The organism is Mesorhizobium sp. Root552 (genome assembly GCF_001427285.1).
In the GTDB taxonomy this organism is placed as follows: Bacteria; Pseudomonadota; Alphaproteobacteria; order Rhizobiales; family Rhizobiaceae; genus Mesorhizobium.
Map to the genome: position 1 here is coordinate 1 of NZ_LMFV01000003.1, position 95,263 is coordinate 95,263.

The following is a 95,263-nucleotide window of genomic DNA, read 5'->3' on the forward strand; positions in this document are numbered from 1 at the left end:
CTGGGCGATGACCTGCTCGGTGGCAGGGTTCACAGTGTTGAAATAGCGGCCCGACAGGGGCTTCACGCGGCGACCGTCGATCAGCAGATCCTGCATCGCCAATGCAGTCATGTCATTCATGTTCGGCCTCCCGAAATACGTCCAGCCCTGTTGGACAGGTTCCTCACGTATAGGGTCGGCCAGCGGGAACGGCCTGTAAATATGATATTTTATGCAAGTGTAATAGGCACCCGACGTGACAATGCTTTTGCATTTCGCGTGTTTGACCCAACGTGAACCGTCGGTTTGAGGCCAGCCAATGTCGTGTACATGACCAGCGATTGCCACGGAATGCGACGAAAAAGCCCACCGCCAGCGACGCTGGGCAGTGGGCCGATTTCCTGGTTTCCGGACCGCACGATACCGGGGTATTGGCAGCCTGATTGAGTCAGTCGTTGAAGAAGCGGCCTTCCTTCACTTCCGCGACGTAGCCGGCGCGAATGGCGAAGTCGCCGAAATGCTCGCCCGGCAGGCGCTCGCGGGCAAAATGCGCGATCACCTTCGAAAGCAGGTCGAGGATGGCTTTCTCGCCGACATTTTCGAGCGCCATCTTGTTGAGGCGTTCACCATGGAAACCGCCGCCGAGATAAAGATTGTATTTGCCCGGCGCGCGGCCGGTCAGCGCGATCTCGGCAATATAAGGACGCGAACAGCCATTGGGGCAGCCGGTCATGCGGATGGTGATCGGTTCGTCGATCAGGCCATGCTCGGCCAGGATCGCCTCGATCTTGGTGACGAGATCGGGCAGATAGCGCTCGCTCTCCGCCATCGCCAGCCCGCAGGTCGGCAAGGCAACGCAGGCCATCGAATTGAGCCGCAGGCCACTGCCGGCCTGAAGCCCGTCGAGCTTGAACTCCTTCAACACCTTCTCAATCGCCGGCCGATCCTTCGGCGCAATGTCGGCAATGATCAGGTTCTGGTTCGGCGTGACGCGGAACATGCCCTTGTGGATGCGGGCCACTGCACGCAGGCCATCAAGCAAGGCCCGTTCGGGGAAGTTGCTGACCCGGCCGTTCTGGATGAACAGCGTGCAATGCTCGCGGCCATCCTCGCCGGTGGTCCAGCCGATCGGGTCGCCATTGGAGGTGAAGCTGTAGGGGCGGGCGGGTTCAAGTGCAAAGCCGAGCCGGTTTTCGATTTCCGTCGCGATCCAGTCCAGCCCCTTGTCATCGACGGTATATTTGAAGCGCGCGCGGCCGCGATCCAGGCGGTCGCCATAGTCGCGCTGCACCGCCATCACCGCGTCGCAGGTTTCCAGAACCTTGTCGGCGGGCACGAAGCCGATGACGCTGGCCAGCCGCGGGTAAGTCTGCGGCGCCTGGTCGGTGCGGCCCATGCCGCCGCCGATGGCAATGTTGAAACCGACGAGCTTGCCGTTGTCGACAATGGCGATGAAGCCGAGATCCTGCGCATAGACATCGATATCGTTGATCGGCGGAACGACGAAGCCGATCTTGAATTTCCGCGGCATATAGGTCTTGCCGTAAAGCGGCTCTTCCGGCCCGCTCACCGGCGTGCGCTCCTCGCCGTACCAGATTTCCTTGTAGGCGCCGGTCTTGGGAATGGCGTGGTCGCTGGCCTTCTTGGCCAAGGCATGAACCTCAGCGTGCAGGGCCGAGAGCTGCGGATTGATCGAGGCCATGACGCCGCGCGAATCGTCGCCGCACGCCGCCTTGGTATCGAGTAGCACGTCGCGCAACCCTTGGATCAGCGAGCGCAGGTTCTGCTTGTGGATGTAGTGGAACTGGAAGGTCTGGCGCGTCGTCAGCCTGAGCGATTCGCCGCCATAGGCGCGGCCAAGCTCATCCAGCTTCAGCCATTGCGCTGGCGACAGCACGCCGCCCGGCAGCCGCACCCGCGCCATGAAACGGTAGGCCGGTTCCAGCTTCTGGCGGCGGCGCTCGTCGCGGATATCGCGGTCGTCCTGCTGGTAGATGCCGTGGAACTTCATCAGCTTGATGTCGTTGCCCGGCACCGCCGCCGTCAGCTCCGCGTCGAGGCCGGCGGCGATGGTGCCGCGCAACTGGTCGCTGTTTGCCTTCAGCGTCTCGTCCGGGCCCAAGCGGTCGAGCGGTTGAGAGACATCGCGGCTGCGGTCTTTTTCAAGCAGGGTCATTACCGGCCTCAATAAACGTCGATCTGGTAGCGGTGGCTGCTCTTGAGCCCGGCGAGGTATTCGGCGGCGGCGGCCTTGCCGAGACCGCCCTGTTCACTCACGATCGACGCCAGCGTGGAATGCACGTCGGGTGCGAGCTTTGCCCCGTCGCCGCAGACATAGATGTGTGCGCCTTCCTCCAGCCATGCGTAGACATCGCGCGCCTGTTCAAGCAGCCGATGCTGGACATAGGTCTTTGCCGCGCCGTCGCGCGAGAAGGCGACGTTCATGCGGCTCAACACGCCGTCCTTGAGAAGCCCCTGCCATTCGGTCTGGTAGAGGAAGTCGCTATCGAAATTGCGCTCGCCGAAGAACAACCAGGATTTGCCCGACGCGCCCCGCGCCTCGCGCTCCTGCAAGAAGGCACGGTAGGGCGCAACGCCGGTACCGGCCCCAATCAGGATGATCGGGGCGTCGTCCGCCGGCAGCCGGAAATGCGGATTGGCCTGGACGTAGACGGGCAGTTCCGTGTCCGGTTCCGCATGGTGCGAGAAATGACCGGAAGCGACCCCGAAGCGCGGCTCGCCGTTAAGTTCATAGCGCACGGTGCTCACCGTCAGATGCACTTCGTCCGGGGCCGCCGAAAGGCTCGACGCAATCGAATAGAGGCGCGGCTGCAGAGGGCGCAGTCCTGCGGCGAATGTCTGGGCATCAACGCCCGCGACGGGGTACCGCCGCACAATGTCAACGACATGATTCGAACGAAGGAAGGCGGCGCGGGCTTCGACTGCGGCTTCACCGCGCAGGGCCTTCAGTTCTTCCGCACCGCTCACCTCGGCCCAATGGTCGATGAAACGCGGCGTCGCGGCAGTGATTTCCAGCGTTGAAGACAACGCTTCACCCAGCGTTGTGGCTCGGTCCTTGATGGCGAGGGTGGCGTCGGCGGAAAGCGACAATGCGGCGAGAAGTGCATCGACCGCAGCAGGGTCATTACGCGGCATCACGCCCAGGGCATCGCCCGGTTCGAAGGTGAGGCCCGAGCCGGCCAGCGACAGTTCGATGTGGCGCGTCTCCTTGCTCGAGCCTTTGCCGGTCAGCGCAAGGTTGTCGATGATCGTTGCAGTGAACGGTGTGCGCTTGTCATAGGCGGGCGCTGTCGCGGAAGCCGGAGTGGCGAAAGCGGCTGCTCGATTCGACTGACTGGCCGGCGTGGCGTCCGGCTTGATTTTCTCTACCGCCGCCTTGACCCAGCCGTCCGCCGGATCGTCGTAGTCGACATCGCAATCGACGCGCTCGTGCAGGCGCGATGCGCCAAGTTCGGCCAGGCGGGCATCGAGCCGCTTGCCGGCACCGCAGAAATATTCGTAGGTCGAATCGCCCAGCGCCAGCACGGCGTAACGGACGCCTTCGAGGCGCGGTGCCTTGCGGCTTTCCACGAATTCGAAAAAGCCGACCGCCGATAGCGGCGGCTCGCCTTCGCCATGCGTGCTGGTGATGACCAGGATGTCCTGCTCGTCCTTCAGTTTGCGCGGCTTGTATTCGGCCATGTCGGCAAGCACCGGCTCGACGCCTGCTTTGCGCGCGGCGTCGGCCAACAGCTTGGCAACGCCGGTGCTGTTTCCGGTTTCACTGCCGTAGAGGATGGTCAGCGTGCGGGTCGGGGCCGCGGCAGGCACCGCTGTCGTCGGCGCGTGGAGCGGGAAGGCCAGGTCGGAAGCGCCCGCGAAACCGCGCGCGCTATGTTCAATGCCGGCAAAATAGCCGCTGATCCAAAGCGCCTGGCCCGGATGCAGCGAAACCGCCAGCGTGCTCAGGCGTTCCCATTGCTCTGCCGTAAATCCCGGGCCGGGAAATTGAAGTGCCGTCATCTCGGTTCCTCCCTCGCCCGCGTGACAAAGCGATGCCCTGCCGCCGCACGGCGCGGCAGCTCGAACACATTGAAATCATGCGGTTTTGAAGTCTTTCGGCGGCAGAAATGACTCGGACCACGACGCCTGACAAACGAATGATATTGCTTCTACGGTGCAAGAAAATTGCAGTCAATTATTCTTGAAACGGGCGTTCTGCCGGGTGTCGGCCAGACGCATCAATCCTTCTAACAACAAGGGGCTGCTTGGATGAAATATGCGATCGGGCGGCTGAAATTTTTTTGCGCCGAAGCGCGGTTCCAGCCTCAAAATCAGGGTTGAAGGCTATCGACTGGGCGATTTTTGGCAAATTTGCCTTGTGCCGCAGGCTTCGTATGGCTTCCCGGAAGCGATCGCTACCGCGCTGCCATACCCGTCAGGTGACCGGCAAAGCAGGCAAGTCGGCGTGATTTCGCGATTTCCGACGTTCACTTATCTCCCCGCAGCAAGACAACGAAAAGCCTCCGCCCGGCAGCAAAAAGGAGCATTGCAGGGACGACCACCCACGTCCTGCACGCTCACTTCCGCTACCGGGCGGAGGACCTGCGCGGCAAAAGCCACGCTGACCTCACCCAGGACGATTCCGGGAAACCAGTTTCGCGTTTCCCGGAACCGCCCGAAGGCTATGGATCAGATACCTTTCAGGTATTCGACCAGGTCGGACTTGTTGCGCTGGCTGAGGTTCAGGCTGAACTGCTTGTCGTAGTGATTGACCACGTCGAGCAGGGAGGCGAAGCGGCCGTCATGGTAGAAGCCGCCCTTCTGGTGCGACCACAACCCTGCCAGCGGGGCCGTGCGGTACATATGCGTCGGAGAACGATCAGCCTGGAAGCTGTCGACGCCCATCTCTTCAGGCGTGTGCATATTGTAGCCCGGTTCGGTGAACAGCGGCGGCACGTGGCAGGTCGAGCACTTGCCGGCGCCCGAGAACACGGCCTCGCCGCGCTTGAAGGCGGCCTTGTCAAACGTTCCGGCCGGAGCCTTCGGTGCGGGCAGCGACAACTGGTAGAAATGAAGCGCCGCCAGCTTGCCCGTGGCATCGTCCGGCGAGTGGCGCGTATTGCCGGAACCCGACTTGGAGGCCACCGGATACTGCTTCTTGTCGTCAAAGCGATGGTCGACGAACGTTGCCATGCCGTGCATTTCGGTGCCGGCGACATAGGCGTTCCAATAGGTCACCGAGCCGGCGCCGGTCGATGTCGCAAGGTTGAAGCCGGCAAGGCCGAAGGCCGGCGGAATCATCGTCGCGGCAGCCTTGCCGTCGGGACGTAGCGCCTTGCCGTCCTTGTCGAGATAGGCGTCGTAGCGACCGGGGCCCCAGCTTGCCAACACCTTCTTGACCGTGTCGGCATCGACGCCGAGCAGGTCGGTGAAGGGCTTCAGGTTGGGCGCCAGCGAGACGATCGCGCCGACATTGAGGTCACGGTTGGCCCAGCCGTCGAGACGCTTGCCGATACCGGGCGCGAATGAATCGTCAACCGTCGAATGGCACAGCGAGCACTGGATGCCCATCGACTTGACGCTGCCATCCTTGTTCAGGAAAGCCTTGACACCAACGACCGCGTTCAGCTTCAGCAAAGCGAGCGTCGTTGCCGGATCGTCGAGATTGACCTTGCCAGCCGCGATCTTCCTCTTGAGAGCCTTTGGCAGCGCATCGGCATCGACCTTCAGGCCGACTGCCAGTGCCGTTTTTGGCGACACGCCGGGACCGACGCCACCGTTCTTTTCGCCGGCCACCGCCTTGTGCAGTTGTAGCGCATCGCCCCAGAAGGCCTCGCTGCCGAACGTGTCGTAGCGAAAGGTTTTCTTGCCTTGGTCAAGCATGGTACGTGCGTACTTGCCAGCCGCTGCGTCGTATCCGTCGACCTTGGCCGCAGTCGTCGCCCCGATGGCCACAACCATCCCAAGCGAAGCCGCCGTTCCTATCAGCAGAGCTTTCCGTTTCATGACACCCTCAGACATTCGAGTTCGTTGCCGTTACAGCGCCGCGCGTCTGGCTGGACGCGCAAAGGTCGCTGCAGATCTTTCAGTCGGCGCTCGATCCTTTCCGAAAGTCGATTTCGGTTCGGGTCATGCGCTGGAATCCAGCCGCATCCAGAATTTCAAAGGACACGCCAAATTCTAACGGGGATGGTTGCTTAGAGCGGAAGCATTGTCAGTTACCTTCGTAACAACCTGAATTTATTATTCGAATGAGATATCCGACATGGCTTCCAGTTTGTTCTTGTCGACCATGAGGACACCGCGCGTCGTGTACTGGACTACGCCGTTTCTTCTGAGACTATTCAAGGCAGTGGATATTCTTTCACGTCGCGCAACGACCATCTGCGCGATCTCTTCCTGCGTAAGGTAGATCGGTATCTCGACCATCTCGCCGGACTGCCGGCCGACCTTGCGGGCGAGAACCGACAGCACGTTGGCCAGCCGCCGCACCGTGCCGTCGGCGGCAAGGGTGTTGATCTGGCTGTAGGCGTCCTTGAGGGTGCGGCTGAAGATATCGATCATAGCCGTCATCATCGCCGGCTTTGCCGCCAGCAACTGCCTGATCTCGTGCAACGGCACCGCGACCACCTCGACCTTTTCCAGCGCGACAGCCCAATCCGGGCGCTCGGTCTCGGTCAGGCAAAGCTCACCGACGACGTCGCCCTGGCAGCGCAGGTCGTAGATGACGTCGCTGCCGCTCGATGTGGTGGCGCCCACCTTCACGAAGCCGCTCTTGATGAAGAAGAACAAGCGATCACGGTCGCCGACATTGTAGATCACGTCGTTCTTGCGGAAGGAGGTCAGCCGCCGGCTGGACAGAAATTCGGCGCAGTTGCCATGGCCGAACGCCGAACACAGGGCGTTCGAAATGGTTGCCTGGCGTCCCATCGCCATCTCAGCGGCCAGGCGGTCGCCGCGCTTGTTGATGAGTTCGGAAGATACGGCTTCGCACACGGCAAGTGTCATGAGGCACCCCGGATAGAGTTGCTGGACTTTTTTTGTGTACCGCCACACGATCGCTCAAGGCCGAAGCCGGACAGGCTGGTGCGCCGTGAAGGGAACGGCGCACCGATGGAAAGCCAGCCTGCGGCGGCTGTCGGAGGCTTTCCTTGCCTGCCGCGCGTCACAAGCCGACGCGTGGCTCCTGCATGCCTTCCCCGCAGTCCGTCGTGGCTACAGGGAAGGCGGGTCTGTCATCCGACGGCAGGCCTGCAACAGCGCAGGCAACCCGGAGCCGCCACTACTTGGCGGATACGATGATGCGGCCCTTCATGTTGGGGTGGAAGCGGCAGTAGTAGTCGATGGTGCCCGCCTCCGTCACAACGTAAGTTCCCGATTTCTTCGGCGGCAGCATGACTTCCCAGCCACCCTTTACCGTCGCGGTGTGCGCAAACGGATCGTTATTGACCCATTCGATGGTGTCACCGACCTTCGCCTGGACGTCGATCGGGTTGTAAACGAGCTTGTTGATCTGCACCTGGATGGTTTCGGCCTGCGCCGCAGCGCCGAAGAGGCCAAACGCCAACGTTGCCGCGATGAAAATGGACTGTCTCAATTTGCTGATTCCTAGCTTGTACCGGCGCAGTTCCGAGCGCTACGCCCGACCTGTCATCCGTTACTCATTGGATACGCGGTACTCAGAAACGTTCCCGGAAATCGCACGGCACGACCCGTCGGGTCATTCCGACAGGCCGAGGCGGCCAAGCACGGCGACGGTCAGGCGTTCGCAGCGCCGGCCCGCAAACGGGAAGGCATCGAGCAGGACGGGGCCGATCTGCGCATCGAGTTCCTTGCGCACAAGCTGCCGGGCGCGATGGAGCCGGGTCTTCACAGTCTCCGGCTTGACACCCAACAGTTCGGACGTCTCGTCGATGTTGAGCCCTTCGATGACGCGAGCGACGAACACAGTGCGGTAGACATCCGGCAAATTATCGGTTGCACGTTCGACGAGATTGAGGATTTGCCGTTGCGCCATGGTCCGTTCCGGATCGTCATTGCTGATATTGACTGGAAACTGAATGATGGTGGCTTCGGGCTGCCGGCTCGATTCCGGCACTTCGACCGAACGCCGTTTCTTGCGCATACGCCCAAGCGCCTCGTTGATGACGATGCGCGACAGCCATGTGGCAAGCGAGGAGTCGCCCCTGAAGCCATCGAGGTGCGAGAACGCGCGAACATAGCCCTCCTGGACAATATCCTCGGCTTCGCTGTCGTTGCGCACGATGCCTCGCGCCAGCCGGTAGAGCCGCTGGTTGTGCGTCTTCATGATTATGCGGAAGGCTGCCGCGTCCCGGGCGCGGGCCCGTTCCACGAGTTCAACGTCGCTCAGGCCGTCCGTGCTTCGCGCAAGGGGCTTGCCAACAGGTGCCATGGTTTCCTCCACGTTTTGGCAATTAGATGGCGCGGCCGAAAAAAGGTTCCCGTCATTGCGCGCCAGCAAATTCGGTGCCGGAAAAGGCTTCGCCGGGGAACCTTTTTGGCGTTAAATCATCCAAGCTCCCAGAACGTGCTCGCCTGATGAGCGCCCGTTTTTAAGAGGAAGCGCAACGATGTCATCACATGAGCCGCAGGAAACCGGACCCGACCTGACGCAAGGCGTCGCCATAGACGCCTTCGGCGAGAACGGACTTCTCCAGGGGCACGTCGATGGCGAGCCGGTGGTGCTTGCCCGCGTCGGCGAAGAAATCATGGCCGTCGGCGCCAACTGCACCCACTACGGCGCGCCGCTGGCGCACGGAATCGTGGTCGGCGATACGGTGCGCTGCCCCTGGCACCATGCCTGTTTCAGCCTGCGCACGGGCGAGGCGGTCAATGCACCCGCCTTCGATCCGCTGGCGCGCTGGAAAGTGGTGCGCACGGGCGACACTGTTTCGGTGAGCGACAAGCTGCCGGCGGTGGATGGCGTTGCCGCCGCGCCGGAGACTGGTGCGGCCGCCCACCCCGGGAAGATCGTCATCGTCGGTGGGGGCGCGGCAGGTTTTGCCGCCGCCGAGATGCTGCGCCGGCGCAGCTATGACGGCGAGCTTGCCATGATCAGCGCCGACGCCGACGCCCCCTACGACCGTCCCAACCTGTCCAAGGACTACCTCGCCGGCACGGCGGAGGAGGCATGGATACCGCTGCGTTCGGACGAGTTCTACAAGGACAACCGGATCGACCTCCATCTGTCGACCGCCATCGAACGCATCGACACGGACAAGCGTACCGTGATTGCCGAGGATGGCCGCGCCTTTGGCTATGACCGTCTGCTGCTGGCAACAGGAGCGGAGCCGATCCGCCTCAAGATTCCCGGCGTCGACCGCCCGCATGTCTTCATGCTTCGCTCGCTGGTCGACAGCCGCGCCATCATCGACAACATCCAGCATGCGAAGTCAGCGGTGGTTCTGGGCGCCGGCTTCATCGGCCTGGAGGTTGCGGCAGCCTTGCGCAACCGTGGCCTTGGCGTCCATGTCGTGACGCAGGACAGCCGGCCGTTCGAGCACATCCTCGGTCCCGATCTCGGCGACTTCATCCGCGGCGTCCACGAAGAGCACGGCGTCAAGTTCCATCTCGACACGACGATCGGCACCATCAACGACAAGACGGTGATCCTGACGAACGGCCGCGAGATAGCGGCCGACATCGTCATCATTGGGGTTGGCGTCAGGCCGCGCGTCGAACTGGCCAGCACGTCCGGCCTCACCGTCGACCAAGGCATCGTCGTCAATGAATATCTCGAGACGAATGTGCCCGGCGTCTTCGCCGCAGGCGACGCGGCGCGGTGGCACGATGTCGCCAGCGAACAGTCGCGGCGCGTCGAGCACTGGGTCGTCGCCCAGCGGCAGGGGCAGATCGCTGCCGAGAACATGCTGGGCTTCGAGCGGCCGTTCCTGAGCGTGCCGTTCTTCTGGAGCGCGCACTACGACGTCACCATCCGCTACACCGGCTACACCCGCTCGTGGGACGACATCGAGATCGAAGGCAGCCTTGCCGACCGCGACTGCATCATCAGCTACAAGATCGCAGGCAAGGTCGTCGCCGTCGCCGCAATCGGGCGGGATGCGCAATCCCTAGCCTGCGAAGCTTCGATGGGCGGTGAAGCCGCAGCCTGATACCCGGGCGTTTTACGGTTGGCTGGAAACGCTCCAAAGCGTGTCGCGATCTTTCAGATTCGCTTGGCACGCTTTGGCTCCTTGATTTTATGCCTGTCTTTATCCCGAAACCGGTTCCCGCTTTCGGGAGACATGCATCAAGAGGCGACGCGCGGCCTTCCGGTCGCCGTCGCCACGACGAAGGCTTCCACGAAACTGCGCTCGCCCTCGATCGTCGCAACCTTGATGTCGCGGGCTATCTCGATGCGGGCCTGGTCGGTTCCGGCCCGCTCGGCAAGCACGGCAGCCATCTCGCGGATATGCGCCTCGGCTGCCGCCATCGCTTCTTCCTCGGTCTCGAAATCATCGAGCCTTTCGCCGGCATTGACCCTGAACAGTCCGATCTCCGGCTGGCTGACGCGCGCCTCGGCCGACATGCGCACCTGCCCGACAACCGCACCCAGCGCATTGGCGACATCGGCGTCGCGGGCGATCTCGCAGTCGTTGCCGATCAGGGCGGGCAGCTTGGCATAGTGGAGATGGGCGGAGGCGCCGAGGCCGATCACCGGGCGGTCCAGCGCAATCGACAGGCGCGCCATGCCACCCTCCTTGTTGATGGCCCGCTGGACGAGAACGTTGGCAACGGAGACATCAGCCTCAAGGCCATCTTCGGCAAACACCGTCTCGATCATGGTTTCGGCGGAGCGGCGGGTGACGGCGGCAAGCACCATTTCCGAGAAATCGTCCCCGCTCTCGGCAATCGTCTGGCCCTGGCCGTTGCGGCGGCGGGCAAGAAGCTCAGCACCGAGCCTGGCTGCTTCGGCGTTCCAGTTCGCCTGCCGGCCAAGCGCGTGCGCCGCGTCAGACGGCGTGAAGCCGACGATATGGGCCAACCCGCGCGCGACGAGACGGTTGAGCGTCGCGATCTGCGACGTGGAAGCCAGCAGCCGGTCGAGCGGGGCAGGTTCTGACGTCAGCTCCGCATAAAGCCTGGCTTCGGTGTTCGAAAGGCCGGAAGCCAGCCGCTCGGGCACGCCGGTGCGCATGGCAAAGCGGCCGTCGAGCCTGCTCGTGGTCGGGCTCAGCAACTGCCGGTTCAGGCCTTTGGCGATGATCTCGCCATGCTTGACGGCGGCGAGCGACAGAGGCACGAGCCGGCGCGGGCCGAGCACGATGGTCGTTACCAGCGAATGATCCTTGAGCGCGACCTCGGAATCACCGCCGAGGCCGAAGGTGCGCATGGCTACCGCTTCGACCATGGTGCGCATGCCGCCGACGGTCGCGCCGTCGGGATCGAGCCTGAGCCTGCCGCCGTCGAGCACGGCAATATCGGTCGTCGTACCGCCGATATCCGAAACGACCGCGTTGTCGAAGCCGGTCATGTGGCGCGCGCCGACAAGGCTTGCCGCCGGGCCGGACAGTATGGTTTCGATCGGACGCGAGCGGGCGAACTCGGCCGTAACCAGCGCACCATCGCCGCGCACCACCATCAACGGCGCCGCGATACCGCGCTTGTGCAGGAAGCCCTCTGTGGCATCGACCAGCCGGTCGATCATCGAAATGAGCCGTGCATTGAGCAGCGTCGTCAGCGCGCGCCGAGGACCGCCGAGTTTCGACGTCAGTTCGTGCGAGCAGGTGGCGGGAAGACGCGTGCGCTCGCGGATCAGCTTGCGGGCGGCGATTTCATGTTCCGGGTTGCGTACGGCGAAATAGGCGGCGACCGCCACGCCCGATACCGTCTCGTCCAGTGTGGACAGCGCCGCCTCGAGCGGTTCCAGCGAAAGCTCGCTGGCGTTGCCGTGGACGTCATGGCCGCCGGTGCAGAAAATCACGGGATCGGAGCCCAGCGCGCCGGAGAGGCCGTTGCGGGAAAGATCGTCTTCGCCAAAACCGATCATGACCAGCGCGACCCGACCGCCCTGGCCCTCGACCAGCGCGTTGGTGGCAAGCGTCGTCGACATCGAGACAAGCTTGATTGTGCCGGGCTCGATGGCAGCCTCTGCCAGCACCGCATCGACAGCGCCGGCAATGCCCTCGGCGAGATCATGGCGCGTGGTCAGGGACTTCGCCTTGGCCACGATGCCCGTCGTCTCGGACCACAAGACGGCGTCGGTGTAGGTGCCGCCCGTGTCGATGCCAAGGTAAAGCGAAGATGCCTGCAATGCCTGAACTGTCATTTCCGGTCGGCCATCCCTATCCGCAAGCAAGTGACCGTCGTCCTGCCATCCTGCCCGGCAATGAACGCACAGGTCCGCTCACTGGATTTGACGGCACTCGATGACACGGCAAAACTCTGCTTTGCAGCAACCAGCGGTCCAACCTGTTGCAGGATGGAGCGCGACGGCCAGACCCATCGCCCGCACATTGGAATAATGCAAGCGAAATTTATTGCGGTTTCAAGGCAATAATCTTGCGTTGAACCGCCGCCATCCGGCGTCGCAACACAGGCTTTCCACGCGCATTTTTTCATGCAGACTTGAGGGGCGGAACGCCCGCGAACGGCGAGCCGGCACACCGGATCGCCATGCGCCAAGCGCGGCTGCCACGACAATGCAGTGCGAAAGCAACTAGATAATGCGGCCCGGCGGTTCCGTTTTCACCGGGCTCACAATGCAGGAAAGACATGCAAGTGACGACGGGCTGGAACGATCTTAGCAAGGAAGAACAAACTGCACTCAAGCGCCTGAACCGCGGCCCCTACCCTGAACTGGACAAGACGCTGGGCCAAAGGCTGATTGAACTTGGTCTGGTGGAAGACAGGCCGCGCGGCATCGGCATCAACCGGGCCGGACGCGAACTGGTCATCGGCACCTTGCTTGCGGCACGCGACGCGCAACCTTCGGAAGACTGACTTTCCGAGGTCCGGTCGGCATCCCGGACACGCCCTACCGCACGACTTCCTCAAGTCCGCGCAACGCGTCCTGTATGTCGGTGCGTGCTTCGGCAGGTTCCGGGTAGACGGCATAGGCGGGATAGGTGAATTCGGGCGCACCCTCGACGAGTTCGAGTTCGCCCGATTCCAGATGAGGGGCGATGACGCCCTTGCGGAAATACCCCATGCCGCCGGCGCGCAGAATATAGCTCAGGCCGAGCGGGCCGAGGCCGACAAGAAGGCCCGGTTCGCCAAACGTCGCCGATCCGGAATCGTGCTGGGCCGCGAAAAGCGGGCCCCAGTCGACATAGACATAATCCTTGGAACTGGTGGCCTCGGTGTCTTTGCTGCGCACCAGCACCAGTTGTTCCTCCTCGAGAAGCTCGACCCTGAAGCCCGGCAGCAGCTTCGGGGCGTAGAGCACGGCGATGTCCAGAACACCGGTCCTCAGTTGTTCCAGCAACTGGTCGGGCACGCCGACATGAGCGTGAATGGCGATCTCCGGCTTGGACTTCTTCATCCACACCAGCCAGTCGAGCAGGAGCGGGTTCCACAGGCTGAGTTCGCCGCCGAGCGCCACCACGCTCGTGCGCCCGCTAGGTATCGCAAGCTGGTGGCGGGCGCGCTCCCAGATCTGCACGAACGACTGGGCGAAGCGCTCGAACTCCCGCCCCGCCGGCGTCAGGTGGGCGCCGTTGCGGTTGCGCACGAACAACTGCCGGCCAAGCTCCTCCTCGAGCGTGCGAATGCGAGCGCTGACCGTGGTCTGCGTTACGAAAAGCCGTTCCGCCGCACGCAGGAAGCTGCCGGAATGCACGATTTCAAGGAACGTGCGCGCTCGATCAATATCCACACCAACCCCCATTTAGTGCAATAATATTGCGTCAATGAAGCATTTAATTCCGTTTGCGTTCTGCTTTCAAGCGGCGCACCGTCGCATGTGAGGTGGGGCGGGCCGAGGCCTGTACGAAGGGCCGCGACGGCGGCATGAACGGAGCGCATATGGCAGACAAGCGAACGGGAACACCCGAGCCTGGCGCCTATGCGTCGCCGCCGTGCTTCATGCACGAAGTATCGGAAGATGGTGTGAACGGCACCGCCCCCAGGCAGGAGGGCTGGACGGATGTGGCGCGCTGGCGCACCGCCGAACGCAAACGCCTGATCGCAGCACGGCTGGCGCTCAGCGCCGAAGAACGGCAGGCGCGTTCAGATCGCATCGCGGCGACGCTCGACCGTATCGTCGGCAAGGTCAGCGGGCGCATCATCAGCAGCTATTGGCCGTTCAGGGGCGAGCCGGACCTGCGCAACTGGTCGATCCGCATCATCGAGCGCGGCGGGCGGATCGCCTTGCCGGTCGTCATCCGAAAGGGGTGGCCGCTGGAGTTCCGCATCTGGTCGCCCGGCGATCCGCTGGAACGCGGCCTCATGAACATACTGGTTCCATCGCGCGGCCCATCCGTGCAGCCGGACGTGGCCATAGCGCCGGTGGTCGGCTTCGACGCAGCCAACTTCCGGCTTGGCTATGGCGGCGGCTTCTTCGACCGCACGCTGGCCGCCATGCCGCGGCGCGCATTCGTCATCGGCGTGGGCGCCGCCGAAAGCAGGCTCGCCACGATCTACCCACAACCCCACGACATCGCATTGGACGCCATCGTTACGGATGAATGACAACAAAGCAGGCTCGGTCTCCCCCGACCCGTGACGACAGGTTCAACCACCCGCCACCCGCAGAGACCGCAAGCCTGCCAACTTGAAAGGCAGATGAGAAACTATGTCCCACACCACGACCGCCGAGGCTGACCATAGCCCCGGCTTCATTGGCCGCTGGCTATTTTCGACCAACCACAAGGATATCGGGACGCTCTATCTGGCGTTCTCGCTCCTTGCCGGAATCCTCGGAACCGGTCTGTCGGTCCTGCTCAGAATGGAACTGCAGGAACCGGGCATGCAGATTTTTGCCGATCCCGCCTACTACAACGTCGTGGTCAGTGCGCATGGGCTGGTCATGATCTTCTTCGTCATCATGCCAGCACTGATCGGCGGCTTCGGCAACTGGATGGTGCCCATCATGATCGGTGCACCGGACATGGCCTTCCCGCGCATGAACAACATCTCGTTCTGGCTGCTGGTCGTCTCGCTGATCCTGTTCGTCACCTCCATGTTCGTGCCGGGAGCTCCCGGCTCGCTCGGCCACGGTGGCGGCTGGACGCTCTACCCGCCCTTCTCCACCGACGGCCAGCCAGGTCCCGCCGTGGATCTCGTGATCCTGTCGATCCACCTGTCCGGCGCGTCCTCGATCCTCGGCGCGATCAACTTCATCACCACGATCCTCAACATGCGCGCGCCCGGCATGACCATGCACAAGATGCCGCTGTTCGCCTGGGGCATGCTGATTACCGCCTTCATGCTGCTTTTGTCGCTGCCAGTGCTCGCTGGTGCGGTCACCATGCTTCTGACCGACCGCAATTTCGGCACGACCTTCTTCCAACCGGCCGGCGGCGGCGATCCGATCCTCTACCAGCATCTGTTCTGGTTCTTCGGCCATCCTGAAGTCTACATCATGATCCTGCCCGGCTTCGGTATCATCAGTCACGTCATCTCGACCTTCTCCAGGAAGCCGATCTTCGGCTATCTCGGCATGGCCTACGCCATGGTGGCGATCGGCGGGATCGGCTTCGTCGTGTGGGCGCACCACATGTTCACGGTCGGCCTGTCGGTCGATTCGCAGCGCTACTTCGCCTTCGCCTCCATGGTGATTGCGGTTCCAACCGGCGTGAAGGTGTTTTCCTGGCTGGCCACGATGTGGGGCGGCTCGATCGAGTTCAAGACGCCGATGCTGTTTGCAACCGGCTTCGTGCTGCTGTTCACCATCGGCGGCGTGACTGGCGTGCAGCTCGCCAATCCGAGCCTCGACCGTCCTTTCCAGGACACGTACTATGTCATCGCCCACTTCCACTACGTGCTGTCGCTGGGCGCGGCCTTCGCCATCTTCGCCGGCTTCTACTACTGGTTCCCGAAGATGAGCGGCTACATGTACAATGAGGCGCTCGGCAAGCTGCATTTCTGGACGATGTTCATTGGCGTCAACCTGGTGTTCTTCCCGCAGCACTTCCTCGGCCTTGCCGGCATGCCGCGCCGCTATGCCGACTATCCCGATGCCTATGCCGGCTGGAACTACATCTCCTCGGTCGGCTCCTACATCGCGGCTGCCGGCCTGCTGATCTTCTTCCTGATGATCCTGGAGGCCTTCAACCGCAAGCGCGTTGCCGCCGCCAATCCGTGGGGCGCCGGCGCCACGACGCTCGAGTGGACACTGTCGTCGCCACCGCCCTACCACCAGTTCCAGCAACTGCCGCTGATCCGCTGACGAAAGCGATATCGACGAGCCGCTTCGACGGAGGGCAAGGTTTTGCCCTCCGTTTCTGCTTCGGGGAAGGACAAAGGCCGGGCGAACGCGACGTCAGCCCCGAGCCCCTTCCATTCCGTCTGGCGAAGCGGCATACTTCGGCCACTTCAACTTGTTCTGGTGATTGATGCCGCCTGCAAAAAAGGAAATTCGCCCGAAACGCGCCCGCACTCCCGCATTCGTCAAGAACCTGCGCGGAGTCAAAAACTGGAGAGAAGCCACAGACTGGCTTGAGTGGCGCGGCATCGAAGACATCGAGTGCATCACCCCGGACCAGGCCGGTGTCGCCCGCGGCAAGATGATGCCGTCGAAGAAATTCACGTCCAACACTTCGCTTGCCCTGCCTTCGGCCGTGTTCATGGCAACCATTTCCGGCGGTTACCCGGAGGATGGCAACGGCTTCGTCTATCCGGAAGATGACGGCGACCTCAAGCTCCTGCCCGACCTGTCGACGCTGACCGTCGTGCCGTGGGAGGAAGACCCGACGGCTGCCGTGATCTGCGATCTGGTGCACCAGGACGGGCGTTCGGTCGAGTTCACGCCGCGCAACGTGTTGAAGCGCGTTCTTGCCGCCTACGACAAGCGCGGCTTGCGGCCGGTCGTCGCGCCGGAAATCGAGTTCTATCTCGTTCATAAGAACCCCGACCCCGACTATCCGCTGACACCTCCTGTCGGACGTTCGGGCCGCGCCATCGGCGGCGGCGCCGGCTATTCCATCGCCGGCGTCAACGAGTTCGATGAACTGATCGACGACATCTACCACTTTTCCGAAAGTCAGGGCCTCGAGATCGACACGCTGATCCACGAGGAGGGTGCCGGCCAGCTCGAAATCAACCTGCGCCACGGCGACCCGGTCGAACTTGCGGACCAGGTGTTCATGTTCAAGCGCACCATTCGCGAGGCGGCGCTCAAGCACAACATCTATGCCACCTTCATGGCAAAGCCTATCCAGGGGCAACCCGGCTCGGCCATGCACATCCACCAGTCGATCATCGACAAGAAGACCGGCAAGAACATCTTCACCGCCGAGGATGGCTCGGAAACCGACGCCTTCTTCCATTTCATCGGCGGCATGCAGAAACATGTGCCGAATGCGCTGGTCATGTTCGCGCCCTACGTCAACTCCTACCGGCGGCTGACGCAGGCGGCGTCCGCGCCGGTCAACAACAAGTGGGGCTACGACAACCGCACCACGGCTTTCCGGGTGCCGCGCTCGGACCCCGCGGCGCGACGCGTCGAAAACCGCATTCCTTCCTCGGATGCCAATCCTTATCTGGCGCTGGCGGCGTCGCTGGCCTGCGGCCTCATCGGCATGACCACCAAGGTCAAGCCTGAGCCGCCGATCCTGACCACCGCAAACGAGGACGAGATCGACCTGCCGCGCGGGCTGCTCGAAGCCGTCGACCTGTTCGAGGGCGACGAGGCACTGTGCGAGATGCTGGGCATGACCTTCGCCACCACCTATGCGGCGATCAAGCGGGCGGAGTTCGAAACCTTCATGGAAGTCATCAGCCCGTGGGAACGGGAGTATCTGCTGCTGAATGTGTGATTTAGGGCAGTAGGGAGAAATGCCGTCAAAGATTGATTCGTACAAAGATCTTCTTGTTTGGCAGCAAGCTATGGACTTGGCAGTTTCAACTTATGAACTCACCCGATCCTGGCCCAGGGAAGAACTCTACGGATTGACTGGTCAGGCCCGCCGTGCCGCTTCGTCCATCCCCGCCAATATCGCTGAAGGTTTCGGTCGGGAGAGCAGAGCATCCTACCAGCACTTCTTAAAGATCGCGCAAGGATCGCTTAAAGAACTGGAAACGCATTTGCAAATTGCCCAACGTATCGATCTCGCCCCCGCGAATTCGATCGCACCACTGATGAGTTCAAGCGAAAGCGTCGGCAAACTGTTGCGACTCCTCATCCGCAAGCTATCCGACAGCTAGTTCTACTGCCTTACTGCCTTACTGCCTTATTCCCCTATTGCCCTAATCTGTGTACCGCCCCATGCCCTACCAGTCCCCCATTTCACCCGGCCGCTCATGGTATGAGGATACTGCCGGCCCGCGACCGGAATATCCTGCGCTTGAAGGTAGCCGAAAGGCTGATGTCGTCATCATAGGCGGCGGTTTCACCGGCCTGTCCGCAGCAGCCCATCTCGCCAAAGCCGGCAGCGATGTCGTGCTGATCGAGGCACACCGCTTTGGCGATGGCGCATCCGGCCGCAATGGCGGCCAGCTCGGCACCGGGCAACGCGCCTGGGCCGAGGAGATGGAGGCGGAATATGGCCTGACCCGGGCCAAGGCGCTGTTCGACATGGCCGAGGAAGCCAAGACGCATCTCCTGGAATTTGCCGAGGCCAACAGGATCGACATCGACTATATGCCGGGCCAGATGTCGGTTGCTCACAAGAAGCGCTTCGTCGATGACTACAAGGCGCATGCCGAGATCATGGCAAACCGCTTCGACTATCCGCACCTCTCCTTCATGGATGCCAAGCAAACGGCCGAGCGGCTTGGCTCGACACATTATTTCGGCGGCGTTCGCGACGCCGGTACTGGCCATATCCATCCGCTCAAGCTGGTCGTCGGCACGGCGCGCATCGCTGCCGAGGCCGGTGCGCATCTCTACGAGAACACGCCCGCGACCGGCGTCGCCACCAATGGCGGCAAGGTCCAGGTCACGACGCCGAAGGGAACGGTCACTGCGGACAAATGCCTGATCGCGGTCAACGCCTATGGCGGCACGCTGGAGCCGGTCAGCGCCGCCCATATCATGCCGATCGGCTCGTTCATCGGCGCAACCGTGCCGCTCGGCGCCGGCTCGCCCGTGCTGCCGGGGGGCGAGTCGGTCGACGATTCCCGCTTCGTCGTGCGCTATTTCCGCAAGTCGAAGGACGGGCGCCTGCTGTTCGGCGGCCGCGAGATCTATGCCGTCAACGACCCCAAGGACATCCACATCCATATCCGCAAGCAGATCACCGAAATCTACCCATCGCTGAAGGATGTCGAGATCACGCATGGCTGGGGCGGTTATGTCGGCATCACCGTTCCGCGCAAACCGTTCGTGCGCGAAGTCATGCCCAACGTCATTTCGGCCGGCGGCTATTCCGGCCATGGCGTGATGCTGTCGAATTTCGTCGGCAAACTTTATGCCGAAACGGTCGGCGGCAACCGCGACCGGCTGAAGCTCATCGAGGACCTGAAAATCCCCTCCTTCCCCGGTGGACGTACATTCCGCACCCCGCTCCTGTTCCTGGCATTGAACTGGTTCGCGCTGCGCGACCGCTTCTGAAATCAATCGACGTGGCGTTCAGTCGTCCGCCACGTCGCGCGCGATGTCCCAGAAGGCCTTGACCAGCTTGCCGCTGGAGCGTTCCCGCAGGCAAATCAGGGCTTCATCCATCAGCGTCTCCGGCCCGTCGATGAGGATCGGCTTCAAACGTGCATCAAGACCGAATTCCGCCTTGGTGACGAAGCCCACGCCGACACCTGACGCCACGATTTCCCGTATCGCCTCGCGACCCTCGGCTTCGATCGTCGGCACCAGTTCGACGCCCATGCTCTCGGCCAGAGATTCCAGCTTGTACCTGGTCTTGGAACCGCGTTCGCGCAACACAAGCGGCTGTTTGGCGAGATCGGCGAGGTTGAGTTTGCGCGCGCCAGCCAAAGGGTGATTGTGGGCGACGAAGGCGACAATCGGCGAGGAGTTGAGCTTCAGTATATCGAACTCACGCCCCTGCGGGATTTCGCCCAGCACGCCGATATCGGCCTCGTAGGCAAACAGGCTGGTGATGACGCTCTCGGTGTTGCCGGCGCGAACCGTCACCTGAATGCCGGGATATCTGGCGCGGAACCGGCCGAGTATCTGGACAAGATGGTGCGCGGCGTCGGCGACGATGCGCAAGGTGCCGGCCCGGAGCGCGCGCGATTCCGATAAAAGGTCGAGCGCCTGCTGCTCGGTATCGAACATGCGGTGCGTGATTTCCAAAAGACGCTGACCCTGCTGGGTGAGCGTGACTTGCTTCTTGTGCCGATTGAACAGGAGGACGTCATATTCCTCCTCCAGCTTGCGCACCTGGTCGGAGATGGCCGGCTGGGTCAGGAACAGCGCTTCCGCGGCCCTCGAGAACCCACCGCAGACGGCGACGTGATGAAAGGCACGCAATTGCACATATCGCATCGGTGACACCACCATCTATAAGGTAGAATAATGCAACTATAGAAACTAACGAATTGACTTATGTAAAGCGGAAAGTGAACCTGTTTCATTGTCCGATCGAGGCCGGCCATGCATTTCTCGCTCATCCTGCTGCACCTCGCGGGTGCTACTTTGCTGTTGCTCTATGCGGTGCACATGGTTCGCACCGGCATGGAACGCGCCCATGCCTCGACGCTGAGGCGGCTGCTCGGCAATGCGAAGGGCAGCGAGGTCAAGGCGCTTTTCGGCGGCACGGTGGTGGCGGTGGCGCTGCAGAGCTCCACCGCGGTCGCAATGCTGGCCTGCGGCTTCGCCGCCAGCGGCATGCTTGCCCTGCCGGTCGGGCTTGCGCTGCTTCTCGGCGCCGATTTCGGCTCGGCGCTGGTCGTGCGTGTGCTGTCCTTCGACCTCGGCTGGCTGATCCCCGTCTGCCTGCTCGTCGGCGGCATCATGCACCTCAAGATTCCCGGCCAGACCGTGCGGGAGACGGGCCGAATGATCCTCGGCGCGGGCTTCATGCTTCTGTCGCTGAGGCTGATCGGCGAGGCGACCGGGCCGTTGCGGGACGCCGCCCTGCTGCCTGCGCTGTCAGGCTATCTCGCCAGTGACTACGTCACCGCCTTTCTGCTGGGCCTTGCCTTCACCTGGCTCATCCACTCCTCGGTCGCCGCGGTGCTGATGATCGCGGCCTTCGCGGCGCAAGGGCTTGTTCCGCTCGAAGCCGGCGTGCCGCTGGTCCTGGGCGCCAATGTCGGCAGCGGCCTGATTGCCTTCTGGCTGTCGCGCGGCATGCCGGTGCAGGCGCGGCGCATTCCGGTCGGCAACCTTCTGTTTCGCCTTGCCGGTGCCATCATCGCCCTCGCGCTGATCGAGGCGCTGGCCCTGCCGGTCGAAAAACTGGGAGGCGCAGGCGCGGCGCTGGTCAATCTCCATGTCGCCTTCAACGCCTGCCTCGCCGTCGTCAGCTTGCCTTTTGCCGGAGCGATGGCCCGGCTGACGTTGCGCCTGATCCCCGACCCTGTCGCGAAAGACGGCGAAAAAGGCTTGCTTGGCCGCCGCACCTCCGCGCTCGATCGTACCGTCATCGGCAATCCGAAGCTCGCTCTCACCAGCGCCACGCGTGAACTGCTCAGGATGGGAGAGCTCATCGAATCGATGTTTGCCCCGGTCATGCATCTTCTGGTCGATGGATCGAAAGAGGAGATCGCCCGGGTCCAGAAGATCGATGAAGACGTCAACAGCACCCATACCGAGATCAAGCTCTACATAGCCGAGCTCAATCGGGGCGGCTTGTCCGCACAGGATATACGCCGCGGCATCGAGCTTACCGATGTCGCCATCAACCTCGAACATGCCGGCGACATTGTCGCCAAGAACCTGCTCGCGCTGGCGGCGGAACGCGCCCAGAAACGGCTCGCATTTTCGACTGCCGGCCTCGAAGAAATGAAGGAACTTCACGCACGCGTGGCTGAAAACCTGCAGCTGGCACTGAACGTGCTGGTTTCCAACGACCTGTCCACGGCCCGCCAGCTTGCCGCGGAAAAGGAACGGGTGCGCGACATGGAGCGGCACAGCCACGAACAGCACCTGATGCGGCTGCAATCCGGCATCGCAGAAAGCATCGAAACCAGCGACATCCACCTGGAAGCGGTGCGGGCCCTGAAGGAATTCAACTCGCTTCTGGTCACGGTTGCCTATCCGCTGTTGATGGAAAACGGCGACCTGTTGACCAGCCGCCTGGCTCGCATCGGCTGATGCATAAGTATAATCTATATACGGATACAAAATAACGATTTTTCAAATGCATCACGACACCGCATCATGGCCACGATCAATGATAGTCGATTGGAGAAACGGCCATGTCGGACGAGGCGACATTAGCAACAAACGGCTTTGAACGGCCAGCACTGGGCGAACCCTATCTGCTGACGCCGGGTCCACTCACCACCGCCTATTCGGTCAAGCAGGCCATGCTCCGGGACTGGGGGTCATGGGATGCCGATTTCCGCGCCATGACGGCCGATCTGCGCCGCCGCCTGCTTGCGCTCACCGGCGACAGCAAGGGCGAGTTCGACTGCGTGCCGATCCAGGGCAGCGGATCGTTCTGCGTCGAGGCCATGCTGGGCTCCTTCGTGCCGAAGGACGGCAAGGTGCTGGTGCTTGCCAACGGCGCATACGGCCTGCGCGCAGCACAGACGATGCAGTATCTCGGCCGGGCCCACACACTCATCGACAAGGGCGACTACATGCCGCCGCGCGGTGACGAGGTGGCGGCCGCTCTGGATGCCGACCCGGCGATCACCCATGTCATCGCCATTCATTGCGAAACCAGCTCCGGCATCCTCAACCCCGTCGCCGAGATTTCGGAGGCTGTCTATGCCAAAGGCCGCAAGCTTCTGGTCGATTCGATGAGCGCTTTCGGCGCCATCCCGCTCGACGTCAACGAGATCCGCTACGAGGCCATGGTTTCCTCGGCCAACAAATGCATCGAGGGCGTGCCCGGTTTCGGCTTCGTCATCGCCAAAAAGAGCGAACTGGAAGCCGCCAAGGGCCGCAGCCACTCGCTGTCGCTCGATATCCATGCGCAATGGGCGACGATGGAAAAGACCGGTCAATGGCGCTTCACCCCGCCGACACATGTCGTCGCGGCATTTCTCGAGGCTCTCAAGATCCACGAAGCCGAAGGCGGCGTCCCAGCCCGTGGCGCCCGTTACATGAAGAACCGCGATGTCATGGTAGCTGGAATGCGCGAGCTCGGTTTCGAGACGCTGCTCTCCGACCGCTGGCTCTCGCCGATCATCGTCACATTCTTCTGTCCGGCGCATGAGAACTTCGCCTTCGACCGCTTCTACGAGTTCATGAAGGACAAGGGCTTCATCATCTATCCGGGCAAGCTCACCGTGGTGGATTCCTTCCGCGTCGGCTGCATCGGCCGCATGGACGAGCACGTCATGCGCCGCGTGGTCGAAGCCGCCGCCGCCTCGCTCGCCGAAATGGGTGTGACCGATGCCGCTCCGCCCCGCGAGGCGCTCGACGAACGCGCCAAGCTCGCTGCCTGAACCCCGCCCCAACCAGGAAGAACTCCGATGAACCAGATGTCCCCCGTCAGCGTCACCGCGAATGGCCGCACCTATGCATGGCCGCGCATTCCGGCGATCGCAATCTGCCTCGATGGCTGCGAGCCGGCCTATCTCGACGAGGCGATCAAGGCCGGCCTGATGCCGGCTCTGGTAAAGATCAAGGAAAAGGGCACGGTGCGTACGGCGCACAGCGTCATCCCGAGCTTCACCAATCCCAACAACATGTCGATCGCCACGGGTCGCCCGCCGGCAGTCCACGGCATCTGCGGCAACTACCTCTACAATCCGGAAACGGGCGAAGAGGTGATGATGAACGATCCGAAGTTCCTGCGCGCGCCCACCGTGTTCAAGGCATTCTACGACGCCGGCGCCAAGGTGGCGGTCGTTACCGCCAAGGACAAGCTGCGCGCCTTGCTCGGCAAGGATCTCGGTTTCGATGACAATCGCGCCATCTGCTTCTCGTCTGAGAAGTCGGCTTCCACGACGAAGGCCGAGCATGGCATCGACAATGCCTCGAAGTGGCTCGGCCGTCCGGTGCCGGAAGTCTATTCGGCCGAACTGTCGGAATTCGTCTTCGCCGCCGGCGTCAAGCTTTTGAAGGAATTCCGGCCGGACGTGATGTACCTCACCACGACCGACTACGTGCAGCACAAATATGCGCCGGGCGTGCCGCAGGCCAACGCCTTCTACGAGATGTTCGACAAGTACCTGGCCGAACTCGATGCGCTTGGCGCCGCAATCGTCGTCACCGCCGACCACGGCATGAAGCCCAAGCACCATGCCGACGGCTCGCCCAACGTCGTCTATGTGCAGGACCTGCTCGACGAATGGCTCGGCAAGGATGCCGCCCGCGTCATCTTGCCGATCACCGATCCCTATGTCGTCCACCACGGCGCACTGGGCTCCTTCGCCACCGCCTATCTGCCGAAAGGAGCCGACCGCGAGGCGATCATGGCAAAGCTGCGCAAGGTCGAGGACATCACGTTGGTGCTCGGCCGCGAGGAAGGTTGCGCCCGCTTTGAACTTCCCGAAGACCGCATCGGCGACATCATCATGGTTTCGGGCGAGAACAAGACTATCGGCACCTCCGAGCACCGTCATGATCTGGCCGCGCTCAACGAGCCGTTGCGCTCGCATGGCGGCCTGACCGAACAGGCGGTGCCCTTCATCACCAACCGCAGACTGTCGGACCAGCCGGATGCACCGGCGTTGCGCAATTTCGACGCCTTCTACTACGCCGTCATGGCGGCGGCCCAGCCGGTTAATTGAGGACAGGGTCATGACCAAGGCCGAGACAGCCATCAAGGTTAGGCATGAACCGATGCGCATAGCCGGCCGCAAGGTCGATGCCGGCGATGTCGTCGAGGTGCGCTATCCGTGGAACGACACCGTCGTCGGCACAGTGCCGGCGGGCCGGGCCGAACACGCCCGCGAAGCCTTCGAGATCGCGGCGAACTACACGCCGAAGCTGACCCGCTACGAGCGCCAGAAGATTCTGCTGCGCACAGCGGAACTCCTCAATGCCCGCAAGGAAGAGATTTCCGACCTGGTGACGCTGGAACTCGGCATCTCCAAGCAGGACTCGCTCTACGAGGTCGGGCGCGCCTTCGACGTGTTCACCCTGTCCGGCCAGATGGCGATCCAGGATGACGGCCAGATCTTTTCCTGCGACCTCACCCCGCACGGCAAGCAGCGCAAGATCTTCACCACGCGCGAACCGCTGAAGGCGATCTCGGCGATCACCCCGTTCAACCACCCGCTCAACATGGTCTCGCACAAGGTCGCCCCGGCCGTCGCCACCAACAATTGCGTGGTGGTCAAGCCGACGGAGCTGACGCCGATGACGGCGCTGGTGCTGGCCGACATCCTCTACGAGGCGGGGCTGCCGCCGGAAATGCTGTCGGTGGTCACCGGCTGGCCGAAGGATATCGGCGACGAGATGATCACCAACCCCAACATCGACCTGATCACCTTCACCGGCGGCGTTCCCGTCGGCAAGCTGATCGCGTCGAAAGCCGGCTACAAGCGCCAGGTGCTGGAACTCGGCGGCAACGACCCGCTGATCATCCTCAACGACCTCTCCGACGACGACCTCGCCAAGGCTGCCGATCTTGCCGTTGCCGGCGCTACCAAGAATTCAGGCCAGCGCTGCACCGCCGTCAAGCGTATCCTCGTCCAGGAAAAGGTCGCCGACCGCTTCGTGCCGCTGGTGCTGGAGCGGGCCAAGGCGATCAGGTTCGGCGACCCCCGCGATCCGGCCACCCAACTCGGCACCGTCGTGCACGAGAAGGCAGCGGCGCTGTTTGAAAAGCGTGTCTACATGGCCGCCGAGCAAGGCGCCGAGGTGCTCTACGATCCCGGCCGCAAGGGCGCGCTGTTGCCGCCCATCGTCGTCGACCGGGTGCCGCATGGCTCCGAACTGGTCATGGAGGAGACCTTCGGCCCGGTCGTGCCGATCATCCGCGCGCCCGACGATGACGATGCCCTCATCGCGCTTTCCAACTCCACCGCCTTCGGCCTGTCTTCCGGCGTCTGCACCAACGACTTCCGCCGCATGCACAAATACATAGCCGGCTTGCAGGTCGGCACCGTCAACATCTGGGAAGTCCCCGGCTACCGGATCGAGATGAGCCCCTTCGGCGGCATCAAGGATTCGGGCAACGGCTACAAGGAAGGCGTCATCGAGGCCATGAAGTCCTACACCAACGTCAAGACCTTCTCGCTTCCCTGGTAAGAAAGAGACAGAAAATCGTGACATTCGATCTGGCGGTTGTCGGAGCAGGCATCATTGGCCTTGCGCATGCCTTGGCCGCGGCAAAGCAGGGTTTGCGTGTCGTCGTCATCGACAGGGATATGCAGGCCAACGGCGCCTCGATCCGCAACTTCGGTCTCGTCGTGGTGTCCGGGCAGGATCCGGGCATCTCGTTGCAGCGGGCGCAGCGCACGCGCGAAGTCTGGCTCGACGTTGCCCCGCAAGCGGGCATCGGGGTCGTCCAGCAAGGCATGCTGGTCGCAGCCCAGCGCCCAGAGGCTGTTTCACTGTTGGAATCCTTCCACCGAACCGAGCAGGGGCAACAATGCCGGCTCCTGAGCAGCAAGGAAGTCAGCTGCCACCAGCCGCAACTCGATGCCTCCAAGATCGCCGGCGGCCTGCACAGCCCGTTCGAGCTTCGCGTCGAATCGCGCGAGGCGATCCCGAAACTCGCCGCCTTCCTGGCCGAGAAGCACTCGGTCGAATTCCGGCGCGGCGTCTCCGTGCTGTCGCTTGCACCGCCTTGCGTGGAAACCAGCCATGGAACAATCAAGGCGGACAAGGTGGTCGTTTGCCCCGGCGACGACTTTGCTACACTCTATCCGGACAGAATCGACAGGTACGGCGTGCGCCGTTGCAAGCTGCAAATGCTGAGATTGGCGAATCCCGGCTTTGACTTGCGCTCGACGCTCATCTCGGACCTCAGTCTGATCCGTTACGAAGGGTACGCCCAATTGCCGGAGGCCTCGCGCTTGCAAGCCAGACTCAATCACGAATGCCCACGGGCGCTGGAAAACGGCGTCCACCTGATTGTAGCTCAGAGCGCGGATGGTTCGCTGGTCGTCGGCGATTCCCACCATTACGGGCAAACGCTCGACCCCTTCGGCTCCGCGGAAGTGGATGACCTCATCCTGGACGAACTCGCCATCCTGTTCGGCAAGGCTCCAGCCGTGGAGGCGCGATGGACGGGCACCTATGCGACCGCTTCCGACACGCCTGCCTTCATCGACGCGCCGGAGCATAATGTCCGTCTCGTCATGATCACCAGCGGAACCGGCGCCAGCACCGGCTTTGCCATCGGCGAGGAAACCATCGCTGGCCTGTTCGGCTGACGGGCGCACCGGATTGTCCGCAACCGCGCTATCGATCGTCCTCTTCGCCGCGTTCCTGCATGCAAGCTGGAATGCGGTGGTCAAGGCTGCGCCCGATCGCGCGCTTACGCTGGCGGCGGTCTCGGGTGTGCATGCCTTGGCAGGTTTCGTGCTGATCTCGATTTCCGAGCCGCCAGCACTATCGAGCTGGCCGTCCATCGCCACCTCGACCATCATCCACTACGGCTACTACGCGCTGCTTTTCCACGCCTACCGGCTGGGCGACCTCGGCCAAGTCTATCCGATTTCGCGCGGCATGGCGCCGGCGCTGGTGGCGCTCGGCACGTTTCTCCTTATTGGCGAGAAGTTGACCGGCCTCGGCTGGACCGGTCTCGGCCTCGTCACCTTCGGCATCGGCCTGCTCGCGCTGCAACGGGGCGCGGCCGACGCCGACAGGAAAGCCATCGGCGTCGCCGCCCTGCTCGGCATGAGCATCGCGGCCTATTCGGTCGCGGACGGTATCGGCGTTCGCCTTTCGGAAAGCCCGACCGGATATATGGGTTGGCTCTTCCTTCTGGAATCGCCGGTTACTGTGGGCATCCTGTGGACCCGCAAGAGGGCCGGAGTGCCGTTCAGCTGGAACATCTTCGGCCTCGGTCTGATCGGCGGTCTGTTCGCCGTCACAGCCTACGGGCTGGTGCTCTATGCCAAGACCATCGCGCCCATCGGCGCCGTTTCGGCGGTCAGGGAATCGAGCGTCATCATCGCGGCCCTGATCGGCACGCTGCTTTTTCACGAACGACCCTGGCAAGGCCGGATCCTGGCCGCGACCGTGGTTGCCGCCGGCGTCCTCACGCTGGCGGTATCCGGCTGATTTAATTCACTAAAACAATGGTTTGCAGGCATGCCGGCAATACCGCCAAAGCCGGTGCCGCTTCAATATGACGGCGGTATTACAAATATCACCTCACCCTATGACCATATCGATTAAATAGATTTTACTTATCGACGCCTCTTCGCCACGATCCAGGCAAGGACGACATCGGCCGGCACCACGACCGGAAAAACGCCTGAGAGCACGAGCGTCCCGATGCACCGCAGCTTGTATCAAACCCCGGGGAACTCGATCATGAAGAAATCCGCATCACTCGTCCTCGCCGCCTTTGTGGCAAGCCTTTCCGCTTCCGCCGCTTTCGCCGAGACGAACCTGACCGTCTACACTGCCGTCGAAGCCGTCGACCTCGACCGCTACAAGGCCGAATTCGAAAAGGCCTACCCGGACATCAAGATCAACTGGGTCCGCGATTCCACCGGCGTCATGACCGCCAAGCTGCTTGCCGAGAAGGACAATCCGCAGGCCGACGTCGTCTGGGGCCTCGCCGCCACCTCGCTTTTGCTGCTCAAGGGCGAGGGCATGCTGGAGGCTTATGCACCAGCGGGCGTGGAGAAACTCGATCCACGCTTCGTCGATACGACGACACCGCCGACATGGACCGGCATGGACGCCTACGTCGCGGCGATCTGCTTCAACACCGTCGAAGCCGGCAAGCTCGGCATTCCGGCTCCCAAGAGCTGGAAGGACCTGACCGAGCCGGAATACAAGGGCCATGTCGTGATGCCGAACCCGAACTCGTCCGGCACCGGCTTCCTCGACGTTTCCGCCTGGCTGCAAATGTTCGGCGAGAAGGACGCTTGGGCCTTCATGGACGGCCTGCACGAAAACATCTCGGCCTACACCCATTCCGGCTCGAAGCCCTGCAAGATGGCGGGCGCCGGTGAAACCGTCATCGGCGTATCGTTCGAGTTCCCTGGCGCCAAGGCAAAGAGCGCCGGCGCGCCGATCGAGATCATCTTCCCCGAGGAGGGATCTGGCTGGGAGGCCGAGGCCACCGCGATCATCGCCGGCACGGCCAATCTCGAAGCCGCCAAGAAGCTGGTGGACTTCTCGGTCTCCAAGGAAGCCAACGAGATGTACAATGTCGGCTACGCCGTGCTTGCCTATCCGGGCATTGCCAAGCCGGTGGACAACCTGCCGCCGAACGTTGCCGACCACATGATCAAGAACGACTTCGAGTGGGCGGCCAACAACCGCAAGGCGATCCTGACGGAGTGGGCCAAGCGCTACGACTCCAAGTCCGAACCGAAGACCTGACCTGACTTCACCGGGCGTCGCGAAAGCGGCGCCCGCATTGTATCCTGAACAGCGATGGATCGTGAGATGAAACACGAAACCGTAGCCGCAGCGGCGGCTGCACGGGTGCATCTTGCGCCCGAAGCCGGGAAGGCAGCAGTTGTGAAACCGAGCTACCTCAAGATCGAAAACATCTGGAAGGCGTTCGGTGACTTCACCGCGCTGAAGGGCGTGTCGCTGGAGATCAACGAGGGCGAATTCATCTGTTTTCTTGGTCCGTCCGGCTGCGGCAAGACGACCCTGCTGCGCGCCATAGCGGGCCTCGACCTGCAGACGCGCGGAACCATTCATCAGGCGGCAAAGGACATCTCGACCCTGCCGCCATCGCGGCGCGACTACGGCATCGTATTCCAGTCCTATGCGCTGTTTCCCAATCTGACCATCGAGAAGAACATCGCCTTCGGGTTGGAAAATGCCAAGCGGTCCAAGCCCGAGATCGCGGTGCGTGTCGCCGAACTTCTGGACCTGGTTGGGCTCTCGGCCCAGGCGAAGAAATATCCAGCCCAGCTTTCCGGCGGCCAGCAGCAGCGCATCGCGCTTGCCCGCGCCATGGCGGTTTCGCCCGGTCTTTTGCTGCTGGACGAGCCGCTTTCCGCGCTCGACGCCAAGGTGCGCGTGCATTTGCGCCACGAGATCAAGGAACTGCAACGCAAGCTCGGCGTGACCACCATCATGGTCACCCACGATCAGGAAGAAGCGCTTTCCATGGCTGACCGCATCGTGGTCATGAACCATGGCATCATCGAGCAGGTCGGCACTCCGACCGAAGTCTATCGGCATCCGAAAACGCTGTTCGTTGCAGATTTCATAGGCGAGACGAACCGGTTCCCCGGGAAGATCCGGGCCAACGAAACTGTCGCGCTGTCAGGCACGGAACTGTCATGCGCTCCGCATGACATCGCCGTCGGCAGCGATGTCACCGCCGTCATACGCCCCGTTGACATCATCCCGCACAGCCTCGACAGCGCGGAAGCGGTGAAGACGCCGGAAAACCTGATCGACGTTACCGTCGAGGCCATGGAGTTCCTCGGTGCGTTCTGGCGTACGCGTCTTTCCTCGCCACGCTTCGAGGATCGCGTCCTCGTCGCCGACTTCTCGATCAATGCCGTGCGCCGGCTCACTATCGAGGTCGGCGGGCAGATGCGCGTGGAATTACCGCGTGAGCGCCTGCTCGTCTTTGCCAAGGATCGCTGAGATGGGCGCCACACTGACCATGCCGGCCGGGCGCGCACTTCGCGCGCAGCTTTCTTCCGACGACATCGTCAAGCGCGGCTTGATGCTCGTCATCTCGCTCTATCTGCTGGTCGCGCTGGCAGCGCCGCTTTATGTGCTGCTGTCGAAATCCGTCTCGACCTACCAGTTCGACCTGACAGCCTTCGAAATCCAGCGCAGCGACGACACCGGCCTGAATTTCGGGGCGCCCAAAACAGTCGAGGCGCTCAATCTCGAAACCGGCGCCATAGCACCGGAGGAACTCGAAACCAGCTCCGACGGCCGTCTTGCCGTTACCGGCCTGTTCAAGGATTTCAGCTTCCGCAGTCCGGTGAAGTACCGTGTCCGCGGCACGACAGAGGGCGCTGCCTTCCTTGTCGGCTCCGACCTGCACCGCGGCACCGAATGGGTGGAACTCGATTCCAACACCTTCCGACGCGTCGTGCTGCGTCCGGTGAGCTCGTTCGGGCTCGACAATTTCAGCGCCTATTTCTCCACGCCGAGCCTTGCCCAGTCGATCTCCAATTCGGTTCTGATGGGGGTCATCAGCACCGTTTTGGTCATCTCGATCGCCTTTGCGCTCGCCTATGCATTGAACCGCAGCCACATGCGCTTCAAGGGGCTGTTCAAGCTGATACTGGCCATCCCCATCCTGGTGCCTTCGCTGTTGCCCGGCATTGCACTCGTCTATCTGTTCGGCAATCAGGGCCTGCTCAAGGACCTGATGATGGGCTACAGCATCTATGGCCCGATCGGCATCGTCATCGGCTCGGTCTTCTTCACGCTACCGCATGCACTCATCATCATTTCGACGGCTCTCGCCATCGCCGATGCGCGCCACTACGAGGCGGCGACATCGCTGCGCGCAACGAAATGGCGCACCTTCTGGACCGTGACGGTACCTGGCGCGCGCTATGGCATCATCTCGGCCGCCTTCGTCGTGTTCACCATGGTGATCACCGATTTCGGCCTGCCGAAGGTCATCGGCGGCCAATACAACATGCTCGCCGTCGACATCTACAAGCAGGTCATCGGCCAGCAGAATTTCGAAATGGGCGCGGTCGTGTCGGTGATCCTGCTGATCCCCGCCGTCGCCGCCTTCTTCGTCGACCGCGCCATCCAGAAGAAGCAGGTGGCGCTGTTGTCGGCCCGCTCGGTTCCTTACCAGCCGAAGCCCAATACGCGTTTCGACTGGCTGTGCTTTACCTATTGCGCCGTTGTTGCCGTGTTCATCCTGACCATGATCGGCGTTTGCCAGCTGGCGGCGACCGTCAAGTTCTGGCCCTACGATCTGACGCCCAGTCTGAAGAATTTCCATTTCGACCTGATGGACGGCGGCGGCTGGGCTGCTTACTACAACTCCATCGAAATGGCGCTGCTGACGGCCTTCTTCGGCACCATCATCGTCTTCACCGGGGCCTATATGGTCGAAAAGAGCGACGGCTTCAAAGCAGGCCGCACGCTGTTCCAGTTCCTGGCCATGCTGCCGATGGCGGTTCCCGGCATGGTGCTTGGACTGGCCTATATCTTCTTCTTCAACAGCCCGGCCAACCCGCTCAATCCGATCTACGGCACGATGGCGATCCTCGTCGTGTGCACGGTCACCCACTTTTACACCGTGTCGCACCTGACCGCGCTGACGGCGCTGAAGCAGATGGACCGCGAGTTCGAGCCGGTCGCCGCCTCGCTGAAGCAGCCCTTCCACAAGCTGTTCTTCCGGGTGACGGTACCGGTCTGCCTGCCGGCGATCCTCGACATCTCGATCTACCTGTTCGTCAACGCGATGACGACGGTGTCGGCGGTCGTGTTCCTCTATTCGACCCATACCCAGCTTGCTTCCGTCGCCGTGCTCAACATGGATGATGCCGGCGACATCGCACCGGCTGCGGCGATGGGCATGATGATCTTTTACACCAACATTGCTGCGCGGCTCATCCACGCGCTGGTTTCGCGCGCTTTGCTCGGACGTACGCAAGCCTGGCGCAACAGATAGGCGGCGCGCCGGCTCCCTGTCAGGCCGACAGGGCCTGTTCGATATCGGCAATCAGGTCGTCGGCGTCCTCGATGCCGGCGGAGAGCCTGACCAGCGAATCCGAAATGCCGATCGCCGCACGCTGCTCTGCCGGGATGGAACCGTGCGTCATCAGCGCCGGATGCTCGATCAGGCTTTCGACACCGCCAAGGCTTTCGGCCAGCGCAAACAGGCGGACATGCTCCAGGAAACGCTTGGTGGCGGCGAGGTCGCGGTCAAGCTCGAAGGTGACCATGCCGCCGAAAGCGTGCATCTGCGCCTTGGCAACGGCGTGCTGCGGATGGCTTTCGAGGCCGGGATAGATGACGCGCCGGACATCGGAGCGTGCTTCCAGCCAGCGCGCGATCTTCAGCCCGTTCTGCGAATGGCGCTCCACGCGCAGCGCCAGCGTCTTAAGGCCGCGCAAGGCGAGGAAACTGTCGAACGGCCCGGAAATCGCGCCAACCGCGTTTTGCAGGAACTTCAGCTTGTCGCGCAGCTCCGCGTTTTCGCCGACAACGACCGTGCCGCCGATCATGTCGGAGTGGCCGTTGAGATATTTGGTGGTCGAATGGACGACGTGGTCGATGCCGAGTTCCAGCGGCCGCTGGATATAGGGGCTGCAGAAGGTGTTGTCGGCAACGGCGATGACGCCCTTGCGCTTGGCCAAGGCAGCCACCGCTTCGAGATCGACAATGCGCAGCAGCGGATTGGTCGGCGTCTCGACCCAAAGCATCTTCGTGTCTGGCCGGATCGCCGCCTCGACCTTGGCAAGGTCGGTGAAATCGACAAACGTCACCTGCAGGCCGGCCGAGCGCTTGCGCACCCGTTCGAGCAGACGGAAGGTGCCGCCATAGATGTCGTCAGTGGCAACGATATGTGCACCGGCATCGAGCAGTTCGAACACATTGGCAATCGCGGCGAGGCCGGACGCATAGGCAAAGGCCGCCGAGCCGCTTTCGAGATCGGCTATGGCGCGCTCGAAGGCGAATCTCGTCGGGTTCTGGCTGCGCGCATATTCGAAGCCCTTATGTACGCCGGGGCTCTGCTGGGCGTAGGTCGAGGTGGCGTAGATCGGCACCATCACCGCACCCGTGGTCGGGTCGTGGCTCTGGCCGCCATGAATGGTGCGGGTCGAAAAGGCGAGGCGATTCCTGCCCTTTTGCGGCTGTTCGGTCATTTTGAGCGTCTCAAATGGTTGATCAGGTCGATACGGGTGATAAGGCCGACAAATTCGTCGCCGTCAAAGACGATCGCCACCTCGTTGCGGTCAAAGACCGGCAAAAGCGCGTCCAGCGTCTGGCTGGCCTGCAATGTGTGCAGTTCCGAGGTCATGGCGGTGCGCACCGGTCCCTCGAAGCGCTCCCAGCGGCCCTGGTAGTTGCCATCCACCTTGGCCAGTATGTCGCCTTCGTCGATGATGCCGACCAGTCTGCCGTTGTCGAGCACCGGAAGTTGCGAAACGTCGCCACGCCGCATCCGTCCATAGGCGGTCAAGAGCGTATCGTCGGGACCGACGAAGACGGTGCCGCCCTCGCGGTGCGAACGGGCGACGAGGTCGCTCAAATCGCCATGCTGCTCGCGCTCGGCAAGTCCCTGTTCGGCCAGCCAGAAATCGTCGAATACCTTGGAAAGATATTTGTTGCCGCTGTCGCAGACAAAGGTGATGACGCGCTTCGGCGTCTGCTGCTCGCGGCAGTAGCGTAGCGCGGCCGCCAGAAGCGTGCCCGAGGAGGAGCCGGCCAGAATGCCTTCCTTCGACAACAGGTCGCGCGCCGCCAGCATCGAATGCCGGTCGGAGATCGTATAGGCCTGCTTCACCAGCGAAAGATCGGCATTCGGCGGCACGAAATCCTCGCCGATGCCTTCCACCGTCCAGCTTCCAGCCTGTTCCAGCTTGCCTGTCTTGACCAGCGGCGCCAGCACCGAGCCTGCCGGGTCGGCCAGCACCATCTCGGTCTTCGGCGACATCTTGGCGAAGAATCTGCCGAGACCGGTCAGCGTACCGCCCGAGCCCACGCCGACGACCACCGCATCGACGTCGCCATCGAGCTGCTGCCAGATCTCCGGTCCCGTCGTCGTCTCGTGCGCCAGCGGGTTGGCCGGGTTGGCAAACTGGTTGACGTAGAACGATCCCGGCGTCTCGGCGGCGATCTTCTCGGCCATGTCCTGATAATATTCCGGATGGCCCTTGCCGACGTCGGAGCGGGTCAGCCGCACCTCGGCGCCCAGCGCGCGCAGATGCTGCGCCTTCTCACGCGACATCTTGTCGGGCACGACGAGGATGATGCGATACCCCTTGGGAATACCCACCTGCGCAAGGCCAAGACCGGTGTTGCCGGCCGTCGCCTCGATGATGACGCCGCCTTTCTTAAGCCGGCCGTCCCGTTCCGCCGCGGCGATCATCGAGCGGGCGATGCGATCCTTTATCGAGCCGCCGGGGTTCTGGCTTTCGAGCTTGATGAACAGCCGGCAGCGCCCGGTGTCGAACTTCGTCAGTTCCACCACCGGCGTCTCCCCGATCAGGTCGAGGACCGAGCCATAGGGCGGTCTGACCCGGTCGAATGCGGCGTTCTGTTCGATTTTTGCGGTGCGCGTCATCGGATAGCTCCTTTGGCTCCGATGGGCGCACTGATCGCAGACCTTGGCCTGCTTTGTCCAAGACGAAAATTCTAATAATTCTCTATTATAGGAATTTTATTCCATCAGATGGTGATTGCAACCGGCTCCGGCGTAAAGCCTGACCAATCAGGCGGCGCGGCCGCCTGTCGAGGCGTCGCCGGGGGCGTCCTCGTCGATCTCCACCGCGTCCTCGAGACGCGAGGCGATGAGTTCCTGGATGTCGCCGACCTCTTCCTGGATGTCTTCCATCGGAATCCCGGCTTCGGCCGCCTCGGCGGCGCATTCGCGGGCAAGCGTTTCAGCGTGCTGCTCGATCTTTATCGGCAAGGCCGGAGACTGGCACTTCTCGCCGATCCATTCCTGAAGGAACTTGATCGCATGTTCACTCATTGCACTGCCCTGCACTTCCTGGTCTTCGTTGCTTTAAACGTGCGGCATCCCGAAAAGATACCGATTGCTTTCAAACTGCGTTGCCATTCATCAGGCGTACCATATCGACAGCCCAAGGCCTGAAGGAGTTGCGGGTTTCAACAGATTCATTGGGAAGGGATGGTACCGTTGGCTGGGATCGAACCAGCGACCTCCGGATCCACAATCCGGCGCTCTAACCAGCTGAGCTACAACGGCACATCTGCATGGCCCGATCGGCTGAAAGTCCATCCTTTGCGATAAGCTTTGTCGTTCGGCGAAGCGTCAATACGGGTTAATGGAGTCTAATTCAAGCCATTTGGAAGGGCAAAAGGTCGCTTGCGCGATTCGCCCCTTTCCTCACCTTGCGACAGGCAAAGAAAAAGGCCGGCGGGAGGAGGTGCCGGCCTTTTCCTTTATTGGCCAGCGGAATGCGCTGGCCGCTTCGCCCGGCAGGCGGAGGGAGGAGGAACCACCCGCCGGGTATTGCTTGACGGCCGAAACCGGCGCGCCCCTAAAGATTACGCGACCTTCAGTTCCTTGAAGGTCTTCTCGAAGACGGCCTTGACCGGCTTGGAGACGTCCTCTGCAGCCTTGGAAGCAGCTGCCTGGAAGTCCTTGGCCTGCTCGACGCTCTGCTCGTAGCGCTGACGCAGGAAAGCGGTCTGCAGCTCAACGACTTCCGACAGCGACTTGGCACCGACGAGAGCCTCGAGATGCGAGAAATTGGCTTCGGCGCTGGTGCGCAGCGCAGCGATCGCCTTCAGCGACAGGTCGCTGGTGGCCGACTTGGCGGTCTCGTAGGTGGTTTCGAGAACCTTCTGGGCCTCTTCCGAACCGGTCTTCAGCTTGGCATAGGCCTCTTTCGACTGCTCAACGCCCTTTTCAGCAAAAGCGCGGATCTGGTCGGTGGCCTTGGAAGCGTCAAAGCTCGGGAATTCGACATTGCCGATGAAGTCGGCGCTCTTCGTCTTGGTCATTTTCCATCCTTTCAGGGGCAGCGGCTTTAGCTCAAAGCCGTCTCGTTCATGTATGATGGGCATATATAGCACGAATTTTGTGCAATGCAATATTTTTGTTGCAGCGCAATATTTTTGCCGGCTTCCGGCGTTAACCACGTGGCCAGATTTCGGCGTCCAAACGCGGTGGCTTGTGGACCTTCGCGCCATCGGCTTTTATTAACAAAGCGTTAACTGCAAACTGCCTGACCTGCGAGGGTTCGCCAAGCGCATGCCGTCCGACAGCTACTCCTTTCTCGACGTTGCCGTGCTCGACGCGGTGCGCCAGCGCTTTGCTGCCGGCGATGCGCTGGTCATCCTGGCTGCGGACCTGGAGCAGGTTCTGTGGGCAAACGGCCCGGGCGCAGCACTGTTCGGCTATCCCGACATCGAGCGCATCATCGGCGAATCATCTGGCCTTTCCGCCGTCGCTCGACGGCAGATCATGGCGACTTCAGGTTATCCTGAAATCGGCAGCGACCGCTCGCTGATGGTGCGGCTCACCAGCGGCATGACCAGCCGCGCAGTCGGCTTTTTCGCCAGCAGCATCGTGCTGCCCGACGGCGAAAGGGCCATCCTGCTGGCTGTCCCGTCCGAGCAGGGCGAGCAAGCCAGCGCGGCCGACCGAACCGCGAAGGCTATCGGCGGCTTTGCCGAAGACGGTCATTTCCTTGCCTTTATCGACGGCGCGGGCGAAATCGAAGCCGCCTCGGCGGATTTCTCGAACCTCGGCATTTCCGCCTCGACACTGGCCGGGTTGGTGCGCGAGGTCGCCAACGAACGCGACCGCATCGTCAAGCGCATCGTCACCGCCGGCAGGAAATCCTATCCAGCGGGCATCGCGCGGCTCACCGACGATCCCGCCCGCCACCTTCTCGTCGTCATCGACGAAGGGCAGGCCGAGGCAGCCGATGCCGAACCTTCGGTCGAGGTGAAGCCCTCCGCCAAAACGCCCCCTGCGGCTTCCCCGTCCAGCACCGGGCCGGCCAATGCCGAGCGACCGGAAAAGCATCATCACGATCATTGGTATTTCAGCGATGTCGATGCCGGCCAGGCCCATCAGGACCAGGCAAAGGCAGCGGATGCCGAACAACCAGCCGATGAGCCAGCCGCAGCGGTGGAAGCGGCCCAGCGCAACGTCAGCCCTGTTCGCTTTGTCTGGCGCACCGATGCCGATGGCCGTTTCAGTTCGGTCTCGCCGGAGTTTGCAGACGCGCTTGGCCAACCGGCTGCCGATGTCGTCGGCAGGCGCTTCAAGGATGTCGCCACCACATTCGGCCTCGATCCGTCAGGCGAAATCTCAGGCCTGCTCGAACGCCGCGACACCTGGTCCGGCCGCTCGGTCTGGTGGCCGCTTTCCGGCACCGACCTGAAAGTGCCTGTCGATCTGGCGGCGCTCCCCGTCTACAACCGCAACCGCGAGTTCGAAGGTTTCCGCGGCTTCGGCGTTGCCCGCATGGGCGATGCGATTGCAGACCCGGAAGGCATAGGCATGGTGCTGGTTCCGAACCGGCCTGTGCCTGCCGAAGAACCGGCACCGCCGCAAGCCTCGCCACCGCCGGAAGCTCCAACGGCCGATCCGTTCCAGGGCGAGGTCCCGGCGCTCGAAATCACGCCCAAGCCGGAGCGCCGCTTCGCCGACAAGGTCATCCGGCTTGCGGAACACCGCCCCGCAGCCAACGACAAGGGCCTGTCTTCAATCGAGCGCAACGCGTTTCGCGAGATCGGCGAGCGACTGAAGAAAGTCAGCGAACCCGAGAGCACTTTCACGACCGAAGCCGAAGCCGCCTCGTCGCCGGCAACCGGCAACGAAGTCGAGCGCGCCGACACGGCTTCAAAGCTGGAGAGCGACGTTTCGCCTGAAAGCCATGCCGCCGAGCCCGTTCAGCCGGCACCTTCGGCACATGGCTCGCTGCTCGACTACGCATCTTCCGAACCCGACCACAGCGCCGATGAAGACGGGATGGCCGCTGCCGATTTCCGCGACGCCGAATTTCGCGAGCCGGACGCAGGCGGCGCTCTGGAACAGGCTGCCCAGGCGCGCCTTGAGGCCGAGCCTGCCAGGCCTATCCGGGCAGAAGCCCCGCAATGGCTGTTGCAGACCGGCGGCTTCCTGCCGTCGGCCTTTGCCAAAGGCGATCCGGACACGCCCGACGTCTCGATCCTCGCCAAACTGCCGGTCCCGGTGCTGATCCATTCAGGCGACGTGCTGCACTATGCCAATGACGAGTTCCTCGACCTCGCCGGCTACGACACGCTGGACGAACTCGATGAGGCCGGCGGGCTCGATGTCCTGTTTGCCGAACCCTATGCCGGCGACGCTGCCGCGGACGAAAGCGACCGTGCGCTGCGCCTGCGGGGCAAGGACGGCAACGAATTTCCGGTCGAGGCGATCCTGCGTTCGGTTCCGTGGCAGGAGCGCAAGGCGCTGCTTCTGGTCGTGCGCCGCACCGGCGAAACACGCGCGCCCGCAGCACCCGTCACTCCGGTCCTGCCGTCGGTAACGAACATCGCGCCGCAGCCCGAGGTCTCGGAACTCAAGGCGCGCATCGCCGAAATGCGCACCATCATCGACACCGCTACCGACGGCGTCGTGCTGATAGGCCGTGACGGCAACATCCGCTCCATCAGCCGGCCGGCGGAAGCCCTGTTCGGCTTTGACGCCGAGGAGGTGAACGGCAAGCCCTTTTCCTCGCTGTTCGCCATCGAGAGCCAGCGCGCCGCGCGCGACTATCTCGCCGGCCTCTCCGAACACGGCGTCGCCAGCGTCCTCAACGATGGCCGCGAAGTGATCGGGCGCGAGGCGCAAGGCCGTTTTATCCCGCTGTTCATGACCATTGGCCGGCTGCCCGGCGACAGCGGCTTTTGCGCCGTCGTGCGCGACATCACCCAGTGGAAGCGGGCCGAGGAAGACCTTACCCAGGCGCGCGCCGTAGCCGAGCGGGCATCGTCGCAGAAGACCGATTTCCTCGCCCGCATCAGCCACGAGATCAGGACGCCGCTCAACGCCATCATCGGCTTTTCGGAACTGATGGTGGACGAGAAGTTCGGCCCCGTCGCCAACGACCGCTACCGCGACTACCTGCGCGACATCAACCGCTCCGGCAATCACGTGCTCGATCTGGTCAACGACCTGCTCGACATCTCCAAGATCGAGGCCGGCCAGCAGGACATGGCCTATGAAGCGGTATCGCTCAACGACACGCTGGCGGAAACGGTCGCCCTGATGCAGCCGCAGGCCAATCGCGAGCGCGTCATCATCCGCTCCAGCTTCGCGTCGCGGCTGCCGGAAGTGGTGGCCGACCTGCGCAGCGTACGCCAGATCGCCCTCAACATCCTCTCCAACGCCATCCGCTATACGCAGGCCGGCGGCCAGGTCATCGTCTCGACGGCCTATGAAATTTCCGGCGACGTGGTGCTGCGCGTGCGCGATACCGGCATCGGCATGACGCAGGCCGAGATCGAGCAGGCGCTGAAGCCGTTCAAGCAGATCAATGCTTTGAAGCGCGGCCGCGGCGACGGCACCGGGCTCGGCCTGCCGCTGACCAAGGCGATGGTCGAAGCCAACCGCGCCCGCTTCACCATCAGTTCGACGCCCGGCGAAGGAACGCTGGTCGAGGTGGCCTTCCCGTCAACGCGGGTTCTGGCTGAATAGCTGCCATCGCGTTTAGCAGGTTCTTTTAGGGATAAAAGAAAAGGCGCCCTGGAGGGCGCCTGAATTTTGGAATTTGTCACAACGGGCTTGAGCGAATTCTGCACCTTGGCCGGGCCGCGGAACGGGATTTCTCCCTCAAGTTACCCGCGACTATCGGGGCGGGGACGTTAACAAATCCTTACCGCCCCATCAAAAACTTTACGAATCTGTACCACACCTGAAGTTTAGGTAAATTTGCCCGTTCAGTTTTCGTTTACCATTGCAGGACGCCGTCTCCGCTAGCTTGCCAACTGCGGCAAGTCCCTGAACAGCTCAAGCGCTTCCGGATTTGCCAGCGCTTCCTTGTTCTTGACGCTGCGGCCATGGACGATGTCGCGCACCGCAAGTTCGGTGATCTTGCCCGACTTGGTGCGCGGAATATCGGTGACGGCAACGATGCGCGCCGGAACATGGCGCGGGCTGGCGCCGGTGCGGATTTTGGTCCTGATGCGCTTTTCCAGAGCCTCGTCGAGGGCGATGCCGGGCGCCAGCCGCACGAACAGCACCACCCGCACGTCGTTGTCGAAATCCTGGCCGATGGCGAGCGCCTCGAGGATTTCGGGCATCTGCTCGACCTGATTGTAGATTTCCGCCGTGCCGATCCTCACTCCGCCCGGATTGAGCGTCGCATCCGAACGGCCATGGATGATGATGCCGCCATGGCCGGTCCATTCGGCGAAGTCGCCGTGGCACCAGACATTGTCGAAGCGCTCGAAATAGGCGCCGTGATATTTCTTGCCTTCCGGATCGTTCCAGAAGCCGATCGGCATGGCCGGAAACGGCCTCGTGCAGACCAGTTCCCCCTTCTCCCGCCGGATCGGCTTGCCGTCGTCATCCCAGACATCGACCGCCATGCCGAGCCCCGGCCCCTGTATCTCGCCTTCCCATACCGGCTCGGTCGGAACGCCGAGCACGAAGCACGAAACGATATCGGTGCCGCCCGAGATCGAAGCGAGATGCACGTCGCGCTTGATGCCTTCATAGACGAAGCGGAAATCTTCCGGCGACAGCGGCGAACCGGTCGAGGAGATGGTGCGCACGCTGCCAAGATCATGGCTCTTGATCGGCTCGAGATCGGCCTTGCGCACCGAATCGATGAATTTGGCCGAGGTGCCGAAATAGGTCATCTTCTCGGCATCGGCATAGTCGAACAGCACGTTGCCGCTGGGATAGAACGGCGAGCCGTCGTAGAGCAGAAGCGTCGCGCCCGTCGCCAGGCCGGTCACCAGCCAGTTCCACATCATCCAGCCACAGGTGGTGAAATAGAAGAAACGGTCGCCTTGGACCAGCCCGGCATGCAGGCGGTGTTCCTTGACGTGCTGTATCAGCGTGCCGCCGGCCGAATGCACGATGCATTTGGGAATGCCGGTCGTGCCCGACGAAAACAGGATGAACAGCGGATGCGAGAACGGCAGGCGCTTGAACGTCACCTCCTTGATGGCAAAGGGTTCGATCGCATCGTTGAGCGACACCGCCTTGCCGATGGAGTCGGCAACATCGCCCGACGTTCCGAGATAATCGACGATCAGCACCTTCTTCACGCTGGAAAGCTTGGCCGAGACGGCCGCCACCTTGTCGGCGACTTCGATGGCCTTGCCATTATACCAGTAGCCGTCGGGGGCGATGAAGACGACGGGCTCGATCTGGCCGAAACGGTCGAGCACGCCCTGCTCGCCAAAATCGGGCGAGCAGGACGACCAGACTGCGCCAAGCGAAGTCGCCGCCAGCATCGCCGCGATCGTCTCCGGCATGTTCGGCATCATCGCAGCAATGCGGTCGCCCTCTCTCACGCCCAGCGAGGAAAACAACTGCTGCAGGCGCGAGACCAGCGCATGAAGCTCGTTCCACGACAGCCGCCGCTCGACCTTGTCCTCGCCGCGAAACACCATCGCCGTGCCCGGCCCGCTGGTGGCGAGCAGGTTCTCTGCATAGTTCAGCCGGGCCTCGGGAAAGAAGCCGGCCCCTGGCATCCTGTCTCCATCGGCAAGCACGACTTCGCCCTTGTCGCCGACAACGCCGCAGAAATCCCAGACGAGATCCCAGAAGGCTTCGGGTTCGGCTACCGACCATCGATGCAATTCGGCATAGGACGAAAAACCACGCCCCGCCCGCGCTTCGGCCTTGGCGGCAAATGCCGTCAGCGGCGCTGCCTCGATGCGCTCGGCGCTCGGCTCCCACAAGGGCGTTGAAGTGGCCATCGTCTATCCTCCATCTGCGCCGCAATCGCCTTGGCAAAGGCGGCAGCGCCATCGCGCTTTGTCGGCAACGGTTAAGCATATTGGCAAGCAGCAGGGCAAGCATATGTCCCGCAGCGCCCATCGATGTGGGCAATGCGCCATAGCGAGGTCATAAAGACTTGAAATGCATCGGCCACCGGTTACACCTTGCGTCGGCTTGGCGGAACGCAAAGAAGGGGCGAGATGCCATCATCGTGGATGCGACGTGGCGTATGGGCGGCCGCCCTTGTGGGGCTCGTCGCCATACTGGTGTTCGTTGCGCTGCCGTTCATCGCCTCGACGCGGATCGTGCGCGACCGCATCGCCTGGGAGATGAGCGCGTGGAGCGGCTACCGCGTCACCATTGCCGGCGCGCCGCAAATCGAGGTCTGGCCGCAGTTTCGCGCCATCCTGACCCAGGTCGCGCTTTCGAAGTGGACGGATGCGAGCGAGCAGCCGGTTATCGAGGCCGAGCGCATCGAGGTCGGCCTGTCGGCCATGGCAGCGCTGCGCGGCGATGTCGTGTTCTCCTCGGCCCGGCTGATCCGGCCTACGATCCGGGTCGAGCGCACCGCTGACGGCCTCTACCTGCCTGCCTTCCCGGAAGGTGGCCGCATCAGCCGTTCCGTCGATGCCGCCCGCGCCCTTCTGGCCGCCGATCCCGCCAATCCCGACCTCGGCAGGCTGCCCGCCGACCCTCTCGGCATATTCGAATTTCGCGACGGCCGCATCGTTGCATCCGCCAATGGCAAGGAAGAAGAGATCGCCACCAGCCTGACCGGGCAGGCGAGCTGGTCGGCGATGAACAGCAGCGCATCACTCACCGCGTCCGGCATCTGGCATGGCGAAGGCGTCACGCTCGAAGCGTCGTCGCCCAAGCCGCTTCTGCTCGCCGCCGGCGGCCCCGCCCCCTTTACCCTGAACTTCAAGGCAGCGCCCGCCAACCTGTCGTTCGACGGAACGGCAAGCTTCTCCGCCAATGCCTATGTCGACGGGCAAGTGAAATTCTCGGCTCCCTCGCTGCGGCGTATGCTGGACTGGTCGGGGACCGGCATCGCACCCGGCGCCGCGATCGGCTCGGTCTCGATCTCAAGCAAGGTTTCCGGCAGCGCCGGCCGGCTGAAATTCGACAGCGCCGAGATCGTCCTCGACAAGAACCCCGGCATGGGCGCGCTCGATTTCGCTCTTGCCGAGGGGCGTCCGGTCGTCTCCGGCACGCTCGCCTTCGAAACGCTCGACCTCGGCTCGTTCCTGTCCGCGTTCACGCCTCTCGCATCCTCGGCAGGCCAGGTTTCGGGCGAGATCGACACTTCTTTCGCCGACCGGCTCAATCTGGACCTCAGGCTTTCGGCAGCTCATGCCACGGCGGGAGCGATTCCGCTTGCCGAGGTCGCCGCAACCGCCCAGGTCAAGAACGGCCTTGCCGCCTTCGACGTGTCGGATGCGGTCGCTTTCGGCGGCAATGTGCAGACCAGCCTGCGCTTCGACCGCGATCCGGGCGGGACGCAGGTCGAGATGCGGCTGCTAGCTTCCGACATCAATGGCGGCGCGTTTGGCGCGGCAACCGGCATGTCGCGGTTGATGCCGACCGGAACCGGAACCATCTCGGTCATCCTCAAAGGCCCCGGCAAAGGCTGGAATTCCGTGCTCGAAAATGCCGACGGCTCGATCACGGCGAATTTCGGTGCCGGCGCTTTGCCCGGCCTCAACCTGCCGGCTTTCCTGAAGCGCAACTCCGAGCGCGGCTTCTTCCCGCTCGACGATGTCGACGACGGCAGCCTCGCCATCGAGGGCGCAGAATTGAAGGCGAGCATCTCAAAGGGCGTGGTGCGCATCGACAAGGCACAGGCCGTATCGGGAAAATCGCGGCTGTGGCTGACCGGCATCATGCCCTATGCCGGGCGCGGGCTCGCCCTTTCCGGCGGCATCGCCGACACCACCGCCGCTGCGGCACCGGCAACGGGCGAAGGCGCTGCTGCGGCGCCCGCCAACCTGCCCCAGTTCTTCGTCGGCGGGAGCTGGAGCAGGCCGTTCATTTCTCCCGTACGGCCGGCAACGCCCGCGCAGTAAACACTCGGATCAGCCGCGCTGCGCCGCCTGCTCGTCGCGACGCCGCTGGACCTCGCGCTGCTTGTTGACGACCGAGGCAGCGAGAACCCCAATGGCGACAATCGCGATCAGGATCGTGCAGGCCGCGTTGATTTCAGGCGTCACGCCAAGGCGCACCTGGCTGTATATCTTCATCGGCAGCGTGGTCGCGCCCGGACCCGAGGCGAAGCTGGCAATAACCAGATCGTCAAGCGACAAGGTGAACGCGAGCATCCAGCCCGAAATCACCGCTGGCGCAATCACCGGCAAGGTGATCTGGAAAAACGTCTTCACAGGCGGCGCACCGAGATCCATCGCTGCTTCCTCCAGCGACCGGTCGAAGGAGAGCAGGCGCGACTGCACCACCACCGCGACGAAGCACATCGAGAATGTGATGTGAGCAAGCGTGACGGTGAGGAAGCCCCGGTCGAGGCCAACCGCAACGAACAGCAGCAGCAGAGACAGGCCGGTGATCACTTCCGGCATCACCAGCGGCGCGAACACCATGCCGGTGAACAGGACGCGGCCGCGGAAGCGGGTGTAGCGCGTCAGCACAAGTGCCGCCAGCGTGCCAAGCACGGTCGCGACCGAAGCCGAAACCAGCGCCACGCGGATGGTCACCCAGGCCGCATCCATCAGCCCCTGGTTCTGGAACAGCGACGCGTACCATTTGGTCGAGAAGCCGCCCCACACCGTAACCAGTTTCGAAGCGTTGAAGGAAAAGACGACGAGCAGGACGATGGGCAAATAGAGGAACGCAAAGCCCAGAACGATCGAGGTTATGTTGAAACGGGTCCAGGTCGGGTTCATGTCAGCGATCCTGTTCCTGGGCCTTGGCCTGCGCGTGCTGGAACAAGACGATGGGTATGACCAGGACGAGCAGCAAGATGGTGGCCACCGCCGAAGCAACCGGCCAGTCGCGGTTGTTGAAGAACTCGTTCCAGAGCGTGCGGCCGATCATCAGCGTCTGCGATCCGCCGAGCAGGTCGGGAATGACGAACTCGCCGACGGCGGGAATGAAGACCAGCAGGCAGCCGGCAATCACGCCGGGCAGCGACAGCGGGAAGGTGATCTTCCAGAAAGCGCTGATCGGCGTGCAGCCCAGGTCGTTCGCCGCCTCGATCAGCGAATTGTCCATCTTCTCCAGCGTCGAATAGAGCGGCAGCACCATGAAGGGCAGGTAGGAATAAACGATGCCGATGAAGATGGCGGTGTAGGTGTTGAGGATGATCAGCGGCTCTGAAATCACGCCGACGCCCATCAGGAACTGGTTGAGCAGGCCTTCCGGCTTCAGGATGCCGATCCAGGCATAGACGCGGATCAGGAACGAGGTCCAGAACGGCAGGATGACCAGCATCAACAGCGTCGGCCTGAGCGAAGCCGGTGCGCGCGCCATGCCATAGGCGATCGGATAGCCGACCAGAAGCGTCAGGAAGGTCGAAATGCCGGCGATGACGACGCTGGAGATATAGGCGTTGAAATAAAGAGGGTCCTCGGTCAGCCAGACATAGTTGTCGAAGCTCAGCTCTTTCAGTGCATCCGTGAGCCCGGCAAAACCGGCCCCGAAATCGAGCGCCGGCGTATAGGGCGGCATCGAGATCGCCGTCTGCGACAGCGATATCTTGAAGACGATGACGAAGGGAACGAGGAAGAAGAACAGCAGCCAGCAATAGGGGACGAGGATAACAAGGCGCGATGCAATGCCCGACAGGAGGCGGGCGCCAGCGGACTTTTCCTCGTCGGCTGGGATGCTGGCCGAAACGGAAGCGGCGGCATTGGTCATGGACGCCTCCTAGCGTGTCAAGACAACGCCGGCGTCGGGCCGGAAGGAGACCCAGGCGCGATCGTTCCAGGTCAACGGATCTTCGACGATGCGGGCGGCATTCATGGTGCTGGCGCGCACCACTTGCCCGTCCTCCAGCTTGACGTGGTAGACCGTCATGTCGCCGAGATAGGCGATGTCGTAGATTTCGCCTTCCAGCGCGTTGACGTCATCGGCCGGCTTCTTGGACGACACCTTGATCTTTTCCGGGCGTATGGCGAAGGCGACGTTGGCGCCCTTGGCGGCATCGCCGGCATTTTCGACGAGGATTTGCGCACCGGTGGAGCCGGTGATGCGCGCGGTTTTCTCGGTGCGCTCGGCGACGGCGCCCTCGAACATGTTCACATTGCCGACGAAACCGGCAACGAAGCGCGAATTGGGCGCCTCATAAACTTCGGCCGGCGTCGCCACCTGCATCACCTCGCCCTTGTCCATGATGGCGATGCGGTCGGCCATGGTCATTGCTTCTTCCTGGTCGTGCGTGACGACGACAAAGGTGAGGCCAAGCTCCTGTTGCAGGTCCATCAATTCGAACTGCGTTTCCTCGCGCAGCTTCTTGTCGAGCGCGCCGAGCGGCTCGTCGAGCAAAAGCACCTTCGGGCGCTTGGCGACGGAGCGGGCAAGCGCCACGCGCTGGCGCTGGCCGCCGGACAATTGATGCGGCTTGCGCTGGGCGAAGCGCTCGAGCTTGACCAGCTTGAGCATCTCGGCGACGCGGGCGTCGATGTCGGCCTTGGCCATGCCGTCCTGCTTCAGGCCGAAGGCGATGTTTTTCTCAACCGTCATATGCGGGAACAGCGCGTAGGACTGGAACATCATGTTGACCGGCCGCCGATAAGGCTGGATACCGCGCAGGTCCTGCCCGTCGAGCAAGATGCGCCCTTCCGTCGGCTCCTCGAACCCGGCCAGCATCCTGAGCAAAGTCGACTTGCCGCAGCCGGATGCGCCCAGTAGCGCAAAGAACTCGCGCTCGAAAATGGTCAGCGACAGGTTGTTGACTGCGGTAAAGTCGCCGAAGCGCTTGGTAACGTTTTCAAAGCGGATATACGGCTTTGCATCCGGATCGTTCCACGGTGCAAAGTCCCTGCGTATGCTGCCCAGTGACTTCATGTCCCACTCCGTCCCTGCTTGCCCGTTGGCTTGTACGCCTTTTCTGCAAGAGCCCCGGCGGGTTGCCGCCGGGGCCTTGATCGATGTCGGTTACTGGCCGGTCACGACCCTGGTCCAGCTGCGCGTAAACAGGCGCTGGGTCTTGGGGTCGAGCGGCGTGTTGACGAACAGCTTGGCCAGCACGTCCTCCGGCGGATAGACAGCCGGGTCTTCGCGAACCTCGGCGTCGAGGAACTCCTGCGAGGCCTTGTTGCCGTTGGCGTAGAAGACGTAGTTCGACGACTTGGCGATGACTTCCGGCCGCATCATGTAGTCGAGGAACTCATGGGCTTCCGCAACGTGCGGGGCGTCGGCAGGTATCGCCATCTGGTCGAACCACATCTGCGTGCCTTCCTTTGGAATGGCATAGGCAAGCTCGACGCCGTTCTTGGCCTCGTCAGCGCGGTCGCGCGCCTGGAAGACGTCACCCGACCAGCCGACCGCAACGCAGATGTCGCCATTGGCAAGGCCGTTGATGAATTCCGAGGAATGGAACTTGCGCACGAAGGGGCGCACTTTCAAAAGCGCCTCCTCGGCCTTGGCGATGTCGTCCGGCGCGTGGCTGTCCGGGTTGAGGCCAAGATAGGCAAGCGTCACCGGGATCATGTCGGTCGGCGAATCGAGGAAGTTGATGCCGCAATCCTTCAGCTTGGCGGCCTGTTCCGGATCGAACACCGCCTTCCAGCTATCGATCTTGTCGGTGCCCAGCACCTCCTGGATCTTCTTGATGTTGTAGCCGATGCCGATCGTGCCCCACATGTAGTTGACCGAATATTCGTTGCCGGGGTCGAAGATGGCGGTGCGTTCGGAAACCACGTCCCACATGTTCTTCAGGTTGGGCAGCTTCGACTTGTCGAGCTTCTGGTAGACGCCGGCCTGGATCTGGCGGGCGAGGAAGCTTCCGGTCGGTACAACGACGTCATAGCCGCTGCCGCCGGCCAAGAGCTTGGTTTCGAGGATTTCGTTGGAATCGTAGACGTCATAGACGACCTTGATGCCGGTCTCCTTGGTGAAGTCTTCGATAATCGAGGAATCGATATAGTCGGACCAGTTGTAGACGTTGACCACGCGTTCCTGCGCCTGTGCCGCAAACGCAAAAGTCGCTGCCGCTATGGCGGTTGTCGCGACGAGCCAGCTTGCCTTGATGTTCATGCAATTCTCCCTTTACAGATATTCCAAGCACCAAATCGCAGCGTCGCCGCGACTGGCAGACATGTGCCTCAATCTATTGAGCTTTTTGGCTTCTAACAAGCGGCATTTGGCCGCGAACAAAGCCGGCGTTTGGAGAAGGCGGGGCAGCTGCTCACGCGGCTGCACAGTTCCAATCCGGAAGCTTCCGGACAATCCACGATTTTGGCCAGCCATGTGAAGGCTGGTTGGAACAAGGGGCAAGATCAGCCTGTCTCGTTGTTGCCTTTGCCGCAGCCTGGCCGCCGTTTCGATGACTTGTCAATGGTCAAGCACCATGGCCCAAGCTCAGGCCCGTCACAAAAGGGCGAGCTGCTGGGATCAGTTGGGAGAAGGCAGACCGGTGACGCCGGGCCGCGAAGGCTGTGTCTGGCGCTTGAATTCCAGCACGAGGTGGACGAACAGCGCGATGAAAACGACGCCGCCACCAATGATGGTGCGGCCCGACGGGATCTCGCCATGCGCCAGCCAGACCCAGATCGGCCCCATCAGCGGCTCGAACGTGCCGAGCAGCGCGGCCATGGCAGCCGGGATCATGCGGGCGCCGGTGGCGAAGAAGGCGAGGCCGAGACCCAGGTTGACGACGCCGAAGGCAAACAGGAAAGCCATGTCATGGGCCGAGACCGAAAGCGTCGATGCCTGGCTGAAGGCAAAGGCGGCGGCAAACATGGTGCCAAGGCAGGTCGCCGGCGTCATGCGCACATGCGAAAAGCGGCGCGTGATCACCGTTGCCGTGGCGAAGACCACGGCTATCAGCAGGGCCAGTCCGTCGCCGACCGGCGAGACCGTGCCGCCGAGCGATTCCGACACCATGATGCCAACGCCGAGAATAACGGTGGCAATGGCGATCCAGGTGGTCGTCGATACCTTTTCGCGAAACGCGATCCAGGCAAACAGCGCCGCCATCAGCGGCACGCCGGCCTGCATCAGCAGGATGTTGGCGACCGTCGTGTAAGCCAGCGCCACGACGAAGGAGGTCGAGGCGGTGGCAAAGCACAGCGCGACCGCAAAGCCCGGCAGGCCCATGTCGCGGAACAGCCTGAGCGTGCCGCGCCCGCCATCGCGCCAGGCCATGAAGCAGAGCAGGAAGGCCGCCGCCCACACCGAGCGCCAGAACACCACCGTCCAGCTATCGCCGATATCGATGTAGCGGGCGATCGCACCGCCGAAACTCCACATCAGCGCCGACAGGAACACCAACAGGGCGCCACGGCGTTCGTCGCGCGGCGCAAGCGCCGGGCCGGATGGTGCTGGACTGGATGCGACTTCGGTCATGACTGGCGGCGATTTCGGAAAAAGAGGCCGCAAACGACATGCGCAGCGGCCGATGCTTGATTTCTCTCGATAACGCAAAGCGCTCACGCCTGCGTGATCCACGCGCTGTTCGTGGTTGTGGCAAAGCGAGATTTACCCCGGGCGGGGCGCGGAGGAGGGCCAATTTGCGACTACTGGAAGTCGAAGGCGGAAAGGCCGGTCACCATCTCGTCCAGCCCGAGCGGGCGGGTCACCGGCGGGGCGGCACGCGACAGGCAGCCCGGCCGTTCGCACAGCCGGCAGGCGGCGCCGACAGGCGTCGTGACGACCGCGCCCTGGCCCTTGCCTGCTGCTGCGATCAGCGCCGCACCATAGACGACCTCATCCTTGAAGGCGATGTCGCAGCCCAGCAGGAGGGCGGTGCGGCGCGGGCGCTCGTTGTAAGCTCCCTGCGGGCCTTCAAGCGTGCGCGCAAGGCACAGGAACTCCGCCCCATCCGGCATTTCCACCGCCTCGACGAAGATCTGTCCGGGCTGCGTGAAAGCGGCATGCACCGGCAGCTTCGGACAACCGCCGCCGAAGCGGCTGTGCGGGAAGCCGAGGCTGCCGGACTTGCGGAACGGATGGCCGGCATTGTCGATCTCCAGCATGAAGAACGGCACGCCGGCGCTGCCTTGCCGTTGCAACATGGTCAGCCGGTTCGCGGCCTGCTCGAACGAAACCCCGAAGCGCGAGCGCAGCACGTCGATGTCGTAGCGCGAGCGGTTCGCCGCCGCGAGGAACGGCTGGTAGGGCATCATCAGCGCATGCGCCGCATAGCGGCCAAGCTCGAAGCGGGCCAGCCGCCGCGCCTCGTCGCTCGACAGCTTCAGCCCCTGGATCTCGGCCGCGACCGCGACCGTCATGCGGATCAGGCAGGCCTCCATCGCCACTTCGCGCAACTGGTCGAACGGCGACAGCCGCTCGGACAGGAACAGGCGCTGCGAATGGCGATCATAGCGGCGGCGCCAGTTGGGCATGGTCGCCACCGGCAGCACCTTGACGACAATGCCGTATTCGCGCTTGAGCCATGCCTTCAGCGCCCCGAACAGGTCGTCGCCCGGATCGAGCACGCTGGTGAAGGCTTCCGCCTCTTCCTCGATGTTGGTGAAGTGGTTCGCCCGCCGCTCGAACACCTCGTGCACTTCGTCGATCGGCAGGCGCGCGCCGGAAAGCGCCGTGCCGCGCCCTTCATGGGCGAGCAGCTCGTTGAGATCGGAAAGCCGTTCGGCCTGCTCGCGATAGGCCCGGTATAGCTTGACGATGGCCGCCGCCGCGTTGGGCGCCGCCTCCGCAACCTCGACCAGTTCCTGGTCGCCCGGCAGTTCGCCGGCCAGAAGCGGGTCGGAAAAGGCCTCCTTCAGCGCCGCGATCGAGCCGCGCGCCTCGCCCTGCAACTCGTCGGGCTCGACCTTGTAGACCGAGGCCAGCTTGAGGATGAGCTGCACCGTCAGCGGCCGCTGGTTGCGCTCGATCAGGTTGAGATAGGACGGCGAAATGCCGAGCCCTTCCGCCATCGACGTCTGGGTCAGGCCCTTGGCGTTGCGGATGCGGCGGATACGCGGCCCGGCGAAGATCTTCTGTTCGGCCATGCCTGTCGCCCTAAATTCCGGCTTTACAGCAATTTACAAGATTGACTAGCCGGAGGCTCGCCAATGTCTTTTACATCTTTTACAAATTTACAATGCCTTGGTGTCAAAGGCAACACAGATTTTCCTTTATTTTCCGGGCTTTCATGCTGTTTTTCTCGCCCTTTTCGCGGCGCAATGTAAAGACAGTCATATCGATGCATCACAAATCCGGTCTGCGGAAGTGGTGCTTTTCTTACAAGCCAAGTGAGTTGGAGCCGCAAATGACTGATTTTTACAACCTCGTCCCATCCGCGTCGGAAGGCCGCTTCGACGGTGTCGAACGCCCCTATTCCCCGGAAGACGTGAAGCGGCTGCGCGGCTCGGTGCAGATCCGTCACACGCTGGCGGAGAACGGCGCCAACCGCTTGTGGAAGCTCATCCACGAGGAATCTTTCGTCAACGCGCTTGGCGCCATGACCGGCAACCAGGCCATGCAGCAGGTCCGCGCCGGCCTGAAGGCCATCTACCTGTCGGGCTGGCAGGTCGCCGCCGACTCCAACACCGCATCTGCGATGTACCCCGACCAGTCGCTTTATCCGGCCAACGCCGCGCCGGAACTGGTCAAGCGCATCAACCGCACCCTGCAGCGCGCCGACCAGATCGAGGTTTCCGAGGGCAAGGGCCTGTCGGTCGACACCTGGTTCGCGCCGATCGTGGCTGACGCGGAAGCCGGCTTCGGCGGACCGCTCAACGCCTTCGAGATCATGAAGGCCTTCATCGAAGCGGGCGCGGCCGGCGTTCACTTCGAAGACCAGCTCGCATCGGAAAAGAAGTGCGGCCATCTCGGCGGCAAGGTCCTGATCCCGACCGCGGCGCATATCCGCAACCTCAATGCCGCCCGCCTCGCAGCGGACGTCATGGGCACCCCGACCCTGATCGTTGCCCGCACCGATGCCGAGGCTGCCAAGCTGCTCACCTCCGACATCGACGAGCGCGACCAGCCCTTCGTCGACTACGATGCGGGCCGCACGGTGGAAGGCTTCTACCAGGTCAAGAACGGCATCGAGCCGTGCATCGCGCGCGCCATCGCCTATGCGCCGCATTGCGACCTGATCTGGATGGAAACCTCCAAGCCGGATCTCGGCCAGGCCAGGAAGTTCGCCGAAGCGGTGCAGAAGGCCCACCCCGGCAAGATGCTGGCCTATAACTGCTCGCCGTCGTTCAACTGGAAAAAGAACCTCGACGACGCTACCATCGCCAAGTTCCAGCGCGAGCTCGGAGCCATGGGCTACAAGTTCCAGTTCATCACGCTGGCTGGCTTCCACCAGCTCAACTTCGGCATGTTCGAACTGGCGCGCGGCTACAAGGATCGTCAGATGGCAGCCTATTCGGAGTTGCAGGAGGCGGAATTCGCGGCGGAAGCCAATGGCTACACCGCGACCAAGCACCAGCGCGAAGTCGGCACCGGCTATTTCGACGCCGTGTCGGTCGCGATCACCGGTGGCCAGTCGTCCACGACCGCAATGAAGGAATCGACCGAGCAGGCTCAGTTCAAGCCGGCTGCGGAATAACCAGCGCAGACGTCCGGAAAGGCGTCAATTTCCAGGGAGAACCGAAATGGCTTCGATCAGCCGAGTCAAGGAAAGGGCCGAGGAACAGTCGTCGGCCATGAACACCGATCAGCAGGCAACGATCCGCATGCTGGCCAACGATCTGCACCGCCTCAACCAATCGGTGATGAAGGCGGTCGAAGCCGGCGTGTCGGTCGAACTGGTGCGGTCCGCCCGTCACCACGGCGGCGACGGCAACTGGGGCGACCTGCTCATCCCGGTGATCGTGACGCAAAGCCATAGCTGATAGGCATCGTTTCGGCGATCCAATCTGGCTCAGGACTTGTTGACCACCCGTGCGCCCGACGCACGGGTGGTTTCGTTTCAGGTGCGTCGTGTGACCGATGCGACCGCATCGGTCCTGGCCTTCTCCCGCCATCACGCCGCTGCGTCACGCACCGTTTCGATCACATTTTCGAGCGCACGGCCGGGACGATCTAGACCCTATGGACATACGCGGTGGAATTTGCCTTACTCCGCACCGGGCGAGTATGGTCCGGTCCAATTTGTTGGTCCTTGACACAGTTTGCCATATCAACCAAAGGTTCTACCCCTTCAACCTTGAATTGAAATATCGGTGTAAAGTCGCCTTGCCTACGCATACCGAAAGAAACGTCGAGACCTCCAGAACCGCGAGAGGCGGGCGAGGCGAACTGGTCGTGGATATGTCCAAAGTCCTGATGGTCGGCAGGTCCAGGATCAATCAGGTCGTGGTTTCAAAAATCATCGAGGGATTGGGACTGAAGCCGATTCCGGAGACGCCCGAGGCCGCGGCCAAGACCCTGCTGGCCCTGGTGCCCGGCGCCATCGTCCTCGACGGCGGGGCGGACAACAAGGATTGCGATGCCCTGATGCCGGCAATCGCGGCCCTGCGGCGGGCTTCCGGCCAATCGAGACCGTCGGTGATCCTGCTTTCCAATCGCACCGGCACGCCTGAGAACCTGTCTCTGTCAGGCCTGATCGATGTCGTGGTGGCCAAGCCGATCACGCCCGACCGCTTGCAGCCGGTGCTGAACCGCCTGATCACGCACGGCCACGTCTGAGAACGGCGCAAAGCGCCAACTCAACAAAAGCCTGCCATTCGGCGGCAAGCCATGTATATCGCTGCTCAATGTGCTGCGTCTTTCCCAGCCGCGAAGGGGTAATGCGATGAACATCGGCGAGCTTTTCGATGCGACGGCAGACGCTGCGGACGCCGTGCCTTCGCTCACCATCCGCCGCCCGGACGACTGGCATATCCACCTGCGCGACGGCGGGATGCTGAAGGCCGTGCTGCCTTTTACCGCGGCGCAGTTCGCCCGCGGCATCGTCATGCCCAACCTCGTTCCGCCGGTGACAAGCGTCGCCGACGCCACCGCCTATCGCGAGCGCATCATGGCTGCACGTCCGGATGGTTCCGATTTCCAGCCGCTGATGACCTGCTACCTCACCGACCACACCCGGCCGGATGAAATCGAGCGCGGCTTTGCCGAACGCGCCTGGATCGCCGCCAAGCTCTATCCGGCAGGCGCCACCACCAATGCTCATCATGGCGTCACCGATCTCGTCGCGCTGGCGCCGGTGCTGGAGCGGATGGAAAAAATCGGCATGCCGGTGCTCATCCATGGTGAATCGACCGATCCGAGCGTCGACATCTTCGATCGCGAGGAAGTGTTCATGGAAAAGAGCCTGCTGCCGCTGCTCAAGCGGCATCAAGGGCTGAAGGCGGTGATCGAGCACGTCACCACCTCCGGCACGGTCGACATCGTACGCGCGCACGCACCGCGCGTTGCCGGCACGGTCACGCCGCATCACCTCGTCATCAACCGCACCTCGATTTTCCAGGGCGGCCTGCGTCCGCATCTCTACTGCCTGCCGGTGGCCAAGCGCGAAAGCCATCGCCTCGCCCTGCGCAAGGCCGTCACGTCCGGTGAGAGCTGCTTCATGATCGGCACCGACACCGCGCCGCATGTGCGCGGCGCCAAGGAGGCCGAGTGCTGTTCCGCCGGCATTTTCGGCGGCGTCACCGCCTTGCAGACCTATGTCCAGGTTTTCGACGAGGAAGGCGCGCTCGACCGTTTCGAGGCCTTTGCCTCGCTGAACGGCGCGCGCTTCCATGGGCTCGAACCGAACAAAGGCACGCTCACGCTTCTGAAGCGCCCCTCCAGCGTGCTGTCGGCAGTCCCCGTCGACGAAAAGGAAGTGGTCGTCTTCCGTGGCGGCGAAGTGCTGCCGTGGTCGATCGGTCGGGTGAAGGCCTGAGGCTCCGGCACAATCTGAGATTCAGGTCAGGGCGCGTTGAAAATCGCGGCTTTCGAGAACCGGGGCGGAATGTACATAAAAGTATGTGAGCACCGGAAGCGTAGAAAGCTGCGATTTGCAGATCGCCCTGACTTGAACCGCTACCCGCCCATGCCGCTTCTCGGCAGCTTGATCAAATCTTCGAAGCGGGCGCGCAGCTTGTCGTCGGTCGCCCGTGAGACATGGCGGGGAAAGACTTCCGCCAGCACGCGCTTCTTCTCGGCGATGGCCCGCATCAGGATATCGGGACGGCCCTTCTCGTTCCATTCCTTGGGCGAAAAGCGGTCGCCGACGGCCGGATAGAAATATTCGGTCTGCATCAGTTTCAGCGTCTGCTCGTTGCCGAGATAGTGTCCGGGTCCGCTCAGGCACACTTCCGAGATGGTGGCGACCGACAGCGCGTCATCCGTCACTTCGAGCCCGCGCACGCAGCGCAGACAATGGCCGAGCATGTCGTTGTCGATAATCAGGCTTTCGAGGCAAAAGCCGAGCAGCGAGGCATGCATGCCCGCCGACTCATAGACGAGATTCAGCCCGGACAGGCCGGCCATGACATTGGTGATCCCCTTTTCATAACCCGCCTGGATATCGGGCAGCTTGGAATCCGACATGCCGGCCGCCGAACCGCCGGGCAGGTCATAGAACTGCGCCATCTGGGCGCAAGCCGCCGTCAGCACCGCCTGTTCAGCCGAGCCGCCCGACATCGCCCCGGTGCGCAAATCCGAGACGAACGGCCAGGTGCCGAAGATCGCGGGATGGCCGGGCTTGATGGCGTTGACGTAGACGAGGCCAGCCAGCACTTCGGCGACCGCCTGCACCACTGCGCCGGCAATCGCCGCCGGCGCGGTCGCGCCCGCCTGTCCAGCCGAAAGAAGCAGGATCGGGATGCCTCCTTCGACGCAGGCTTCGAGCACGCCGCAGGCATCCTCGGCGAACTTCATCGGCGGCACCACGAAGCAGTTTGAATTGGAGACGAACGGGCGTTCGCGGAAATTATCCTCGCCGCCGGCGATCGCATAGAGCATTTCCAGCGCCGGCTTGACGTTCTCGCGCACGGTAAACGACGTGCCGACATGCTTCGACGTCCCCATCACGCAGGCATAGAGCGTGTTGAAGTCCATTTCGAGCGGATCGGGAATGTCGCGCGGCACCATCGGGCGCTGGAAGAAATGGATATTGTCCAGCCCGTCGACAAGGCGGGCGGCATCGTAGATGTCCTGCACCAGCGATTCCCGGTACTGGCGCTTCTCGACGTCCACCAGGTGCACGGCAGCGCCTGCGGTGCCATAGTGCACGCGCTTGCCCTGGATCACCATGTCATGCCTCGGGTCCTGCCCGTGCAGCGTGAAATTCCGCGCCGCGCGCTTGATGGTGTCGAGCACCAGGTTGCGCGGAAAGCGGATGCGGCCGTCCTCGCCGAGGGTTGCGCCGGCCCGCGTCAAGGCCTCGACGCAGGAAGGAATGGCGTTGGCGAAGCCGACCGTCTCGAGGACCGTAAGCACGGCTTCGTGGATGCGTTCCAGATCGTTCTGGTCCAACGGCTTATACCTGCCGCCTTCCATTCCGGGCCGTATCGGCCTGACGTCATCGGCCAGCGGCGCGGCCCGCATCGCGCGCCTCGCTTCACGCCCTCCGGCGCGGCGCGCCCTTTGTTCGGTCGATTCTTCCTGCTTTTCAGCCACAACAGACATGGCTGGTCCTCCTGGTTGCAGCGAAGCCAAGCCTCGGTGGTTGATCCACCGCTTGCCGGCCTTGTTCCCATTTTGATTCGACTATGCTCTTGCCATTGGCACAGACCATGAGCCAGGGGATTTCACCAGATGGGCCAGAAAAGCGCCGCGTGCCTCCCTCGCAGGAGACGCGCGGCGACAGATGGTTCAGGCAGCCGCGGGACGGCGGCCCGCCGCCGTGGCCAGCTCGCGGATGCCCGGCTCGATGTGCTGCAGGGCGATCGAAGAAATGCCCAGCCGCATGAAGCGCGACGGCTTGTCGTTCTGGTCGAAGAAGCGGCCGCCCGGTTCGATGATGACGCTGCGGCTGGCGGCTGCGATGGCGAGGTCGCGCGAATCGGTGCCGCGAGGCCCTTCCAGCCAGAGCGAGGTGCCGCCGGCCGAATTGGTCGAGCGCCATTCCGGCAGGAAGGCGGAAATGGCGTGGACCAGGCGCTTGCGGCGCTCCTCGAAAGCCGAAGACAGCCGCCGCACCAGCGCCTCGTGGTGACCGAGCGACAGGAACAGCGCCACCGCGCGCTGATTGTTGGCGGGCGGATGGCGCAGCATGAAGCGGCGCAGCGCGCGCAATTCCGCGATCAGTCCGGCGGAGGCGACGATGTAGCCAAGCCTGAGGCCCGGCGCCAAGGTCTTCGACATGGAGCCGACATAGATCACGCGGCCGGAGCGATCGACGCTCTTCAGCGCCTGCTGCGGTGCCTCGTCGAGCAACTGGCTGTCATAGCCGTCCTCGATGATGATCTGGTTGTTGCGGTTGGCCCGCGCCAGGAGATCCTGCCGCCGCTCGTCGGACAGCGGCACCATGGTCGGGCAGTGGTGGCTCGGCGTGACGAAGACAAAGCCCGCATCCGACGGGATGGATGACGTCACGATGCCGGACTGGTCGACCGGCACCGGCAGCGTCTGCGCCCCGGCCAGCCGGAAGATCGAGCGTGCGTCCGGATAGCCCGGATCTTCCATCGCCACCTTCGAGCCCTTGGTCATCAGAAGCGTCGCCAGCATGTAGAGCGCGTTCTGCGCGCCCAGCGTGACGATGATCTCGTCCGGATTGGCGAAGATGCCCCGGCGCGGCAACAGCCTTGCCTGGATCTGCTCGATCAGCAACGGGTCGTCGCGGTCGACCATGTCGGAGGCCCAGCTGCGGATTTCAAGCACCGCCAGCGCCATGCGGTTGCATTCGCGCCACTCGGCGGTCGGGAACAGGGCCGGGTCGAACTGGCCGTAGACGAACGGATAGGACGACTTGATCCAGTTTTCGTGCTTGGCCGGCGGCGGCATGTCGCTGGCCGCAATCTGGCAGCGCGCCTTCCAGTCGATCTCGTTCGACTGCTCAGGCGCCTTCTGCGGCTTGGCCGGCGTCGCCAGCACTTCCGGATTGACGAAATGGCCACGGCGCTCGCGCGCCACGAGGAAGCCCTGATCGACCAGTTGCTGGAAAGCCAGCACGACGGTGCCGCGCGCCACGCCGAGTTTCTCGGCCAGGATGCGGCATGAGGGAAGCGGCATGGAGGCGGCAATCTGCCTGTCCAGAATGGCTGCAACGATCGCCTGCCTGATCTGCGCCTGGAGGGTCTGGCCGGATTCCGCCGAAATGCGGAACAGGCCCGACCAAATGGCCGTGTCATTTCGCTGTGGCATGTGAGTTTCCTCGGTGGTCAGTCTTTTTTATTTTCGTGGACCAGTCGAATGTGCCGTGGCACAAGAGATTAAGCCAATCAATTTTTCTGATCGCTAGGATTTATGCCAGTGATCGATCACGATGCGGCCAGCTTGGTTTTCCGGCTGCTAATGTGCTATTCAATCGATTGAAATTCGACTAGATAGGTCGCCTTGAACCTCGCCGCAGCCGAGTGAGGTCTGCTAGAGTACCCAGCATACCGTCTCTGGAGCCTCCCCGTGGATAAACCGTCTTTCCGAGAAACCCTCGCCGCCCTGCGCGGTCATCGCGCTGCTGCACCCGCCGGCATGCGTGCGGCTTTCGCCGCCGATCCCAAACGTTTCAGCCGCTTTTCCGCAACCGATGGCGACCTTCTGCTCGACTGGTCGAAATGCGCCGTCGACCAAGAAACGATGGACCTGCTCGGCAAGCTGGCAGTGGCAGCCGATGTCGAGGGGCGGAGGGCGGCGATGTTTTCCGGCCAGCACATCAACCTGACCGAGGATCGCGCCGTGCTGCACACCGCGCTGCGCAACCTCGACGGCAAGGGCCTTGCCGTCGACGGCCAGAATATCCAGGCCGACGTCAACGACGTGCTCGACGCGATGAGCGCCTTTGCCGACGAGGTTCGTTCGGGCAGGGCCAAGGGCGCGACCGGCAAGGCGATCACCGACATCGTCAATATCGGCATCGGCGGCTCGGACCTCGGCCCCGCCATGGCGACGCTGGCGCTGGCGCCCTACCATGACGGGCCGCGCGCGCACTACGTTTCCAACATCGACGGCGCCCATATCCACGACACGCTCAAAGGGCTCAACGCCGAGACGACGATGATCATCATCGCCTCCAAGACCTTCACCACGGTCGAGACGATGACCAATGCCGAGACGGCGCGGCGATGGATCGAAAAGGCGCTCGGCCCCAACGCCGTCGGCCGGCATTTCGCCGCCGTCTCGACAGCACTCGACCTCGTCGCCAGGTTCGGCATTGCGTCGGAACGGGTGTTCGGCTTCTGGGATTGGGTCGGCGGCCGCTATTCGGTGTGGGGGGCCATCGGCCTGCCGGTGATGATCGCCGTCGGCCCGACGAATTTTCGCGCAATGCTGGTCGGCGCGCATGAGATGGACGAACATTTCCGCACCGCGCCGCTGGCGAAGAACCTGCCGGCCCTGCTCGGCCTCGTCGGCTGGTGGCACCGCGTGGTGTGCAGCTATCCGGCCCGCGCCGTCATCCCCTACGACCAGCGCCTGTCGCGCCTGCCTGCCTATCTGCAGCAGCTCGACATGGAATCGAACGGCAAGAGCGTCACGCTCGAAGGCGGTCCCGTTCCAACCCCGACCGGGCCACTCGTCTGGGGCGAGCCCGGCACCAACGGCCAGCACGCCTTCTTCCAGCTCCTGCACCAGGGCACCGACATCATCCCGGTCGAGTTCCTCGCCGCGGCCAACAGCCACGAGCCTGACCTGAAACATCATCACGACCTTCTGCTGGCCAATTGCCTCGCCCAGTCGGAAGCGCTGATGAAAGGCCGCACGCTGGAGGAAGCGCGCGCCCAGATGCTCGCCAAGGGCATGAAGCCGGAGCAAGTGGAAAAGATTGCCCCGCACCGGGTCTTTTCCGGCAACCGGCCCTCGCTCACCATTCTCTACCGGAGCCTCGACCCGCGCACACTCGGCCGCCTGATCGCGCTCTATGAGCATCGCGTTTTCGTCGAAGGCGTGCTTTATGACATCAACTCGTTCGACCAGTGGGGCGTCGAACTGGGCAAGGAACTGGCGACGCAGCTTCTGCCTGTCGTCGAAGGCAAGCAGGATGCCGCTGGCAGGGATGCGTCGACCGCGGGGCTGGTGGCACATATCCAGCATTTGAGGGGGTAGGTTTTGGCCGACATCAAGGGAATCCTCTTCGACAAGGACGGCACCCTTGTCGATTTCAACGCAACTTGGTCCGGCGTTGCCGACTTCATGGCGCTGGAAGCCGCCGAGGGCGACCGGGCGCGGGCCGACAGGCTTCTCGCAGCTGCCGGCCTCGATCCGAAGACCCGCCGCTTCAAGGCGGATTCGGTGTTTGCCGCCGGCACCAATCTCGACGTGATCGAGCTGTGGCTGCCGCAGCTTTCGCGGGCCGAGCAGATCACCGCGGTTGAACGGTTCAACGTCATCACTACCGAACAGGGAGCTGCACTGGCGGTGCCGCTGCCGGGCGTCATCGATGCTCTCGGCGCGCTACACGCCAGGCCATACCGGCTTGGGGTCGCCACCAACGATTCCACGCTTGGCTGCGAACGGACGCTGGCGACGCTTTCCATCGCGCAACTGTTCGATGCCGCCTATGGCTATGATGCGGTGGCCAATCCGAAACCGGCGCCAGACACCGTTGTCGCCTTTTGCGATCTCACCGGCCTGAAGTCCATCGAGATCGCCATGGTCGGCGACAATCGCCACGACCTCGAAATGGCGCGCGCCGGCGGCTGCGGCCTTGCCATCGGCGTCCTGTCGGGAACCGGCACGCGCGAAAGCCTGTCGCCGATTGCCGATGTCGTGCTGGAATCGGTCGCCGACCTGCCCGGCTTCCTCGCCGCGCGGGGGTGAGTAGCGGGCGCCTGGCGGTAGGCGAGGGCTTATTTTCACTGCGCAGGCCCGGACGGAAGACCGGGCGCCACTTTTCCTGGAATTGCTCCGCGATCAGTCCTGCAGCAGGCCGATGATGTCGCGCACCGAGCGCATCGTCTTTTCCGCCAGTGCGCCGGCCCGTTCGCCGCCGTCCTTCAGCACGGCGTCGACATAGGCGCGGTCGGCTGAAATGCGGCGCATCTCGCTCGCCACCGGGGCAAGCCTGTCCACCGCGAGGTCGGCCAGCGCCGGCTTGAACACGGAAAACTGCTGGCCGCCATACTGCTTCAGCACCTCTTCCTTGGTGATCTCGGCAAGGCCGGCATAGATACCGACGAGGTTTTCCGCCTCGGGGCGGCTGGCCAGCCCGTCAACCTCGCTGGGCAAAGCCTCGGGATCGGTCTTGGCCTTCTTGATCTTCTTCGAAATGGTGTCTGCATCGTCGGTCAGGTTGATGCGCGACAGATCCGAGGGATCGGACTTCGACATCTTCTTCGAGCCGTCGCGCAAGCTCATGATGCGCGCAGCCGGCCCGCCGATCACCGGTTCGGTGATCGGGAAGAAGCCGTTGACCGTCTCGTCGCCGACCTTCATCTCAACGCCGATGCCGAGTTCGGCAATGCGGGCGGAAAAGTCGTTGTTGAACTTCTGGGCAATGTCGCGCGTCAGTTCCAGATGCTGCTTCTGGTCTTCGCCGACCGGCACGTGGGTGGCCCGGTAGACGAGGATGTCGGCCGCCATCAGGCTCGGATAGGCAAGCAAGCCGAGCGAGGCGTTCTCGCGGTCCTTGCCGGCCTTGTCCTTGAACTGCGTCATGCGGTTCATCCAGCCGATGCGCGCCACGCAATTGAAGATCCAGGCAAGTTCCGCGTGCTGCATCACCCGCGACTGGTTGAAGACGATGTGCTTCTTCGGGTCGATGCCGGAGGCGAGGAAGGCAGCGGTGATCTGGCGCGTCTGGTCCTTGAGGTCGTCATGCACAAGTTGCGCGGTCAGCGAATGCAGGTCGACGACGCAATAGATGCAGTCGGATGTTTCCTGCAGGGCGACGAATTTCTTGATGGCGCCGAGGTAATTGCCGAGATGCAGGTTTCCGGTCGGCTGGACGCCTGAGAAAACGAGGGGCTTGAAGGCGGTCATGATGTCCTCTTGGCTTGTGGAGGGCCGTTCGCGCATGGCCTTGAAAAGCTGCCGGCTTTTCGGGAAGGATCATGCGGCTTTTTGAAACCTGCTTGGGATGTCTTTCGACGGCGCGCTTATGAACGATGGCAGGGGCGCGATCAAGAGGCCGGATCGAAGCATTCTTGCTGCTGTCGTCACCAGGCCCCTCGTGATAGAACAACCTTGGCGGGAACGTTTTTGCCCGCCGGCCATCCAATGGCCCGGACGGAGGAATTCTTATGCCGTTGCCGGAGCAAGTCGCGCTGAGGCGCGCTGGCGACCTTGACGACCAGACTCTGGTCCGTCTGGCGATGGCGCAGGATGCCGCCGCGTTGCGCACCATCATGACACGGCACAACCAGAGGCTATACCGGCTGGCGCGAAGCATTCTCGTTGATGACAATGAAGCCGAAGACGCACTGCAGGAGGCTTACCTCAGCGCCTTTACCCATCTCGCAGGCTTCCGCGGCGACGCGGCGCTGGCAACCTGGCTGTCGCGCATCGTCATCAACGAATCGATCGCGCGCCTGCGCAAGAAACGACGTTTTCCCACCGTGCCGCCTGCGCGTCCCGGCCTGGACAGCGCACAGATCATCGCATTTTCCAACACCACGAGCCCGGACGATCCGGAACGACAAATGGCACAAAGACAGATCCTTGAGCTGGTTGAAAAAGCCACCGACAGCTTGCCCGAAAGCTTTCGCGCCGTCTTCGTGGCGCGGGCGATCGAAGGCCTCAGCACGGAAGAAACCGCCGAACTTCTCGATCTCAAGCCGGAAACCGTAAAGACCCGGCTGTTCCGCGCCCGCAAGCTGCTGCGCGACCGGCTGGAGGCGCAGGTGGGCGAAGTGCTTGTCGATGCCTTTCCGTTTGCTGGCGAGCGCTGCGCATGCGTCACGGAGAAAGTGATGGGGAGGCTCGGCTTCTCGAGCGATCTCACGGAGACCTGAAACCGCCAGCTGGCCGAAAATTCCCGCTCCCTAAAACTCCATCGCGCAAGATTGTTTCCGCTATCTGACGAAAAGCCGGGAACGTTTCAACATGCCGCGCATCCAAGCAGCGTCAGAAGGTGGCGCGCACCCTGCCGCGCCTGAAAAATGGAGTTCCAAATGACCATCAAGTTGAATCTGGCCGTCGCGGCCGCTTTCCTGCTCGGCACCGTCAGCTTTGCCCAGGCTGCCGACAAGCCGACCGATCCGCAGATCGCCCACATCGCCTACACCGCCGGCGTCATCGACATCGAGGCTGCCAAGCTCGCCGTCGAGAAGTCGAAGACCAAGGAAGTCGTCGATTTCGCCAACTCGATGCTGGCCGACCACGAAGCCGTCAACGTCCAGGCGCTCGACCTCGTCAAGAAGCTGAACGTGACACCGGAAGACAACGACACCTCGAAGGCCCTGGCTGCCGCTGCTGCCGCCAAGCGTGATGAACTGTCCAAGCTCGACGGCGCCGCCTTCGACAAGGCCTACATCGAAAACGAAGCTGCCTACCACGCCCAGGTCAACGGCGCTCTCGAAACCCTGCTCATCCCCTCGGCCACCAACCCCGAGTTGAAGAGCCTGCTCGAGACCGGCCTCAAGCTGTTCCAGGGCCACCAGCAGCACGCCGAACACGCTGCCGCTGCGCTGAAGTAAAAGCCTTCCCAACGCGGCAATCCCGGAGCATATCGATTCCGGCTTCGAAAGGGCGGCAACGCCCTTTCTTTTTGTCTTTATTTCTCTGACGTATCTGACCGCGCCGCGCCACGCCTGACATTGCGGCGGATCATGCCGATGTCCGCGCCGCCAATGGCAAAGGCAATGGCAAAATAAAGCGCCGCGCCCGCTCCCGACAGCGCCGCCACCGCCGTCGCCTTGGTAACCAGCGGCGCAGACGATCCGAGCCACGGCGCGCACCAGATGCCGGCAAAGTAAAGCGCCGCCCCCATCAGGACGGAGGCCAGCACCAGCCGGGGAATGCGCTTCATCAACGCCGCCTCGCGTTGCCAATGGCCACGCCGCACAAGGCCGACCAGCAGCATCAGCGCGTTGACCCAGCCGGCAACCGCAGACGCCACCGCGATGCCCGGCGCGCCCATGCGCGGAAACAGGAACAGCGCAAAGCCGACATTCACCGCAACCGAAATGGCGGCGAAGATCATCGGCGTTTTCGTATCCTCGCGGGCGAAGTAGCCGGGCGTGAACGCCTTGATCAGCACGAAGGCCGGCAGGCCGAGGCCAAAGATGGCGAGGATCGCCGCCACCGTCGGCGTCGATCCGTTGGCGGCAAACGCGCCACGTTCATAGAGCAGGCGCACGATCGGCTCGGAGAATACCAGGAGCGCTGCCGCCGCCGGCAAGGTCAGGAACAGCACGAACTCGACTGAGCGGTTTTGAAGATTGGCCGCTTCGACCATGTTGTTCGCCTTCAGCGCCCGCGACAGTTCCGGCAAAAGCACGATCGCCACCGCTATGCCGACGACGCCGAGCGGCAACTGGTAGACGCGGTCGGCCAGCGCCAGCGAGGACACGGCGCTGTCCTGCGTCGACGCAATCGCGGTGCCGATCAGCGTGTTGATCTGGGTGATGCCGCCGGTCACCGCCGCCGGCAGCGCCAGCAACAAAAGGCGCTTCACGCCCGGCGTCAGGCGCGGCCGCTTGAAGCCGATGGAAATGCCGGCATGGCGGGCCGCGATCCACACGATGGCCAGTTGCACCACGCCCGCCGCCATCACGCCCCAGGCCATCGCATAGCCGACCGACAGCCCGTCGGCGCCGCTGCGCCAAGCCTGATAGAGCACGCCGATAAGGATGACGTTCAAGAACACCGGCGCAATCGCGGCGGCGAAATAGCGCCTCAGCGAATTCAGCATGCCGGCCATCATCGAGGCCAGCGACATGCACACCAGATAGGGGAACATGATCGTGGCCAGCGCCACGGTGAGGTCGTATTTTTCCGGGTCGTCGGCAAAGCCCGGCGCGATGATGGTGCTGACCAGAAGCGGCATCGCCAGTTCCATGGCAATGGTCAGCACGATCAGCGCGCTGAACAGGACGCCGAACACCTCTTCGGAAAAGCGCCGCGCGCCGTCGATGCCGCCGGCCTCGATCTCCTTGGCAAACAGCGGCACGAAAGCCGTGTTGAACGCGCCTTCGGCAAACAGCCGGCGAAAGGTGTTGGGAAACTGGAACGCGGCATAGAAGGCATCCGCCACCGGCCCGGTGCCGAGCGCCGCCGCCATCAGCATCTCGCGGGTGAAGCCAAGCACGCGGCTCACCAATGTGCCCGAGGCGACCGTCGCGAATTTCTTCACCAGGCTCATTGTCTGGACGCCTCCATGTGTGAGCCTTGAAGCAAAGCAGATTGGCGCCACAAAGGCGTTCCGGATGCGCCCCTTGTCACCCCCCTCTGTCCTGCCGGACATCTCCCCCTCAAGGGGGGAGATTGCACAAACCTTTGCCGTTGCGGGATCAAGTGGGTCGCTGCTGACTGCCGCACGGTATCAGGACTACCGATCTCCCCCCTTGAGGGGGAGATGTCCGGCAGGACAGAGGGGGATAGACGGCAATACCGCCCTGCTACCCTTCCGCCTTCACACGGACGCTGCCTCGACAGCCGACAGGCGCGCGCATACCAACAAGATTTCAACGCCAATCCCACCCTATTCCGCCGCATTCGACTTGGCGAGCTGCTCCAACCCGGAGCCTTCCAGCGCCTCGACCAGCTTGGCGCGGATCTGCTTGATGCGCGCCGGGTTGTCGATCTTCTGGCCGGTCAGGTCGGTGACATAGAAGGTATCGATGACCTTCTCGCCGAAGGTGGTGATGTGGGCCGATGCGATGTCGAGCGACAGGTCGGACAGCGCCCCGGTGATCTCCGACAACAGGCCGGGACGGTCGAGCCCCTCGACCTCGATCACCGAGAAGCGGTTGGACAGGCTGTTGCGGATTTCGGCATGCGGCGGGATGCGAAACACCTTGGCGCCGCGCTTCGGCTTGGTGCGCCTGGCGATCATCTCCGGCAGCCACGTCCTGCCCGACAAAACGTCCTCGATCAGCTTGCCGACCCGCTCGGCGCGGCGGCGCTCATCCTCGTCCAGATCGAACTCGCGGCTGATCAGGATGGTGTCCAGCGCCCGCCCGTCGGAGGTCGTGAAGATCTGGGCATCGACAATGTTGCCGCCGGCAGCAGCGCAAGCGCCGGCGATGACCGAAAGCAGGCGCGGATGGTCCTGCGCCAGGACCGTGATCTCGGTCACGGCCTCGAACTCATGCGTCTTGACCATGGTGGCAAGCTTGCGGCCCGCGGCATCGGCCTCGCGCACGAATTCGGCATGGCGGATCTGGTCTGCGAGATCGACAGTCAAAAGGTAATTTTCATAGTGCAGGCCGACATAGCCGCGCCTCGCTTCCCCGGTCCAGCCGGTCAGGGCGGCGGCCAGCTTGTCGCGCGCCTCGGCGGCACGCTCGGCCCGCGACATCTCGGAGAAGCCGCCGGTCAAAAGAAGCTCGGTCTCGTAATAGAGATTGCGCAGCAACTGCCCCTTCCAGCCGTTCCACACGCCGGGCCCGACGCCGCGAATGTCGCAGACCGTCAGGATGAGCAAAAGCTTGAGCCGCTCGACCGATTGCACGATTGCGGCGAAATCCTCGATGGTCTTGCGGTCATTGAGGTCGCGCGTCTGCGCCGTCATCGACATGACGAGATGATTGTCCACCAGCCACGCCACCGTCTCGGTGTCGGCGGCGGATAGGCCCATATGAGGCCCCAGACGGCGCGCGATGCGGGCGCCCGCAACCGAATGGTCCTCGGGCCTGCCCTTGGCGATGTCGTGCAGCAGCACGGCGACGTAGAGCGCGTCGCGGCTCTTCCTCAGTCCCGGCATCAGCGAATGCGACAGCGGATGCACCTTGGCGTCGTCGCCGCGCTCGATCTCTGCCAGCACGCCGACGCAACGGATCAGATGCTCGTCCACCGTATAGTGGTGGTACATGTTGAACTGCATCATGGCTACAATCTTGCCGAAGTCGGGGATCAGCTTCGACAGCAGGCCGGATTCGTTCATGCGGCGCAAATTGAGCTCGGCGTAGCGGTCCGAGGTCAGGATATCGAGGAACAGGCGGTTGGCCTCGGCGTTGCGCCGGAGCGTCTTGTCCACCAGCCGCAACGAGCGCGTCACCAGCTTCAGCGCATTGGGATGGAACTCCAGCCCGTGCCGGTCGGCGAACCAGAACAGGCGCACCAGATTGACCGGGTCGCGCTCGAACACCTCGTCGTCGGCAACGTTCAGGCGATGGTTGTCGAGAATGAAGTCGCTCGTGCCGGCAAGCTTGCGGCGGCGGCGCGAGAAGCCGGTGATCATGCGGTTGAAGCCCGGCACATGCTTGGCCTGTTCTTCCTCCAGCGCCGCGCAGAAGATGCGGGTAAGGTCGCCGACATCCTTGGCGATCAGGAAATAGTGCTTCATGAAGCGCTCGACCGCCGACAGGCCGGGGTGGCTGGTGTAGCCCAGCCGCTCGGCGATATCGCGCTGGATGTCGAAATGCAGCCGCTCCTCGGCCTTGCCGGTCAGGAAATGCATGTGGCAGCGCACCGCCCACAGGAAGTCCTCCGACTTCAGGAACTGCCGGTATTCGCTCTGGGTGAACACGCCCTTGCCGACCAGTTCGGCGCCGGTGCGCACGCGGTAGAAATACTTGCCGATCCAGAACAGCGTGTGCAGGTCGCGCAGGCCGCCCTTGCCGTCCTTGACGTTCGGTTCGACCAGATAGCGGCTCTCGCCGGCCTTGGCGTGGCGCGCGTCGCGCTCGGCAAGCTTGGCCTGCGCATATTCGAGCCCGGTCGAGGCGACGACCTCGCGATCGAAGCGCTTCAGAAGCTCCTGGCAGAGTTTCTCCTCGCCCCACAAAAAGCGCGTCTCGAGCACCGCGGTGCGGATGGTCATGTCGGAAAGCGACAGGCGGATGCACTCGTCGATGTTGCGGGTGGCGTGGCCGACCTTCAGCCCCATGTCCCACAGCATATAAAGCATGTATTCGACGATCTGTTCGCCCCACGGCGTCTGCTTGTAGGGCAGCAGGAACAGGAGATCGATGTCGGAGCCGGGCGCCAGCGTGCCGCGCCCGTAGCCGCCGACGGCAACGACCGCCATGCGCTCGGCAGCGGACGGATTCTTGGCCGGATAGACGTGGCTTGCGGCGAAGTCATAGAGCGCGCGCACGATCTCATCCATGACGTGCGACAGCCGGGCCGCGCAGGCGGTGCCGCCGCCGTCCTTCTTCAGCATCGCCTCGGCCACCTTCATGCCGGCCGCCCGGCGATCCTTGAGACAATTGAGCACGGCCGCGCGCGTTTCCGGCGCGGCGGCCGGTTCCTTCGCCACCAGCGCCGAAAGCTCGCGGCGCAGGGCCTCGCCGTCGATCAGCTCATCCAGCTTGAGAGAGATTTTCGCCATATGCGCCGGAACGTCTCTTCGTTTCGGCGGCGTCTATATCCTGTTTTTATGGCGAACGGTATGGGCTTGTCGAACGGCCGGCCGGTGCCTCAGGCTACCGCAGACAGCGCATGATCGAACGACACCCGGTTGCGGCCCTGCCGCTTGGCTTCATAAAGGCAGCGGTCGGCCTGCCGCATGACTTCCGGAAACTTGACGCGACGACGCCCGACCTCGGCGGCGCCGATGCTGACGGTCAGCGCCGATCCATCCTGGTCTTCCGTCTGCCAGGGAATGCATTGCACCTGGCGGCGAACAAGCTCCGCCATCTGCATGGCCTCATCCTTGCTGACCGAAACCAGCAGTATGGCGAACTCCTCGCCACCGATGCGGCCGACGATGTCCTTGCGGCGCACGGCATATTGCAGGGCGCGGGCGATCTTCACCAGCGCCTCGTCGCCCTTGGGGTGGCCGTAGCGGTCGTTGACCGCCTTGAAGTGATCGGCATCGACGATCAAAAGGTAGTGCCCTTCGGTGCGGTCGCGCTGCTCGTCGACATGGCGCAGGAAGCCTTCCCGGTTGAGCAGCCCCGTCATCTGGTCGTGGCTGGCGACGAAACTCAACTGCTCATGCGCCTTGGCGAGGTCGGCGAACGACTGCTCCAGCTTCTCATGCGTCTTCTGCAGTTTTTCAGCCTGGGTGAAGATGTAGACGGCAATCGGCGTGCCAACGACGATGGGTATGGCCAGGCATTCGATCCAGCCCAGCCAGTCGATCGCCAAACCCAGCGCCCAACGCAGCGAAAACGAGATCGTGAAGGTCGCCACGATGGCCGGGCCGACAACGAGCAAGGTTCTGGCGGCTATCCGCTTCGTGCGTTGATCCATAATGACCCGTCTTAACATAGATTACGATGACGTAGGGTTATGGAATTGGATCGTATTTTAGCGGTTCATTGAAAATCCAATTTTTACAAAGCGGTCTTGACCTTCCAGTTACTGGAAGCCCTATCTCGGCTGAACGGAACGATTTCGAGGCTCGCCATGGCGCATTCGCATCACGATCATGACCACCATAACCACCACGGCCACAGCCATGCGGCCGACGGCTCGTGCTGCTCGGCCAAGGCAGTACCTCAGGCTGAAATGATCGTGCGCGATCCGGTCTGCGGCATGACCGTCGATCCAGCCGCCGGCAAGCCGACGGCGGAGTACAAGGGTCGCATCTTCCATTTCTGCTGCAACGGCTGCCGCACCAAGTTCGAGGCAGCACCTGATGACTATCTCACCGCCAGGGACCCTGTCTGCGGCATGAATGTCGACCGCGCCAGCGCCCGCCATTTCCATCGCCATGACGGGGCTAAGTACTATTTCTGCTCCGAAGGCTGCCTGACAAAATTCCAGGCCGAGCCTGACAAATATCTCGGCGACCGGCCGGCACCCGCTCCTATGCCGAAGGGCACGCAATACACCTGCCCGATGCATCCCGAGGTCATCCGCGACAAACCGGGCGATTGCCCGATCTGCGGCATGGCGCTGGAGCCGATGGGCGTGCCGACCGGCGAGGAAGGCCCCAACCCCGAGCTTGTCGATTTCACCCGCCGCCTGTGGGTCAGCGCGCTTCTGGCCCTGCCGCTGTTCGTCATCGCCATGGCCCCGATGGTCGGCCTGCCGTTCCGCGACTGGCTGGGCGAACGCACCGCCGCTTGGGTCGAGTTCGCGCTCGCCACGCCGGTCGTTTTGTGGGCGGCGCTGCCCTTCTTCAAGCGCGGCTGGTCCTCCGTCCTCAACCGCAGTCCCAATATGTGGACGCTGATCTCGATCGGCGTCGGCGCGGCCTATCTCTACAGCGTCGCGGCAACCCTGTTCCCCGACCTTTTCCCGCATGAAGTGCGCGGCCACGGCGAGACCGTGCCGGTCTATTTCGAGGCCGCCGCCGTCATCGTCGCGCTGGTCTTCGTCGGCCAGGTGCTGGAACTGCGCGCCCGCGAAAAAACCGGCTCGGCCATCCGCGCGCTGCTCGACCTCGCGCCCAAGACGGCCCGGCTGATCGGCGCCGACGGCAGCGAACGCGACGTGCCGCTCGCCGACGTCAAGGCCGGCGAGCGGTTGCGCATCCGCCCCGGCGAGTCGGTTCCGGTGGACGGCACCGTCGTCGAGGGCCGCTCGACCATCGATGAATCGATGATCACCGGCGAACCGATGCCGGTCGAAAAGACCGAGGGCGACAGCCTCATCGGCGGCACCTTGAACAAGAACGGCACGCTTATCATGCGGGCCGAAAAGGTCGGCTCCGAAACCACGCTGTCACAGATCGTCGAACTGGTCGCCAAGGCGCAGCGCAGCCGCGCCCCGATCCAGGGCCTTGCCGACCGCGTCTCGTTCTATTTCGTGCCGGCGGTGGTGCTGGTCGCAATCGCCGCCTTCATCGCATGGCTGCTCTTCGGTCCCGAACCCAGCCTGATCTTCGCCATCGTCTCGGCGGTGTCGGTGCTCATCATCGCCTGCCCCTGTGCACTCGGGCTCGCCACGCCGATGTCGATCATGACCGCCACCGGGCGCGGCGCGCAGGCCGGCGTGCTGATCAAGGAAGCCGCGGCGCTTGAAAGGCTCGCCGCCGTCGATACGCTGATCGTCGACAAGACCGGCACGCTGACTGAAGGTAAGCCAACACTTACGGATATCGTTGCGCTCGACGGTTTTGGCGAAGACGAGGTTCTGTCGCTCGCCGCCGCCATCGAGCAGGGCTCGGAACATCCGCTGGCCGACGCCATCGTCGACGGGGCGCGTGAACGCAAGCTTGCGGTCGCGTCCGCAACCGGCTTCGAGGCGGTCAACGGCAAGGGCGTCTCCGGCACGGTCGGCAAGCGCAATGTCGTGCTCGGCAACGCGCCGTTCTTCGTCGAACTCGGCATCGACGCCGCACCGCTAACCGGGCGCGCCGATGCGCTGCGCGCTGACGGGCGCTCGGCGGTGCTCGTCGCCATCGACGGCAAGCCGGCCGGCATCGTTGCGGTATCCGATCCGATCAAGCCGACCGCAGCCGAAGCACTGAAGAAGCTCCAGGACGCCGGCATGGTCATCGTCATGGCCACCGGCGACAACGAGCGCACCGCCGAGGCCATCGCCAGGCGGCTTGGCATCAAGCGCGTGCGCGCCGGCCTCCTGCCGGACGACAAGGCCAAGCTGGTCGAGGAACTGAAAGGGCGCGGCGCGGTGGTGGCGATGGCTGGCGACGGCATCAACGACGCGCCCGCGCTCAGCACCGCCGATGTCGGCATCGCCATGGGCACCGGTGCGGATGTGGCGCTGGAAAGCGCCGGCATCACGCTCCTCAAGGGCGACCTCACCGGCATCGTGCGGGCGCGCCATTTGGCTGAAGGCACGCTTTCCAACATCAAGCAGAACCTGTTCTTCGCCTTCCTCTACAACGCGCTCGGCGTGCCGGTCGCAGCCGGCGTGCTCTATCCGCTCACCGGCACGCTGCTCTCGCCCATGCTGGCGGCGGCGGCGATGAGCCTGTCGTCGGTCTCGGTGATCGCTAACGCGCTCAGGCTGCGCACGCTGAAACTCTGAACCTCATTGGAAAGGACCACGCCATGTGCAGGAAAATGAAGATCATGCTGTCCGCTGCCGCCATCGCGGTCATCGCCGCTGCCGGATTCGGTCTTAGCCAGACCGCATCGGCCCAGACCGACCACAGCACCCACAACATGGCGGCGATGGGCGCGGACAGCCCCTCGACCGCCGGCTACAAGGCGGCGATGGACAAGATGCATGCCGACATGGGCGCGCTGGACTATTCCGGCGATGCCGATGTCGATTTTGCACGCGGCATGATCCCGCACCATCAGGCCGCCATCGACATGGCCAAGGTGCTGCTCGAGCATGGCGACAACCCTGAAATGCGCAAGCTCGCCGAAGCGGTGATTTCGGCGCAGGAGGCCGAGATCAGGCAGATGCAGGCGTGGCTCGCGGCCAATCCACCGAAGTAAGCGGCTGAAACCGCCCGAATGCAGCGGGTTGGCACCTCACTTCTTTTGTGGCCTTGTTGCTGCCGCCGTTCCACCGGAGGCCGCAGATGACGATCCGAACCACCACCTTGCCATCCGGCGAAGCCGTGCCCGTATTCGGACTCGGCACATGGAAGATGGGTGAGGCGCACAGCCGCTTCGCCGACGAGGTCGCAGCACTTCGCCTCGGCCTCGACCTCGGTGCGACGCTCATCGACACCGCCGAAATGTATGCCGATGCGGAACTGGTCGTGGGCGAAGCCGTCAGCGGCCGCCGCGACGGGCTGTTTCTGGTTTCCAAGGTGCTGCCGTCGAATGCCTCGCGGGCCGGCACCGTCGCCGCCTGCGAGCGCAGCCTGAAACGGCTCGGCACCGACAGCATCGACCTTTACCTTTTGCACTGGCGCGGCGGCACGCCGCTTGCCGAAACCGTGGCCGCCTTCGAGGCCCTGAAAGCCACCGGCAAGATCCGTCATTGGGGCGTGTCCAATTTCGACACTGACGACATGGCCGAGCTCGACGGCGTGTCGAACGACCGCGCCTGCCAGGCCAACCAGGTCCTCTACAACCTGACCCGGCGCGGCATCGAGTTCGACCTCGTGCCGTGGAGCCGCAAGCGCTCCATGCCGATCATGGCCTATTCGCCGGTCGAGCAGGGTGCGCTTGCCCGCAACGGCCGGCTCGAGGCCATCGCCGCCCGCCACGGCGCCACCCCGGCGCAGATCGCGCTTGCCTGGACGATGCGCGAGGGTGGCGTCATCGCCATTCCCAAGGCGGTGCGGGCGCAGCATGTGCGCGACAACATCGCCGCGCTGGATATTGTCCTGTCCGCCGAAGACCTTGCCGATCTCGACAAGGCCTTCCCGCCGCCGCAGCGCAAGCGCCCGCTGGAGATGATCTAGAGCGTGATCCCGAAAAGCGGGAACCGGGTTTCGGGCAAGATCACGCTCAACCAAATAAGGCCGGAAACAGCCGGGAACCCAGGTGGCCTCCCGGCAGCACAAGCTCAGGCCAACGGCTTCAGCCGTGCCTCGATCGAAGCGCGCTTCGGCTCGAGGAAGGGCGGCAGCGACAGACTTTCGCCAAGGCTGTCCAACGGCTCGTCAACGGCGAAGCCCGGTCCGTCGGTGGCGATCTCGAACAGGATGCCGTTCGGCTCGCGGAAGTAGAGCGAGCGGAAATAATAGCGCTCCACCTCGCCGCTCGACGGCAGGCCGAAGCTGCGCAAGCGTTGCGTCCATTCATGCATGCCGGCCACGTCCGGCGTGCGGAAGGCGACGTGATGCACGGCGCCCGCCCCTTGCATGGCCGGATCGAGGCCCGGCTGCACGGCAACATGCAGTTCGGCGGCAGCCCCGCCTTCCCCCATCTCGAACACATGCACCGTGCCTTCGCCGTCGGGCGAAGCGTAGCTGCGCGTCTGACGCATGTTCATCACCTTGGTCAGCACCGGCTCGGTGCGCGAAAGGTCGGGCACCGAAATGGTGATCGGGCCGAGGCCGCGGATCTGGTATTCCGCCGGCACCGGGCTTTTCACCCACGGATGCGTCTCGCCCGCGCCGCCGTCATCGACCAGCCGGAAGCGCTGGCCCTCGAAATCCTCGAAGTCGAGCGCGCCGCGCCCGTCCAGCTCGATCACCTCGCCCGTCTTCACGCCCGCCTTTTCAAGGCGCTCATGCCACCAGTCGAGGCTGGCATGGCCGGCGACGCGCAAGCCTGTGCGGGCAATCGAATGGGTGCCGCGCCGTTCCGGCGCAACCGGCCAGTCGAAGAAAGTAAGGTCGGTGCCGGGCGAGGCCTGGCCGTCGGCATAGAACAGATGGTAGGCGGTTGTGTCGTCCTGGTTGACCGTCTTCTTCACCAGCCGCAGCCCCAGCGTCTCGGTATAGAAACGCAGATTGGCAGGCGCATTGGCGGTGATCGCGGTCAGGTGGTGAATGCCTGTCAGTTGCAGTGTCATGATATCCTCCTTGGGCTCGTGGCCCGTTTCGACCTGCAATATCGGACTTCACTTGAGTTCGATAAATAGAAACAATCGAGGACTATTTGTTCATTTGATGAAGACAATGGCGAGGCCGTTGGCCGCATTGCCGTTGCCCGAAAGGTCGGCATCATTAAGCGCAGCATGAAGGCAGGCGCGCAAGCTTGCCGCCGCGGCAGCGCGAGCTGGCAAATCGATGGACCGCAGATGACCGAGAGTTTCGCCCCGCATCACGCGCACCACCTGTTCGACGGGTACGCACTGGAGATCACCGGCAAGGACATCGCCGAGATCAGCGAGGCGCGGACAGCGATCGCGCCGGCCACGCCGATCAACATCGCTTTCCTTGGCAATGAGAGCCACGAGCAGCGCATCAACGCCGCCGGCGTCATCCGCGCTTGCGGCTTCCTGCCGGTGCCGATCATCTCATCGCGGCGGCTGAAGTCGAAGGAGGATCGCGACGCGCTTCTGTCCGGCCTCGTCCGGGCAGCCGACATTGACCGCATCATCCTCGTCGGCGGCGACCCGTCATCGCCTGCCGGCCCCTATCGGGATTCGCTCGACCTCATCGAAAGCAACATCCTCGACGATTTCGGCATCCGCCATGTCGGCATCGTCGGCTATCCCGAAGGTCATCCCAAGATCGCTGACACGGCGCTGTGGGATGCGCTCGCCCGCAAGGTCGAGCTGCTGCGCGGCGCCGGGCGCACGGTCGAGATCACCAGCCAATACGGCTTCGACGCCGAAGCCGTCATCGCGTGGATTGAAAAGGTGCGCGCGCTCGGCATCGACGCGCCGATCCGCATCGGCGTCCCCGGTCCCGCCAACGTCAAGCGCCTGCTGCGCTTTGCCGTTCAGTTCGGCGTCGGCACGTCGGCGGCAATCGTGCACAGATACGGCTTCTCGTTTGCCAGCCTGCTCAGCAAGGTCGGACCGGAGCGATTTCTGGCCCAGCTCGGCAAGCGGCTCGCCGACGACGATCTCGGCGTCATCCGCCTGCATTTCTATCCGTTCGGGGGCATCGCTCCCACGGTCGAATGGATCGCCCGCCAAACCGAGGCGCATCGGTCAGCGGCGCTTGCCTGAGCGTTGCTGCTGGCCGCGCCCGTCATGGGCAGGTCGTCACCTGGTTCGAACAGGTCCCCGTCGTCCAGCCATTGAACGCGCTGCCGAGAAACGTCCCCTCGATCTTCACCCAATTGCCCTCGCAGGCTTCGAGCCGCTCGATGGCAAAGGAATCCGGTCCTGCACCTACGCCCTCCGCATCCTCGCCGATGAGGCGGGTGACGACAGGCGCGCTGCTCGAAGGGTCGCGCCGCAGGTCGATGGCGTTGACGGTCAGCGAAAGGAACCGGCCCGTCACCCAGCCCTCGCCCTCGAAGAGAACCTTGGTCTTCTGGTCGCCGACATAGTCTTCCAGCACCGCCTTTCCGATGCGGAACCAGCCGTCCTTCGACCCGGTGATCGAGACTTCGGCGCCGAAGGTGTAGCCCTCCACCTTGAGCGGCGCGGGAAGCCTGGCAATGACGGCCGTATCGGCACCAGGTCCGGCGCGAACATTGAGCCCGGCCGGATCAGGGTCGGTTGACCAGGCCGAAATGCTGCAGGCGGCGATATCCCCGGAAGCGGCGACGGCATCGCCTGCGCCGATCGCCAGCAGGACAGCGGCGAAACCGCACCGAGAATAGCCCCGCATCGACCTCTCTCCGTTCCAGATGAACCACCTTGGGCAACTGCCCGGCTGGCGCGGCAGCGCCTGCAAACGGAGTTTAGAGCAATCGCGTGAAAAGTAACCGCGATCCCGGCTATTTCTCCATCATGCCCTTCAGCCGGTAGAGCGCTTCCAGCGCCTCGCGCGGGGTCATCTCGTCCAGATTGAGGCCGGCAAGCGTTTCGCCGACCTTGTCCGGCTTGGCGGCAGGCTTTTGCGCTTCCCGCTTCACGGCCACCGAAAACAGCGGCAAATCGTCGATCAGCCGGTCGGCCTTGCCGGAGACTTCGCCTTCCTCCAGCTGGTGCAGCACTTCCTTCGCCCGCGCCACCACCGCTTCCGGCAGGCCGGCAAGGCGGGCCACCTGAACGCCGTAGCTGCGGTCGGCGGCACCCTTGCCCACCTCGTGCAGGAACACGACGTCGCCTTCCCATTCCTTCACCCGCATGGTGACGTTGGAAAGGCGCGGCAGCTTTTCGCTGAGCGCCGTCATCTCGTGGAAATGGGTGGCGAAGATCGCCCGGCAGCGGTTCTTCTCATGCAGGTATTCCACTGCCGCCCAAGCAATCGACAAGCCGTCGAAAGTCGCCGTGCCGCGCCCGATCTCGTCGAGGATCACCAGCGCCCGCTCGCCGGCCTGGTTGAGGATCGCCGCCGTCTCGACCATCTCGACCATGAAGGTCGAGCGTCCGCGCGCCAGATCGTCGGAAGCGCCGACGCGCGAAAACAGCCGGTCCACCACGCCGATATGGGCGCTCGCCGCCGGCACGAACGAGCCCATCTGGGCGAGGATGGCGATCAGCGCGTTCTGGCGCAGGAAGGTCGACTTGCCGCCCATGTTCGGCCCGGTCAACAGCCAGATCGCACCGTTCTTCGCATCGCCTTGCGGCGACAGGTTGCAGTCATTGGCAACGAACGGGCCCTCGCTCGAACGCCGCAGCGCCTGCTCCACCACCGGGTGACGCCCGCCTTCGATTTCGAACGCAAGGCTGGCATCGACGTCCGGCCGGCACCAGTCCTCGCTTTCGGAAAGCGCTGCCAGAGCCGCCGATACGTCGAGCACGGCAAGGGCGGCCGCGCCTGCGCGGATCGCTTCGGCCGATGAAACCGCCTCCGCCAGCAACCTGTCGAAGGCGGCAAGCTCTATCGACAGCGCCCGGTCGGCGGCATTGGCGATCTTGGTCTCCAGCCCGGCCAGTTCCGTGGTGGTGAAGCGCATGGCGCTGGCCATGGTCTGGCGGTGGATGAATTTTGCCCGAGCCGCGTCGGTGCCGGTCATCGCGGCTGAATGGTTGGCCGTCACCTCGATATAGTAGCCCAGCACATTGTTGTGCCGGATCTTCAGGCTGCGGATGCCGGTCTCGTCGGCAAGGTCGCGCTCCATCGCGGCGATGACGCGGCGCGTGCCGTCGCGCAGCGCCCGCATCTCGTCCAGCTCCGCATCGTAGCCCTCGCGCACGAAGCCGCCGTCGCGCTTCAGCAAGGGCAGTTCATCGGCAAGGGCTGCATCCAGATGCTCTGCCAGCGCCTTTGGCAGCGCGGCAATCGCCGTCAGCCCTGCCGCGATTTCCGCCGGCGGCGCCGCACCGGCAAAGATATCCGCGATGGCCACCGCCGCCGAGAACCCGGCCCGCAGCGCGCCGAGGTCGCGCGGGCCGCCACGGTTCAGCGCCAGCCGCGACAGCGCCCTTGGCATGTCGGCCACGCCTTTCAGCGAAAGCCGCACCGCTTCGGCCAGGCGCGGTTCGCTGCGGAAGAAGGAAACCGAATCCAGCCGCACCGCGATCGCCGCCGGGTCGGTCAGCGGGGCCATCAGCCGGTCGGCCAGCAGCCGCGCCCCGCCCCCGGTCACGGTGCGGTCGATGGCCTTGACCAGCGAACCGTCACGGCTGCCGGAAAGCGTGCGCAACAGCTCCAGGTTGGCGCGCGTCGCCGGATCGATGAACAGCGTCGAGCCGGCTTCCTCGCGTTCGGGCCGCGACAGCGGTGGACGCTCGGCCTTCTGCGTCTTCTCGACATAGGCAACGATGCCGCAGATCGCCGACAGCTCGGCACGGCTGAAGGTGCCGAAAGCATCCGGCGTCGCCACCTCGAAGAAGCGGGCGATGCGGCCCTCAGCCGTCGCCGAATCGAACAGCGGCGACGGCTGCGGATTGACGATGCGGCCAAGCACGTCGAAGGCCGGCCTGAACTCGGCATCGTGGAACACCGGCTCGGCCACGATCAGCTCACGCGGATCGACGCGGAAGATGTCGGCCAGCAGCCGCTCCGAGCTGCTCTCGGCGACACGGAAAGCGCCGGTCGAGATATCGATCCACGCCAGCGCGCAGGCCGCCTCGCTTCCCGCCGCGCCCTTCACCCGCCCCATCGCCATCAGGAAGCTCGATTCGGACGGAGCAAGCAGCTTGTCTTCGGTGATGGTGCCGGGCGTCACCAGCCGGATCACGTCGCGGCGCACCACCGACTTCGAACCGCGCTTCCTTGCTTCCGCCGGGTCCTCGATCTGCTCGCAGACGGCGACGCGAAAACCTTGCGCGATCAGTTTTTGCAGATAGTCGTCGGCGGCATGCACCGGCACGCCGCACATCGGGATGTCCGCACCCTGGTGCTTGCCGCGCTTGGTCAAAACGATGCCCAGCGCCTGGCTCGCCTTTTCGGCGTCGTCGAAGAACAGTTCGTAGAAATCGCCCATGCGATAAAACAGCAGCGAATCCGGGTTCGCCGCCTTGATCTCGATATACTGCTCCATCATCGGCGTTGCGCCGGTTGCGGCAGACAGTGGCGCGACGGCATCCATGACCACGGAAGCCGCCATTTTACTGTTGTCCGGCTCTTCGTTCATGCGAACCTCACCCAGCCAGGCTGATCGCAGCGGTGCCGGCAACGGCAAGCGCGGCGCCAAACCATGCCTCGCGCCGCGGCGCAACGCCGGAGCGCAGCCACACCATCGGCAGGATCATGATCGGGGTCATTGAAGAGAGCGTCGTCACGATGCCGACATTGCCAGTGGCGAGCGCCGCCAGCAACAGCGACATGCCAAGACCGGTGCCGACGAAGGCCGACGCCACCGCTAGACCGAGATCGGTCGAGCGGAAACTGTAGGATCGCCTGACGATCGCCAGCGGCAGGAAAGCGATCAGCACGAAGAGCAGCGCCGAGACGCCCGAGCGCACCGCCATCGCCGCGAACGGATCGACGCCGGCTTCCATGGCGGGCCTTGCAAACAGGCTGCCCAGCGCCTGGCCGAGCGCCGTCACCACGCCGAGCAGCATGCCAAGCCATTGCGGCGCTGCATGCCCTATCGCGACGGGTCCGGCGCCAACAGCCGGAACCTCCACCGCCGGCACCGGATCGCGGCGGCGAACCCCCACCGCCAAGACGATGCCTGCCAGAACCAGCACGATGCCGAGCATCTGCTGCATGACGATGGTCTCGCCAAGGAAAAAATAGCCGAGCACCAGCGAGAAGGGCGATGCAAGCGCGAACAGAAGCGCGGTGTTGCGCGGTCCGATGATGTAGATGGCCGCGAAGTAGGTCGTGCTGGCGATGAAGATGCCGCAAATGCCCGAGACGACCAGCAATCCGGCCTCGTGCGAGCCTATGCTGCGCCACCCGCCGACGACCAGCGCAGCCGCTCCGGTAATCGAAAAGGCGGCCACCATCTGCCAGCGGGCAAGTCGCACGATGTCGACGCGGCCCTTCAGCTCGGCAATCAGCATGCCGGACAGCGCGATGCACACGGACGCAGCCAGCGCGAGGCTTTCAGACATCAGCATGGCCAACGCCGGCGAAGGGAAGCGCTATTGTTCAAGAAACACTTTCTAATTTTTGCAAGCTCATCTGCTTGGCGCTTTACGTCCGGCAAGCGTAGCCTTAATCGGAAACGTTCCACAAATATTTGCGCGGCCAAGGCGCACCGATATCCAAGGAAGCCACCATGGCGAAAAAGCCCGACAGCACCGGCCCCTCCGTCAGCGCCGCGGAGGCGCTGGAATTTCACGCCATGGGGCGTCCGGGCAAGCTCGAAGTGGTGCCGACCAAGCCGATGGCGACGCAGCGCGACCTGTCGCTGGCCTATTCGCCGGGCGTCGCGGTGCCGGTGAAGGCGATCGCCGAAGACCCCTCGCGCGCCTTCGACTACACCAGCCGCGGCAACATGGTCGCCGTCATCTCCAACGGCACCGCCATCCTCGGCCTCGGCAATCTTGGCGCACTGGCGTCGAAGCCGGTCATGGAAGGCAAGGCGGTGCTGTTCAAGCGCTTCGCCGACGTCGATTCCATCGACCTCGAGGTCGACACCGAAGACGCCGACGCCTTCATCAACTGCGTGCGCTATCTCGGCCCCTCCTTCGGCGGCATCAACCTCGAGGACATCAAGGCGCCGGAGTGCTTCATCATCGAGCAGCGCCTGCGCGAACTGATGGACATCCCCGTCTTCCACGACGACCAGCACGGCACGGCCATCATCTCCGCCGCCGGCCTCATCAACGCGCTGGAAGTGACGGGGCGCGACATGAAGACGACGAAGCTCGTCTGCAACGGCGCGGGCTCGGCCGGCATCGCCTGCATCGAACTCATCAAGGCGATGGGCTTCACGCCCGAGAACATCGTCCTGTGCGACACCAAGGGCGTCGTCTACCAGGGCCGCACCGAAGGCATGAACCAGTGGAAGTCGGCGCATGCGGTCAAGACCGAGGCGCGCTCGCTGGCCGACGCCATGGACGGCGCCGATGTCTTCTTCGGCCTTTCCGCCAAGGGCGCGCTCACCACCGCCATGGTCCAGTCGATGGCCAAGAACCCGATCATCTTCGCCATGGCCAATCCCGACCCGGAGATCACGCCGGAGGAAGTGGCCGAGATCCGCACCGACGCCATCATGGCCACCGGCCGCTCGGACTATCCGAACCAGGTCAACAACGTGCTCGGCTTCCCCTACATCTTCCGCGGCGCGCTCGATGTCCGCGCGACGACCATCAACGACGCCATGAAGATCGCCGCCGCGCGCGCGCTGGCTGAGCTTGCCCGCAAGGACGTCCCCGACGACGTTGCCGCCGCCTACCAGGGCAACCGGCCGAAATTCGGCCCCAGCTACATCATCCCGGTGCCGTTCGATCCGCGCCTGATCTCGGCGATCCCGGTGGCCGTGGCGAAAGCGGCGATGGAAACCGGCGTGGCGCGCCGGCCGATCATCGACCTCGACAAATATGTCAACGAGCTTTCCGCGCGCCGCGACCCGATCGCCTCGACCCTGCAGCGCATCTACGACCGCGTGCGCCGCCAGCCCAAGCGCATCGTCTTCGCCGAGGGCGAGGAAGAGCAGGTGATGCGCGCCGCCGTCTCCTATGTGAACCAGAACCTCGGCACCGCGATCCTGCTCGGCCGCGACGATGTCATCAAGGAAAACGCGCGCAACGCCGGCATCAGCCTCGACAAGCCGGGCATCGAGATCATCAATGCCCGCCTGTCGCGCCGCAACGCCATCTATGCCGACTTCCTCTACGAGCGCCTGCAGCGCAAGGGCCACCTGCTGCGCGACTGCCAGCGCCTCATCAACAACGACCGCAACCACTTCGCGGCCTGCATGGTGGCGCTCGGCGATGCCGACGGCGTCGTCACCGGCGTCACCCGCAACTATTCGACGGCGCTCGAAGACGTGCGCCGCGTCATCGACGCCCGCCCCGGCCATTGCGTCATCGGCGCGTCGATCGTGCTCGCGCGCGGCCGCACCGTCATCGTCGCCGACACCGCCGTGCACGACATGCCGAACGCCGAACAGATCGCCGACATCGCCGAGGAGGCCGCCAACTTCGCCCGCCGCATGGGCTACGAACCGCGCGTGGCCATGCTCGCCTACTCCACCTTCGGCCACCCGCAGGGCGAGCGCTCCGAGCGCATCCAGGAAGCGGTCAAGATCCTCGACAAGCGCCGCGTCGATTTCGAGTATGACGGCGAGATGGCCGCCGACGTCGCGCTCAACCCGAACGGCATGCGGCTTTACCCGTTCTGCCGCCTCAACGGCCCGGCCAACGTCCTGGTCATGCCGGCCTTCCACTCGGCCTCGATCTCGACCAAGATGTTGCAGGAACTCGGCGGCTCCACCGTCATCGGCCCCCTGCTCGTCGGCCTCAACAAGCCGGTGCAGATCGTGCCGCTCAACGCCAAGGACTCAGACATCGTCAACATGGCCGCCATCGCCGCCTATTCGGCGGGCGCCTGACCTTCCGGTGCCTGCTGCCCAGGCGGTAGGCCCGTATTGGACCATCGTATCCGGCGGAAAAGTCTGTCACCCATGCCCAACCATGGGTGACATCGATTTGACTCCGGCCGGAGCGCGCCATGAAGGCTGACAAAAGCGGAACCGGCCGCTTCATCCACCTGCTCGGCGCTGCCCAGATCTGCTCGTGGGGCACCGTCTTCTACGGTTTCCCGCTGATCGCCGAAGCGATGCGCGCCGATCTCGGCTGGTCGAAGACCGAGCTTTACGGCGCCGCCACCTTGGGCGTCCTGCTGGCCGGCCTTGCCGCCTATCCGGTCGGCTCGGCCATCGACCGCGGCAACGGACGCCTCATCATGACAGGCGCCTCCGTCATTGCCGGGCTTTTGTTTGCGGGATGGTCGCAGGTCGAGAGCATTGCCGTCTTCTACCTCGTCCTTGCCGGCATCGGCTGCATGCAGGCTGCCACGCTCTATGAACCGGCCTTCGCCGTCATCGCCCGCAGGGTCGGTGCGCTGAAGGCCCGCAACGGCATTACCACGCTCACGCTGTGGGGCGGCTTCGCCAGCACAGTCTTCATCCCGATCATCCAGTTCGTCATCGAGGCTCGTGGCTGGCGCGAGGCGCTGCTGGTCATGGCCGCCGTCAACATCGTCGTCTGCGGCAGCCTCTATGCGCTTGCCATCGATCCGGCCAAGGATGCGCCCCGCCCCGTCCCATCGCCCGGCGATCCCGCTGCAATCGCCGGACGTGCAGCGGTGGCGGCGGCGATGCGCAAGCCGGCCTATTGGGGCCTCATGCTGGCATGGTCGTCCTACGCGCTGGCGTTCTCGACGCTGACCTATCACTTCTTCCCGCTGTTCCTCGAACGCGGCCTCGATTCGAAAGGCGCGGTCGCGGTGCTCACCGTCATCGGCCCGGCGCAGGTGGCCGGGCGCATCGCCATACGCTGGCTGGCGGCGGAAGCGCCGGTGCGCAAGCTCGGCTCGGCAATCGTCGTGGTGTTTCCGCTGGCGGTGCTGGGCTTCGCCTTCGCCCCGCCGCAGGCCCTTTTGATCGCGGCCATCGCCGCCTTCTACGGCGCGGCCAACGGCATGATCACCATCGTGCGCGGCGTCGCCGTTCCCGAGATGGTCAGCCGCGAAGCCTACGGCGCGATTTCCGGCTCGCTGGTCGCGCCGATGAACATCGTCACCGCGCTCTCGCCGTTCGGGGCCGCCCTTCTGTGGCAGGCCAGCGGCGGCTACGGCGCAGTCCTTGCCGTGATCTTTGCCGGCTCACTGACTTTGTGCGCCGGATTCTGGTTCGCGGCCTATTGGGCAAGGAAGTGAAACACCAACGAAGCGCCAGGCCTCACGCAACTAGGGCGAGGTTTCCTTCCACCGCCTGGATCGCCCGCTCCAGCGCGCTGAAACAAGCCGCATCGAACGCCGTGCCGATATCGGCGCGCATGATGCCGAGCGCCTCATCCACCGGCATGGCGACGCGATAGGGCCGATCCGCCGTCAGCGCGTCAAAGACGTCCGCAACCGTGACGATCCTCGTTTCTTCCTCGATCTCCTCGCCCTTCAGCCCGCGCGGATAACCCCTGCCGTCCAGCCTCTCGTGGTGCGCGCCGCCGATGCGCGCCATTTCCCGGAATACCGGCACGCGCGAAAGTATGCTCTCGGACATGGCGGAGTGGTCGCGCATCTGAATCCATTCCTCGTCGTCCAGCTTGCCGTTCTTGTCGAGGATGGAGTTGGAGACGCCAAGCTTGCCGATGTCGTGCAACAGCGCGGCGCGCCGCAGCCAGCGGCGGCGGCTGGCCGGATAGCCCATTTCGCCGGCAACGAGGTCGGCATAGACCGCGACCCGCTCCGAGTGACCCGCCGTGAACGGGCTCTTGGAATCGACGATCTGCGCAAAGGCGCGGGCAATGTCGTCGAGATAGTCTTCGTCGACCTCGATATGCCGCCGCGCCGGCGCCAGATCGAACACGGCATTTGCCATGTCGTCGGATTCCAGCGCCTCCCAGAATCCGGCTTCGGCCATGGCGGCCTCGAGGCTGTCGACGCAGGCCGGATCGAACCAGCTGCCCCGGCGGGCGCGGACTTCTTCGATCGCCGCATCCCGGCCGGCTGCCGTGTGAAAGACATCGACCACCTGCGAAAGCAACGCGATGCGCGCATAGACCGGGATCGACTGGCCGGCGAGACGGTCTGGCCTGCCCTGTCCGTCCCAATGCTCGTCCAGCGAATGAATGCCGCTCGATACGGCGGTTGGAAACCTGAGCATTGCCGCGATCTCCGCGCCTCGATGGCATCGCGTCTGGATCAGGTCGTTCACGATGTCCCCGCCATTTTGCATGATGTTGAGGATCGACCGCAGCCGATCGCCCAGCGAGGAACGCCGCCCCGTATGCGTCAGCACGAAGCCGAGCACCTTTGGCAGGCTGGAGCCCATTGTCTTGAAGTCCCGCTTGAAGCCGATGTCGTCGGACAAATACAACTCGCAGATGCGGGCGGCATTGCTGGAACAGCCCAGATCCTTGAGCAGGACCGTGTAATAGAGTTCCCACAGGTCCGCTTCCGACAAACCCATGTGGCGGCCGATCTGCATGCCGATCCAGGTGCTGCGGACACAGTGACCGACGGGCTGGCCTTCGGTCAGGTCGAGCGCGTAGCTGAGTGCCCCGAGCAGTTCGGCCAGGCGTACGCTTTGCTGCGCAGTAGTCTCCATCGACCCACCCCGTTCTCAACCGCGAGTAGCACCGGGTAGTATCGCCTCTGCAGGTTAAGTTTTTGGCCTGCGCGCGCCTGCTGCGCCGGGCGACGGCGCGTTCCGGGCAGCGCCTGAACTGCGCCCGGTTCCTGCTGTCATTTTCGCCGGCTTTCTGACTTGATGTCGGGAAACGCGGCTTGCACGGTGCCGGCGGGAAGGCAGGTTCCGCGAGAGCGCAGGTTTCGCACCACCAAAGGCCCGGAAGGAGATTATACGGCATGGCGAAGCTGGTCTTTGCACTGAACGCCTCACTGGACGGCTATGTCGACCACATGGCATTCGCGCCTGATGCCGTTTTATTTCGGCACTTCATCGACGATGTGCGCGGCCTTGCCGGCATCGTCTACGGCAGGCGCATGTACGAGGTGATGCGCTACTGGGACGAGGACCATCCCGAGTGGGACGAAGCCAGACGTGAATATGCCGAGGCATGGCGCGGCCAGCACAAATGGGTGGTGTCGCGCACGTTGCAATCGGTCGGCCCGAACGCCACGCTCATCAGGCAAGATGTCGAGCCGGCACTGCGCGACCTGAAAGCCGGCCTTGATGGAAACATTGAAATAGCCGGCCCGCAGCTGGCCGGCAGCCTGTCCGAAACCGGACTCATCGACGAATACCGGATTTACTTTCATCCCTATGTGCTTGGCGGCGGCAAGCCGTTCTTTTCCGGCCCGCGCCCGCCGCTCCGCCTGACGGCAAGCGAGCGCATCGGCGACAACGTGATCCGCCTGACCTACGTTCCGGCATAGTGGCGGTGCCCAAGCAACGCTCCGCAATTGCATTGACCCTTGCCGGCTAACTGAATTTGTGCGCCGGATTCCGATTTGCATACTATTGGGCAGAAAACAGGTCCCGCGATGCCTTGGGCTCGCCTGCAAGCAAACAGGGGAAAACGAACGATGAGCCACGACGAGTCCTCGGGAAAACGCCCAACTCTGGTGCGGCTGACCGGCTTCCTGCGTTGCGCTTCAATGGCGGAGGTCGAGACTGTCCAACGCCACCTCCCCGATCACGTCCGCCTGACGCGGGCCGAGCCGGGCTGCATCTCCTTCGAGGTTACGCAGACGGACGATCCCCTTGTCTGGCGCGTCGAGGAGCTTTTCGCCGACCAGGCCGCCTTCGATTTTCACCAGCAACGCACCCGGGCCTCCGAATGGTTTGAAGCGACGTCGGCGATAGCGCGTGAGTATGAGACTAAAGGGGCTGAGCAGAATTAATGAAAGGCTGATTGGGGCGGGAGCGGACTGCGGCCGGCTCAAGCCATGCGCGCGATAGGTTAGAAGTCGTTCAAATCCGCCTCGGCACTGCCCACCATCTCATCGGTGATTTCCAGGGTTTGAGCCGATTGGCTCGGCCACTTCAGACCCATGCAATCAAAGAACTGTTTTAGAAGCACTCGATCGAAATGACCGGTCCACTTCTCCATCATCTCCGCGGCAGCCTGCGGAGTGAAGCCCTTCTTGTATGGCCGAATCGACGTCAAGGCATCGAAGACATCGCAGATCGCGACCATCCGTGCCGCGGCGCTGACCTGTCCGTCTTTCAAGCCATCCGGGTAGCCGGACCCATCCAGTTTTTCGTGATGATGAAGGCAGATTTTCCCCACGATTTCCGGCAGGCCCTTCGTCCTTGCCAGCATTGCATAGCCCTCGTGCGGGTGGGTCTGCATGACTGCCATCTCATCGGCGGTGAGCTTGTCCGTCTTGGTCAGAATTTCGGTCGGGATGCGAATCTTTCCGATGTCATGCAAAAGACCGCCAACCGACAGTATCCGGACCAGGTTGCTGTCCAGCTTGAGATGTCGCGCGAACAAGCCGACAAGGGCACAGACTGCCACTGAATGTTGAAAGCTGATCTCGTCCTTTGTCTTGAGCTTGGTGAGGTTCAGGATGCTGGCCGGGCGCGTGTACAGCAGCTGGTCGACGACATCGACAACCGCCTCCACTTGCTGCCGGTCAATGCTTAACGATGAGGCAGCGTTGCTGAAGATCGAGCGGACCATCCCGGTCGGCTTCGCCAGCGCCGCTCCAACGTTGGCGGGCGTTGGGTTCTCATTGGGTTTTGCTAGCCCGGCCGTCGAACCGGTCGGCCCGACCCCCTTTGAAAGATCGATGACAAGCGTCGTTACCGAACTTTCGCGAAGCGTCTTCAGTTCGGCGTGGCTGGATAATTTGAACTGGCTGGCTGCAAATGGGCTGCGTAGCCATTGCCTGCCGAACCCATGAATAAACATGCCGAGACGGGCTTCATCCTTGTCGATCTGAAGAAGCGTCGAATTCGTCATGCCGTCTCGCTTGGTTGGCCTTTGGCTCGAAATCGTCGGAGCGACCGAGGGCTCGGCTGATACCAACGCCTGACATTGCCGGGGTCGCTGGAGGCGCCTGCCTCAAGACATGGCGCATAGCCGCCCGGAAATTGATCGCGCACCCCTCTACCTCGTCGCCACTTCACGTTACGGCACGTTCGTAAACTTTCCTTGCCCTATCGAGCAGGCGGCAAGATCGCCTCGCAGCCATCGAATGTGGATAGATTCGGGATCGTCCTTCCCCCCGCAGCCGCCTGTTCCTCAGCTTTCCAAAAATCTCATCGCCATTTTATCCACGCCTTCTCCGCCTGCCGCATAATCCTTGCACCGTTCTCACGGGAAGCCTGGCTGCGCACCGGGCATCAGGCGAGGGCGGCGGCGCCGGATCGGTCGCGCTGCGGTAGCGCGACTGGGAGATGATCCCCCAGGTCCGGGCCTCGACTGGGCCTTTGGCGAAAATGCCATCCCCCGGTGAGGCAAAACGCCGGCGGACGCAGGACACCGCGCCGCATAATAATTTCCAAGGGCGCGGTTCCTGCGTCTGCTTCCCGATCCGTTCGCGGCGGGAAGGGGCTTCCGCATGCCTGAAACATCCAACCCGAAAGGACCAGACATGACGGACCCGAAAGACGACATCCCGCAGGAGTTAAAAGAGCTTTGCATTTCGGCGTTGAGCCTCGCGCTCGAAGCCGACGGCGCACCCGAGCGCTGCCTGAACCGGCTGTGCCGGCGACAGGGCCATTGCCATCTGCCGATGGACGACAACGGCCCCGGCGCTTGCGGCGGCGGTCCGATCCCCGGCCGCGTCGCCGCCGAAGCGGCCCTCATGCTGGCTTTTAGGCTGGAGGAGTGAGGCGCTACAGCAAGCCGGCCTGTTCGGCTTCGAGGCGCAGGTTCTGGCGCGGGCGCGGGCCGATCTGCTGGATCACCAGCCCCGCCGCCAGCGAGCCGAGGTCGCCGCAGGTTTTCAGGTCGCGGCCTTGCGTGTAGCCGTGCAGGAAGCCGGCGGCATAGAGGTCGCCGGCGCCGGTGGTGTCGACCAGCTCGGCAATGGCGGTCGCCTCGATCACCACCGTCTCGTCGCCGCGCACGATCACCGAACCCTTTTCGGAACGGGTCACGGCGGCCAGCCGGCAATCCTTGCGGATCGCCGCCAAGGCCTCGTCGAAGGAGGCGGTCTGGTAGAGCGACTTGATCTCGTGGCTGTTGGCGAACACGATATCGACCGTGCCCGAGCGCATCAGGTCGAGGAATTCGTCGCGGTAGCGGTCGACGCAAAACGAGTCCGACAGCGTCATCGCCACCTCGCGCCCGGCGGCATGCGCCAGCCGCGCGGTCTGGCGGATCGCCTCCTTGGCGCGCGGCGGGTCCCACAGATAGCCCTCGAAATAGGTGACGCTCGCGCCGCTCGCCTTGTCGGCCTCGACGTCCTCCGGGCCAAGCTCGACGCAGGCGCCGAGATAGGTGTTCATCGAGCGCTCGCCGTCCGGCGTGACGAAGATCATCGAACGCGCCGTCGGCGGCTCGCCCTTCAGCGGGGCGGTGTCGAAGGCGACGCCCAGCGCCTTGATGTCATGGGCGTAGATTTCGCCGAGATGGTCCTCGTTGACCTTGCCGAAGAAGGCGGCGCGGCCGCCGAAGCTGGCAATGCCCGCCGCCGTGTTGCCGGCCGAACCGCCGGACGCTTCGATGGCCGGACCCATGCGGGTGTAGAGCAGCTCGGCGCGCGTCGAGTCGATCAGGTTCATCGCACCCTTGATGATGCCGTTGTCGGTGAGGAACGCCTCGTCGCACTGGGCGATGATATCGACAATGGCATTGCCGATGCACAGGACGTCATATTCGGGCATTCATCCCACTCCGCCGCAAGGGTTCCACGCCGCCGCCGCAATCCGCGCGCACCAGCCGAGCGGGGTCTAGAGCATCGGGACCGCTTTGCAAAGCCCGGGCAAAGTGTTTGGGGCGAGGCGGCATTTGCAGGCCGCCCGCACCTGAATCTAACGCAGGAGGAAGCCGCGGCCGAGCTCGTCGTCGTCTTCCAGGGTGTATTCGGCCTTGCCCGAATAGAAAGCGCGGCCGCCGACGCGGGCGACGATGGCCTCATGCGGCCCGGCCGTCGTGGTGCGGGCAACCGCGCCGGTGAACCGCGAACCGACGATGCTTTCGAAGACGCGCGTCTGGCCAATGCCGATCTCGCCCTTGGCGTGCATCGCCGCCAGCCGTGCCGTCACGCCCGATCCGGTCGGCGAGCGGTCCACCTCCGCCTCGGCAAAGACGCAGACATTCTTCGTCGGCTGGTCGCAAAACCTGTCCACGCCATCGGTCAGGATCGTACCATAGAGAAAGGCGAGGTCGTCGTGGTCGGGATGGGACAAGGGGAGGGTGGCTTTCAACCTGTCGGTGAGCGCGGTTGCCGCGTCGATGAAATCGCGCGCCCGGTTGCGGCCGAATTCCAGCCCGAACTGGCGGCAGTCGGCCAGGGCGTAGAACGCGCCGCCATAGGAAAGGTCGAAGCGCACTTTGCCGAAACCGGCAAGCTCGGTGCTTTCCTCGCGGGCGAACAGGAAGGCCGGCACGCTTTCGAAGGAGACCGCGCCCGCCTTGCCGTCCCTGACCTCGACCGAGGCGACGACCAGCCCGCACGGCGCCTCGATGTTGACCACGGTCACCGGCTCTTGGGCCGCGACGATGCCGGTGTCCACCGCATAGCGGCCGAGCGCGATCACGGCATGGCCGCACATGGTCGAGTAGCCCTCATTGTGCATGAACAGCACGGCGAGGTCGGCTCCCGGCAGGTCCGGTTCGACCAAAAGCGCGCCATACATGTCGTAGTGGCCGCGCGGCTCGAACATCAGGAGCTTGCGCAGATGGTCGAGGTGGTCGCGGACGTAAGCGCGCTTTTCGAGGATCGTGCCCTTGGGGATCGGCGGATAGCCGCCGGTGACGATGCGCACCGGCTCGCCGCCGGTATGCATGTCGGTGACGGTCAAAGGTGCATTCACCGCTCAGCCTTCCGAAGCCGAGAACATCTTCTGCAGCCTGTCATAGGCCATGGCGTCACGGCTGAAGGCGAAAGAACCGCTCTCCAGAATTTCCTTCGACGCACGCTCCAGCGCACCGAACGTATAATTGGTCAGCTTGGAACCGAGCGATATGCGCTTTGCTCCTGCCTTGGCCAGTTCGGCTACCGTGAAGGCCGGGACGGCGAGAACGTTGACCGGCTTGGAAACGGAGGAACATATGGTGCGCACCATTTCGATATCGGCAATGCCCGGTGCATAGAGCACGTCCGCGCCTGCCTTCTCGAACGCCTGCAGGCGTCGGATGGTGTCGTCGAGATCGTTGATGCCATGCAGGAAGTTTTCCGCCCGCGCTGTGAAGACGAAGTCGTTCTTCAAGGCCCGCGCCGCCTCGACCGCCGCAGCCACCCGCTCGACCGCGTGGGAGAAATCATAGATCGGATGATCGTCGTCGCCGGAAAAATCCTCGATCGAGCAACCGGCCAGACCGGCGGCCTCGGCGGCGAAGATGGTTTCGGCGGCGCGCTCCGGGCTGTCGCCCTTGCCTTTCTCCAGGTCCGCCGACACCGGCAGGTCTGTCGCAGCCGCCAGCTCCTTGCAGTGGGCGATCATCGTCTCGAAATTCACCGCGCCATCCCGCAGCCCGCGCGAAAAGGCGAAGCCGGCGCTGGTCGTCGCCAGCGCCTTGAACCCGAAGGACTGCAAAAGCTTGGCGGTGCCGATGTCCCAGGGATTTGGAATGACGAATGTGGAAGCGTGGAGTTCGCGGAAAGTCTTGCCCTTGTCCATGGCGTCTGCCCTGTCAGTGTTGAAATCGTGGAGCGATCCTATCCTCGGGCACTGCGGCGGGCAAACGGATGCGATTGGCTCAGGGCCCTGTTTTTCCGGTTTCCGTCCGATAAACATGACAGGGTGGTGTCAGGAGAATGCGCTGCCCTGTCTCCGGCCAGCCGATGTTGCGCTCATTCCATTGGCAAGCGTTGCCTTGCCCGGACGGCCATTTTTGCCACGCATCGCAAAAAATCGAAATTTATCGAACTAGTTCAAAGAGTTACAAATCTTGATCATGAAACCAATCTTCCACGACGCTTGGGAAATATTATCCAGTTGACAGGTAAGGGAGCTTGTGGCCTGATTGCATTTGGTGAAATTTTCTTTCTCAATGTGAATTACATTAGATTGAAAGTTTTGCCCAACGAAGAACAGCTCTTTGATTCATCGGATTTGGTAATCGGAGGAGACGGATGGGTGGAAAAATAACAACAACAAGCATCCATAACGTGTGAAAATTGAGCGGCTATGGCTTAGCCATCATGGCATCATAAAAAGCGATACGGGAAGAATTGCACCGTTACTTTGGCGTGTGCCGTTTCTGTCGTGTCGGTATTGGTGCATCTGGCAAAGCCGAACACACCAGATAGCGCAATTTTCGACCTCGGCATGGCCGCAAGCAGCGGTGGTGCCGGGCCAGTGGCCGGCTACCAACCGACCTTAACACAAAAGATGCTGAAACAGGGGCGTCGGGTCTTGCGTACGCGCCCGTAATTTCACGTCGAAGAGCAAAAACCGCGAGCCGTCTTTCGGCGGCACGTGGGTACTTCGTGCGGCCTCAGGCAGCCTGACCCGGCGAGGGGCCGAACAGACAGGTAAGCAGACCGATTTTGCAAAACCAGGTCATAAGGAGGAGGAAACCCCATGACTGACAAGCGCAAACGTACGTTCTACACGGAGCCAATTGGCTGCACATGCCGCAAGACCCCGATCACCGCCAAGGTGAAAGGGAGGACGAGATGAGCAATACTCACGGGGACACAATCGACGTACTAGACTACGAACAAGGCAATCTTCAGACCGGTACAAATTGGTGGGGCGCCTTTGTCATCGGTCTGGCCGGAACCATTCTCGTAACCGGCGCCGCGCCAGCCTTTCTTACGGTTTTCGGCGCTTCCTATATTCCCTTCATCGCATTCTTCACGCTTACAGGCGTTGTGTTATGCCTTTTGCTGGCAGAACTGTCGGCAATGATGCCCGGGCGAACGGGCGGTTCTCCATCCTATGCTTATCCTGCCTACAAGGACCGATGGCCGCGGCTGGCGCCGCACGTCAACGGTGTGACGGCATGGATGTACTGGGTGGGCTGGATGCCGGTCGCGCCGCTTAACATGATCCTGGCGTCGTTCTACATCACCCACCTTTTTGGGCTGGACGCGACTGTCGGCATTACACCGATCAGCACGTTCATCCCCTGGTGGACGCTGGCGATTACCGCGGTCGGTCTTCTGGTCCTGTCGGTGCCCGCCTATCTCGGCATCCGCTTCGGCACTTCGATGGCTACCATACTGGCCGTGTTGTCGATGATCCCGCTGACGTTCCTGTCGATCGGCTTCGTCTTCAACCCCGATGCCGCGAACTGGAGCGAGATCGCCAACTTCCCGCAACTCGACGGGTCGAGCTTCTTCAGCGATATCAACGGCTACCCTGCCTGGGTCATGTATGTAGCCTATGCGTTCCCGCTGCTATGGACGGTTATCGCCTATGAAGCGGCAGCCTGCTACATCGGCGAGTGCAAGCATCCGGGCCGCGACGCCAAGATCGCCATGACGCTCGAAGGCGGCTACGGTGTCTTCGTCTACACCATGCTGCCGATTTCGTTCGTGGTCGTGCTTGGCGCACAAGCCATATCGGATCCGGCCCTGGTCGATCCGAAGACGATGTTTGTCACTTTCGCCAGCAACATCTTCCCCGGCGTCGCAGGGGCCGTAATGGAATGGCTGATGGCGATCATGCTGATCATCGCGTTGGTGCTGTCGGCGCTGAACTCGCTGATGGGCTGTTCGCGTTCGCTCTACCAGATGTCGCTCGACGGCCAGTTCCCGCGCTTTTACCAGCACCTCAACAAGAACCACGTTCCTGACCGGGCAATGATGACCAACGTCGGCGCCAGCCTGCTCATTGCGTTCATGGGCGGAGCGATCGAGATCTATTCCTTCTCCAACGTGGGATATCTCGGTTCCTTCGTGCCGGTGCTCATCGGCTATTACCTGCTGCGCAAGGACCGCCCGAACGTCCATCGCCCGTTCCGCCTGCCGGAGTACTTCAAGTACGTCGCGCTGGCGCTGGCGGCGCTGTACTTCTTCGTGTGGTTGGTAGGCGGCGTCATCTACTCGTATATCGGCGGCCAGGCGATCTACTACTTCCTCGGCATCGCCGCGACGTTCATGTACCTGCCTCTGTACTGGTACCGCAAATGGGAGGACCGCCGTGACGGCGTGCCTGCCGGCGCGGTAGCGACAACCAGCAACTAGGAGGTTGGGCAGATGATCCGGAACCTGTTTGGACAGTCACGGACTGCCGGCGAATCGAAAGCCGCGCAAAATGTGCTGATCGCTTCTGAAGGCAGACGTTTCAACCAGGACGTGATCGACCTGGCGGTGCGGATGCTGCTTCCACATGACGGCCATGCCAGAGTGCTCAGCGTGGCAAGGCTGTGGGGGACAGGTCTTGGACTGCCCAATCCAGGCTTGCGCCCCAGCAAGCGCGAGATGGAAGAGCAGCAGGAGAACGTCTTTTGGGCTCTTGGCCAACTGGAGGAAGCCGGCGTGACGGCAGGTGGCCATATCGTAACCACCCGCAATCCGAGCAAAAGCATCCTGAACGAGGCAAAGCGTCACAATTGCGATGCCATCATCATGGGGGCAGACCCGCGGCGTCCCTGGTTCATCCGCAACCTTATGTGGAGCCAGGTAAGCATGCGCCGTAGGCCGCCTTGTTGAGAAGTATTTCGGCGTTCAGCTTTTCGCGTTCGTAATCCGGCAGCATTGCCGGCAGCGGTGCTGGAGAGCTTTG

Annotated in this window: 72 protein-coding genes, 1 tRNA gene and 1 pseudogene; 38 read left to right on the top strand and 36 right to left on the bottom strand. The window is 63.3% G+C overall.

Annotated elements, in window-relative coordinates:
* Positions 1-427: 427 nt before the first annotated feature.
* The 6 genes from ASD50_RS01800 to ASD50_RS01825 form a co-directional block, all read right to left on the bottom strand.
* Complete coding sequence (locus ASD50_RS01800; RefSeq protein ID WP_056235112.1) at positions 428-2,155, bottom strand: NADPH-dependent assimilatory sulfite reductase hemoprotein subunit; 1,728 nt, start codon at positions 2,153-2,155, stop codon at positions 428-430.
* Positions 2,156-2,163: 8 nt separating this feature from the next.
* The gene (locus ASD50_RS01805; RefSeq protein WP_056235115.1) at positions 2,164-4,002 is read right to left on the bottom strand and encodes an assimilatory sulfite reductase (NADPH) flavoprotein subunit; all 1,839 of its coding nucleotides are present in this window, start codon (positions 4,000-4,002) and stop codon (positions 2,164-2,166) included.
* Positions 4,003-4,671: 669 nt separating this feature from the next.
* Positions 4,672-5,988: a hypothetical protein gene (locus ASD50_RS01810; protein ID WP_056235120.1), complete on the bottom strand. Its 1,317-nt coding sequence runs from the start codon at positions 5,986-5,988 to the stop codon at positions 4,672-4,674.
* Positions 5,989-6,225: 237 nt separating this feature from the next.
* Positions 6,226-6,990, bottom strand: coding sequence for a Crp/Fnr family transcriptional regulator (locus tag ASD50_RS01815; RefSeq protein ID WP_056235124.1), 765 nt, complete (start codon positions 6,988-6,990; stop codon positions 6,226-6,228).
* A gap of 274 nt (positions 6,991-7,264) precedes the next feature.
* Positions 7,265-7,579 (bottom strand): cupredoxin family copper-binding protein, encoded by a 315-nt coding sequence (locus ASD50_RS01820; protein WP_056235129.1) that lies wholly within the window; start codon positions 7,577-7,579, stop codon positions 7,265-7,267.
* 123 nt (positions 7,580-7,702) lie between these two features.
* Positions 7,703-8,395, bottom strand: a complete 693-nt coding sequence (locus ASD50_RS01825) for an RNA polymerase sigma factor (protein ID WP_056235308.1) — start codon at positions 8,393-8,395, stop codon at positions 7,703-7,705.
* Positions 8,396-8,573: 178 nt separating this feature from the next.
* Between ASD50_RS01825 and ASD50_RS01830 the strand changes: the two genes are divergently transcribed.
* A complete protein-coding gene (locus ASD50_RS01830) occupies positions 8,574-10,115 on the top strand; it encodes an FAD-dependent oxidoreductase (RefSeq protein WP_056235134.1) in 1,542 nt (513 codons plus the stop codon).
* A 137-nt stretch (positions 10,116-10,252) separates the two neighbouring features.
* Here ASD50_RS01830 and ASD50_RS01835 read toward each other — a convergent pair whose 3' ends face one another.
* On the bottom strand, positions 10,253-12,271 hold the full coding sequence (locus tag ASD50_RS01835) for a hydantoinase/oxoprolinase N-terminal domain-containing protein (protein ID WP_056235139.1): 2,019 nt from the start codon (positions 12,269-12,271) through the stop codon (positions 10,253-10,255).
* Between the two features lie 446 nt (positions 12,272-12,717).
* On the opposite strand from ASD50_RS01835, the gene ASD50_RS01840 reads away from it, so the two are divergent.
* Complete coding sequence (locus tag ASD50_RS01840; protein WP_056235142.1) at positions 12,718-12,945, top strand: hypothetical protein; 228 nt, start codon at positions 12,718-12,720, stop codon at positions 12,943-12,945.
* A 34-nt stretch (positions 12,946-12,979) separates the two neighbouring features.
* Here ASD50_RS01840 and ASD50_RS01845 read toward each other — a convergent pair whose 3' ends face one another.
* Positions 12,980-13,819, bottom strand: coding sequence for a LysR family transcriptional regulator (locus ASD50_RS01845; protein WP_056235311.1), 840 nt, complete (start codon positions 13,817-13,819; stop codon positions 12,980-12,982).
* 149 nt (positions 13,820-13,968) lie between these two features.
* On the opposite strand from ASD50_RS01845, the gene ASD50_RS01850 reads away from it, so the two are divergent.
* From ASD50_RS01850 to ASD50_RS01870, 5 genes and pseudogenes are all read left to right on the top strand, one after another.
* The gene (locus ASD50_RS01850) at positions 13,969-14,634 is read left to right on the top strand and encodes a 5-formyltetrahydrofolate cyclo-ligase (RefSeq protein WP_244484398.1); all 666 of its coding nucleotides are present in this window, start codon (positions 13,969-13,971) and stop codon (positions 14,632-14,634) included.
* A 133-nt stretch (positions 14,635-14,767) separates the two neighbouring features.
* Positions 14,768-16,333, top strand: a pseudogene (gene ctaD, locus ASD50_RS01855) (cytochrome c oxidase subunit I); the annotation flags it as partial.
* A gap of 166 nt (positions 16,334-16,499) precedes the next feature.
* Positions 16,500-17,921 carry a glutamine synthetase family protein gene (locus tag ASD50_RS01860; RefSeq protein WP_056235150.1) on the top strand — a complete coding sequence of 474 codons (1,422 nt, stop codon included), beginning with the start codon at positions 16,500-16,502 and terminating at the stop codon, positions 17,919-17,921.
* A 19-nt stretch (positions 17,922-17,940) separates the two neighbouring features.
* Complete coding sequence (locus ASD50_RS01865; RefSeq protein WP_056235154.1) at positions 17,941-18,309, top strand: four helix bundle protein; 369 nt, start codon at positions 17,941-17,943, stop codon at positions 18,307-18,309.
* Between the two features lie 61 nt (positions 18,310-18,370).
* On the top strand, positions 18,371-19,657 hold the full coding sequence (locus tag ASD50_RS01870; RefSeq protein ID WP_056235158.1) for an NAD(P)/FAD-dependent oxidoreductase: 1,287 nt from the start codon (positions 18,371-18,373) through the stop codon (positions 19,655-19,657).
* Positions 19,658-19,675: 18 nt separating this feature from the next.
* On the opposite strand, the gene ASD50_RS01875 is transcribed toward ASD50_RS01870, so the two are convergent.
* Entirely contained in the window at positions 19,676-20,545 is an 870-nt protein-coding gene (locus tag ASD50_RS01875; protein WP_056235316.1) for a LysR substrate-binding domain-containing protein, read from the bottom strand.
* Positions 20,546-20,653: 108 nt separating this feature from the next.
* Here ASD50_RS01875 and ASD50_RS01880 point away from each other — a divergent pair, with 108 nt between their 5' ends.
* The 9 genes from ASD50_RS01880 (at position 20,654) to ASD50_RS01920 (ending at position 32,882) form a co-directional block, all read left to right on the top strand.
* Positions 20,654-22,318, top strand: coding sequence for a Na/Pi cotransporter family protein (locus ASD50_RS01880; RefSeq protein WP_056235163.1), 1,665 nt, complete (start codon positions 20,654-20,656; stop codon positions 22,316-22,318).
* A 104-nt stretch (positions 22,319-22,422) separates the two neighbouring features.
* Positions 22,423-23,622: a 2-aminoethylphosphonate--pyruvate transaminase gene (locus ASD50_RS01885; protein ID WP_056235167.1), complete on the top strand. Its 1,200-nt coding sequence runs from the start codon at positions 22,423-22,425 to the stop codon at positions 23,620-23,622.
* Between the two features lie 27 nt (positions 23,623-23,649).
* Positions 23,650-24,912 carry a phosphonoacetate hydrolase gene (gene phnA, locus ASD50_RS01890; protein WP_056235170.1) on the top strand — a complete coding sequence of 421 codons (1,263 nt, stop codon included), beginning with the start codon at positions 23,650-23,652 and terminating at the stop codon, positions 24,910-24,912.
* 10 nt (positions 24,913-24,922) lie between these two features.
* Positions 24,923-26,377: a phosphonoacetaldehyde dehydrogenase gene (phnY, locus tag ASD50_RS01895; RefSeq protein WP_056235174.1), complete on the top strand. Its 1,455-nt coding sequence runs from the start codon at positions 24,923-24,925 to the stop codon at positions 26,375-26,377.
* A 17-nt stretch (positions 26,378-26,394) separates the two neighbouring features.
* A complete protein-coding gene (locus ASD50_RS01900) occupies positions 26,395-27,507 on the top strand; it encodes a TIGR03364 family FAD-dependent oxidoreductase (RefSeq protein WP_056235177.1) in 1,113 nt (370 codons plus the stop codon).
* Positions 27,508-27,520: 13 nt separating this feature from the next.
* Positions 27,521-28,360 carry a DMT family transporter gene (locus ASD50_RS01905; protein WP_056235182.1) on the top strand — a complete coding sequence of 280 codons (840 nt, stop codon included), beginning with the start codon at positions 27,521-27,523 and terminating at the stop codon, positions 28,358-28,360.
* Positions 28,361-28,615: 255 nt separating this feature from the next.
* On the top strand, positions 28,616-29,638 hold the full coding sequence (locus ASD50_RS01910) for a putative 2-aminoethylphosphonate ABC transporter substrate-binding protein (RefSeq protein WP_056235186.1): 1,023 nt from the start codon (positions 28,616-28,618) through the stop codon (positions 29,636-29,638).
* A gap of 66 nt (positions 29,639-29,704) precedes the next feature.
* Positions 29,705-30,871 carry a putative 2-aminoethylphosphonate ABC transporter ATP-binding protein gene (locus ASD50_RS01915; RefSeq protein WP_056235318.1) on the top strand — a complete coding sequence of 389 codons (1,167 nt, stop codon included), beginning with the start codon at positions 29,705-29,707 and terminating at the stop codon, positions 30,869-30,871.
* A gap of 1 nt (position 30,872) precedes the next feature.
* The gene (locus ASD50_RS01920) at positions 30,873-32,882 is read left to right on the top strand and encodes a putative 2-aminoethylphosphonate ABC transporter permease subunit (protein WP_056235189.1); all 2,010 of its coding nucleotides are present in this window, start codon (positions 30,873-30,875) and stop codon (positions 32,880-32,882) included.
* A 19-nt stretch (positions 32,883-32,901) separates the two neighbouring features.
* On the opposite strand, the gene ASD50_RS01925 is transcribed toward ASD50_RS01920, so the two are convergent.
* From ASD50_RS01925 to ASD50_RS01945, 5 genes are all read right to left on the bottom strand, one after another.
* Positions 32,902-34,080: a trans-sulfuration enzyme family protein gene (locus tag ASD50_RS01925; RefSeq protein WP_056235193.1), complete on the bottom strand. Its 1,179-nt coding sequence runs from the start codon at positions 34,078-34,080 to the stop codon at positions 32,902-32,904.
* On the bottom strand, positions 34,077-35,501 hold the full coding sequence (locus tag ASD50_RS01930) for a pyridoxal-phosphate dependent enzyme (RefSeq protein ID WP_056235196.1): 1,425 nt from the start codon (positions 35,499-35,501) through the stop codon (positions 34,077-34,079). Before ASD50_RS01930 ends, ASD50_RS01925 begins: the two co-directional genes overlap by 4 nt.
* A gap of 147 nt (positions 35,502-35,648) precedes the next feature.
* Positions 35,649-35,912, bottom strand: coding sequence for a DUF768 domain-containing protein (locus ASD50_RS01935; protein ID WP_056235200.1), 264 nt, complete (start codon positions 35,910-35,912; stop codon positions 35,649-35,651).
* 160 nt (positions 35,913-36,072) lie between these two features.
* Positions 36,073-36,149, bottom strand: a tRNA-His gene (locus ASD50_RS01940).
* Between the two features lie 302 nt (positions 36,150-36,451).
* Positions 36,452-36,910 (bottom strand): phasin, encoded by a 459-nt coding sequence (locus tag ASD50_RS01945; RefSeq protein ID WP_056235205.1) that lies wholly within the window; start codon positions 36,908-36,910, stop codon positions 36,452-36,454.
* A 250-nt stretch (positions 36,911-37,160) separates the two neighbouring features.
* On the opposite strand from ASD50_RS01945, the gene ASD50_RS01950 reads away from it, so the two are divergent.
* Positions 37,161-40,583, top strand: a complete 3,423-nt coding sequence (locus tag ASD50_RS01950) for a PAS domain S-box protein (protein ID WP_056235208.1) — start codon at positions 37,161-37,163, stop codon at positions 40,581-40,583.
* Between the two features lie 278 nt (positions 40,584-40,861).
* On the opposite strand, the gene ASD50_RS01955 is transcribed toward ASD50_RS01950, so the two are convergent.
* The gene (locus ASD50_RS01955; RefSeq protein ID WP_056235210.1) at positions 40,862-42,820 is read right to left on the bottom strand and encodes an acetoacetate--CoA ligase; all 1,959 of its coding nucleotides are present in this window, start codon (positions 42,818-42,820) and stop codon (positions 40,862-40,864) included.
* Positions 42,821-43,042: 222 nt separating this feature from the next.
* Here ASD50_RS01955 and ASD50_RS01960 point away from each other — a divergent pair, with 222 nt between their 5' ends.
* Complete coding sequence (locus ASD50_RS01960) at positions 43,043-44,908, top strand: AsmA-like C-terminal region-containing protein (protein ID WP_056235213.1); 1,866 nt, start codon at positions 43,043-43,045, stop codon at positions 44,906-44,908.
* Between the two features lie 9 nt (positions 44,909-44,917).
* On the opposite strand, the gene ASD50_RS01965 is transcribed toward ASD50_RS01960, so the two are convergent.
* The 6 genes from ASD50_RS01965 to ASD50_RS01990 all read right to left on the bottom strand — a co-directional run bounded on the left by ASD50_RS01965 (position 44,918) and on the right by ASD50_RS01990 (position 51,970).
* On the bottom strand, positions 44,918-45,736 hold the full coding sequence (locus tag ASD50_RS01965; protein WP_056235215.1) for an ABC transporter permease subunit: 819 nt from the start codon (positions 45,734-45,736) through the stop codon (positions 44,918-44,920).
* Between the two features lies 1 nt (position 45,737).
* On the bottom strand, positions 45,738-46,709 hold the full coding sequence (locus ASD50_RS01970) for an ABC transporter permease subunit (RefSeq protein ID WP_056235219.1): 972 nt from the start codon (positions 46,707-46,709) through the stop codon (positions 45,738-45,740).
* 9 nt (positions 46,710-46,718) lie between these two features.
* Positions 46,719-47,858: an ABC transporter ATP-binding protein gene (locus ASD50_RS01975; RefSeq protein ID WP_056235224.1), complete on the bottom strand. Its 1,140-nt coding sequence runs from the start codon at positions 47,856-47,858 to the stop codon at positions 46,719-46,721.
* Positions 47,859-47,948: 90 nt separating this feature from the next.
* A complete protein-coding gene (locus ASD50_RS01980; RefSeq protein WP_056235226.1) occupies positions 47,949-49,049 on the bottom strand; it encodes a polyamine ABC transporter substrate-binding protein in 1,101 nt (366 codons plus the stop codon).
* Positions 49,050-49,406: 357 nt separating this feature from the next.
* Positions 49,407-50,360, bottom strand: a complete 954-nt coding sequence (locus tag ASD50_RS01985; protein WP_056235229.1) for a DMT family transporter — start codon at positions 50,358-50,360, stop codon at positions 49,407-49,409.
* Between the two features lie 170 nt (positions 50,361-50,530).
* On the bottom strand, positions 50,531-51,970 hold the full coding sequence (locus tag ASD50_RS01990; protein ID WP_056235232.1) for a helix-turn-helix domain-containing protein: 1,440 nt from the start codon (positions 51,968-51,970) through the stop codon (positions 50,531-50,533).
* Between the two features lie 260 nt (positions 51,971-52,230).
* On the opposite strand from ASD50_RS01990, the gene aceA reads away from it, so the two are divergent.
* The 4 genes from aceA (at position 52,231) to pyrC (ending at position 55,800) form a co-directional block, all read left to right on the top strand.
* On the top strand, positions 52,231-53,520 hold the full coding sequence (aceA, locus tag ASD50_RS01995) for an isocitrate lyase (RefSeq protein WP_056235321.1): 1,290 nt from the start codon (positions 52,231-52,233) through the stop codon (positions 53,518-53,520).
* Between the two features lie 46 nt (positions 53,521-53,566).
* Entirely contained in the window at positions 53,567-53,806 is a 240-nt protein-coding gene (locus ASD50_RS02000; protein WP_056235237.1) for a hypothetical protein, read from the top strand.
* Positions 53,807-54,224: 418 nt separating this feature from the next.
* On the top strand, positions 54,225-54,602 hold the full coding sequence (locus ASD50_RS02005) for a response regulator (protein ID WP_082549460.1): 378 nt from the start codon (positions 54,225-54,227) through the stop codon (positions 54,600-54,602).
* 154 nt (positions 54,603-54,756) lie between these two features.
* Positions 54,757-55,800: a dihydroorotase gene (pyrC, locus tag ASD50_RS02010; protein WP_413813866.1), complete on the top strand. Its 1,044-nt coding sequence runs from the start codon at positions 54,757-54,759 to the stop codon at positions 55,798-55,800.
* 140 nt (positions 55,801-55,940) lie between these two features.
* Here the strand turns inward: pyrC and ASD50_RS02015 are convergent, their stop codons facing one another.
* Entirely contained in the window at positions 55,941-57,530 is a 1,590-nt protein-coding gene (locus ASD50_RS02015; RefSeq protein ID WP_056235243.1) for a trimethylamine methyltransferase family protein, read from the bottom strand.
* Between the two features lie 186 nt (positions 57,531-57,716).
* A complete protein-coding gene (locus tag ASD50_RS02020; RefSeq protein ID WP_056235247.1) occupies positions 57,717-59,207 on the bottom strand; it encodes a PLP-dependent aminotransferase family protein in 1,491 nt (496 codons plus the stop codon).
* A gap of 258 nt (positions 59,208-59,465) precedes the next feature.
* Here ASD50_RS02020 and pgi point away from each other — a divergent pair, with 258 nt between their 5' ends.
* Both pgi and ASD50_RS02030 read left to right on the top strand, forming a co-directional pair.
* Complete coding sequence (gene pgi / locus ASD50_RS02025) at positions 59,466-61,103, top strand: glucose-6-phosphate isomerase (protein WP_056235250.1); 1,638 nt, start codon at positions 59,466-59,468, stop codon at positions 61,101-61,103.
* Between the two features lie 3 nt (positions 61,104-61,106).
* Positions 61,107-61,817, top strand: coding sequence for an HAD family hydrolase (locus tag ASD50_RS02030; RefSeq protein ID WP_056235253.1), 711 nt, complete (start codon positions 61,107-61,109; stop codon positions 61,815-61,817).
* Positions 61,818-61,910: 93 nt separating this feature from the next.
* Here the strand turns inward: ASD50_RS02030 and trpS are convergent, their stop codons facing one another.
* Positions 61,911-62,978, bottom strand: coding sequence for a tryptophan--tRNA ligase (gene trpS / locus ASD50_RS02035; RefSeq protein WP_056235327.1), 1,068 nt, complete (start codon positions 62,976-62,978; stop codon positions 61,911-61,913).
* 260 nt (positions 62,979-63,238) lie between these two features.
* Here trpS and ASD50_RS02040 point away from each other — a divergent pair, with 260 nt between their 5' ends.
* Positions 63,239-63,949 (top strand): RNA polymerase sigma factor, encoded by a 711-nt coding sequence (locus tag ASD50_RS02040; protein ID WP_056235256.1) that lies wholly within the window; start codon positions 63,239-63,241, stop codon positions 63,947-63,949.
* Between the two features lie 159 nt (positions 63,950-64,108).
* Positions 64,109-64,633 (top strand): DUF4142 domain-containing protein, encoded by a 525-nt coding sequence (locus ASD50_RS02045; RefSeq protein WP_056235259.1) that lies wholly within the window; start codon positions 64,109-64,111, stop codon positions 64,631-64,633.
* A gap of 77 nt (positions 64,634-64,710) precedes the next feature.
* Here ASD50_RS02045 and murJ read toward each other — a convergent pair whose 3' ends face one another.
* From murJ to ASD50_RS02060, 3 genes are all read right to left on the bottom strand, one after another.
* Complete coding sequence (gene murJ, locus ASD50_RS02050) at positions 64,711-66,300, bottom strand: murein biosynthesis integral membrane protein MurJ (RefSeq protein ID WP_056235263.1); 1,590 nt, start codon at positions 66,298-66,300, stop codon at positions 64,711-64,713.
* A 339-nt stretch (positions 66,301-66,639) separates the two neighbouring features.
* Entirely contained in the window at positions 66,640-69,432 is a 2,793-nt protein-coding gene (locus ASD50_RS02055) for a [protein-PII] uridylyltransferase (protein WP_056235266.1), read from the bottom strand.
* 89 nt (positions 69,433-69,521) lie between these two features.
* A complete protein-coding gene (locus ASD50_RS02060) occupies positions 69,522-70,298 on the bottom strand; it encodes a GGDEF domain-containing protein (RefSeq protein ID WP_056235268.1) in 777 nt (258 codons plus the stop codon).
* A 156-nt stretch (positions 70,299-70,454) separates the two neighbouring features.
* Here ASD50_RS02060 and ASD50_RS02065 point away from each other — a divergent pair, with 156 nt between their 5' ends.
* The 3 genes from ASD50_RS02065 (at position 70,455) to ASD50_RS02075 (ending at position 74,325) form a co-directional block, all read left to right on the top strand.
* Positions 70,455-72,986 (top strand): heavy metal translocating P-type ATPase, encoded by a 2,532-nt coding sequence (locus ASD50_RS02065; protein ID WP_056235270.1) that lies wholly within the window; start codon positions 70,455-70,457, stop codon positions 72,984-72,986.
* 23 nt (positions 72,987-73,009) lie between these two features.
* A complete protein-coding gene (locus tag ASD50_RS02070) occupies positions 73,010-73,405 on the top strand; it encodes a DUF305 domain-containing protein (protein ID WP_156464899.1) in 396 nt (131 codons plus the stop codon).
* Positions 73,406-73,491: 86 nt separating this feature from the next.
* Positions 73,492-74,325 carry an aldo/keto reductase gene (locus ASD50_RS02075; RefSeq protein WP_056235273.1) on the top strand — a complete coding sequence of 278 codons (834 nt, stop codon included), beginning with the start codon at positions 73,492-73,494 and terminating at the stop codon, positions 74,323-74,325.
* 104 nt (positions 74,326-74,429) lie between these two features.
* On the opposite strand, the gene ASD50_RS02080 is transcribed toward ASD50_RS02075, so the two are convergent.
* Positions 74,430-75,383, bottom strand: coding sequence for a ring-cleaving dioxygenase (locus ASD50_RS02080; RefSeq protein WP_056235331.1), 954 nt, complete (start codon positions 75,381-75,383; stop codon positions 74,430-74,432).
* A gap of 228 nt (positions 75,384-75,611) precedes the next feature.
* Between ASD50_RS02080 and ASD50_RS02085 the strand changes: the two genes are divergently transcribed.
* Entirely contained in the window at positions 75,612-76,490 is an 879-nt protein-coding gene (locus tag ASD50_RS02085; protein ID WP_056235334.1) for a methylenetetrahydrofolate reductase, read from the top strand.
* Between the two features lie 22 nt (positions 76,491-76,512).
* On the opposite strand, the gene ASD50_RS02090 is transcribed toward ASD50_RS02085, so the two are convergent.
* The 3 genes from ASD50_RS02090 to ASD50_RS02100 all read right to left on the bottom strand — a co-directional run bounded on the left by ASD50_RS02090 (position 76,513) and on the right by ASD50_RS02100 (position 80,885).
* Complete coding sequence (locus tag ASD50_RS02090; protein ID WP_056235275.1) at positions 76,513-77,100, bottom strand: SH3 domain-containing protein; 588 nt, start codon at positions 77,098-77,100, stop codon at positions 76,513-76,515.
* A gap of 109 nt (positions 77,101-77,209) precedes the next feature.
* Positions 77,210-79,930 carry a DNA mismatch repair protein MutS gene (gene mutS / locus ASD50_RS02095; RefSeq protein ID WP_056235337.1) on the bottom strand — a complete coding sequence of 907 codons (2,721 nt, stop codon included), beginning with the start codon at positions 79,928-79,930 and terminating at the stop codon, positions 77,210-77,212.
* A 34-nt stretch (positions 79,931-79,964) separates the two neighbouring features.
* On the bottom strand, positions 79,965-80,885 hold the full coding sequence (locus ASD50_RS02100) for a DMT family transporter (protein WP_162251973.1): 921 nt from the start codon (positions 80,883-80,885) through the stop codon (positions 79,965-79,967).
* Between the two features lie 167 nt (positions 80,886-81,052).
* Between ASD50_RS02100 and ASD50_RS02105 the strand changes: the two genes are divergently transcribed.
* Both ASD50_RS02105 and ASD50_RS02110 read left to right on the top strand, forming a co-directional pair.
* The gene (locus tag ASD50_RS02105) at positions 81,053-83,332 is read left to right on the top strand and encodes an NADP-dependent malic enzyme (protein ID WP_056235280.1); all 2,280 of its coding nucleotides are present in this window, start codon (positions 81,053-81,055) and stop codon (positions 83,330-83,332) included.
* Positions 83,333-83,451: 119 nt separating this feature from the next.
* Positions 83,452-84,660, top strand: coding sequence for an MFS transporter (locus ASD50_RS02110; RefSeq protein WP_056235284.1), 1,209 nt, complete (start codon positions 83,452-83,454; stop codon positions 84,658-84,660).
* A 22-nt stretch (positions 84,661-84,682) separates the two neighbouring features.
* Here the strand turns inward: ASD50_RS02110 and ASD50_RS02115 are convergent, their stop codons facing one another.
* Complete coding sequence (locus tag ASD50_RS02115; RefSeq protein WP_056235287.1) at positions 84,683-86,050, bottom strand: HD-GYP domain-containing protein; 1,368 nt, start codon at positions 86,048-86,050, stop codon at positions 84,683-84,685.
* 260 nt (positions 86,051-86,310) lie between these two features.
* Here ASD50_RS02115 and ASD50_RS02120 point away from each other — a divergent pair, with 260 nt between their 5' ends.
* Together ASD50_RS02120 and ASD50_RS02125 are read left to right on the top strand one after the other, a co-directional pair.
* A complete protein-coding gene (locus ASD50_RS02120) occupies positions 86,311-86,841 on the top strand; it encodes a dihydrofolate reductase family protein (protein ID WP_056235291.1) in 531 nt (176 codons plus the stop codon).
* A gap of 150 nt (positions 86,842-86,991) precedes the next feature.
* Positions 86,992-87,309 (top strand): putative quinol monooxygenase, encoded by a 318-nt coding sequence (locus tag ASD50_RS02125; RefSeq protein ID WP_056235342.1) that lies wholly within the window; start codon positions 86,992-86,994, stop codon positions 87,307-87,309.
* Between the two features lie 59 nt (positions 87,310-87,368).
* Here ASD50_RS02125 and ASD50_RS02130 read toward each other — a convergent pair whose 3' ends face one another.
* Positions 87,369-88,376, bottom strand: a complete 1,008-nt coding sequence (locus ASD50_RS02130) for an HD-GYP domain-containing protein (protein ID WP_056235294.1) — start codon at positions 88,374-88,376, stop codon at positions 87,369-87,371.
* A 634-nt stretch (positions 88,377-89,010) separates the two neighbouring features.
* Here ASD50_RS02130 and ASD50_RS02135 point away from each other — a divergent pair.
* On the top strand, positions 89,011-89,250 hold the full coding sequence (locus tag ASD50_RS02135; protein ID WP_056235298.1) for a hypothetical protein: 240 nt from the start codon (positions 89,011-89,013) through the stop codon (positions 89,248-89,250).
* Positions 89,251-89,254: 4 nt separating this feature from the next.
* Here ASD50_RS02135 and ASD50_RS02140 read toward each other — a convergent pair whose 3' ends face one another.
* From ASD50_RS02140 to ASD50_RS02150, 3 genes are all read right to left on the bottom strand, one after another.
* Entirely contained in the window at positions 89,255-90,247 is a 993-nt protein-coding gene (locus ASD50_RS02140) for an adenosine kinase (RefSeq protein WP_056235302.1), read from the bottom strand.
* A 147-nt stretch (positions 90,248-90,394) separates the two neighbouring features.
* On the bottom strand, positions 90,395-91,372 hold the full coding sequence (locus ASD50_RS02145; RefSeq protein WP_056235345.1) for a proline racemase family protein: 978 nt from the start codon (positions 91,370-91,372) through the stop codon (positions 90,395-90,397).
* Between the two features lie 30 nt (positions 91,373-91,402).
* Complete coding sequence (locus tag ASD50_RS02150) at positions 91,403-92,206, bottom strand: isocitrate lyase/PEP mutase family protein (RefSeq protein ID WP_056235303.1); 804 nt, start codon at positions 92,204-92,206, stop codon at positions 91,403-91,405.
* A gap of 126 nt (positions 92,207-92,332) precedes the next feature.
* Between ASD50_RS02150 and ASD50_RS22870 the strand changes: the two genes are divergently transcribed.
* The 3 genes from ASD50_RS22870 to ASD50_RS02160 all read left to right on the top strand — a co-directional run bounded on the left by ASD50_RS22870 (position 92,333) and on the right by ASD50_RS02160 (position 95,190).
* Positions 92,333-92,677, top strand: a complete 345-nt coding sequence (locus tag ASD50_RS22870) for a hypothetical protein (protein WP_156464901.1) — start codon at positions 92,333-92,335, stop codon at positions 92,675-92,677.
* 530 nt (positions 92,678-93,207) lie between these two features.
* Positions 93,208-94,722 (top strand): APC family permease, encoded by a 1,515-nt coding sequence (locus ASD50_RS02155; RefSeq protein WP_056235349.1) that lies wholly within the window; start codon positions 93,208-93,210, stop codon positions 94,720-94,722.
* A gap of 12 nt (positions 94,723-94,734) precedes the next feature.
* Positions 94,735-95,190, top strand: a complete 456-nt coding sequence (locus ASD50_RS02160) for a universal stress protein (protein ID WP_056235306.1) — start codon at positions 94,735-94,737, stop codon at positions 95,188-95,190.
* The last annotated feature ends 73 nt before the right edge of the window (positions 95,191-95,263 follow it).

Bases quoted from the DNA above. Each gene is read 5' to 3' on its own strand.
- ASD50_RS02120 (WP_056235291.1), top strand. From the start codon at position 86,311: ATGGCGAAGCTGGTCTTTGCACTGAACGCCTCACTGGACGGCTATGTC.
- ASD50_RS01865 (WP_056235154.1), top strand. From the start codon at position 17,941: ATGCCGTCAAAGATTGATTCGTACAAAGATCTTCTTGTTTGGCAGCAA.
- ASD50_RS01825 (WP_056235308.1), bottom strand. From the start codon at position 8,395: ATGGCACCTGTTGGCAAGCCCCTTGCGCGAAGCACGGACGGCCTGAGC.
- ASD50_RS02015 (WP_056235243.1), bottom strand. From the start codon at position 57,530: ATGTCTGTTGTGGCTGAAAAGCAGGAAGAATCGACCGAACAAAGGGCG.
- ASD50_RS02005 (WP_082549460.1), top strand. From the start codon at position 54,225: ATGTCCAAAGTCCTGATGGTCGGCAGGTCCAGGATCAATCAGGTCGTG.
- ASD50_RS01850 (WP_244484398.1), top strand. From the start codon at position 13,969: ATGGCAGACAAGCGAACGGGAACACCCGAGCCTGGCGCCTATGCGTCG.
- trpS (WP_056235327.1), bottom strand. From the start codon at position 62,978: ATGACCGCCTTCAAGCCCCTCGTTTTCTCAGGCGTCCAGCCGACCGGA.
- ASD50_RS01955 (WP_056235210.1), bottom strand. From the start codon at position 42,820: ATGGCCACTTCAACGCCCTTGTGGGAGCCGAGCGCCGAGCGCATCGAG.
- ASD50_RS01935 (WP_056235200.1), bottom strand. From the start codon at position 35,912: ATGAGTGAACATGCGATCAAGTTCCTTCAGGAATGGATCGGCGAGAAG.
- ASD50_RS01860 (WP_056235150.1), top strand. From the start codon at position 16,500: ATGCCGCCTGCAAAAAAGGAAATTCGCCCGAAACGCGCCCGCACTCCC.
- ASD50_RS01835 (WP_056235139.1), bottom strand. From the start codon at position 12,271: ATGACAGTTCAGGCATTGCAGGCATCTTCGCTTTACCTTGGCATCGAC.
- ASD50_RS02080 (WP_056235331.1), bottom strand. From the start codon at position 75,383: ATGACACTGCAACTGACAGGCATTCACCACCTGACCGCGATCACCGCC.
- ASD50_RS01870 (WP_056235158.1), top strand. From the start codon at position 18,371: ATGCCCTACCAGTCCCCCATTTCACCCGGCCGCTCATGGTATGAGGAT.
- ASD50_RS01910 (WP_056235186.1), top strand. From the start codon at position 28,616: ATGAAGAAATCCGCATCACTCGTCCTCGCCGCCTTTGTGGCAAGCCTT.
- ASD50_RS02000 (WP_056235237.1), top strand. From the start codon at position 53,567: ATGGCTTCGATCAGCCGAGTCAAGGAAAGGGCCGAGGAACAGTCGTCG.
- ASD50_RS02140 (WP_056235302.1), bottom strand. From the start codon at position 90,247: ATGCCCGAATATGACGTCCTGTGCATCGGCAATGCCATTGTCGATATC.
- ASD50_RS01815 (WP_056235124.1), bottom strand. From the start codon at position 6,990: ATGACACTTGCCGTGTGCGAAGCCGTATCTTCCGAACTCATCAACAAG.
- ASD50_RS02160 (WP_056235306.1), top strand. From the start codon at position 94,735: ATGATCCGGAACCTGTTTGGACAGTCACGGACTGCCGGCGAATCGAAA.
- ASD50_RS02070 (WP_156464899.1), top strand. From the start codon at position 73,010: ATGTGCAGGAAAATGAAGATCATGCTGTCCGCTGCCGCCATCGCGGTC.
- ASD50_RS01945 (WP_056235205.1), bottom strand. From the start codon at position 36,910: ATGACCAAGACGAAGAGCGCCGACTTCATCGGCAATGTCGAATTCCCG.
- ASD50_RS01880 (WP_056235163.1), top strand. From the start codon at position 20,654: ATGCATTTCTCGCTCATCCTGCTGCACCTCGCGGGTGCTACTTTGCTG.
- ASD50_RS01965 (WP_056235215.1), bottom strand. From the start codon at position 45,736: ATGAACCCGACCTGGACCCGTTTCAACATAACCTCGATCGTTCTGGGC.
- ASD50_RS01960 (WP_056235213.1), top strand. From the start codon at position 43,043: ATGCCATCATCGTGGATGCGACGTGGCGTATGGGCGGCCGCCCTTGTG.
- ASD50_RS02115 (WP_056235287.1), bottom strand. From the start codon at position 86,050: ATGGAGACTACTGCGCAGCAAAGCGTACGCCTGGCCGAACTGCTCGGG.
- phnA (WP_056235170.1), top strand. From the start codon at position 23,650: ATGAACCAGATGTCCCCCGTCAGCGTCACCGCGAATGGCCGCACCTAT.
- ASD50_RS02155 (WP_056235349.1), top strand. From the start codon at position 93,208: ATGAGCAATACTCACGGGGACACAATCGACGTACTAGACTACGAACAA.
- ASD50_RS02150 (WP_056235303.1), bottom strand. From the start codon at position 92,206: ATGGACAAGGGCAAGACTTTCCGCGAACTCCACGCTTCCACATTCGTC.
- ASD50_RS02090 (WP_056235275.1), bottom strand. From the start codon at position 77,100: ATGCGGGGCTATTCTCGGTGCGGTTTCGCCGCTGTCCTGCTGGCGATC.
- ASD50_RS01805 (WP_056235115.1), bottom strand. From the start codon at position 4,002: ATGACGGCACTTCAATTTCCCGGCCCGGGATTTACGGCAGAGCAATGG.
- ASD50_RS02130 (WP_056235294.1), bottom strand. From the start codon at position 88,376: ATGACGAATTCGACGCTTCTTCAGATCGACAAGGATGAAGCCCGTCTC.
- aceA (WP_056235321.1), top strand. From the start codon at position 52,231: ATGACTGATTTTTACAACCTCGTCCCATCCGCGTCGGAAGGCCGCTTC.
- ASD50_RS01930 (WP_056235196.1), bottom strand. From the start codon at position 35,501: ATGACGCGCACCGCAAAAATCGAACAGAACGCCGCATTCGACCGGGTC.
- mutS (WP_056235337.1), bottom strand. From the start codon at position 79,930: ATGGCGGCTTCCGTGGTCATGGATGCCGTCGCGCCACTGTCTGCCGCA.
- ASD50_RS02060 (WP_056235268.1), bottom strand. From the start codon at position 70,298: ATGGATCAACGCACGAAGCGGATAGCCGCCAGAACCTTGCTCGTTGTC.
- ASD50_RS02135 (WP_056235298.1), top strand. From the start codon at position 89,011: ATGACGGACCCGAAAGACGACATCCCGCAGGAGTTAAAAGAGCTTTGC.
- ASD50_RS02105 (WP_056235280.1), top strand. From the start codon at position 81,053: ATGGCGAAAAAGCCCGACAGCACCGGCCCCTCCGTCAGCGCCGCGGAG.
- murJ (WP_056235263.1), bottom strand. From the start codon at position 66,300: ATGAGCCTGGTGAAGAAATTCGCGACGGTCGCCTCGGGCACATTGGTG.
- ASD50_RS01975 (WP_056235224.1), bottom strand. From the start codon at position 47,858: ATGAAGTCACTGGGCAGCATACGCAGGGACTTTGCACCGTGGAACGAT.
- ASD50_RS02075 (WP_056235273.1), top strand. From the start codon at position 73,492: ATGACGATCCGAACCACCACCTTGCCATCCGGCGAAGCCGTGCCCGTA.
- ASD50_RS01950 (WP_056235208.1), top strand. From the start codon at position 37,161: ATGCCGTCCGACAGCTACTCCTTTCTCGACGTTGCCGTGCTCGACGCG.
- ASD50_RS02145 (WP_056235345.1), bottom strand. From the start codon at position 91,372: ATGCATACCGGCGGCGAGCCGGTGCGCATCGTCACCGGCGGCTATCCG.
- ASD50_RS02040 (WP_056235256.1), top strand. From the start codon at position 63,239: ATGCCGTTGCCGGAGCAAGTCGCGCTGAGGCGCGCTGGCGACCTTGAC.
- phnY (WP_056235174.1), top strand. From the start codon at position 24,923: ATGACCAAGGCCGAGACAGCCATCAAGGTTAGGCATGAACCGATGCGC.
- ASD50_RS02055 (WP_056235266.1), bottom strand. From the start codon at position 69,432: ATGGCGAAAATCTCTCTCAAGCTGGATGAGCTGATCGACGGCGAGGCC.
- ASD50_RS01830 (WP_056235134.1), top strand. From the start codon at position 8,574: ATGTCATCACATGAGCCGCAGGAAACCGGACCCGACCTGACGCAAGGC.
- ASD50_RS01885 (WP_056235167.1), top strand. From the start codon at position 22,423: ATGTCGGACGAGGCGACATTAGCAACAAACGGCTTTGAACGGCCAGCA.
- ASD50_RS01970 (WP_056235219.1), bottom strand. From the start codon at position 46,709: ATGACCAATGCCGCCGCTTCCGTTTCGGCCAGCATCCCAGCCGACGAG.
- ASD50_RS02045 (WP_056235259.1), top strand. From the start codon at position 64,109: ATGACCATCAAGTTGAATCTGGCCGTCGCGGCCGCTTTCCTGCTCGGC.
- ASD50_RS01800 (WP_056235112.1), bottom strand. From the start codon at position 2,155: ATGACCCTGCTTGAAAAAGACCGCAGCCGCGATGTCTCTCAACCGCTC.
- ASD50_RS01920 (WP_056235189.1), top strand. From the start codon at position 30,873: ATGGGCGCCACACTGACCATGCCGGCCGGGCGCGCACTTCGCGCGCAG.
- ASD50_RS01980 (WP_056235226.1), bottom strand. From the start codon at position 49,049: ATGAACATCAAGGCAAGCTGGCTCGTCGCGACAACCGCCATAGCGGCA.
- ASD50_RS01840 (WP_056235142.1), top strand. From the start codon at position 12,718: ATGCAAGTGACGACGGGCTGGAACGATCTTAGCAAGGAAGAACAAACT.
- ASD50_RS02020 (WP_056235247.1), bottom strand. From the start codon at position 59,207: ATGCCACAGCGAAATGACACGGCCATTTGGTCGGGCCTGTTCCGCATT.
- ASD50_RS01915 (WP_056235318.1), top strand. From the start codon at position 29,705: ATGAAACACGAAACCGTAGCCGCAGCGGCGGCTGCACGGGTGCATCTT.
- ASD50_RS02085 (WP_056235334.1), top strand. From the start codon at position 75,612: ATGACCGAGAGTTTCGCCCCGCATCACGCGCACCACCTGTTCGACGGG.
- ASD50_RS01875 (WP_056235316.1), bottom strand. From the start codon at position 20,545: ATGCGATATGTGCAATTGCGTGCCTTTCATCACGTCGCCGTCTGCGGT.
- ASD50_RS01925 (WP_056235193.1), bottom strand. From the start codon at position 34,080: ATGACCGAACAGCCGCAAAAGGGCAGGAATCGCCTCGCCTTTTCGACC.
- ASD50_RS02110 (WP_056235284.1), top strand. From the start codon at position 83,452: ATGAAGGCTGACAAAAGCGGAACCGGCCGCTTCATCCACCTGCTCGGC.
- ASD50_RS02125 (WP_056235342.1), top strand. From the start codon at position 86,992: ATGAGCCACGACGAGTCCTCGGGAAAACGCCCAACTCTGGTGCGGCTG.
- ASD50_RS01990 (WP_056235232.1), bottom strand. From the start codon at position 51,970: ATGGCCGAACAGAAGATCTTCGCCGGGCCGCGTATCCGCCGCATCCGC.
- ASD50_RS01810 (WP_056235120.1), bottom strand. From the start codon at position 5,988: ATGAAACGGAAAGCTCTGCTGATAGGAACGGCGGCTTCGCTTGGGATG.
- ASD50_RS01985 (WP_056235229.1), bottom strand. From the start codon at position 50,360: ATGACCGAAGTCGCATCCAGTCCAGCACCATCCGGCCCGGCGCTTGCG.
- ASD50_RS02100 (WP_162251973.1), bottom strand. From the start codon at position 80,885: ATGTCTGAAAGCCTCGCGCTGGCTGCGTCCGTGTGCATCGCGCTGTCC.
- ASD50_RS02065 (WP_056235270.1), top strand. From the start codon at position 70,455: ATGGCGCATTCGCATCACGATCATGACCACCATAACCACCACGGCCAC.